The 115,343-nt window shown below is 42.6% G+C and carries 131 protein-coding genes and 4 pseudogenes (2 of these 135 running past the window's edge); 19 read left to right on the forward strand and 116 right to left on the reverse strand.

The annotated features are described in order from the left end of the window. The 34 genes from G9G54_RS13540 to G9G54_RS13705 form a co-directional block, all read right to left on the reverse strand. Positions 1-152 carry the start of a phage holin, LLH family gene (locus tag G9G54_RS13540; RefSeq protein WP_165178450.1) on the reverse strand. It extends 208 nt beyond the left edge of the window, so 152 of the gene's 360 nt are visible here — the first part of the coding sequence; it begins with the start codon at positions 150-152; its stop codon lies beyond the left edge, outside the window. Positions 153-164: 12 nt separating this feature from the next. Beyond that, positions 165-1,202: an N-acetylmuramoyl-L-alanine amidase gene (locus G9G54_RS13545; RefSeq protein ID WP_238808027.1), complete on the reverse strand. Its 1,038-nt coding sequence runs from the start codon at positions 1,200-1,202 to the stop codon at positions 165-167. After that, on the reverse strand, positions 1,183-1,524 hold the full coding sequence (locus G9G54_RS13550) for a hypothetical protein (protein ID WP_165178452.1): 342 nt from the start codon (positions 1,522-1,524) through the stop codon (positions 1,183-1,185). Before G9G54_RS13550 ends, G9G54_RS13545 begins: the two co-directional genes overlap by 20 nt. 95 nt (positions 1,525-1,619) lie before the next feature. Continuing rightward, positions 1,620-5,918 carry a hypothetical protein gene (locus G9G54_RS13555; RefSeq protein WP_165178453.1) on the reverse strand — a complete coding sequence of 1,433 codons (4,299 nt, stop codon included), beginning with the start codon at positions 5,916-5,918 and terminating at the stop codon, positions 1,620-1,622. A gap of 10 nt (positions 5,919-5,928) precedes the next feature. After that, a complete protein-coding gene (locus tag G9G54_RS13560) occupies positions 5,929-6,309 on the reverse strand; it encodes an aggregation-promoting factor C-terminal-like domain-containing protein (RefSeq protein WP_165178454.1) in 381 nt (126 codons plus the stop codon). After that, positions 6,309-7,769 carry a hypothetical protein gene (locus G9G54_RS13565; protein WP_165178455.1) on the reverse strand — a complete coding sequence of 487 codons (1,461 nt, stop codon included), beginning with the start codon at positions 7,767-7,769 and terminating at the stop codon, positions 6,309-6,311. Before G9G54_RS13565 ends, G9G54_RS13560 begins: the two co-directional genes overlap by 1 nt. Positions 7,770-7,823: 54 nt before the next feature. Next, positions 7,824-8,456, reverse strand: coding sequence for a stalk domain-containing protein (locus G9G54_RS25650; RefSeq protein WP_238808029.1), 633 nt, complete (start codon positions 8,454-8,456; stop codon positions 7,824-7,826). A gap of 65 nt (positions 8,457-8,521) precedes the next feature. After that, a complete protein-coding gene (locus G9G54_RS13575; protein ID WP_165178456.1) occupies positions 8,522-9,259 on the reverse strand; it encodes a hypothetical protein in 738 nt (245 codons plus the stop codon). Beyond that, positions 9,252-10,643 (reverse strand): hypothetical protein, encoded by a 1,392-nt coding sequence (locus G9G54_RS13580; protein WP_165178457.1) that lies wholly within the window; start codon positions 10,641-10,643, stop codon positions 9,252-9,254. The genes G9G54_RS13575 and G9G54_RS13580 overlap by 8 nt, the downstream gene beginning before the upstream one ends. Positions 10,644-10,653: 10 nt before the next feature. Further along, the gene (locus G9G54_RS13585) at positions 10,654-12,465 is read right to left on the reverse strand and encodes an SGNH/GDSL hydrolase family protein (RefSeq protein ID WP_165178458.1); all 1,812 of its coding nucleotides are present in this window, start codon (positions 12,463-12,465) and stop codon (positions 10,654-10,656) included. Further along, positions 12,462-13,046 carry a phage adaptor protein gene (locus G9G54_RS13590; protein WP_165178459.1) on the reverse strand — a complete coding sequence of 195 codons (585 nt, stop codon included), beginning with the start codon at positions 13,044-13,046 and terminating at the stop codon, positions 12,462-12,464. The genes G9G54_RS13585 and G9G54_RS13590 overlap by 4 nt, the downstream gene beginning before the upstream one ends. Before the next feature lie 44 nt (positions 13,047-13,090). Beyond that, positions 13,091-13,420, reverse strand: a complete 330-nt coding sequence (locus G9G54_RS13595) for a hypothetical protein (protein ID WP_165178460.1) — start codon at positions 13,418-13,420, stop codon at positions 13,091-13,093. 44 nt (positions 13,421-13,464) lie between these two features. Beyond that, positions 13,465-14,439, reverse strand: coding sequence for a N4-gp56 family major capsid protein (locus G9G54_RS13600; RefSeq protein ID WP_165178461.1), 975 nt, complete (start codon positions 14,437-14,439; stop codon positions 13,465-13,467). A gap of 14 nt (positions 14,440-14,453) precedes the next feature. After that, positions 14,454-15,251 (reverse strand): hypothetical protein, encoded by a 798-nt coding sequence (locus tag G9G54_RS13605; RefSeq protein WP_165178462.1) that lies wholly within the window; start codon positions 15,249-15,251, stop codon positions 14,454-14,456. A gap of 78 nt (positions 15,252-15,329) precedes the next feature. Continuing rightward, positions 15,330-17,084, reverse strand: coding sequence for a portal protein (locus G9G54_RS13610; RefSeq protein WP_165178463.1), 1,755 nt, complete (start codon positions 17,082-17,084; stop codon positions 15,330-15,332). Between the two features lie 2 nt (positions 17,085-17,086). Next, on the reverse strand, positions 17,087-17,290 hold the full coding sequence (locus tag G9G54_RS13615; protein WP_165178464.1) for a hypothetical protein: 204 nt from the start codon (positions 17,288-17,290) through the stop codon (positions 17,087-17,089). Continuing rightward, entirely contained in the window at positions 17,284-18,771 is a 1,488-nt protein-coding gene (gene terL, locus G9G54_RS13620; protein ID WP_238808037.1) for a phage terminase large subunit, read from the reverse strand. The genes G9G54_RS13615 and terL overlap by 7 nt, the downstream gene beginning before the upstream one ends. Continuing rightward, complete coding sequence (locus tag G9G54_RS13625; protein WP_165178465.1) at positions 18,725-19,252, reverse strand: terminase small subunit; 528 nt, start codon at positions 19,250-19,252, stop codon at positions 18,725-18,727. Before G9G54_RS13625 ends, terL begins: the two co-directional genes overlap by 47 nt. A gap of 75 nt (positions 19,253-19,327) precedes the next feature. Next, a complete protein-coding gene (locus G9G54_RS13630) occupies positions 19,328-19,639 on the reverse strand; it encodes a hypothetical protein (protein ID WP_165178466.1) in 312 nt (103 codons plus the stop codon). Between the two features lie 515 nt (positions 19,640-20,154). Further along, positions 20,155-20,595: a hypothetical protein gene (locus G9G54_RS13635; RefSeq protein ID WP_165081285.1), complete on the reverse strand. Its 441-nt coding sequence runs from the start codon at positions 20,593-20,595 to the stop codon at positions 20,155-20,157. Continuing rightward, on the reverse strand, positions 20,592-20,855 hold the full coding sequence (locus G9G54_RS13640) for a hypothetical protein (protein WP_238808039.1): 264 nt from the start codon (positions 20,853-20,855) through the stop codon (positions 20,592-20,594). Before G9G54_RS13640 ends, G9G54_RS13635 begins: the two co-directional genes overlap by 4 nt. Positions 20,856-20,873: 18 nt before the next feature. Beyond that, complete coding sequence (locus G9G54_RS13645) at positions 20,874-21,866, reverse strand: hypothetical protein (protein ID WP_165178468.1); 993 nt, start codon at positions 21,864-21,866, stop codon at positions 20,874-20,876. 190 nt (positions 21,867-22,056) lie between these two features. Continuing rightward, a complete protein-coding gene (locus G9G54_RS13650; protein ID WP_165178469.1) occupies positions 22,057-22,254 on the reverse strand; it encodes a hypothetical protein in 198 nt (65 codons plus the stop codon). Continuing rightward, positions 22,251-22,658 (reverse strand): RusA family crossover junction endodeoxyribonuclease, encoded by a 408-nt coding sequence (locus G9G54_RS13655; RefSeq protein WP_165178470.1) that lies wholly within the window; start codon positions 22,656-22,658, stop codon positions 22,251-22,253. Before G9G54_RS13655 ends, G9G54_RS13650 begins: the two co-directional genes overlap by 4 nt. Continuing rightward, entirely contained in the window at positions 22,655-22,951 is a 297-nt protein-coding gene (locus G9G54_RS13660) for a hypothetical protein (RefSeq protein WP_165178471.1), read from the reverse strand. The genes G9G54_RS13655 and G9G54_RS13660 overlap by 4 nt, the downstream gene beginning before the upstream one ends. Before the next feature lie 112 nt (positions 22,952-23,063). Continuing rightward, complete coding sequence (locus tag G9G54_RS13665; protein ID WP_165178472.1) at positions 23,064-23,492, reverse strand: YopX family protein; 429 nt, start codon at positions 23,490-23,492, stop codon at positions 23,064-23,066. Next, the gene (locus tag G9G54_RS13670; protein ID WP_165178473.1) at positions 23,485-23,754 is read right to left on the reverse strand and encodes a hypothetical protein; all 270 of its coding nucleotides are present in this window, start codon (positions 23,752-23,754) and stop codon (positions 23,485-23,487) included. Before G9G54_RS13670 ends, G9G54_RS13665 begins: the two co-directional genes overlap by 8 nt. Continuing rightward, the gene (locus G9G54_RS13675; protein ID WP_165178474.1) at positions 23,747-24,127 is read right to left on the reverse strand and encodes a zinc-finger-containing protein; all 381 of its coding nucleotides are present in this window, start codon (positions 24,125-24,127) and stop codon (positions 23,747-23,749) included. Before G9G54_RS13675 ends, G9G54_RS13670 begins: the two co-directional genes overlap by 8 nt. 54 nt (positions 24,128-24,181) lie before the next feature. Further along, complete coding sequence (locus G9G54_RS13680) at positions 24,182-24,343, reverse strand: hypothetical protein (RefSeq protein ID WP_165178475.1); 162 nt, start codon at positions 24,341-24,343, stop codon at positions 24,182-24,184. Continuing rightward, positions 24,340-24,699: a BC1872 family protein gene (locus tag G9G54_RS13685; protein ID WP_165178476.1), complete on the reverse strand. Its 360-nt coding sequence runs from the start codon at positions 24,697-24,699 to the stop codon at positions 24,340-24,342. The genes G9G54_RS13680 and G9G54_RS13685 overlap by 4 nt, the downstream gene beginning before the upstream one ends. Then, positions 24,696-25,004, reverse strand: coding sequence for a hypothetical protein (locus tag G9G54_RS13690; protein WP_165178477.1), 309 nt, complete (start codon positions 25,002-25,004; stop codon positions 24,696-24,698). The genes G9G54_RS13685 and G9G54_RS13690 overlap by 4 nt, the downstream gene beginning before the upstream one ends. Before the next feature lie 28 nt (positions 25,005-25,032). Further along, a complete protein-coding gene (locus G9G54_RS13695) occupies positions 25,033-25,872 on the reverse strand; it encodes a DnaA ATPase domain-containing protein (protein ID WP_165178478.1) in 840 nt (279 codons plus the stop codon). Beyond that, positions 25,826-26,734 carry a hypothetical protein gene (locus G9G54_RS13700; protein ID WP_165178479.1) on the reverse strand — a complete coding sequence of 303 codons (909 nt, stop codon included), beginning with the start codon at positions 26,732-26,734 and terminating at the stop codon, positions 25,826-25,828. The genes G9G54_RS13695 and G9G54_RS13700 overlap by 47 nt, the downstream gene beginning before the upstream one ends. Before the next feature lie 11 nt (positions 26,735-26,745). Next, a complete protein-coding gene (locus tag G9G54_RS13705; RefSeq protein WP_165178480.1) occupies positions 26,746-26,940 on the reverse strand; it encodes a hypothetical protein in 195 nt (64 codons plus the stop codon). 149 nt (positions 26,941-27,089) lie between these two features. Here G9G54_RS13705 and G9G54_RS13710 point away from each other — a divergent pair, with 149 nt between their 5' ends. Continuing rightward, positions 27,090-27,302: a helix-turn-helix domain-containing protein gene (locus G9G54_RS13710; protein WP_165178481.1), complete on the forward strand. Its 213-nt coding sequence runs from the start codon at positions 27,090-27,092 to the stop codon at positions 27,300-27,302. Here the strand turns inward: G9G54_RS13710 and G9G54_RS25655 are convergent. From G9G54_RS25655 to G9G54_RS13790, 21 genes are all read right to left on the reverse strand, one after another. Next, a complete protein-coding gene (locus G9G54_RS25655; protein ID WP_238808041.1) occupies positions 27,299-27,466 on the reverse strand; it encodes a hypothetical protein in 168 nt (55 codons plus the stop codon). The two genes, G9G54_RS13710 and G9G54_RS25655, sit on opposite strands and share 4 nt — an antisense overlap. Then, positions 27,429-27,683 (reverse strand): DUF3310 domain-containing protein, encoded by a 255-nt coding sequence (locus tag G9G54_RS13715; protein WP_165178482.1) that lies wholly within the window; start codon positions 27,681-27,683, stop codon positions 27,429-27,431. The genes G9G54_RS25655 and G9G54_RS13715 overlap by 38 nt, the downstream gene beginning before the upstream one ends. Before the next feature lie 120 nt (positions 27,684-27,803). Beyond that, positions 27,804-28,097 carry a hypothetical protein gene (locus G9G54_RS13720; protein WP_165178483.1) on the reverse strand — a complete coding sequence of 98 codons (294 nt, stop codon included), beginning with the start codon at positions 28,095-28,097 and terminating at the stop codon, positions 27,804-27,806. Continuing rightward, entirely contained in the window at positions 28,094-28,597 is a 504-nt protein-coding gene (locus G9G54_RS13725; protein WP_165178484.1) for a hypothetical protein, read from the reverse strand. The genes G9G54_RS13720 and G9G54_RS13725 overlap by 4 nt, the downstream gene beginning before the upstream one ends. Next, positions 28,594-28,920 (reverse strand): Lar family restriction alleviation protein, encoded by a 327-nt coding sequence (locus G9G54_RS13730; protein WP_165178485.1) that lies wholly within the window; start codon positions 28,918-28,920, stop codon positions 28,594-28,596. Before G9G54_RS13730 ends, G9G54_RS13725 begins: the two co-directional genes overlap by 4 nt. Before the next feature lie 206 nt (positions 28,921-29,126). Beyond that, complete coding sequence (locus G9G54_RS13735) at positions 29,127-29,456, reverse strand: hypothetical protein (RefSeq protein ID WP_165178486.1); 330 nt, start codon at positions 29,454-29,456, stop codon at positions 29,127-29,129. A gap of 41 nt (positions 29,457-29,497) precedes the next feature. Beyond that, the gene (locus tag G9G54_RS13740) at positions 29,498-29,857 is read right to left on the reverse strand and encodes a hypothetical protein (RefSeq protein ID WP_165178487.1); all 360 of its coding nucleotides are present in this window, start codon (positions 29,855-29,857) and stop codon (positions 29,498-29,500) included. Between the two features lie 60 nt (positions 29,858-29,917). Then, positions 29,918-30,040, reverse strand: a complete 123-nt coding sequence (locus G9G54_RS26020; protein ID WP_274597344.1) for a hypothetical protein — start codon at positions 30,038-30,040, stop codon at positions 29,918-29,920. 446 nt (positions 30,041-30,486) lie between these two features. Next, a complete protein-coding gene (locus G9G54_RS13745; protein WP_165178488.1) occupies positions 30,487-30,708 on the reverse strand; it encodes a hypothetical protein in 222 nt (73 codons plus the stop codon). 26 nt (positions 30,709-30,734) lie between these two features. Beyond that, the gene (locus G9G54_RS13750; RefSeq protein WP_165178489.1) at positions 30,735-31,139 is read right to left on the reverse strand and encodes an HNH endonuclease; all 405 of its coding nucleotides are present in this window, start codon (positions 31,137-31,139) and stop codon (positions 30,735-30,737) included. Positions 31,140-31,221: 82 nt separating this feature from the next. Further along, a complete protein-coding gene (gene ssb, locus G9G54_RS13755; RefSeq protein WP_165178490.1) occupies positions 31,222-31,605 on the reverse strand; it encodes a single-stranded DNA-binding protein in 384 nt (127 codons plus the stop codon). Continuing rightward, positions 31,606-32,256, reverse strand: a complete 651-nt coding sequence (locus G9G54_RS13760; protein ID WP_165178491.1) for an ERF family protein — start codon at positions 32,254-32,256, stop codon at positions 31,606-31,608. Continuing rightward, a complete protein-coding gene (locus G9G54_RS25660; RefSeq protein ID WP_238808042.1) occupies positions 32,231-32,452 on the reverse strand; it encodes a hypothetical protein in 222 nt (73 codons plus the stop codon). The genes G9G54_RS13760 and G9G54_RS25660 overlap by 26 nt, the downstream gene beginning before the upstream one ends. Before the next feature lie 13 nt (positions 32,453-32,465). Further along, on the reverse strand, positions 32,466-32,684 hold the full coding sequence (locus tag G9G54_RS13765) for a hypothetical protein (protein WP_165178492.1): 219 nt from the start codon (positions 32,682-32,684) through the stop codon (positions 32,466-32,468). 75 nt (positions 32,685-32,759) lie between these two features. Next, positions 32,760-33,026: a hypothetical protein gene (locus tag G9G54_RS13770; protein ID WP_165178493.1), complete on the reverse strand. Its 267-nt coding sequence runs from the start codon at positions 33,024-33,026 to the stop codon at positions 32,760-32,762. Then, positions 33,010-33,267, reverse strand: a complete 258-nt coding sequence (locus G9G54_RS13775; RefSeq protein WP_165178494.1) for a hypothetical protein — start codon at positions 33,265-33,267, stop codon at positions 33,010-33,012. Before G9G54_RS13775 ends, G9G54_RS13770 begins: the two co-directional genes overlap by 17 nt. Beyond that, positions 33,260-33,385, reverse strand: a complete 126-nt coding sequence (locus tag G9G54_RS26025) for a hypothetical protein (RefSeq protein ID WP_267238285.1) — start codon at positions 33,383-33,385, stop codon at positions 33,260-33,262. The genes G9G54_RS13775 and G9G54_RS26025 overlap by 8 nt, the downstream gene beginning before the upstream one ends. Beyond that, positions 33,382-33,507, reverse strand: coding sequence for a hypothetical protein (locus tag G9G54_RS26030; RefSeq protein WP_274597345.1), 126 nt, complete (start codon positions 33,505-33,507; stop codon positions 33,382-33,384). The genes G9G54_RS26025 and G9G54_RS26030 overlap by 4 nt, the downstream gene beginning before the upstream one ends. Before the next feature lie 163 nt (positions 33,508-33,670). Then, the gene (locus G9G54_RS13780; protein ID WP_165081226.1) at positions 33,671-34,105 is read right to left on the reverse strand and encodes an ORF6C domain-containing protein; all 435 of its coding nucleotides are present in this window, start codon (positions 34,103-34,105) and stop codon (positions 33,671-33,673) included. After that, on the reverse strand, positions 34,098-34,985 hold the full coding sequence (locus G9G54_RS13785; protein WP_238808044.1) for a DUF3102 domain-containing protein: 888 nt from the start codon (positions 34,983-34,985) through the stop codon (positions 34,098-34,100). Before G9G54_RS13785 ends, G9G54_RS13780 begins: the two co-directional genes overlap by 8 nt. 13 nt (positions 34,986-34,998) lie before the next feature. Continuing rightward, positions 34,999-35,247, reverse strand: a complete 249-nt coding sequence (locus G9G54_RS13790; RefSeq protein ID WP_238808046.1) for a helix-turn-helix transcriptional regulator — start codon at positions 35,245-35,247, stop codon at positions 34,999-35,001. 197 nt (positions 35,248-35,444) lie between these two features. Between G9G54_RS13790 and G9G54_RS13795 the strand changes: the two genes are divergently transcribed. The 3 genes from G9G54_RS13795 (at position 35,445) to G9G54_RS13805 (ending at position 37,181) form a co-directional block, all read left to right on the forward strand. Further along, a complete protein-coding gene (locus tag G9G54_RS13795; RefSeq protein ID WP_069010845.1) occupies positions 35,445-35,879 on the forward strand; it encodes a helix-turn-helix domain-containing protein in 435 nt (144 codons plus the stop codon). A gap of 208 nt (positions 35,880-36,087) precedes the next feature. Next, on the forward strand, positions 36,088-36,309 hold the full coding sequence (locus G9G54_RS26035) for a helix-turn-helix domain-containing protein (protein WP_165178496.1): 222 nt from the start codon (positions 36,088-36,090) through the stop codon (positions 36,307-36,309). A 191-nt stretch (positions 36,310-36,500) separates the two neighbouring features. Continuing rightward, positions 36,501-37,181 (forward strand): hypothetical protein, encoded by a 681-nt coding sequence (locus G9G54_RS13805; protein WP_165178497.1) that lies wholly within the window; start codon positions 36,501-36,503, stop codon positions 37,179-37,181. A gap of 460 nt (positions 37,182-37,641) precedes the next feature. Here the strand turns inward: G9G54_RS13805 and G9G54_RS13810 are convergent. After that, positions 37,642-37,980 (reverse strand): annotated as a pseudogene (locus tag G9G54_RS13810) (sigma factor); the annotation flags it as partial. Between the two features lie 281 nt (positions 37,981-38,261). After that, positions 38,262-38,591, reverse strand: a complete 330-nt coding sequence (locus tag G9G54_RS13815) for a hypothetical protein (protein WP_238808050.1) — start codon at positions 38,589-38,591, stop codon at positions 38,262-38,264. Between the two features lie 260 nt (positions 38,592-38,851). Between G9G54_RS13815 and G9G54_RS13820 the strand changes: the two genes are divergently transcribed. Then, complete coding sequence (locus G9G54_RS13820; RefSeq protein WP_165178499.1) at positions 38,852-39,361, forward strand: discoidin domain-containing protein; 510 nt, start codon at positions 38,852-38,854, stop codon at positions 39,359-39,361. 49 nt (positions 39,362-39,410) lie between these two features. Here the strand turns inward: G9G54_RS13820 and G9G54_RS13825 are convergent, their stop codons facing one another. From G9G54_RS13825 to G9G54_RS13835, 3 genes are all read right to left on the reverse strand, one after another. After that, positions 39,411-43,997 carry a fibronectin type III domain-containing protein gene (locus tag G9G54_RS13825; protein ID WP_165178500.1) on the reverse strand — a complete coding sequence of 1,529 codons (4,587 nt, stop codon included), beginning with the start codon at positions 43,995-43,997 and terminating at the stop codon, positions 39,411-39,413. Positions 43,998-44,177: 180 nt separating this feature from the next. Continuing rightward, positions 44,178-45,068, reverse strand: coding sequence for a hypothetical protein (locus G9G54_RS13830; RefSeq protein ID WP_165178501.1), 891 nt, complete (start codon positions 45,066-45,068; stop codon positions 44,178-44,180). 213 nt (positions 45,069-45,281) lie between these two features. Next, positions 45,282-46,751, reverse strand: coding sequence for an Ig-like domain-containing protein (locus G9G54_RS13835; RefSeq protein ID WP_165178502.1), 1,470 nt, complete (start codon positions 46,749-46,751; stop codon positions 45,282-45,284). A gap of 305 nt (positions 46,752-47,056) precedes the next feature. Between G9G54_RS13835 and G9G54_RS13840 the strand changes: the two genes are divergently transcribed. Continuing rightward, complete coding sequence (locus G9G54_RS13840) at positions 47,057-47,545, forward strand: hypothetical protein (protein WP_165178503.1); 489 nt, start codon at positions 47,057-47,059, stop codon at positions 47,543-47,545. A gap of 37 nt (positions 47,546-47,582) precedes the next feature. Here the strand turns inward: G9G54_RS13840 and G9G54_RS13845 are convergent, their stop codons facing one another. The 3 genes from G9G54_RS13845 to G9G54_RS13855 are packed head-to-tail and all read right to left on the reverse strand — an operon-like array spanning position 47,583 to position 49,616. Then, positions 47,583-48,413 carry a siderophore biosynthesis protein gene (locus G9G54_RS13845; protein WP_165178504.1) on the reverse strand — a complete coding sequence of 277 codons (831 nt, stop codon included), beginning with the start codon at positions 48,411-48,413 and terminating at the stop codon, positions 47,583-47,585. Between the two features lie 10 nt (positions 48,414-48,423). Then, the gene (locus G9G54_RS13850; protein ID WP_165178505.1) at positions 48,424-48,876 is read right to left on the reverse strand and encodes an ATP-binding protein; all 453 of its coding nucleotides are present in this window, start codon (positions 48,874-48,876) and stop codon (positions 48,424-48,426) included. 2 nt (positions 48,877-48,878) lie between these two features. Beyond that, positions 48,879-49,616 (reverse strand): tRNA(His) guanylyltransferase Thg1 family protein, encoded by a 738-nt coding sequence (locus tag G9G54_RS13855; protein ID WP_165178506.1) that lies wholly within the window; start codon positions 49,614-49,616, stop codon positions 48,879-48,881. Between the two features lie 247 nt (positions 49,617-49,863). On the opposite strand from G9G54_RS13855, the gene G9G54_RS13860 reads away from it, so the two are divergent. After that, positions 49,864-50,289: a DUF4395 domain-containing protein gene (locus tag G9G54_RS13860; protein WP_165178507.1), complete on the forward strand. Its 426-nt coding sequence runs from the start codon at positions 49,864-49,866 to the stop codon at positions 50,287-50,289. Positions 50,290-50,399: 110 nt separating this feature from the next. Here G9G54_RS13860 and G9G54_RS13865 read toward each other — a convergent pair whose 3' ends face one another. Further along, on the reverse strand, positions 50,400-50,747 hold the full coding sequence (locus G9G54_RS13865; RefSeq protein WP_165178508.1) for a DUF2294 domain-containing protein: 348 nt from the start codon (positions 50,745-50,747) through the stop codon (positions 50,400-50,402). 119 nt (positions 50,748-50,866) lie between these two features. Further along, the gene (locus G9G54_RS13870; RefSeq protein ID WP_165178509.1) at positions 50,867-51,295 is read right to left on the reverse strand and encodes a MarR family winged helix-turn-helix transcriptional regulator; all 429 of its coding nucleotides are present in this window, start codon (positions 51,293-51,295) and stop codon (positions 50,867-50,869) included. A 156-nt stretch (positions 51,296-51,451) separates the two neighbouring features. Here G9G54_RS13870 and G9G54_RS13875 point away from each other — a divergent pair, with 156 nt between their 5' ends. After that, entirely contained in the window at positions 51,452-52,765 is a 1,314-nt protein-coding gene (locus G9G54_RS13875) for an amidohydrolase family protein (protein ID WP_165178510.1), read from the forward strand. A 236-nt stretch (positions 52,766-53,001) separates the two neighbouring features. Here the strand turns inward: G9G54_RS13875 and G9G54_RS13880 are convergent, their stop codons facing one another. From G9G54_RS13880 to moaA, 8 genes are all read right to left on the reverse strand, one after another. Beyond that, entirely contained in the window at positions 53,002-54,537 is a 1,536-nt protein-coding gene (locus G9G54_RS13880) for a right-handed parallel beta-helix repeat-containing protein (RefSeq protein WP_165178511.1), read from the reverse strand. A 248-nt stretch (positions 54,538-54,785) separates the two neighbouring features. Beyond that, positions 54,786-55,451 carry a molybdate ABC transporter permease subunit gene (modB, locus tag G9G54_RS13885; RefSeq protein WP_165178512.1) on the reverse strand — a complete coding sequence of 222 codons (666 nt, stop codon included), beginning with the start codon at positions 55,449-55,451 and terminating at the stop codon, positions 54,786-54,788. A 27-nt stretch (positions 55,452-55,478) separates the two neighbouring features. Beyond that, complete coding sequence (gene modA / locus G9G54_RS13890) at positions 55,479-56,300, reverse strand: molybdate ABC transporter substrate-binding protein (RefSeq protein ID WP_165178513.1); 822 nt, start codon at positions 56,298-56,300, stop codon at positions 55,479-55,481. Between the two features lie 102 nt (positions 56,301-56,402). Then, positions 56,403-57,482, reverse strand: a complete 1,080-nt coding sequence (locus G9G54_RS13895; RefSeq protein WP_185156298.1) for a thiazole biosynthesis adenylyltransferase ThiF — start codon at positions 57,480-57,482, stop codon at positions 56,403-56,405. 63 nt (positions 57,483-57,545) lie between these two features. Then, on the reverse strand, positions 57,546-58,277 hold the full coding sequence (locus G9G54_RS13900) for a molybdenum cofactor biosynthesis protein (RefSeq protein WP_165178514.1): 732 nt from the start codon (positions 58,275-58,277) through the stop codon (positions 57,546-57,548). 55 nt (positions 58,278-58,332) lie between these two features. Beyond that, a complete protein-coding gene (locus G9G54_RS13905; RefSeq protein WP_165178515.1) occupies positions 58,333-58,581 on the reverse strand; it encodes a MoaD/ThiS family protein in 249 nt (82 codons plus the stop codon). Positions 58,582-58,714: 133 nt separating this feature from the next. Next, positions 58,715-59,527: a formate dehydrogenase accessory sulfurtransferase FdhD gene (gene fdhD / locus G9G54_RS13910; protein ID WP_165178516.1), complete on the reverse strand. Its 813-nt coding sequence runs from the start codon at positions 59,525-59,527 to the stop codon at positions 58,715-58,717. 40 nt (positions 59,528-59,567) lie between these two features. After that, positions 59,568-60,581 (reverse strand): GTP 3',8-cyclase MoaA, encoded by a 1,014-nt coding sequence (gene moaA / locus G9G54_RS13915; protein ID WP_165178517.1) that lies wholly within the window; start codon positions 60,579-60,581, stop codon positions 59,568-59,570. A 640-nt stretch (positions 60,582-61,221) separates the two neighbouring features. Here moaA and fdhF point away from each other — a divergent pair. Together fdhF and G9G54_RS13925 are read left to right on the forward strand one after the other, a co-directional pair. Further along, positions 61,222-64,164, forward strand: a complete 2,943-nt coding sequence (fdhF, locus tag G9G54_RS13920; RefSeq protein WP_165178518.1) for a formate dehydrogenase subunit alpha — start codon at positions 61,222-61,224, stop codon at positions 64,162-64,164. A gap of 12 nt (positions 64,165-64,176) precedes the next feature. After that, positions 64,177-64,659: a DUF1641 domain-containing protein gene (locus tag G9G54_RS13925; RefSeq protein WP_061829711.1), complete on the forward strand. Its 483-nt coding sequence runs from the start codon at positions 64,177-64,179 to the stop codon at positions 64,657-64,659. 82 nt (positions 64,660-64,741) lie between these two features. On the opposite strand, the gene G9G54_RS13930 is transcribed toward G9G54_RS13925, so the two are convergent. From G9G54_RS13930 to G9G54_RS13980, 11 genes are all read right to left on the reverse strand, one after another. Next, positions 64,742-65,095 carry a hypothetical protein gene (locus G9G54_RS13930; protein WP_160790763.1) on the reverse strand — a complete coding sequence of 118 codons (354 nt, stop codon included), beginning with the start codon at positions 65,093-65,095 and terminating at the stop codon, positions 64,742-64,744. Between the two features lie 164 nt (positions 65,096-65,259). Continuing rightward, the gene (gene kdgT, locus G9G54_RS13935) at positions 65,260-66,261 is read right to left on the reverse strand and encodes a 2-keto-3-deoxygluconate transporter (RefSeq protein ID WP_165178519.1); all 1,002 of its coding nucleotides are present in this window, start codon (positions 66,259-66,261) and stop codon (positions 65,260-65,262) included. 48 nt (positions 66,262-66,309) lie between these two features. Then, positions 66,310-67,317 carry a tripartite tricarboxylate transporter substrate binding protein gene (locus tag G9G54_RS13940; RefSeq protein ID WP_165178520.1) on the reverse strand — a complete coding sequence of 336 codons (1,008 nt, stop codon included), beginning with the start codon at positions 67,315-67,317 and terminating at the stop codon, positions 66,310-66,312. Between the two features lie 129 nt (positions 67,318-67,446). Beyond that, on the reverse strand, positions 67,447-69,888 hold the full coding sequence (locus G9G54_RS13945; protein WP_165178521.1) for an AraC family transcriptional regulator: 2,442 nt from the start codon (positions 69,886-69,888) through the stop codon (positions 67,447-67,449). 213 nt (positions 69,889-70,101) lie between these two features. Next, entirely contained in the window at positions 70,102-71,766 is a 1,665-nt protein-coding gene (locus G9G54_RS13950) for a methyl-accepting chemotaxis protein (RefSeq protein ID WP_165178522.1), read from the reverse strand. A 27-nt stretch (positions 71,767-71,793) separates the two neighbouring features. Then, on the reverse strand, positions 71,794-72,798 hold the full coding sequence (locus G9G54_RS13955; RefSeq protein ID WP_165178523.1) for a BMP family lipoprotein: 1,005 nt from the start codon (positions 72,796-72,798) through the stop codon (positions 71,794-71,796). Between the two features lie 171 nt (positions 72,799-72,969). Then, positions 72,970-73,560 carry a restriction endonuclease gene (locus G9G54_RS13960; RefSeq protein ID WP_165178524.1) on the reverse strand — a complete coding sequence of 197 codons (591 nt, stop codon included), beginning with the start codon at positions 73,558-73,560 and terminating at the stop codon, positions 72,970-72,972. 175 nt (positions 73,561-73,735) lie between these two features. Then, entirely contained in the window at positions 73,736-75,145 is a 1,410-nt protein-coding gene (aspA, locus tag G9G54_RS13965; protein WP_103049539.1) for an aspartate ammonia-lyase, read from the reverse strand. A gap of 200 nt (positions 75,146-75,345) precedes the next feature. Further along, the gene (locus tag G9G54_RS13970; RefSeq protein WP_165178525.1) at positions 75,346-75,876 is read right to left on the reverse strand and encodes a GNAT family N-acetyltransferase; all 531 of its coding nucleotides are present in this window, start codon (positions 75,874-75,876) and stop codon (positions 75,346-75,348) included. A 109-nt stretch (positions 75,877-75,985) separates the two neighbouring features. Then, positions 75,986-76,387 carry a VOC family protein gene (locus tag G9G54_RS13975; protein WP_023989581.1) on the reverse strand — a complete coding sequence of 134 codons (402 nt, stop codon included), beginning with the start codon at positions 76,385-76,387 and terminating at the stop codon, positions 75,986-75,988. A gap of 115 nt (positions 76,388-76,502) precedes the next feature. Next, positions 76,503-79,874, reverse strand: a complete 3,372-nt coding sequence (locus G9G54_RS13980; protein WP_238808057.1) for an S-layer homology domain-containing protein — start codon at positions 79,872-79,874, stop codon at positions 76,503-76,505. Positions 79,875-80,057: 183 nt separating this feature from the next. Between G9G54_RS13980 and G9G54_RS13985 the strand changes: the two genes are divergently transcribed. Further along, a complete protein-coding gene (locus tag G9G54_RS13985) occupies positions 80,058-81,221 on the forward strand; it encodes an aminotransferase A (RefSeq protein ID WP_165178527.1) in 1,164 nt (387 codons plus the stop codon). 230 nt (positions 81,222-81,451) lie between these two features. Continuing rightward, positions 81,452-81,631 (forward strand): hypothetical protein, encoded by a 180-nt coding sequence (locus G9G54_RS25670; RefSeq protein ID WP_238808059.1) that lies wholly within the window; start codon positions 81,452-81,454, stop codon positions 81,629-81,631. A gap of 106 nt (positions 81,632-81,737) precedes the next feature. Here G9G54_RS25670 and G9G54_RS13990 read toward each other — a convergent pair whose 3' ends face one another. From G9G54_RS13990 to G9G54_RS14020, 7 genes are all read right to left on the reverse strand, one after another. After that, positions 81,738-82,811, reverse strand: coding sequence for an ABC transporter substrate-binding protein (locus tag G9G54_RS13990; protein ID WP_165178528.1), 1,074 nt, complete (start codon positions 82,809-82,811; stop codon positions 81,738-81,740). After that, positions 82,808-83,629 carry an ABC transporter permease gene (locus tag G9G54_RS13995; RefSeq protein ID WP_013311255.1) on the reverse strand — a complete coding sequence of 274 codons (822 nt, stop codon included), beginning with the start codon at positions 83,627-83,629 and terminating at the stop codon, positions 82,808-82,810. The genes G9G54_RS13990 and G9G54_RS13995 overlap by 4 nt, the downstream gene beginning before the upstream one ends. Further along, entirely contained in the window at positions 83,619-84,431 is an 813-nt protein-coding gene (locus G9G54_RS14000) for an ABC transporter permease (RefSeq protein ID WP_165178529.1), read from the reverse strand. Before G9G54_RS14000 ends, G9G54_RS13995 begins: the two co-directional genes overlap by 11 nt. Then, complete coding sequence (locus G9G54_RS14005; RefSeq protein ID WP_025720927.1) at positions 84,421-85,530, reverse strand: ABC transporter ATP-binding protein; 1,110 nt, start codon at positions 85,528-85,530, stop codon at positions 84,421-84,423. Before G9G54_RS14005 ends, G9G54_RS14000 begins: the two co-directional genes overlap by 11 nt. 76 nt (positions 85,531-85,606) lie before the next feature. Continuing rightward, positions 85,607-86,743 carry an N-acetyldiaminopimelate deacetylase gene (locus G9G54_RS14010; protein ID WP_068942451.1) on the reverse strand — a complete coding sequence of 379 codons (1,137 nt, stop codon included), beginning with the start codon at positions 86,741-86,743 and terminating at the stop codon, positions 85,607-85,609. A gap of 181 nt (positions 86,744-86,924) precedes the next feature. After that, on the reverse strand, positions 86,925-87,638 hold the full coding sequence (gene dapD, locus G9G54_RS14015; protein WP_013311259.1) for a 2,3,4,5-tetrahydropyridine-2,6-dicarboxylate N-acetyltransferase: 714 nt from the start codon (positions 87,636-87,638) through the stop codon (positions 86,925-86,927). A gap of 212 nt (positions 87,639-87,850) precedes the next feature. Next, a complete protein-coding gene (locus G9G54_RS14020; RefSeq protein WP_069080346.1) occupies positions 87,851-88,759 on the reverse strand; it encodes a hypothetical protein in 909 nt (302 codons plus the stop codon). A 233-nt stretch (positions 88,760-88,992) separates the two neighbouring features. Here G9G54_RS14020 and G9G54_RS14025 point away from each other — a divergent pair, with 233 nt between their 5' ends. Further along, positions 88,993-89,937 carry a DMT family transporter gene (locus G9G54_RS14025; protein WP_165178530.1) on the forward strand — a complete coding sequence of 315 codons (945 nt, stop codon included), beginning with the start codon at positions 88,993-88,995 and terminating at the stop codon, positions 89,935-89,937. 75 nt (positions 89,938-90,012) lie between these two features. After that, entirely contained in the window at positions 90,013-90,876 is an 864-nt protein-coding gene (locus G9G54_RS14030) for a sulfurtransferase (protein ID WP_075154534.1), read from the forward strand. Between the two features lie 164 nt (positions 90,877-91,040). On the opposite strand, the gene G9G54_RS14035 is transcribed toward G9G54_RS14030, so the two are convergent. From G9G54_RS14035 to G9G54_RS14060, 6 genes are all read right to left on the reverse strand, one after another. Continuing rightward, complete coding sequence (locus G9G54_RS14035) at positions 91,041-91,664, reverse strand: class I SAM-dependent methyltransferase (protein WP_165178531.1); 624 nt, start codon at positions 91,662-91,664, stop codon at positions 91,041-91,043. A gap of 21 nt (positions 91,665-91,685) precedes the next feature. Continuing rightward, a complete protein-coding gene (locus G9G54_RS14040) occupies positions 91,686-92,141 on the reverse strand; it encodes a DinB family protein (protein WP_165178532.1) in 456 nt (151 codons plus the stop codon). A 23-nt stretch (positions 92,142-92,164) separates the two neighbouring features. Further along, complete coding sequence (locus G9G54_RS14045) at positions 92,165-92,524, reverse strand: GNAT family N-acetyltransferase (RefSeq protein WP_202983873.1); 360 nt, start codon at positions 92,522-92,524, stop codon at positions 92,165-92,167. A gap of 299 nt (positions 92,525-92,823) precedes the next feature. Continuing rightward, positions 92,824-93,321, reverse strand: coding sequence for a GNAT family N-acetyltransferase (locus G9G54_RS14050; protein WP_165178533.1), 498 nt, complete (start codon positions 93,319-93,321; stop codon positions 92,824-92,826). A 182-nt stretch (positions 93,322-93,503) separates the two neighbouring features. Further along, complete coding sequence (locus G9G54_RS14055; protein ID WP_165178534.1) at positions 93,504-93,917, reverse strand: GNAT family N-acetyltransferase; 414 nt, start codon at positions 93,915-93,917, stop codon at positions 93,504-93,506. Positions 93,918-94,006: 89 nt separating this feature from the next. Next, positions 94,007-94,456 carry a GNAT family N-acetyltransferase gene (locus tag G9G54_RS14060; protein WP_165178535.1) on the reverse strand — a complete coding sequence of 150 codons (450 nt, stop codon included), beginning with the start codon at positions 94,454-94,456 and terminating at the stop codon, positions 94,007-94,009. A 471-nt stretch (positions 94,457-94,927) separates the two neighbouring features. Between G9G54_RS14060 and G9G54_RS14065 the strand changes: the two genes are divergently transcribed. Next, positions 94,928-95,335 carry a hypothetical protein gene (locus tag G9G54_RS14065; protein ID WP_053325837.1) on the forward strand — a complete coding sequence of 136 codons (408 nt, stop codon included), beginning with the start codon at positions 94,928-94,930 and terminating at the stop codon, positions 95,333-95,335. Positions 95,336-95,519: 184 nt separating this feature from the next. Beyond that, a pseudogene (locus G9G54_RS26230) lies at positions 95,520-96,023 on the forward strand (transposase); the annotation flags it as partial. A 264-nt stretch (positions 96,024-96,287) separates the two neighbouring features. Here G9G54_RS26230 and G9G54_RS14075 read toward each other — a convergent pair. Beyond that, entirely contained in the window at positions 96,288-96,857 is a 570-nt protein-coding gene (locus G9G54_RS14075; RefSeq protein WP_165178536.1) for a TetR/AcrR family transcriptional regulator, read from the reverse strand. Between the two features lie 229 nt (positions 96,858-97,086). Between G9G54_RS14075 and G9G54_RS14080 the strand changes: the two genes are divergently transcribed. Continuing rightward, positions 97,087-97,836 carry an SDR family oxidoreductase gene (locus G9G54_RS14080; protein ID WP_053325839.1) on the forward strand — a complete coding sequence of 250 codons (750 nt, stop codon included), beginning with the start codon at positions 97,087-97,089 and terminating at the stop codon, positions 97,834-97,836. Between the two features lie 280 nt (positions 97,837-98,116). Here G9G54_RS14080 and G9G54_RS14085 read toward each other — a convergent pair whose 3' ends face one another. The 5 genes from G9G54_RS14085 to G9G54_RS14105 all read right to left on the reverse strand — a co-directional run bounded on the left by G9G54_RS14085 (position 98,117) and on the right by G9G54_RS14105 (position 103,359). Beyond that, positions 98,117-99,589, reverse strand: a complete 1,473-nt coding sequence (locus G9G54_RS14085) for a caspase family protein (RefSeq protein WP_165178537.1) — start codon at positions 99,587-99,589, stop codon at positions 98,117-98,119. Between the two features lie 192 nt (positions 99,590-99,781). After that, on the reverse strand, positions 99,782-100,822 hold the full coding sequence (locus G9G54_RS14090; protein ID WP_053325841.1) for a hypothetical protein: 1,041 nt from the start codon (positions 100,820-100,822) through the stop codon (positions 99,782-99,784). A gap of 180 nt (positions 100,823-101,002) precedes the next feature. After that, positions 101,003-101,710, reverse strand: coding sequence for an HNH endonuclease (locus G9G54_RS14095; RefSeq protein ID WP_165178538.1), 708 nt, complete (start codon positions 101,708-101,710; stop codon positions 101,003-101,005). Positions 101,711-101,917: 207 nt separating this feature from the next. After that, the gene (locus tag G9G54_RS14100) at positions 101,918-102,961 is read right to left on the reverse strand and encodes a hypothetical protein (RefSeq protein WP_053325843.1); all 1,044 of its coding nucleotides are present in this window, start codon (positions 102,959-102,961) and stop codon (positions 101,918-101,920) included. A 173-nt stretch (positions 102,962-103,134) separates the two neighbouring features. Then, a complete protein-coding gene (locus G9G54_RS14105; RefSeq protein ID WP_181016544.1) occupies positions 103,135-103,359 on the reverse strand; it encodes a helix-turn-helix domain-containing protein in 225 nt (74 codons plus the stop codon). Positions 103,360-103,511: 152 nt separating this feature from the next. Here G9G54_RS14105 and G9G54_RS14110 point away from each other — a divergent pair. Continuing rightward, a pseudogene (locus tag G9G54_RS14110) lies at positions 103,512-103,785 on the forward strand (hypothetical protein). A gap of 269 nt (positions 103,786-104,054) precedes the next feature. On the opposite strand, the gene G9G54_RS14115 reads toward G9G54_RS14110, so the two are convergent. The 4 genes from G9G54_RS14115 to G9G54_RS14130 form a co-directional block, all read right to left on the reverse strand. Continuing rightward, a complete protein-coding gene (locus G9G54_RS14115; protein ID WP_233903749.1) occupies positions 104,055-104,924 on the reverse strand; it encodes a hypothetical protein in 870 nt (289 codons plus the stop codon). 186 nt (positions 104,925-105,110) lie between these two features. Beyond that, complete coding sequence (locus tag G9G54_RS14120) at positions 105,111-105,569, reverse strand: hypothetical protein (RefSeq protein WP_165178539.1); 459 nt, start codon at positions 105,567-105,569, stop codon at positions 105,111-105,113. A 250-nt stretch (positions 105,570-105,819) separates the two neighbouring features. Continuing rightward, positions 105,820-106,731 (reverse strand): DUF2971 domain-containing protein, encoded by a 912-nt coding sequence (locus tag G9G54_RS14125; protein ID WP_238808061.1) that lies wholly within the window; start codon positions 106,729-106,731, stop codon positions 105,820-105,822. 151 nt (positions 106,732-106,882) lie between these two features. Continuing rightward, positions 106,883-107,086, reverse strand: coding sequence for a helix-turn-helix domain-containing protein (locus G9G54_RS14130; RefSeq protein WP_165178541.1), 204 nt, complete (start codon positions 107,084-107,086; stop codon positions 106,883-106,885). A gap of 171 nt (positions 107,087-107,257) precedes the next feature. Here G9G54_RS14130 and G9G54_RS25675 point away from each other — a divergent pair. Next, positions 107,258-107,545 (forward strand): annotated as a pseudogene (locus G9G54_RS25675) (hypothetical protein). 215 nt (positions 107,546-107,760) lie between these two features. Here G9G54_RS25675 and G9G54_RS14135 read toward each other — a convergent pair. The 9 genes from G9G54_RS14135 to G9G54_RS14175 form a co-directional block, all read right to left on the reverse strand. Beyond that, positions 107,761-108,279: a hypothetical protein gene (locus tag G9G54_RS14135; RefSeq protein ID WP_165178542.1), complete on the reverse strand. Its 519-nt coding sequence runs from the start codon at positions 108,277-108,279 to the stop codon at positions 107,761-107,763. Between the two features lie 146 nt (positions 108,280-108,425). Further along, positions 108,426-108,977, reverse strand: coding sequence for a hypothetical protein (locus G9G54_RS14140; RefSeq protein ID WP_165178543.1), 552 nt, complete (start codon positions 108,975-108,977; stop codon positions 108,426-108,428). A gap of 229 nt (positions 108,978-109,206) precedes the next feature. Further along, on the reverse strand, positions 109,207-109,923 hold the full coding sequence (locus tag G9G54_RS14145) for a hypothetical protein (protein ID WP_165178544.1): 717 nt from the start codon (positions 109,921-109,923) through the stop codon (positions 109,207-109,209). 232 nt (positions 109,924-110,155) lie between these two features. After that, positions 110,156-110,740: a restriction endonuclease gene (locus tag G9G54_RS14150; RefSeq protein WP_238808063.1), complete on the reverse strand. Its 585-nt coding sequence runs from the start codon at positions 110,738-110,740 to the stop codon at positions 110,156-110,158. Positions 110,741-110,976: 236 nt separating this feature from the next. After that, positions 110,977-112,080: a hypothetical protein gene (locus G9G54_RS14155; protein ID WP_165178546.1), complete on the reverse strand. Its 1,104-nt coding sequence runs from the start codon at positions 112,078-112,080 to the stop codon at positions 110,977-110,979. A gap of 171 nt (positions 112,081-112,251) precedes the next feature. Beyond that, positions 112,252-113,220, reverse strand: a complete 969-nt coding sequence (locus G9G54_RS14160; RefSeq protein WP_238808072.1) for a restriction endonuclease — start codon at positions 113,218-113,220, stop codon at positions 112,252-112,254. A gap of 205 nt (positions 113,221-113,425) precedes the next feature. After that, positions 113,426-113,986, reverse strand: coding sequence for a DUF6037 family protein (locus G9G54_RS14165; protein WP_165178548.1), 561 nt, complete (start codon positions 113,984-113,986; stop codon positions 113,426-113,428). A gap of 333 nt (positions 113,987-114,319) precedes the next feature. Further along, positions 114,320-115,096, reverse strand: a complete 777-nt coding sequence (locus G9G54_RS25255; RefSeq protein ID WP_202983874.1) for a TRADD-N-associated membrane domain-containing protein — start codon at positions 115,094-115,096, stop codon at positions 114,320-114,322. Between the two features lie 181 nt (positions 115,097-115,277). Next, positions 115,278-115,343, reverse strand: the 3' end of a protein-coding gene (locus G9G54_RS14175) for a hypothetical protein (RefSeq protein ID WP_165178549.1). 582 nt of this gene lie beyond the right edge of the window; 66 of the gene's 648 nt are visible here — the last part of the coding sequence; its start codon lies beyond the right edge, outside the window; it ends in the stop codon at positions 115,278-115,280.

The raw sequence follows: 115,343 nt of genomic DNA on the forward strand, positions 1-115,343 counted from the left end.
TCCTTGACCGATGTATTGGATACGTAGTATTCCGATGCTTTCTTCTGTGCTTGTTTCAGAGCGCTTGTTGCAATGGTAGCCAATAAACCAATCAGGGCCGTTACTATGGTTAACACGTAGGGTTGAGCTGCTTCAATTAATTGTTCCTTCATTACTATCACTCCTTATAGTTTAGGGAAAATGTCTACCCGTTTTGGATTACCCTTGTCCCAAAAGATCCGCGCTCCAAGTGCAGTGGTTAGTGCACGAGCTGGTACATGACCGATACCGTTGATGTTTACCGTCTCTACCGCGTCGCCGTTGATGGTAACCTTACCGCCTGTATATCCGATCTTACCGCCAAGCATTTCACCGATCGGCCGGGATGGTACAAAGGTTACATTATTGATGCTATAGCCAACAAAATCTTGCTTTCCTACGATCACCTCAATTTCTGGGCACGTTGCTGGCTTATCGGCTGGTTTAGGAGCAACAGGCGTTGGTGTAGGCTGTGTATCTGGTCTCGTAAACGGTACGCCTACGTGAGCGCACAATCCTTTGGCGATGGCTAGAGCAACATTGTTTTGGAAGTCGTTGTCAAAGAGCGTTGCTTCTTCTACCGCGTTGCTAATAAATCCGACTTCAACCAGGACTGCATCCATTGTTGTGCTGCGTATAACTTGGAAGTTACCATAAGCTACGCCGCGGTCTCTAAGCCCTGTAGCTGCTACCATATGCTTGTGTATGGTGTTAGCAAGGTTCTTGCTGGTAGGACGCATATAGTACGTTTCTGTACCTGTTGCATCTGGATTGCTGCTGCTATTCGCATGGATAGATACAAAAGTATCTGCACCAGCTTTGTTAGCGATAGATACACGCTCTTTAAGTTCCAGGAATACGTCTGTACTGCGTGTAAGAATCACCTTTAGTTCAGGATTATCTTTTAGAAATGCTTCTACCTTAATAGCCATAGTCAAGTTAAAATCCTTTTCCTTTTTCCCTGTTGGCCCGAGTGCTCCCGGGTCCTTAGCTCCATGGCCTGCATCAATTACGATTGTCTTTTTCCCCATCTCGTTGTCCCTCCAGTTGTTGGATTTGTCGGCATCTTGGGCAAAGGTAGACGTCGCCCAGAATAATAAAAAGGGCCGTCTTGGCCCCTTCAGAAAGTTTGGCAAATCTTCGTTTGGCGTGTTCGCATCCCATTCAATCCCGACCTCCTGCATGATTAAATCTATCTTGGATTCCATTCGCATCATTCGTATATCTTGTTCCTCCGTCAGCAGCCAAGGAAGCCACTTTCGAAGTAGTCTTTTCACTTTCTTTTGCTTCAGTATCAAAAATATTATTCCGGCTGCCGTTGACAGCGAAAGCCCGTTCTTGATGATCTGTTCTGCTGCTGAAATTATAAAGTCGTACACTGCTGTCCACCGCCGGGTATAAAAACTTGTCTCGTGCTGCTGGGCCAAGTAACCATAAAACCATATTCAAAAACTCTGGAGATACCGCACACTCTCGGCTATCATCATCCAGCTCTATATATTCCATCGTGTAACCCCCATAAAGAAAAGGACCACCGAATAAACGGGGTCCTTAATAAGGTGTGTAGTTAGTAATCATTACCACTCGTTTCCAATATAGAATCAGTCTTTTGCAGATAAATTGAATTCTTGCATAATCTGCTTACGTGCTTTTTCACTAGCCTTTTTAAGCGATTTTTCCATTTGATTTGCCTTCTGTTCCGTTGTACCACTAAGCTTCCTAATTCTACGTGCCGTTTCCTCTCCCTGTACTTGAGACAACCGACTAAATTGTTTTCCAGTCAGCTTGTTACCTTTAAGCGTCTTACCCGGTACACGTGGTGCCAATGTTTCATCTTCCGTTTCAGTAATCAGATTAACCACTTCTTGAGCTTCAGGTGACAGTGTATAACGAGATGGGAAACCAGGATTCAAATATATGTTAGCCAAGCTTGGATTTTGATAATGCTTTTGTTCTTGCCCCAAAGTGTCAAATTTCTTAGGCAACTTTTGCGCCAGTCCAGGTATCTTAGCCTGTGCTTTGTTAAGAGATTGTTCCAATTTATTTGGCGAGTAGGTTTCACGCTTGTTGTTATCCTGTGTCTGCTTCACCTGATTTAATATAGTAGGGATAAAAGATGAAGGAATGTCAGACAGAATGTCGACAATTTTATCTGTTGCAGTCTGTCCTGCATAACCGGATGCAGCATCAGCAAGTCCTTTCAAGACTGATTGTTGTTGCAAAGTATTTATACCGCCAGCAAAGCTATTGTATCCAGCCGCTAGTGTTCCGAGAACAGGGCTTTCATCGGCCTCTTTCTTATCATTCACATTCTTATTGATATTAGCACCCATGGATATAGCAATGGATACAGGCTGCATCCAGTCGTAGGTATACAGAAGATCGTCTTCTTGTAACTTAACATCAGACTTAAATCCAGATTCTACGAAGCGACGCAATGCGGAAAGATTCACTTGATATTGTCCTTGACCGGCAGATTGTTGTAATGCTCTGATATCTTTATCTTTACTAGCTTCACCTGTAATAATGCCTTTGTCCATCAAGAAATAGCCCATGCCCATCATTCCGAACGTTCCTACAATGGCACGTGACAAGGATAACATCATTTCTCTTGGATTAGACTCAGCATAGCGAATGCCTTTAAACAGAATACTAGCACTTCTTATGAATCCAGCTGGACTATATTCCAAAGATCTCATAAGCAATGCACCAGGCGTATTCGGATATTTCAATACCAAGTCTCCAATCCCAAAATCTTGTTGAAAATTAAGGCCTCTCTTAAATTTTGATAATGCATTTGATATTGCGTTCTTATCTTGGAATGTAACATACTTACCGTACTGGTCAGCTATCTCCAATATATTTTGGTCGGCACGATTAGTATAGTCTTGTACATATTCACGTGTTGGCTTAATGCCCTTATTCTTAGCATCCAATGTAGCCATTTCACCCAAAGTGTCATTGTACGCTCTCATATATGCTGCATTGTCAAACCCTCTCAATGAGGCCCCAAGAGTCTTTTCGAGATATGTTAAAGGGTTGTATTTTCCTTTAAAAGCCTGCCCTGATAGGTCATATTGTGTCTGTAAACCGTTTATGTTAACACCTTTCCAACCTGCCTTTGCTCCCTCCATCCAACTTCTCCAAAACTGACCCTGGTTATTGGTCTTAAATGTGACATATCTTTCTTTTCCAGTAATTTTAGAATGAACCCAATCAATAGGTGTAGCTATAAGTTTATTTAATCGTTCAACACGATAAAATAATTCATTTCCAAGCACGTTTCTCACCTGAGTCTTTGGATTAAGCAATTGTGCCATAGTTTGAGCGGAACTAACTTTTTTCCAAAAACCAGGTTTGTCCAAGGACTGTAATATTACTTGCAAATCCTGAGAAGCAATACGCTTCGCATCTCCAGATAAACCAGATACTTTACGAGCTAGAACCAACAAGGATTCAGCTTCATTGTCCGTTAAATTTTTCTCGCGGATTATCTTTTCAGTTAGTTTCTCGGCTCGGCTAATGGTATCCTGACTAACCTTCTTAGCTGATAGTTCAAAGGCTTCTTTAGACCGCGCATATAGACCTTCTAGGCTTGGTCGAATGCCTTCACCGAACTCTTTCACCATTGCCTCTGACCATTCCGAGAACTTAACTACATTTTTAGCCATCTTTGCAGCTCCGACAATAGCCTGATCAGCCCATACATCCAAAGGCAATGAACTAATTTGAATGCCGCGTGCACGCAGCCGTTCCCGTGCTGCTGCTTCTTGTGCATCCAGAAACTTAACTATATTATCGCGCACACGCTTATCTTTCATAGCTGGTGGTCTACGTGGTGGTGTTGGTTTGACCTTTCGACTGGATTCTTTTACGAACTGTTTGGATTCCTTGATGAAACGAGTAAGATGCTCCAACTCAGCATCATTCAGCTTTTCGCCAGCCTTAGCACGTTTCAAGATATCTACAACATCATTAGCCAGCCCTTTAACGCCAGTCATACGTTGTGTAGTCTCTGCTAGATCAGTCATTTTAGCTGCCATGTCATCCGTGATTTTCACTTTTGCCGCTTTGGTAGGCAACTTCTCATTAACGCTGTTAGCAAGCTTCTGAGCACGTACAAGAACGCCTTCTGGCGTTAATCGTTCAAACAAGGAAAGGGCCTGGATAGACTGCCCTGCATTGGTTGCTTCTTCTGCCACTTTGTTGGCGATATTAACCGCCATTTCATAATTTTTTTGCTGGTTATAATGGTCAATGAGTCGTTGTGCCGTTGCGGCTTTTTCAGCAGTAAAACGAGAGTCATCCAAAACATAATTCGTTGCTTGCCGAACATCCTCTGTAAGTCTGCGGTTAGCCTGCTGCACCGTCTCGGCATTTGTAATAGGTCGATACGTAGAATCAAGCCGTTCCGCAAACTCAGCCGGTGTTTTCTCAGACTGCCGCAAAGTGCTTGCGAATCCACGTTCTACTGAGTCAGCTTGGTTGGGTACTGACACTTGAGGATCAGTAAGACGAGAACCTCCAGGTGCTTCCGTAATATCAGCAACACGATTAATAGGCGGTTCATTAACAGCGTTTAATTTTGCGTTAGCTGCATCTATTCTTGCCTGCCGTACTCTCATGAATTCAGGTACAGCAGGATCGTTTATATTGAAGTTTTGTTGACGGTTAATAGAAGATCCATTAACCCGTTGAATTGGTTCACGGCTTGCTCCTGGAGCTGCTCCCACACGTTGAACAGGAGAGGAAGCTTCCCCAATAAATGTTGAATTACGGCCTGCTGGAAGCCCTAAAGGTTCAGGCTTCCAATCTGTAGGATTAACAATAGCATCGTCTCCACGCACCAAGTTAGAGCGCTGTCCAGCTTGCGCCATGCGTTGATCGCCCCGCCCAAGAGGAAGGGCTAATATATCGTCGGCAACCTGATTTCCCTTTATTTTAGAGAGTGCAGTGCTGATTCCTTTTCCTACAGCAACGCCACCAGCACCTAATCCCCCGCCAAGTGCCGCACCAAACGCAATGTTAGCTGGGTCGAATGTTTTATCACGAAAAGTAACGTCTCCCAATTCCTGCGCTGTGGTATCCAATGCACCTGCAGCGGAACCGATAGCAACTGCTCGTGTAAGGTTGCTCGAGTTTTTAAGCAGTGGACTCAAAAGTTTGGCAGTACCTTTGCCGATAGCTGCACCAGGAGGAATATAACCAGCAAACTCACCCACTTTGTACGGCGTACTTTCTGTTGTTTCCTTTAGTATAGGCGCCAGGTTTTCCTTTCCACCTGGCGTAAGGTTAACAGCCGCATTTGCAAGCCCTTGGGTGGCGCCAAATGTGCCAGTATCATAAGCACCAGCAGTGAACTTAGAAACAGTTCTATCTGCGGACCATAAGGAGTCTAATGCGTTATCAAGCGGTGAGTTTTCGATATTTTCGGCATACCATTTTTCATAGGCATTCATAGGCTGTATTTTTGGTGTTACATTCTGGCCCGTAGTTTGTTTGTATGTTTTGGTAGCGCTAGGATCACCCATAGCGGCCCGAGCAAATGTTGAATTCTCAATAAATCCTGGGCCAATCGTTAGCGATGGTGGCAGTTTAAGACGGTTATTTTCTCTGTTTATGGCATCTTGTTGTGCGTTAGTAACAATGTTTTTTAATCCATTACCCATGAAATCTTTAGCTATAGGATTCGTTACATTTCTTAAAGTATCTGTAATTGCTGGACGGGTGTCTGGTATTAATCCCATGTCCATTTTTAATCCGTCATATTTACCAGCGCTCACGGGCTCTGCTGTTTTTATAGGTGCAAGTTTGGCTTCGCGGTACTGTTGAATTTTGCTTTTTGAAGGATCAGCAGGCGCTAACCCCATTGCTTTTCTCAACTCGTCATACTTACTCACCTTGTTCACCTCAATACCATTTATTTTTATCCCAGAACGCTAATGCTTTTTCAGGTGTGCCGTATCGGTCTTTAATATATTGAACTCCTGCTAATGCTTGTTGCGTTGGGTCGTTCCAGTTCACACTGTTACCGCCGTAGGATTTACGCGTTCCATCCAAAAACTGAAAAAGCCCACGGGCTGTGGACTTCTGATTTTTGGCATTTGGATTAAAGCTAGACTCCCGAGCAACCAATTCAAGTGTAGGTTGGAGCCAGCTTTGCGGTAGTCCTTTTTGCTGGAGTGCTGATGCAACGGCAGAACTAGCGACAGAGTAATTACGTGGATTCGCCTTTGCGTCCTTAGTTGCTTTGTAATAATTATTGTAGGCCCCGGCGCCACCGGGGCTCATCAGTTTCCCGAAATACTTTTTTGGAATGTCTTAACATCTTCGCTAGTTACCCCGTATTGGGCTAAGATCCCATCAATCTGGCTTTCGTTATATCCACTCGCTACAGCAGCGGCAATTACATCATTCTTATTTAATACAACACCTTCATCATCCCTCTTTACAAGCGGATTAATGTAAGATTTAGCGAATGCCTGTGGCGTCATATTTTGTGCTGCTTCCTGTGCTCGTTTAGCCTCGGCATCCACAATACTCTTATCCTGATCCCAACCTAAACGATCCCTATCTAGGGCTAATGAAGCCTGCCGATATGATTGGTTATTTGACTCTTGGAGTTTTTGCAGAGCATAATTCATGCCGAACTGGTTAACATCACGGTCAAAGGCTGCTTGCCACTGCTTATCTGTAATCGCATCCCGTGCCACCTGATAAGCAAAGTTTTGATCATATTGACGTACACCTTGGTTATACTGTGCTGATTGCAAGTTCTGCGTAAATGCTTGACCCTGTGCCGCTAGATCCTGCTGTTGTGCTTGCAGAGTGCGGATACCAGGATTAACAGCGCGTGCTGCAGTAGAGTTTACATTGGCTGCGTATGCATTTGGATTAACCCCCATAGAAAGAAGCTGCGCCCGTAATCCGTCTGCCTGCGCGCTGTACTGCGCCCGTTGCTGCGCGGTGACTCCCTTAGCCTCTGCTTGCTGCTTGAGAGATAAAATATTATCTACAATCCCCTGCGCTCCCTCAGGCATGTAATTGCCTGTTAAGCCAGCTTCTGTGACTTTATTGCCAAAGCCGCGTTGGTCCTCGCCTTGGTACATCTGCGCCAGTGTACCCATGTTAGCCAGCTGCTGTTGCTCCTGTGCCTGCTGGTTTTGATAGCGTTGGTAGGCCTGACTGACCAGTGCTGGAACAACCTCTGTTGAAACACGTCCCATCTGATCGGCTGCAATTTCGTCAGCTCGGTCTGTAGTAATAGTGCTGTTCAGGATGCCGCGGCGGTTCATCTCAGCCATGTTCTGATTCGTCCCAGTCTTAATATTCGCCTGCGCCCGTTGTAACGCTGCTTTGTACTCTGGATCAGATTCAACGTCATAGCTGAATGGTGTAGACTGTCTGGTAGCTATCTGTTTCATCAGGCCCATGAGTTCAGACCCTTGCTGTGTGTTGGCGCTCTGTGTGTTAATTGGCTTGAATGGCGCTGCCGTTGGCTGTGCCTGCGTAGTAGTAGGTGCCTTATATCCCAGGTTGGTGGTCAGGTACTTTTGCTGTGCCGATGTATCCAACCCTGCCGCCTGTCGTTGCTGTATGACCTGTAAGGCACGCTGTGTCTCGTTCTGCTTGTATGCAGCGTTACTGGCTATACTAGACTGGTTCTGTGCAATCTTCTTCTTTAATACTCCCTCAGCCGTGTTATAGTCTGCTCCACCATTACCAATCTGTAATTGTTTTGTGACCGCCATAGTTTCACCCCTTTGGGCATAATAAAAGGACCCCCATATGAGAGTCCTTAGTGATTATTTGGTTGAAGTTGCAAGCTGTGCTTCTAGCTTCGCGATATCTTCATCATACTTAGCTATTTTTTCTTTGTACTCAGTGATTTGTTTACTATTTTCCTCTATCGCCTCTTGTGCGCTGGCTAAAGATTTTTTCCTGTTTTCCTGAGTAATCGGGTCATTACTAGCTGGAAGATTAGTTAATTCGTCTATCCTTTTGTTGTATTTTACTTGACTATCCTCTGCGCCTTTAAGTGAATTTTCCCAAAAAGATTTATAACTCTTTATAGAAGTTATTCTCGCTTCTAAATTTTGGATGTAAATCTGACTGTTTTCAGATTCCTGCTGAGGTTTTTTTTTCGTTTCCGCCGGTGATTTAGCACTAGCTTGAGTTTGAGTTTCTATCTGAATTGTTTTTCCATCCACTTTTATACCAGCTCCTAGTGAGTCAGACACAGCACGCAAAGGAACATGTGCTTTGCCATCGACTACAATTGCATTTTCAGTTAACGCACTCCCATTTACCTTAACAGTGTATTCGCCTGCTACTTTTGCTCCAATCAAAGTTTTCACTTGATCAGCGAATGCACTGCCAGCTGTTGCAATAACTGCACCAATCAGCACCCCGCTGAGTAAATAAGACCATTTCTTCACACCTGATACCCCCACATAGTAGATTTGTCCTAATTCTACCATTTTGGTTTGTCAAGTCAATGAGATTATTCAGGTGAACTGCCAGGGATAAACACTGTAGCAACGGTCCTCGTTTCACTATAGAGTTTTAAGTTTCTGGTACTGTTATCGAAGGAGGCATTTGTGATCATGTTGTTTAATATATTTCCGTTAATTTCTCCTAATTGTCTTTGTAAGTCCTCTATATCCCGAATCTGCAATCCGGTAATTCCTAAGTTTCCTGTAAAATCTATTGGTCCTTGAAGGTATGTCTTATCATCCACACTTTTAATGTATATCCCACCCATATTACCCACATGAAACCCTTCCGCATCACCATATATCGAGCCGCGCGGTGATCCATTATCCATAAATAGCAATGCCCCACCATCAGTAGCTTGACCTAAGCTAACGGATTCACCGCCTTGTGGTCCATAAGCTATCAATCCTTCCGGCGTAATCGTCACCATAGGGTATTGATCTTCGCTGGTAGCTATGTGGGCGCCGTATATTTCCCCGGCCGTGATCTTTCCCATGTCGGCAGTAATCGCAGACAACTTCTGAACATTCATTTTGATGGCCGTTACCGTACCTTTTACGAGGATATCCCCATCGACCTCATTTATATTTTGAGTATCCAGATTATTGAGCAAGTATAGTAATTCCTCAGTCTGCATTACAGCAGCATTATGGAGCTGCTTAACCAGTGAACGTAGCTGATCCACACCGCTTTGGCTTATATCACCTAAGTTCGGGTTAACCGTTTGTAGTTGCACATTAGCCATTTCTCTTGCTCACCTCTCTTATAATGCGATGTATCTTCGCTTTACCTGTGCCTGACAACTTCAAGCGGTACCATGTTTCAGGCGTGCGGACGATGACCGGGATACGAATACTTTGGATTGCACCTGTACCATTGCTAGTGGTATACACCTGATTCCACGCAACACCTTCTGTACCACCTGCATAGGCGACATTAAGCGTTGATCCGGGTTCTATGTCTGCCACGACAAACAGGCGGTTAATGGTCTTTCTGACCGTCTCGTCGTCTTCGCTGAATGGTTTGGTTTCTATACTCCAGTTGATCGCTGTTCCTGCAAAGTCATTGCCGCCAACTTTCATGATCTTGCCATCAGCCGTACCAAAGTACAGCGTCTGACCGTCCAGATAATAGGATGTAGCCACGAAGCTAACAGGCCACCAGCGACCACCCTGCATGTCGTATTTAAGGGTCACATTAGGTAATGTTGCTGTGCCCATGACCAACGATAGATATATAAAACGCCCATCTGTGCCAGCGCAACAGTTATGGGCGTATAGTGGGTTGATTTGAGCAATGTAATTTTTTATTGGATCACTTATCTTCGTAGGTGCAGCACCGCCCATGTAGTCGTAAAAACCATCAGGGCCGAGCCAGAACAGTGAATCCCGGGTTGGTACAATAGAGCGGTCAGACACACATCCTACGCCGTATGGTTGGGTCATGTTGAAGTTGGTCGAATCCTCGCCAAACAGCTTATGCATCGTGTTCTTTTTGAACAGTATGACATGGTTCGAAAAAGCTGCCAGACCGCTAGGCTTCTCGCCATCACTTGTTTCAACTGTGATCTTCCCGGTACCCACATACTTATCTGTACTTGTCCAGTCCGTAGCATCACGAAGCCCTGAGAAGGACAAGAGGTTATCACCTTTACCAGCCAAAAAGAAACGGTTAGAGTACGATGTTATGAATGATTCTCCTATTGGAGCATTATCTATTGTGGTAATGGCAACCCCATCCCACTGGCGAAGTCGTATGTCCCCATCGCTAAAAAATAGTTTACTACCATCAAAGAACATTGAATAAGGCCATGGACGACTGTTATCTTCTCCTCCAGGTTCGAATACTACCGCCCAAGAGCCACCAGAATACCTGTATAAGCCTTTGCCGTTTGTGCAATACAATCTATTGTCGAATTTAAACAGGCGGCTTATAAAGCCTGTGTGTTGGCTATGAAGTGTATGACCATCGACCACTTGAAGCGTAGGGTATAAAGCTGAATCCAGATTGATCGCTGCAACGGATTGGCTATCTTTTATTTCAATGGGCTCTGTGAACTGGTTGAGTCCATCAGCCAGCGTTACAATAGCCTGCTTTGTCTTAGTGGGTGACGAAGTCCAATATTCCATTCCATCACCCCTAATCGCTGTAGCGGTACAATTCTGTATCCCATGTGACTGTCCCGTTGTTGGGAACTGAGATTAACAGAATGTCCGTACCGCCGTTATAACTGTAATATCCGAAACTACCAGGCGCCAGTTGTCCGCTGGTTTCCTTGCTTACAACTACCTCAGACAGTTTGTAATAGGCTCCCGTATCCAAGCGCCTCAATGCAACGCCCCTTTTTTTGTTGTACTTGGTCTGCGTGGTCATAAATACAAACCAAAGTCTTTCCCCTGCTGCCGTTGGGTTACCGAAGCTTGCATCCGCATTGTTCCAACTCGCTGCTTTAATTACTGTAGGCACCAACATGCCGCTTTCTTTTGCCTCAGATAGCTTGCCAATTACACCATAAAAAGCAGCCTCGTACACCATGGCGTGACCCAAACCAGTCGGATGATTGATGCCGTTTCCCTCTTCGTTGAAGTCATTGTATTTTCCAAGCAAAGCCAATTCATCGTATATCGGATCACCTTTTATTACATCGCTGTAGGCCATAATGAGGTTAGTTATGGTCGGCGGTGTGCCAACACTGCCAAACTGTATTGCTCCAGCATGTAATGAGTCATAGCTTTTTGCGTTTAGCACCTCCACACCATTTACAGATACGACGTGTTGGTCATCGTGCACGGATACGACTACTCTATGGTATTGGGCCACTGGAATCGCTACACTTGCGTTTTCCGCTACCCATGTAGCTTGGTTACTGGTGTTAACGCTATACAGTCTTACGTAACCATTGGTTGCCCCGGCCCCGATCATAACGAGCATAGATCCTGCCGTTGGCGATATTCGATAGTACAACCATTCATTGCCTGGGTCTCCTTCTAACGCAAACTTTATATCCATGGTGATTACACCATTGTAGAATGCTCTTGTCCTTCTTAAAGACTTATTAGTCACATTTGGATTAGGAATAAGCTGGTTGTTTGAAAATGAAAAACTAAACTTATCACCCTCCCAAAAGAGAGTGTAAAGGTATGCGAAGTCACGCTCATTGTAACTTGCTGATCTTAACGTATCGTCCCATCCATCACGCAGCACCGTGAATAATCGATTAGCATCCGCTACAGCTACGCCTCTATTACGAGCAACGTAACGTGAAGCCCTAGCAGCCATAAGCGTATATTCTTGCGTCTGCGAGTTTTTAAATGGATCATTCGTCGGCAATATGGTTGGTACCACGACAACGCTTGGTTTAACGGGCCATGATTCAATGTCATTCAGTATGCCATTTAAATAGCCAGCTTCGTTCGCGTCTGACGCTTCCGAGAAAGAGTCGTTCATTCCGAAGGCGATAATAAGCAGATTGGGATTAAAGTCCTTGATGTGATCTTTCCAACTCTTGCCGACCACCGACCAAGGGCGATAAAATCCACCCGATATATTAGGCGGTTCCGTGGCTACAGCTTTGTAATTCGGATTAGCCGCGTCATTGATTCCTCGCCCACCTAAACCAAAGTTTTGAGAGGTAACCGTCACATTAGGCAGCGCTCTACGAATGAGTTTGTCTACCCTCTTAACATAGTTGTCATCCGGGTCCGACATGTCACTCACGCCCTCTGTGATGCTGTCACCCCAATAGGCTACCTTTAATGTGGCAGTCTGCACGATGGCCTTATGCGCACGGTCCAACGAACCATACGGTACAGTTGAGTAGTCACTTATAGCACGACCATAAATAGACGGTGACACACCCGTTAGGTCATTGAAGATTGGCGGGAACAGTGAATTTTCAACCACTGTCGGTGTTGCGTTTTGTTGTGCAATTAACTCAGATGCTTGTGTCACAATAATCCCCCCATGACATCCTCAATTACAGGGTAATCAGGCATTTCGTCGTTTACCTTGTTGAATTCGGCGATCATGCCGTTGTATTTTGCTGTATAGTTATTCACCATTGCTACGTCATTGAAGTTCTCGGCAATCTGTACCAAAGCCCCATAAACAAGCAGCATGTGAAAGTCACGGTCCAACTCTGGCGAGGTCCCAACGTCACTGACCGTCAATACTTTTGGCTCGTGGTTGTAAAATATCGTCATACCGTTTTTTACAGTTTTATCAGGTGTCGGGTAAATACCGATTAGGTTGTAACCAGTGAAGTAGTAAAACGGTATATTAGCTTCTTTTTTTACGTCCTGATACATGATTTCCGTCCCATTAACCAGTACATCAATAACATTTGACCGCTTAGTTGGTAGCGGGTACTCAAATACACCAGCCTGTAAATCCATAGACATGCGGTCGTTCACCTTAAACGTGGTGCGAAACAACTCAATCTGAATGCTGTTTATCTTTCGGATTACGCTATCATTGGACAATCCATGAGGGTATTTCTCTGCAATTTCATCCAATATTTCTTGCAATATCACCGTTTATCACCCCTCATATAAAAAAAGCCCCACGCGGGGCCTTATTACATACCTTTTATTTCCGTTTTGGTGCTGTTCTCGATGCGTTGGTTAACCTCTCGGGTCATTTCGTAGCTGTATTGATAGATTTCTGCAATGGCTTCCGGTACTTCAACGGACTTACCACGAGGCACCGTGTACACTACGCCATTAAATCCGATAGGAACCACCTTATCATTCGGGTTAGCTGGATCATCAGGGATCATAATTTTAACTTTTGGCATTGCCTTCAGTTGTTCCAATACACTTTTTTCAGCCGCAGCTGCTTGTCGCTCCATATCCTTCTCTTCCAATTGAATCTGTTCCGGTGTTTTCTCAGTATCTTTCGTTGCCATGTTGTTTCCTCCTCAAATTAAAAGGAGCCCGAAGGCTCCATGTATTATACTGTTGCGCCAGATTCGTACCGTACGATAGCCAATTCCTGCAAACGTAAAGCTGCGAATGCACATTTCCATGCGACTGTGTTAAATTGGTTCAGCGGATCTGCCACACCGCCGCTGCCAGCTGGGTGGACGATAATCTCAGGCTTCATGCTGCCCTCGATGTCCGGAAGACCGTAAGCGCCACGACCAAGGAAGATAGTAGCATATGCGTCATTGGCAGCAGGAGCACCAGCCGAACCAGAGGCGTATTTAACGCCATTGTCTACCTCCATGAACCAGATGCCGTACATCTTGCCCAGCATACCTTCCTCGCGGTTTTTGGTATCCACGTAAGTGTTTTGATCCTTCCATTCCTGCAACTGCATGATGTCCAGCGCGACGTCTGGATGAACCATCGCTACATAGCCAGTACCGCCATTAGGCAAGCGGATAGGCTTAACCTTGTTGCGTTTCATAGTACGACGCACCTTAAGGATATCCAGCGCTGTGATTTTATCCGCTGGCAACAATGTGCTTCGAGAAGCCTTTCCGTTTGCATAGAATACGTTCGTACCGGCTGCAACAACATCACGAGAAATAACATCAATTGACTCTCCAGCATTCTCCCCCATCAGGCCGGATGTTTCTTGCAGCAAAGGATCAAGGCCTGTCAAGTCAATAAACTCAGAAATTTTCGTCCATGCTCCATACTCTTGAACTGTAGCTGTGAGCTTTACGATATCCAAGTTTACGCCATCTGGTGTAACGCCCTCAGTCAATGCCGTAGTGTTAACAGCCAACGAGTTAAGGCGGCGGAAGCTTGTTGTCGCACCCTTGCGCTTAGGGATGTTCTTGTTTTTTTCAGCAAATTTAGTCCATTGGAGCTCGGGAATCAATCTCTCCAACATTTCGTCTTGGTAAAACTCCGCTTGTTCTGCCGTTAATGCGTTAACTCCGGTTGTTGCGTTATAACCTTGTACTTGTGTTGCCATGTTTGGTCATCTCCTTAGATTACGCGTCCACGCCTGCTGTCCCTAAATGCTTTACGCTCAGCTTGGGTCATACCGAGGTATCCACCCTTTTGATCTGGAGCATCGGCACCGAGTGAGCCTGTGGAGCTGTCCGCGTTTTGTTGTAGTTTTCGTATTGCCTCTTGCTCTGCTTGGGTTTTAGCGTTAGTTACGCGCGCCTCGTACGTAGCGAGTTTGTATGCCACGTCCAACGGGTAGCCATTATTAGCAGCAAGATTGATCACTTCGTCCTTGTACTTAACAAAGTCCGGGTATTGATCCGTATCCTTCTCCATACTGGTAATCTGAGCTTCTACCTGACGTAATGCGTCGGCTTCTCTCATTTCATTCAGTTGTCGTTCGTACTCGCTTACCTTTTGGTTAAGAGGTTGCAAGTGGTTGCGGATAACTTCTTCATCCACGCCGAGTTTGTCAGCCTCTTGCTGGATGCGTTTGTCCATTTCAGCCTGTTCCAGCGCGGCCATGTAATCATCGTGGTTATCGAAACCGTAATACTTAGCTGTGCGATCAAGCATTTCTTGATAACGCTCGGCTTGCTGGGCTTTTTCGGACACCTTATCGTAATTAAGTCCCTTTTGGACCCAATTCGGTACCTCATCCTCTGGCACAAAGCGTTCTTCCTTGTTGTACTTGACCTTTATTCCTTTGGGCTCGTCCTGTGGTGGGGAATCTTGCCCTTCTGTTTGTGTGTTAACTTGCTCGTCTACTACCTGATCGGCAGCAGTTTCAATTACTTCCTCTTCGCTATGGTTGGCGTTCGGTTCTTCGTACATGGTTGAATCCTCCTTGCTCTATGGTAGGAGCAAAATTGTATATAGAAAGGGCCTCCGCAGTCTCAGCAGAAGCCCTTATTACATGCCTATTGGCACTGGTTGTTGCATTGGTACCGCTTGTGGTGTTTGTCCCATCATTTGTTCTGGTGCTGGCTGCTGTGGAGCAACCACATTAAGCAGCGTCATGACCTGTTGTTCAGGCGTGAGTGTGTCGAACTGTGCTCTTTCCTCTGGTGACATTTGCTCGACAATCTGTTCCATCATGCCAATAATGCCCTTCTTCTCGTCCATTTCCTTCATGAGACGGTCACGATAAGGTACTGTGTTCTTCGGCATGTACTTGAGGTACTGCTCATACGTGATGTGGCCAGCACCCAGCGCGTTCTCAAGGCCGGATACTACTAGGGACTCACTGTACGTGGACGATGGCCCAACGTCGATCTTAAGCGTAAATCCTACGTTCTGATACTGAGACCCATTGAACATAGTGGCGTAATCATCGCCCTCGTCGTCTTTTAGCAAGACCTGGCGTGACAGATTATACTTAACCTTCCAGAAGTCCTCCCAAATGCGTCCGATGTCCTCTATCGCTCGATAGAATCGGCGTTTGATAGACTCGATTGGGATAGCAGCAGCCTTTTGTAGCAGCATAATAGCCGTAGCGTTAAGGTCTGCGCTGGGTGCTGAACCAGTCGCTGCCTCGTCTGCTCCGGTCATTTGTCTCGTAAATGCCATAATGGATTCGACTAAGTTGGCAGCATTAGCACTAATCGGACCCGGATTAAGGTAACTCACACCGTTCATTCCAGGTTGCGATTGATCTTCAATCATTTCCCCCGGTGCGTTCGTTATCTTACTTGGGTTAATAGCACCTGTCTTGTATACCAGTTTAGGCCATCCTGTAAGCTGCACAGACAGTATCTGCATGGCTACTAATGTGTTGATAGACTTCTGGTTAAGTATAAGCCCCTCGGTGTCTCCTATGCCGTGTATGGACTTCTTACGTCTATCCCATTGCATAACAACGATGGGATAGAGGGATAGCCCGGTTGGTGTAGGCTTCTTGATCGTGATACCAGATGCAACTTTGCAGAACATGACCTGTCCTTTTCCACGCCAGTATCGCGTGAGCACTGTCACCTTACTGCTATCATTAAGCTCCACCTTCGCCATGTCATACCCTTGATCCTGAGTGTCCTTGTCCGGTTTGATCTGCTTCGCCATGGCTGTTGATACTCCATTAGCTCTGGCATATTCCCGTACACTGTCAATGGGTTCACGACTGCTGATAATGATGTATGGCTGCTTTTGTACATTCCTTTGTTGCGGATTACCAAAGAACACATTAATCGGATCAAGGACCTCACCCTCCATCTCTCCAATGTATGGGTACTTGTTGCCACCCTTAACGCTGTTATCCCAGTAGTAATGCCAGATGGCTGTGCCTGTGTTGGCTGCTATGTCCAGCGCTTCCTCGTTCAACTCATCCTGCTTGATGCGTTCCCATGTAGCCTCACTATTACGACTAAATAGTTCGCCTGGGTCGTCTTCTTGTTCAGACTGCTGGTCGTCAACCTCTTCAAGAGAGAAGATCATCTTGATCTGCTCAGACATGACGTTTGCAACCTTATGAGTCTCGATCATCTTGATTACGTTAAACACAGGCCGCGGTAGATGCTTAGTTCTCTGTGTAGCAGCAGGCCACTGGTCAGACGCTTTGAACCGCTCATACTCAGGCCATTTATCAAGAAAGCCCATCCTACGGAAATAGGACAGGCCATCTTTATATTGCTTCTCCAGTTCTCCAGCCAGCTTGTCAACTGTCTGCTGCATGCTTATTCACCTTCTTTCTTGATTGAGCCGTAAAGGTACTCAGACATTAGGCTCTGCACCTCTTGCTGTTGCGCTGGTGTGAGCGGTACTGGCGGCTTTACCTCACCTATCAGCTCGCGTAGTTTGGCGTTAATGAGCTGCTTTGTTTCTTCTTCCAAGTCAGGTAGCTTGAGTAGGTCGCCTAGCTTTGTCGCATCATCTACCATCCTAAGTAGTCACCTCCTGCATTATTGTCATCATTACGGAACGGGAATGGCGTTGGGGGTGCCGATGCCTCTGGTAATGTTCCGCTAAAGTAAATGAACCTGTGCAGCGCCTGTGACATGGCATCCACCTGATCATCATGTTTACCATTCGGGAAGCTTGCTGCTTCTTCCACAAAGTCATGTATCCATTCAACTCCACGCGGTATAAACACGTTACCACTCTCGATATAAGCAGATACTGCATTAACCCGGGCTACCTTACCACCCTCTGGATTAACAGGTATGATACCGCCTATTTCGCTGTGTAAAGTGGATATGATAGCTGAACCGTTGGCTTTGTCCTCTATCAGTTTCCAAGCAGCGTCAGGATGCTTTTGATGGACGTTCCTGATGGTCTGAATTGTAGCCATGAAGTTCATACGAGCCCGTACCTGGTCAATAAGGTACATGTTAGCCCTACTCTTGCCCCACACCTGAATAACCACATAGTCGCTGTCATCGTTGTCCTTAAACGCAGCATCAATACTGATAAGCTTGGATGCCATCGGCGGCAGCACATCGTAATATTGCCACCATTGCCGCTTAAGCATGTTACCCTCTTGGCTGGTTGGTCTGCCTTGATACAACGCATTAAATGATGATGGATACTTTTTACGCGTTTCGATGAAGTCATAGCTATATCTCTCAGGCCACAACGGATCGCCAGGATCACGGCCTAACAGATCACCTTCCTCAGCTTCAAGCGGCAGGTTAACCATGGTCATAGGTAATGGCTCACCATATTCGGGATTCTGTAATCTCCCAATCAAATCATCTTCATGCCAACGAGTCATGATAAAAATACAAATAGCACCCGGATGTAAACGTGTAGAGAATGAGTCAACCCATTCATCCCACATCTTATCCCGGTACACTTGTGAATCTGCTTCTTCACGGTTCTTGATCGGATCGTCGATAATCATAAGATCCGCGCCCTCACCAGTCACACCAGCGAGAATACCACGTGAGATCATACCACCTCGCGTTCCGTCTATATCCCAGTCAGATGAAGACTTGGATGTCGGGCTGATCTTAAGCGAGAACATATCTTCACCAAGTAATTTCATCTTCTGTAGATTTTTTTTGCCAAACTTAGACGCGAACGTGGTGTTGTATGATCCCTCGATGATCCGATCATTTGGAAAATGTCCCAAGTAGTAGCTAGGTAATGTCTCCGTTATCGTCATAGACTTGCCATGTCGTGGAGGAATAGAGAAGCCAAGGTATTGATTCTCCATAGGAATATTGCCCTCTACCATAGCTTTCTTACGATCTATTGTATCCTGAATGATTTCACATATGAACTCGCCGTGCCTGCTGTCCTTGTATAATCCACCATGTGCATATTTAACGTAGTCATAGTAGTTACTCTTGGCTGATTCCTTTTCTTCAACCTCAAGCAGTTGTAGAAGCTCCATTTCCTCGGCGGCGGTTAAGCTCATCAATTCTCGCCCTCCGTTCTTCCGCGGTCAGGCTGCTTAAGTCCTGATTCGTGTTGTTGAGTCCACCAGATAAGCCCACATCCTGTTTATCTTGCCAGCCGTAATTGTTTTTTAGGTTGAAGATAACGCCTGCTGGATTCTTTGTGGTAAGCAATGTTTCCTCGGTGAAATTCTCAATACGTGCCTTTGCTCTTTTTACCGTGAGGAAAAACTCTTCCCTATCTTCGTAGTTCAACAACGTTTTACGGTCTGTTTCTAAGTGAACTGCCAAGCCAGATATTGTGAATGGTTTTACCAAATGCTTCTCCACATTTCCATGGCGATCTAACGACGGTGTCCACGTTTCTTTTCCTTCTTCATTTATTTCACGTGTCCATACTTCTTCATAGCATGACTCAAAGTAGCTATCTATCTTAGCTTGAAGTTCCTCAGCAGACTCGAACTTAAGCGGCCTACCTCCTGGATGCTTATCTTCTGCCATGTGTTACCTCCTCTCTCCCGTGTACCTTACTTTACCGTCACCTCTCGGTGTTTCGGGTTTAGATTACGGGATGCTTTATTCAACTGCTTCATATGTTTGCTCAAATATATCCGGCTTACATGGATAATACTCGCCTTTCACGCCTCTAATGATATAGTCGCCTAAATCTGCTTGCATTGTTCCTTCCAGCGTCTCAATCTCGATGTATGTCCTGCCTTCAGGTGTTCCGTTTGGTGCAGTAGGCACTTTCAGAAATGGAACATTCATAAACTTGGCTATATCCATGCTGTTATGTTCTTTGTCTACCCCGTGCTTGCAGGGTATCTCTTCGGTCACTTTAAACTGAACAGCATCAATCACCACAGGTTTTTTACGATACTTTGCCAACTATATCCCTCCTTATAGGAAAGCCCTCTATACGGCCTCCACTTCGCTAAGTATTTCGGTCGACTCGATGGCCTTCGGCAAAAACAAAAAGAGCAACGGTTACCCGTTACCCTCTCTGTACAGATATCATTTTTGATGTGGACAAGGGACTTTCACCCTTGTATGATCACTCAGTTCTGCGTCACTCGGATTGCGTTATTGGCTCCAACAATAGATATTGGCTGACTATCACTTAGTTGGTAGGTACGACGTTCCTTAGCGTCTATCTTCCGCCACCACATCATCGCTGCATTAATATGTGCGAGTTTTAACGAGTTCCCTTTCTCAGAGCCGGGCTTTGGTATTAAGCCGTGCGACAGCAGCACCCTACACCCAACCATTCACATATCCATCATATTGTGAAGAAACAGCGTGGACAGCGACTGCGCAAATAGCTACCGTTGCCCATCGCATATTTCCTATACTACTATCTTAGCAGGTTCTCACATGGTTTTGCGTGCAAAAAAATGCGTAAATCATGCAGGCTCCCTGAATATCCACGTTGGATCAAACATGTGATCAAAGTTTGTAATTTCCATTTCATCCTCACTTAGCGGCTCAAGTGCAATGGATAATTTACGTATAGACTCAGTATGCAGGCGTGAAATAGTGCTGGGGTCTTTATGCATCTTTGTCGCTATCTCATGCAATGTTAATGTGTTTCTGTCCAGATACTTTTGATTGATGACCATTTGCTGGTCGTCACTCAGAACCTCGCTGACTGCTCCTTTAACCATACTTACAATGCGTGCATACCTCAGCCCGTCCAATGAACCATGCTTAATCAAGCGATTAGTCGATAAATTGGCTGTGTTTGGCACCAACTCGTCACGGCTAAGAGCTACTCGACACATTCTCTCTGCATACTCATATGATCTAAAGTCTTTCAACAACTCAGTTACCCTGTCCTTTTTCATGTTATTCCCTCCTTCAACTCTACTAATGGCACAAAAGCAACCTCTCTGTACCCTTCATGCAGTTTGTATTCCTCGTATAAGTGGAATGATGGCTTAGTCCAACGCCCAATACTCCAACCTCGTCTATCAAAATCGAAGTAGACCAGCAATGAACCTGTTGCCTCTTCATCCTTTAAATCAATCATCACAGCGTATGGATGCTCTATTCCCGGATGATTAAACCAATAATGCTGCATCACGCTTTTATCACGTTTAAGCATTGATAGAAAAGGCAGCCGTTAGGCTACCTCTCCTTTACCAAATACCATTGCTTCTAGCGCCGTGAGGCGTTCCTCAACTGTCTTTCCTGCCACTTGCTGACCAGCGTCCCCTTGAGCCAGTCCGTCTGCATCCTCTTGCGTTTGAAACTGCGTAGGCAGTTCTACAACGTCTGCCTCTTCCACACCGCCAGGTTGTGCCAGATCCTCATGAGCACGTTTTTGTTCTTCGGCTGCTCTTCGAAACTGATCCGCTTGTTCAGCGGTCACCTCCCGGTATTTACCTTTGTCTAACCAACCAAAAGTAATTTCTTCGGCTGTCTCTGCCAACTTAGCTTTAAATTTCGATCCCTTATTGTCTACTTGCACTACATCGTAAATAGCTGGCAACGACTCTTTATATGCCTTAACAGCCTCAGCGAGTGCGCCAGATGTATTGCTGTTTATCACCTTTGTTGCAGCAGATGCACCAACAGCAGCTTCAGCACGCAGGTCATCAATATGGCTGTTCAAACGTGCGATTTCTTGAGCTGCTGCATCCCGTTTCTGTCCAAGGTCTACAATCTCTTCTTGTGCTGCTTGCAATTCCTTTTTAAGTCCATCCGTTTTTTCATACAAATCATCATATTGCTTTTGCAGATCATCGCGTTCTTTCTTAATGGCTGCCGCTTCTTCTTGTGTACGTTTGAGCTCCTCAAGGTATTTTGTATCACGATCAGACATCATTTCTTGCACTGCAATTCTAAGGACTTGGTAAGCCCCTTCGTTACTGCAAAGCTGACGCATTTTCATGCCATCTACCTCAAGCCCGTCCAGTATATAAGCAATTTCAGCATGCGCTTCTTCTTCGCGCTGGCTATATTCAGCTAGTCTGGCATCCTGCTCAATATCTTGTTCCAAATCTGTAATATGCTGCGTAAGTACTGCCACCTTGTTCTGGTCTGCTGCTGCAAGTTTTTGCTGTTCCGTCCGTAATTCATACCGCAAATTTTCTAGCTGTTGTTGTTTGTCCACCTGTACACACCTCGTTATCCGATTATTTTCATCTATTTACTACGATTATACCATATATTGTGCCGTTATAGTACATTTTTCGCACTATTACACAACATTTCGTATGTGGTTGTCACTTGACTATCTCAAATATTCACGTATGGCAACCATCACAATTGCGTATATCAATAATGCTGCTATTAAGTCCATGTTAAGCTCCTATTTGTTTATCCGGTGGTTTGCCTATGAATCTATGACCATCCGTTTTAAACCACGTAGCAGGCTCGTAGAGCCCTTTTAACTTGCAACCTAGTATTCGGTCATCCGTGACAAACAAAACGCCTATACGAGTCCCAGAATCGTCCATAAGGGTATATCCGTCCTTTTGGTTGATCCAACATGCTATCATGCTGCTTCTACCTCCCATACTTTGATAACGATTCGTGGTCGTTCGGAATAATACTTACGTGTGACTAAGGCGACAACTCGGTTATCATCTTGCCAAGCTATTTTATTTAGAGCATCAAAAATTCCCTTGACACAATTATCAATATCAGGCTTGACTATAGGGAATATTTTTCCTTTAAGCGCATCATCTCTTTTCTTCTTGCTCCAGCGTTGTGGTACCGGGTAATAAAACCCTATCTCTGTTCCTACAGGTCCTGATAACGGCTTATCAAACTCCTTTCTCGCCAAGTAACCAATCTTAGTTTTGTAGGTGAGGTAATTTTGTGCTGACGGGTCTTTCCACTTGCTCCGCTGCGTCATGCGAACTGCACCCATTGGCGTAATGTTTACCTCAAACGTTATCATGCCGCACCTCCATGCTCTGACTTTTTGGTCTTGTCCAGTTCATGAACTACCCTCGTTTTAGGTATACCAAGCCTTTTAGCGATTTGAGAGCGTGGTACGCCTGCATTTGCTTGATGTCTAATATATTCGCTTATCTCAGGGTCTAACGGCTCGTACAAGCTTGCTATGAGTCTGTTAGGCTCAACACATGGTGTGTCATATCCAATCATTCGCGGTGCTCGTGGTCCTTTCTTTTTCTTCGGCTGCTTCTGCTCCCTGATAACTCCACCAGTACGATAGTATTTTTTCATCATGCTGCCTCATCCTCCTGTGCTTTCTGTGCTTTCTCCCACTCTAACTCTGCCATTCCTCTACGCATGAATTCGTCCCAGTCTTTGTCCATTAGGTCATAGGGGTCTATTGGATTCATGGGGTATCCTCCAGTGGGGTTTCATAGATGTTTCCAATTACCTCACCCTTATAAAGACCATTTTCCATATCACCACGCAAATTGTAAGCGGCTCGTGCATAAACAAATCCGATATCGTATTCAACAACAGTTCTTTTTTTAGGCTGTCTTTCTTTTGGGAAATATGCACCATCGCTATAATCAAGTTCTTCTACAATATCTCCCTCGTATATCTCTTTACCGTTACGGTCTTTTAGTCCGGTGGAGTCCTGACGGATGAATCTACCCGGAAACATGCTTTCATGGATGATCGTTCCGTTCTGCCTTAATACAAAATCTCCTGAAGGCTTTATAAACAACTGCCCGATACATCCTACATGTGCCTCGTTAATATCCTGCCAGAAGCATTTACTTTCTGTGTCCCATACTCTATATGGTCTACTCACTTGTATCCTCTCCTTTCAAAGCTGCACGAGCGCATTTGCCGTTATCGTAATCCATTTCAGCTACTCTGAATGGTCCTTTTTGCCTCCAATTCTCTCGGTTAGCATAAAACTCCAGTACCTTATCCTTAATCTCTATCTGTTGTAGGAGGTAGGATATATACTCAATCGCCTTTTCTCCATCGGCATGAATCCATGTCATTCCCTCGTCTTCTTGGGTAGCTTCTGCCAGCGCTTCCCGTATCTCTTGTATCTTCTTATCCATGGTTTACCACTCCCTTTTCAATAAAATCAGCAAATCCATTAATTAACTTGCGGCATTTATCTACATCAAACATACCAATATGAGTTTCCGCCTTTGGAAGATTCATAAATTCGCTAAGTTTTCGATATGCTCCATGACGGCTCATACGTCCTTTTCTCCAGTACGGATCAAACAGTGCGTGAGCCTGATTTCTGAGTTGTCTAAGCTCCTTGTTAGCCAATGTGCCAAGCGGCACCTTAGAGCCTTTATGCGTCCCTACATAAGCGTCACAGCTTGTACATTTCCAGATGTTACCGCCGTAGTCGCGACCATAGAATTCTTTTGTCGATACGCAGATTACTTGGCTACCGCAATAGTTACATTTTTCAATCAATCTATTCCTCTCCTTTCTCTTTAGGGGCTGTGATTTTATTCGGCTGCCGCTATGCTACAATCCCCAATCTGAATAATTTACAGCCTCGTTATAGATCTTTTTGATTTGATCATCACTTGTTAATTCACTATCATTTACACTCTCGCCAAAAGTTCTTTTGATGAAGTTAACCATGTTGTGTCGTTGCTCCTCGGTCAATTCTTCGCCTGTATTCATTCCTCTATCCCCTCTCCTTGAGCTATTAGAGCTGCTAAACAGATGGCTTCAGTTTCTATATCCGAATAAGCCACATCCTGATTTCTACCGACAATAACTCTGTATTTCATTCCTGAATGTGAAAATCCTGATTCAGAATATGTGATTTGGTATGTTTTGAATTTCTTTAGCACTTCCCATGCTGCGCCTATGTCAGTGCTGTACATTGCTGGTGAGGTTGAATAACCTTTACTGTTGATAATCATCCCTGGTCTGACTCGATCCGCCTTATATCCCATCACATCCGTAGCAATCCATATATCTCGCTCTTGTGGCTGCATACTATTCCATTTAGCTATTACTTCATCACGATTCATATCCGATCACCCTTTACAGTTTCATTTTTAAGATGATCCCGCACCCTTTTTCTTGGTAGTCTGAGCATCACGAATGCACCGAAATCTGTTAAAGCACCCTCACCCTGAATGGCATCTTCCGGTATCATTACTTGGAGCTCTAAGCGATGGTACCCCTTGTATTTGCCTTTTTTATTTGGTGCATGGACTGTAACGCCGTTAGAAAGTGGGGCCAGTGCAATTAAACTATCCTCATTTTGACCTTTGATTTGATCTACCAAAATTCCTACACTTTCCTTGCTTACATCAAAAATTACATTTCGCATCCGTATCTTCTTCCCTTCTTATTGGAGTCTAAGCAGACTCTATTTTTATTTGTGGTCTACGATCTGGACCAATCATTTCAATCAACTCAGCTTGTCCGTTGATCCGGCTGGCTATTTTGCCGCCATGCTCCGGCAACCTGTGGCGGATACGACCTGTTGCATAGTTGCTGGTCATGATCGTTACCTTGCTATGGTTTTTACGCTCTTCCAATATGCTGTATAGTTTTCCTTCCGCCCAGTCTTTGTAAGGCGCAGTGAATATGTCGTCTATCATCAGGATTGGCACACGGTAATACCGTTGGAGTACTTCTTCCTCTGATTCGTCACTGTCCCGGTTATATGTGGACTTGATATCGCTAAATAGCTTTTCCTCTGTCACATACAGTCCTGGTATCTTGCGATGGGCCAGCGCGTTAGCAATACACTGCATCATGTATGTTTTTCCAGTTCCAAAAGCAGAGACTTCATAGCCTGCTTTCTTCTGGACCTCTGTTGCCCGTTCATCGTCACCAAAAATGTAGAGCCATGTTCCAGCCTGCATGTGGACCTCTATATTTCTGACAAAATCAATAGCTTTAGAAAACTGTGTCCGGTTATAATCATCCATTGTCGCGGTCATAAAGAGGTATGTGCGCTCTTTAGGTGAAAATCCATCCGTTGGGTTATAGTTGTTAAATTGACGCTCATAGAAGCAACTGCAAAGCTCTACGGTGGCAATCTCTCGGGGTATGGGTTTTCCATGTTTATCCGTATAGCTATCATCCTCTACCCAGCGGAATGTATTAATGGTCCCGGTGTAATCGCACTTCGGGCAGCCATCCTTATTCGAAGTTTCTGAGCATTCTGTCGAATTCTTCTGGGTTTTCAATTGTGTTGTCTCCAAATTTCCCGATGAAGAGTTCTTCATGTTTGCTCGCATCTTTTCTACTCGCTTCTGCATGTCTTGCATCATATCGCCCACTCTTTCCACCGTTACCACCTCCTTTTTGCTTTCTGAATGTTTCAAATGGTTTGTTCTCAGTTAGAAACTGGTCGATGTTTTTGGGATTCATAAACTTGTCCAAAGTGAACTTGTACGTATACCAATAGAGTTCGCTTGTAATAATAGTGTTGTAGTTACCAATAGCCTCTCTTATTTCATCAATGGTCATGTTCTCTAGTCGGGCATTTATACTAGATTTCATTTTCTGAGTCAGTTCCCGATGTTTGATAATTTCGAGAGAATTCCAAAATTCATATATATCTTTTATATCTTTGTTTACATTGTTATCTTTGTTATTACTTTGTTCTTTTGTGGTTAGCAGATGGTTAGCAGATGGTTGGCAGGTGGTTAGCAGGTGGTTAGTCTGCTGGTTAGCATCACCTTGAATCCCTTGCCCTGTATGGGTTTCCTGCTGGTTATTCAGATGGTTAAATTTTTCGTAATTTATAACTTTGTAGATCGAGAAGTATCTATGTTTTGAAACTAACTCGATCATTTCTTCTTTAATTAGCTTTTTTATAAGAGTTCTAATCCTCTGTTCTCCCACGTTTAACCGACCGCTCCACTTAATCCGACCAAACATAAATTCCCCATAGTTCAGCGTGTATACTTCACCATCCTGAAAATCTGTCTTTGGCTCTCTCGCATACCTGGCGCAACACAGCATTTCAAACCAAACTTTGAAGTATTCCGGATCTTTATAAATCCAATGATTTCTTATGTCCCGGTCAATACCGATGAAGGCCATAAAATCACCACCTAAACCGCTTGACTTTGATCGCTGTTCATTTTGTACCAGTGGTTTCTTACAGATGCCTTTGTTCTCTCAAGTTCAGCAGCAGCTTGGACAAATAGCTCGTCCACTTTCATTCGTTGCTGCCTGCCAGTAGTCATGATATCGGTAAGAATTCTTTCTTCCTCGTTTGTCCATTCGTGATAGTAATAGCGAACCATTTCATCATCCCTCTCATTTGTTCTTGTTGATTCTAGTATACTCTATTCTACCCATTATGGGTACTATATTACTCATTTTGGTCTATACTGTTTACTTATCACATGAACTGTATATGATAGAATTAAATAATAAGTGTGTAGGTGATCTCGTGATCCGTAACAAATTGTCCGTTTTAATGGGTGAACATAAGGTGAAGAACTTTGTTTTGTTAGAGAGAGAAACTGGCATCACACGTAAAACGTTGGCAAAGCTTTATAACGATGAAGGTAAGGGCATCGACTATGCTACGCTTGACGCCCTATGTACCTTCTTTGGATGCCAGCCTGGTGATATACTGGAACATGTACCAGACGAGAACTAAGCCCCTCTCTGCTCGAGTCGATCCATCTTTTGCTTGATGCGGTCAATCTGCCATTCGTAGTGCATGACATCCGCATAGTTTCCGTATCTGTCGGCCTCGTCTCGCTTCTCTTCAGCATAGGCGAGGTCAATTTTCAGTAGTGTGTAATCGCTGTTTGCTGCCATCTTCACTTTCCTCCGAGTCTTTTATGAGACGATCAAGGTAATATCTTGCCTTCTTCAAATCTTCCAATCCATTCTTATGCTCATAGCGAGAGATATATTTAATTACGTTGCCTGCTAGAAAGCCTCTGTAAGCCGCAGGAGACATTTTCACATGCATGAAGTCAATTGGTTCAATGCCACCGAAAGAGTAGTGATACGGGCGTATAGCGTCACTCATGGACAACTCTCCCTATGCTCAAAGTGTTCGGTTCAATCGGCATGATGATCATATACCTATCTATACTGACTACACCCACATATAACAGTAATGCGCATAATATATAGGTATAGGCTCTTATCATGGGGTGTTCTCCCTTGGACTGTTCAACCATTCCACAATTTGATCGTAAAGCGGTACTGTTTCGCCGTATCCGCTATGAAATTCTTTTCCGCACGGATCAAAACGAATTGAAAAGCATCTGCCATCTCTCATATCCCAATTAGGACGGACATATTTGATGTATTTGCAGCGACTTCGTGCTTCTTCGTCATCCCAAATCGCTTTACTCAATCCTCCAAAGCGGTGAGCACGAGCAATCTCCTTCATCATTTCGTTATATTGTGATGGGGTCATAGCAAGTTCAAGTGTCATAGCTTGTCTCCTTTATCTTGCAGGAGAGCATGATATGCTTTGGTCATGTCGTCCAGTTTCTTTAATGTCGCTTCATATTCTCCACGGCTTACACAATTCGCTTGTAGTCCTTCATATGCTTTCTCAACGGCGGTTAAATCATCATTCCAGCCCATTGCAGCCTTCTGGAACCGTTCGTATTCCCTTTCAAGTGCTGCATATTGTTGGAGCCAGTATTCAAGAGGGACAAAAGGAGACTCAAATTTAAATCCATATGTGGGAAGTTCCATGCCTGGTGGTCGGTGTGCTAGAGTTTGTGTATGCTTGTATGCATTAACCTTGTCCATATCCTCTTGCCAGTTACGTTCCCCTACCTGTATATCTGGCTGCTGTGGTGGGTCTGGATCAAACGTATTACATTCTATTTCTGCCTTTAGGTCACAATATAATTCCCAAGTTTCATATTCAGCCCACTCAAGCAATTTATCTGCGCTTATAAGTCTCTCTGGTTTGTCTGTCATTGTTGTTCCTCCCTTAAAACGGGTATGTTTATTGGCGTCCAATGCGTATGATAATCAGGCCAGTCTGCATCCAATGGAGTTCCGCAATATGGAGGTTCCACAATCGGGAATTCCCACCATAGTACAGCTCCATGATCCTCATGCCACTCATCAAGCGGTCTTGCGGTTTCTGCTGTGCGCTTATTCCACACCGCAAGAGCTCCATTTTCCCCGTATTCGACTTGTGTTGTGCATCCGCAGTTCTTGCATTTAATGCTTGTACCTTTTTCGCTATGCCATCGGTTGATGTATGGTGTTCCTCCACAAAATGGGCATGCTTTCATCAATATTTCCTCCCAGTTCATTTTGTCGTCTTGCTTTTCTTGTAAAGGTAGTTCCAACAATTGCTACATACGAACCTCTTATCGCCTGGAATTGGAGACTGTATCAATTCATATCTTTCACGACTACATTTATCGCGTTGACATTTTTGCTTAACCTCATCTGGATGACCTTTCATCTATATATCCTCCCTTAGTGGGTGTAGGTCCTACACCCTGCTTGATAATGTCATATAAGCAGCCTCTGCCCTCTCTCGGGGACTGGCATTAATAAGCTCTGCAATCCGTACAAGTAAGGTTTCAGTAAACATATGCCCCCACTTGATTTCCTGTAAATTTTGAACGTATGAAGCCGCATCTACCTCTATAGCATTTGCCTGTACCTCCAGAGAGGCGGCAGGATCGGCGCAGTAATCTTTCGGGCTTACAGAGTAAGTACCCTTTATGACATTGCCCTTGCGGTGTCTGTCCTCCTTTGCTCCCAAAAGTATTTCAAGCTGCATGTTAAGCTGCTGGTCTGTCATATCCTTTACCGACATATCTATCACCCTTCCACGCCTGAGCGTATTGTATTGGTGGGTTACTCCCTACCTAATGCCTTCAACACCGCTGCCAACGCAGCTTTGGCTGACGCTCCGCCATCTTCATCTATAATGATGTATCCAAGCTTGTCCAAATGAACAGGATCATACGTGTTCGGATCAGCGTAAAATTTAAACGGTATCACGGTCGCTTCTAGGGACTTGCGAAGATGGTCTATTGTCCGCTCCCTCTCTGCAAGCTCCTTTTTGTTAGATAATAGGTCTGACTCCAGCAGAGCGGTAGCCATTCCGTTTTCTTCGGACTCGTAATATAATCTTTCAAGCTCATCTATGATAAAAGTTGGACATGACAATCTGGTCTCTGCCAACTTACGGAGTACCTCGTTAATATTTTTCATTCCTCGTTCCTCCTTGAGTGTTATATAGGGGTATAGGGTAAGATGCCCGAAGGCCTCTGTTTAGGCGTTGTACGGCAGTTCTTGTACCTCTGCTTCGCAATCCTCATCTGTCATGGTTGCAAGCAGGCTTTCTTCGTATCCGATCTCGCGCAATAACTTCCGATCATTCGTTTCTGTAAACATTTTCATTCGCTCCTTTTAATTTGTTTAGGGTATAGGGTAAGAGGCTGTTATGCCTCTTCGAAACATCCTGCTCTATAGAGCACCGTGCCAATAAGTATCCAGCCCGGCTTATAACGAGTGGCTGGGTATGTCTCACACAGCTTCAATTCCTCGTAATTTGCGTGCCATTTTATATAAATGACTCTCATTGTATCTCTCCTTTGGTATAGGTAGTAGGGGGTGTATCCCCCTTAAAATAGTGTTAATTGCTCACATTCTTTAAGTTTGGCTAGCACATCTTCCAAGGCTTGAAGATAGCCAGAACTAAAACTACCTTCCCGACTCCCGTGTGCTTCAAGGAAAGCCCACAGGCTATATTTTTTAATTTCAGATTTCAAATGCTCTTCAAGGTTAATGTGTCTCTCCCCCTTATGGAGGGCTAAGCCTCCTTCTTATCCCCTATGGGGCTAAACTGTGCGGTTCTTTCTGAACCACGCCCGACCTTCATCCGTGTTTAAAAATACTTCTGCCTTCTTGGTATGGTCTATCCGCCGTACCAAACCTTTTTCTTTTAAACTCGCTACAGAACAAAACCCTTGAAAACGGCCATCTTGGCTATGAACCTCATAGGCTCCATTTTCGAACTTAAAACCTGTCGCCCAACAAACGATTTTCAATTGCTCACCCATGTGTTTGTCCTCTCTGCCCTTGGGGGCTATAGATTTCTCGCTTGATATATTGGAGTCATATCAGGTGCATATTTCATTGCCTTGATATGGTCTAGTAGTATGGGTTGCCATACTCGTTTATTGCTGTGTACCAATGCATGCATGTCATATGAGAGCAATACGCAGTTATCTACCTCGTATTTGCCTCCCTGTGAGCCGTAAACGATGCGGTGCAAGTGTAATCCCGGTCCCGGTCTACCACTCAATAGGCAGCAATTATGAGCGCCTACAGATGCGTCACGCTCAGACACAGCAGCACGTACTTTCTCTTTGCTCATAACTTCTGGATCAACAGGAGCACGCTTCTTTTTAGGCTTTCCCCGGCGGTTATGGTGGGCCAGAATACTCTGGCGCCACTCTGGTATAGGTTTCTTTCGTTTCGCGAGTGCCATAGCTACCTCCTAAAATGGTCCGTCAATAGGCTCGGGTAAGGGTCCACCATCGTCGTAAAATGGGTCTTTATCTCGTTCATATTTAGAATGGAAGATCATCATCGCTCACTCCTCGTGAATAGTCCGGGTCTTGTCGTTCAAGCTGTTGCCCACCATTCTCAGGTCGTTCTAGGAAGCGCACGTTGTTAGCGATAATTTCCGTTACATATACCTTGCGTCCGTCCTTTTCATAGTTACGAGTAGCAATCCGACCTTCAATTGCGCACAATCGTCCTTTGCGTAAATAGTTAGCACAAGCCTCAGCTTGCTGACGCCATACTACAATGGGAATAAAGTCAGCTTCTTTGTCTTTAGAAAAAGGATTATCAACGGCAAGAGTAAACGTAGTGTTTGCAATTCCACTTGGTGTATATTTCAATTCAGGATCGCGTGTTAGACGTCCAATCAGTACGGATAAGTTCAACATTTAAGCTGTCTCCTTTTCGGCTTTCATAGCCTGCAATTTAGTAATGAAATCATCTGCTAGATCTTCTGTAAGCTGTGTTAGCTGCTTTCTGTAGAGTTTTAATGTCTGCTGATTAATGGCATCTGCACTAAATCCAAGTTCAAGCCACATCTTTTTTGCCTCGCCGACTTGTTTGGAGGTAATCATATTGACCAATCCATGAGTTTGCTGGAATGAATCTGGATCGTCTTTATCTGTAGCGATGTTGAAAAATTTGAGCATGAAATATTTTTCAGCATATGTTAGGGCTTTACCGACACCCTTCTCACCTGCTATATCCACTCCCTGACCGTACCAAGGGACTGTTATTTGCTCTTTGGGTTCATCTGCATTGATCCATGTCATAGTCATTTCAAGCTCTGTAAAGTACGTCGTAGTTCGTTTAGGCTTCTTGTTTCCCTTTTGGTCAGTCTCTTCGTATTCCACGGTTGATTCATGCAATGTAGGTTTTGTTATAGCTGGCACTAGGAGTAACCCTAGCTCGTCCATTTTTTTCTTGAGTGAAGCTAGCACACGGCTTGAACCTGTATATTGATACTGCGATCCCTTATCCGCCTTCTGTATATAAGGAACCTCTTTCCGCACCTCAATCAATTTTTGATAGATGTTCATATGTCTCATCCTCCAATTCATAGGTGGCTTTTACTTTACGAGCACGGTAATTCTCTGGGTCCGTTGGTGCATAGTGTTTGCTTCTATAGAGATAGTCGTTAATTTCTTCGATATTGTGCCAACGTGTGACACGCATAAAGTCAGTGCTCATATTCCCTGCTATGTCGATGAAGTATCCTTCTTTGTGCTGTAACACATAGTAGGTCCGTTCATCCGATATTTTCATACCATTCGACCTTTCGTTGTGGTATAATCACGATACTTACTTTTGATATGTGCTTGATCTGTGCTGCCGTTGCTTCGGCAGCTTTTTCTTTTTTATAAGCTATCACCATGTTTTTCAGGTACACCCTCAGCAACGTTTTTGTTAGCGTCCCGCGTTGTTTTGCGATCTTTGCCAGTTCCAGAAACACCCTGCGATCCGTCATCCTTCTTCACCTCCACAAGTTTGACCTCACCTCCCCAACCGTAATGCTTTAAAATATCGTCTACGTTGCGAAACCTCATGCTGTGCGTTTGTCCTCCCTGCTGTCTTCTGGGTGAAACATCTTGTCCAATTCAACTGCGAGCTTGGCATATGCAGCCAAATTCGCTTCGTATTCCTCTACTGTTTCTATTAATTTTGGCTTGTAATTACGCTGTTCAAGCCGACGACATAGACTATCAATATCAAAATCGTATTCAGCAAGATTGCGGCCGCATTCAGTTAACACATGGTATTCCGTCATAACGTCCACACTGCTTCTCAATCCTTTAGCAAGCCCCGCCATATACTCGCCGCCCTCCTGCCTCTTTAATGAAGTGATTTGTTACGCATCCATCGTCTAAGAACAAATCACCGTCGATAATTACATAACTATCCATGCTTTTGTTGATCTTACAGCCACAGCCACACTTGCAGATCACTGCATTAGTTGATTCTTGGAATGGTTCAGGCGTTGATTCAGGACGTTTAAAAGCGATAACTGGTGTCAGCACGCGGTTTTCAATCTCTCTTGGATGTTTAGCCATGCTTGGCACTTCCCTTCTGTTTTTTAGATTCAGTAAGCTGTTTATCTTTAGCGAATTCTTTCATCGCTTCACGTAAGGACTTCTGGAACTCAGGTCCCTTCTGTTCTGTCTGCTTCACTTGTTCACCACCTTGGGTGCATCTTTTTTGATATAATCCGGTATTTTGTTGTTTCCAAAATCCTGTAAGATGGATTTCCGTAACTGGAGCGACAATTCGCCTTGGATGAAATTTACTTTCATGTCTTGCCCTCCTAGATGTACAATGGGTTGTGGTTGTTCTTACATATGTGTCAAGATGTTGATATTTTTGACGGGCTAAGTTCTACTTAGGTCGTTCTGTAAGGGGGTAGATTTAACCAACGTCCTTTTACTGAGGTATTACCAAGTTAGGAATACCCTCATTTCAGATGTAAGCTTCTGGTTTGAATGAGCTTGCAAACTGTACAGCTTCTTTAAAGTCAATACGTCGAATGCAATTGTACTTAGGAACATCGAATTTACGCTTAAGTTGCTTCCAGATCATCCGACGATACTTACCTACAACCTTGCGGAATTCCATATCTTCATCTTGGTAGCGATCTTTAGCAAGAGAAGTCGATTTACTTGCTACTGCACTGTGAAGCATGGAGCATTCAGCATTGGTTAAGCAGACAGAGTCGCGAACTTCCTGAACCATTTCTGTCATTTCAGCAAATCGTTCATCTACATGGCTTTCGATGTTCATCATGCGATTAAGCATTAATTGAAGTGACTTGTTGGATTGCTCTTGTGATTCCAGCGACTTTTGAAGGAATCCATATACAGGTACTAATTGTGTTTGCTCGATTGGTTTACTCATTTATAACGCCTCCGATTATTCGACCACTTAAGGCCGTTTTTATTTGGGTAGTGAAGCTTTCAAGCATTTCAATGCTTTCTCGTATCTTCTGTTTAGTAATGGGGTCAGCCGCTGAAAGCGCACCTTCCATTAAGGTTGTTATAGCTGCATCTTCCAAAAAACGATTGATTTTGGATCGAATCTGTAGGACATTCACATCTGCTTCATGTTGCAATTTCTTCCGTTGCTTCTGCGCTTCGATTTCATCAAAGTCTGTAGTGTCTCGAAGCTCAAATTTTTCGAGTTGATGTCTTGCCTCTTGATAACCAGCACGCAGATTGTTGTTTTGAAACTTCAAGTCCTCCAGTTCACGTTTGATGGTTTCAGGGACCACTTCAACGGAATTAGTGATGACTTTAGGCGGCTGGTTCTTTGCCTGTTGCCACAGGTGTTCAAAATGATTGGCTGAGTTTTTCGCTGTCTCAGCTTGCTTCTGTGCTTGTTGAAGTGCTTTCTTCACTTCTCTAAGCTCACGAACGGTCATTTCATCAACTGTTTTTTGTTCGCCAGTTGATGGTATTTCGTGTGCTTGTTTAGTGAATTCTTCGCGGTCAATGGATTCGGGAAGTGACAGCATTTCGAAAATCTTTCCAGTAGACAAATGCGACGACGTCGTCGCTTTTCCAAATTGTTCAAAAGCCTGAATCATTCTTTGTGCAGTTCTTGGAACAATGTCCAGTGATTGAAGCCATGCTTCCCATTGCCCATGTACAAGGTCGTTATCCCTGACATGTTTGAGTCGCTTTCCTATTTCAATCACAGCTTGTCCAGCAACTTGTTTGAAGCTGTTTATTTCAGCAGTGATTTCAATTAAGTCTGACGAAAGTGAAATTTGTGTCACTTGATCACTCCCTTTAAGCAGTTTTTCGTTTTTGCTTCATTTTGTGGCAATCGTCTTCAAAAAAAAGGTCTGGAAATATTTTTTCAGCTGGAATCTTGAAGTGCCTTTCCATTTTGACCATTAGCTTAGCTGTCGGGTTTCTTAAACCAAGTTCCATCATGCTCAGATATTGTCTAGAGATATCTAAGTTTTTTGCCACATCTTCTTGGGAACCTTCGGACTTACGTAGTTCGGCAAGCAATGTCCTTTTCATAGTGACCATCTTACACCGCCTTTCATGCTTTAGCCACGTTTTGTGGCATTTCATGTTTATACTATAACTCTCCATTTTGTGGTTGTCAATATGTTTTTGCAACAAATTGTGGCTTTATTTAGCTAAAAAAACTTTATTGCAACTTTTCGTGGCATTAATTTTATTTGACACATTATGTGGAGTAAAATACAGGAGGGATTCAATAAATGAATATAATTAAAGGAGAGATAATCAAATTGCTGCCGGATCGCCTTATTAGCTTGAGGAAAGAGAAGAAATTGACTCAAGAGAAAATCGCGGAAAAATTGGGCATTACAAGATCCGCCTACTCACAATACGAACTCGGAACTAGGAACCCTGATCACGAAACATTAAATAAAATGGCTGACTTTCATAACGCCTCAATTGATTACTTAATGGGCAGAACTGATATTCGAACGCAGATATTAACAGAACCTTCAAGAGAACTAATTGATTCACTTGATTTAGCTGATGAAGACATAATTAAGAAATTTAATTTTCAAGTAGATGGAGTGGAATTAAAGGAAGACGAAGTTCACAGATTTATTGCGTTTGTCAGGGCAGAGAGAGCTATGAAGAACAAAAATCATGATTCTCAGAACGATGGAGATGATCTTTAACACATTCTGGTTTAACATTGGCCTTCCTAATGTTGTTAAGTACAAACTCAGGATTTAAACCAATTTCCTCCAATATTTCTTTTGTGATGTTAAAAACGATCCTTTTCTCCATGCGTATCAGCTCCCGTTGCATAATTGCTATCAGTATACTTCATTTTAAGGGAACGCGTGTTCTTATTCAAGAATAAAATAACAGTGAGGCATGATCATGGTATATAAGCCTGGTCGCTGCCTGCTAACTATACGTTTAAAGGAGATACGTAAGAATCAACAATGGTTATGCGAACAGATCGGAATGAGCAAATCGCAAATATCCGATTACGCAACAAACCGAACAATGATGTCTTACGGAACAGCCATGACCATTGCCGGGGCTATTGGCTGCCACATGGAAGATCTTTATGAACGTATAGAAAGCAGTAGCAGATGAGTGACGAAAGTCGCTCTGACCGGGATAACAGTACACTCATTCACGTACTGTGAAGCGCTAATATTGCGCTACAGGTTAAACATATCATATATTGGTGAATTCTGGCGAGAAAAAACCCATTGGAAATATCGGGAAATGACGATAATATAGATAAATTGGTATATCATAATTTTTCAAAAGGTGGTTTATAAATGCGGCTCATCTTTTATGTTTTGTCATTCGCTGTCATTTTTGTGTTAGTTGGTTGTGGCCAAAGTGAGTTTGAAAAAAATATGAATCATGGGAAAGAATACTTAAAAAGCAAACAATACAGTTTAGCAATAGACAGTTTTAACAATGCGCTTATTGATAATCCTTCAAACTCTGATGCACAAACGCTATTAGAAAAGGCCAAAGAAGATCAAATAGAATCCACAATGAAAGAAAAACTAACTCAGTATATGAATGAAAATAAGATGATAGTTGTAAAATATGTGCTTGAGCGAAAACAACAGAAAATAGAAGATTTAACTGTGGAAATACAGGATGAAAAGCTCCATAGACTTATAGATATTCAAGAAGAGGAAAGAAAATTAATTTCAAAATACCAAGATTACAAGAGCATAACTGATACTCATGAGAAATTACTTGAATCAATTTCTGCAGCCATTGATCTTCAATCAGATACTGTTACACTCATGAAATATGTAGCTGATAAACCCAATGACTATCAAGTAAGTGACGAAAAGGCATCAGAAGCACAAGCTAATCTAAAAATAAACTCTGATTTGAGCAATGAAAATTTGAAAATGTATACAAATTCTTTAGGGGAGTTACAAACTAAGTATGGAGTAGATATATCTAAGAAGACCGAGGATATTGAAACTCAATAATTTCTTATCAGTAATTCAATCACCATGAATAAAAGCTCTGCCGACCCATTAAGGTTAGCAGAGCTTTGTTATGTATACACCATATTTGAATGTAAATTGAATTGCCATGAATAAACATGGTGTGATAACATAAGAATAGAAATAAGGACGGTGCACCAACCGTCCCTAGTACAAACAACTTGAGTGGGGAAACCCTCCTGAGTAATGCTTAGTCAGAATGAGTGACCCGCACTGGTGGCAACCTTAGAGCGGGTCATTTACGTTTATCGATGTAAGTTAGCAAAGCAATCAGGAAGATCCCAAAAGTAAGCACTTCACCAAACGAAATGTGCATCGCATCACCTCCTTTCGGAGGGTGCGTCCACTCAAGGTGTGTTGTACAACCCAGATTATAACATACAGACGCCCCTTTTCGGGGCTTTTTTCTTGCATATGTATGCTACTCTATAGTCATTGAGTTCTCATTTTCTATACAACGGGCTGCAAATGTTGCCAGCTTGGTGCCTTTCCCAGTCTGAAAGCTTTCAATGGCCTTGATCAGTCCGATGGTACCGATGGATATAAGATCCTCCAAATCTTCGCCGGTGTTATCGAATTTTTTCACAATATGGGCCACCAGCCGTAGGTTATGTTCAATGAGTGTGTTACGGGAGTGTGCGTTGCCTTCGGCAAACAGCTTTAGGTGTCGAGCTTCCTCTTTCTCAGTCAATGGCTGCGGAAAGGCGTTGTTTTTCACGTAGGAAACGAGTAGCGTCAATTCCTTGATGAACAGAGCGATAGCGCTAAATAGTCCGGGCACGGATGACACCTCCTGAGGTAGTTGCGAACTTACCGGCCTTTGTTACTTACCGGGCTTGCGGTCTGTTTATTGTATGTAGGCAGGTGCCCATCCGTGCCTGTACTCCGAAAACTGCCCCGTAACAATTTGCTGGATATCTTTCTGGAGCAACTTCCAATACTTAATTCGAAACGTAAACATCTCTTCGATACAAATCAACGCACTCCATATAGCCAGGGGGAAAGCCGGGATAGCTTTACATTATTCAACACTTGGTTTCCTCATTTTCTTTCAGTAGAGCATTAACTTCTTTCTAAATATGACAATGGGAGAGGGGAATAGACCATTGTATCTCCATCTTCATCTCGTTTTAAAACAATAGCAAAATCAGCACCATTACTTTCATCGCCTCTTGGCAATGGAAATATCATAGCCGGACAACGCAACTCATAATTGTGAGGAAATTCTTTTCGAAAGTTCTCTAGAGCATAATTCAGAATCGCATCTATTTTGTCGGTAAGCATATTAAATCCATCTATTACAAAATAATTATATTCTTGGGAAGCCGTGTACTTCTCAAATAATTTTCTTTTATATTCCTCAACAGTACTAAAACAAACTTCCCAATCCAAAGGGAATATGCCGTCTCCCAAATAATAAGTGTATATTTTCATATTCTATCCATTTCCATTCTCGCACCTCAATTAGTTATTTATATTCTAAACATGCAACTCCCCCGCCCGCAAATGAGCTTACTATTATGATGTTGGACCGTTTAAACACTAGTATGCATTCCATCATCAAGGAATATATTCATAGAGAGTTCCATATAAATGATATAAATCAACCTTTTCACCACATTCAAAAATTAAACTTAAGGAGGAATTTCAACATGGCAAAATTCAGTCAAAATCCAGACAACTATACTTTTTCCGTAGATCCTGTTGTTATAGCAGAGGAAAATGTTTCAACCAACGGGGATTCTAAAAATACTTTTCCGAAAAATGTTTTAGTCGATAATAATCTCTATTGGGAGAGCAGTTTAAGCGGTAAAGGTGGAGAGATCATCTTCAAATTAGATACAGGTAAGACGATCAATGATATTCTTTTAGCTCAGCCATCTTCTCGAGCTTTTATACTTTCATTTTCTTTTCACGGCTCTAATGACGGAGAAAATTGGTTTAGGTTAGGTGAAGTCGAAACTTTGCCAACCACTGCAAAAACAACTTATCAATTTAGTAATGAGATTCCTTTTTCATATTATAAAATAACTGTACTTTCATCCGGCTTGAGTAGTACAACCTCCTATTATGGTATACGATATATTCAGCTTAAAACCGCACTCATTAATGGCGTTCCTGCCTACAGAGCATCCAATATAAACCCCGCTATTGCAGAATAAGTTAGTACACACAAAAAAGGGGCTGGCCAATGCCGCCCCTTGATTTATTCTATTTCATTTGAAGCATGTTATAAATCATCTCTGCCGCTTCCGCACGTGTGACCTCCTGCTTGGCACGGAAGCTACCATCTGGATATCCTTGTACTAAATTAATCTCGGTTAGGCCAAGTACATCCTTTCTGGCCCACTCTACAATTTGAGAGGAATCTGAGTATGCACTGCTTTCTTGCTGTGGTGTAGCCTTAATAATGTTATTCACCATTTTAGCCGCTTGCTCACGGTTAATGACCCGATCTGGGCCAAATTCTCTACTACTAAACCCGCGAGCGACCTGATCTTTAATCGCCGTTTTGAGCAGATCAACGTACCACGCCGATGGATTAATATCCTCGAAGCCTAAAGTCACATCCGTTTCGAGCGGTAATTTCAAGGAACGGACCAGCATCGAAGTGAACTCCATACGCGTTACAGGTCTGTTCGGCTCAAATAGCGTGTGGGTTGTTCCCTTTACTATACCCAAATCGGCAAGCACATTTATTTTTTCTTTATTAAATATCCGATCAATGTCGCTAAAATGATTTGGCTTCTTCTCAACGGTTGAATCTTGAATGTGCTCTGTTTCTATCGGTTCCTTTATAACAGGCTGAATCGGTTTTACACTCTCCGCCCCTCCTGCTCCGCCACCTACGTCCACAGTATTTCCCGTTGTTTTTCCATGCGCTTGTTTTGCCTCTGTGCGTTTTCCTTGACTATTTTCTGCCCAAAGTTGAACTGTATACAACTGCTTCTCTTTAAGTTGTCTCCAGATATAGCTTCGATCCTTACCACGATATAGCTCTGTTCCTCCTTCACTAGCGAGAACAAAAATATCATTTTCATGGTCTGATTCCCAATGGATGATAAACTCACTATTCGTTGTTTCCGTCTTCAAAAACGCAAACGCTGGAGACGGCAGCGTCTCGACCTGATCTTCTGTCTGCTTACCTTCACCACTTGTGTTCAATGGCTTGACGGTAATACGATACAATGTAGAACTATCCAATCCATCTACTTTAAATTCATGGGAGGTCGTATGACCGATAAGCACCCCGTTTTGGTAGACATTGTAAGTATCTGCACCCGAAGCTTCTTTCCACGTAACAACCAAATCGGTATCTGTTACTTCTTTCACAGTCAATCTATTGTCTGATATTTGACCTGGCAAAGCGCGATACGTAAAGGGAGCTAGATTACCTACCCCCGTTGTATTCACGGCCTGTATAGCAAAAGAGTAAATCATACCAGGCTGGATATCTGAAAGCTTAATATGGGCATCTCTGGTGTTAAAAACTTCCCCCGTATCTTTACGGGTTACAGTATATTGAGAAGAGCTCTTGATTTCATCCCAACTCAGTGAAATCTGGCCACCCTCAAGTTCTGTAACATTAACATTTTGTACTTCAGGAGGAAGTGTCAGCAGCTCACCCAACGCTGGCTGGCTGAAACCACTACTGTTCCCACTGCTCACTTGAAAATCATAGTTTCTCCCACCTGTTAAACCAGATACAACCACACGTGGTTCCGTACTATAAAAATTTTGACTGTTGATCGTTACCTTATATTGAGTTGCCCCATCAACCGGGGCCCATATCAATGTGGCATCGTGCTCACGAACATCTTCAGCTGCAAGTTGCACAACCGAATCAGGTAGTGTTAATGCGTTGATAGATGTATCTTTACCTGTACCACTTCGATTGTAGGCTCGTATTTTAATATTGGCAGATCTACCCGCAGGCAAGCCCTCAAAAGTATAAGAATGGATACCACGCGCAACCCGCACCTTCGGTTCATCGTTAACATTCAAGATGTATCCTTCAGCCCCCTGCACATCCTGCCACGCAACACCGATAGCATACACATCCTTCGTCACACTCGATATTGTAGTTACTCGATCAGGTAAAGTGATGACTCCCAGATGAGCATAGTCTCCGAATCCTGTTGCATTTGCAGCGGAAACGTTATAACCATACTCTGTTCCCGCCTGAAGATCACTATCGGTGAATTCTGTATACACATCGTTATAAACCGATACTTTGTCACGTTCTAGGGCGTAGTAGGTGGCAGTGATTACAGAATTCCACTTCAAATCGATTCCATCTTCTCTTACAGTTACATTCCGGAATCCGTTCGGGCTGTCTGGTAGGCTTAGAAAAGATACATGCTTTGCTGTACCCTCTCCAGTGTCATTAATAGCTGATACAGAAACATCGTAATATTGACCAGGTTTCATTCCCGTAATTGGATTATACACATCCTGTGTAACCGTATCCTTAAATATGGTTTCTCCCGTACTTACGTCTGCTACTGTAATATTATATTTGTTAGCTGATGAAACTGGCGTAAAGTCAGCCAAGATTTCTGTAGAATGACGAGGGACAGGTCGTAACTGGATATGATCAGGAGCATCAGGTAACGTTAATACATGGACTCGATTGGAATATGCATTGCCTCCTACATGGTTACTGGAACGCACTTCATATTCGTATTGCCGTCCTTCTTGTAGCCCCCTAACTGTAAAAGAATTTGTTGGATGCGTAACATCCCAAACCTCATTAGTTGTTAGATTTCGGACTGTATAAACGTAACCATCATCAAGGCCCGACGGGAGAGTCCACTGCAAATCAGCTTCTGTATTTCGTACGGATGTCGCAGAGAGCACAACCGACTGGGGCTGCTTTTGAATGCGAAGTGCACTGCTGACCGTTTCATAAATGTTACCCACCCTGTCTTTGACCTTGGCATGAACATACCATTCACCTTCATCTGAAAGATCCTTCTGGATTGTTGTATCGGCTGCAGTATCCCAGTTTTCGGGTGAATCAGGGCTGTTCGTGATTTTATACTGCATTGTCGACGACTCAATCCCCGAATGCTGATCGGCATATCGTATCCTCACATGAATAGGGGTATCTTTCCATTCACGCGAGTCCGGCGTCAGTTGGATCGTCGGTGGTTCCAAATCAATATAAGACATTACGGATACTGGATCACTTCGATTCCCAGCTGCATCTACAGCTTGGGCAGTCACTTTTATGATACCCGAATCCTTTAAAATTCCCAACGAACCAGGCACATAGGTGCCAGAACCCAATTGATATTCATAATGTACTGCTGTAGTATCCGTCGCACCCGATAGAGCAAACTCCACTGGCTTATTGGTATATCGAGTAGGTGTCGTCACCTCGGAAAACGTAACTTTTGGAGGCGTTGGCTGGGTTCGATCAATCATAACCGATTGAGTCACGATTGGACTATACACGTCGAGATTATTGATCGTCCGTGCTGCTAATTCGTAAGTCCCTTCTGCGTTTAATGTAAAAGTGCCATTGTATGTCCGCCACTCCCCTAATGGACCCAAGCGATACTGTGTCATCTTAATTCCATTTGTAGAGTCACTTCCTGAATCAATGGTAACATTCACATCACGGTTCGTTGGACCTGTTTCACTAGCCCGGATGACAGGAGCAGTCGGTCCCTTTTTATCAATCGTGATTTCTTTGCTTACTTCTTGGCTCACATTACCGACGCTGTCAATGGAGCGTGCATAAACCGTGCTTTTGCCATCTTTATTCACATGAAACACTCCAACATAGCCCTGCCAATCTTGATTCACAACGCCTGTCAAACGAAATTGAGTATGGGCTAGTCCAGAATAATCGTCTGTTCCCGGCTGTAATGAAATGGTGTAGTCATTACTATTTCCCGTTGCGCTTAGGGTGGGTGGAGTTGGAGGCATCTTGTCTATTCGGACATTCCCAGAAGAAAGACCACTATACTGATTATTTACGTCCACCGTCCGGGCATAAATTGTATTTACACCATGTTCATAGACAGTGAAAGGCCCGGTGTATTGCTGAAATGCTCCTCCATTCAGGCTATATTCATAGTATTTTAGTCCTTCAGGAGCCACGTCCCCATTTATCCACACGGTTACAGGTTCTTTGGTCCATCCTGTGATCGCTTGTCCCTCTGTACCTGCATGGATCTGAGGTGGTTTAGGCATTAGGTCCGATTTGGGAATAACACGGATTCCAAACTTGGATATTTCAGCACTTGTCTGTTGGCTATCTCCCACCGCTCTGAAATATCGAACATCTCTTAATGTAATAGAGTCGGTGATATCTAACCATTTTCCCTGATAATATCTATCCGCATAGAATTTCGTTACATTAGTCCATGTATATAAGTTCGTTCCATTAGGCCTCCAACTGTCGCCTGCTGCGTTATTAGATGCATGTATATCAGTATGATAAGACCCTTCAATGTAAACAAAAATCCTGTAATCCGAAGTCTTAATGGATCTTCCAATATCAATAAAACGATTTGTCGGCTGCGTAGTACCATCACATTTATACCTGGCCGAACCCATGCCAGTGTATACTTCCGTTGCTCCTATCCCACTTCCTGACCAAGAGCCCCAACTGTCGCCTCCACCCGGCAAATTGTTTTGGCAAAAAGGTCCTCCCATGATCTCCTGAGTAGCAGCTGATACCCTTTCCGGAAATATGGGAATCATCGTTAATAGTAGGAATACAGCCAAAAATCCATACACCCATTTCCTATACTTCCTTACCTTTCGCTTATTTTTTCGATACATACACTTCTCCTTACTTTATTTTATTTTCAAAGAGTTTTACAAACTCGCTTCGGGTAAAATAGAAAAAGCACCTCAAACGAAGGCGTTAATGCCTAGGTTTGAGGTGCTTCCTCTATATCACGAGTATGTTTTGAAGCTATTATACTTCGTTCCTAGCAGGATGTAAACAGAACTGACAAATTATTTGAGGATATTATGAATCTGAACGCCCAAGTTCCGAAAAAATCCTCGCATATTTTGCATGTAAGAATCCTGAGTAGCGGAAGATTCCTTAAGAAGATTTTGCATACTGTTCATAAATGCAGAAGCTGATGTCGTATCCGCTTTGTCAAACCGATTGTTTAACGGTGTGTTATTTAGCAACTCTGCGTTCTGTCCCGTGCGTTCCTTGTATTTCTCAATCCAATCGGGATGTTGAGGAACCTTTTGCGCAAAATTTAACAGTTGGCTCAGCCCATTTCCTCCACCTTTAATATCATTCATGTACGCCGTATATTTTTGAGGATCGACCTGCTTCATCACTTCCGATAGCTTGACATAATCCTCAGGAGCACCTGACGGACGATCTATTGGAGTCGTGTAGCTAATATCTCCGGTCTCTGGATCAGTCGATCGTGTTGAAGCAATACCAGCGATCTGGTTCATGGTTTCGAGAAATTCTTTGGCCTTGTCGCCTTCCATGTAATGATCAGCAATATACTTGGATTGAGTGACTCCCATCTCCAGCAGCACAGCTCGCTGACTCTCATCCGTTACTGTTCCGTCGACGATAAAATTAGATTGAATCATACTGTACACTGCATTAGACACTTCTTCTGGCTGACCTTCCAAAACCCGGTTTAATGAATCATTGATCTGTGTTGTACCGAAATACTTGGCAGCCTGTGATACAATAGCCCCTTCGGCCAACTGTCTACCGGCTTCACTAATCTCCACGGAGTCTTGAACTACCACTCTGGAGACCTGTTCTTCATGAAGCTGGGGTGGTGGAGCTTGCTTGCTTGTCGGATTGATCCGTAAACTACTCGCATTAAGAATCGCTTGCTGTGCTCTAAGAGGTCCAAAATTCATCCTATTTCCTCCTGTCATGTTTGTAACAGGCAATCTAAGGCGTATGTATAGTGTAATGTGACCCTGTTTCTATATATATCGGACAAAGCATATATGGAATGAATATATGCTTTGTCCCAAAAATGAACAAATATTGAAACGAACTACTTTTGTTTCAAATATAAAATACTCAAGCAACAAGTTACCTAAAGTCTTAGCTTAATACCCCGTCCATCAACCACCATAAATACTATAGGCAAAGTGATATACAATATCTGTGTCTATAATCGAAGTACCTGACACCTGAACAGCTACCCCTGATAGATCATAATAGTGTGTAAAACTGATGGCTCCAGACAGGTATTCCGCTATACTTCCAGTGGAAGATGGCAGGGAAAGAGTCACACTAAAGGCTCCATTCTGATCCGTATAAGCTGTGCCTGTACGAGTACGATTCCCGCTGCTTTCAGTCCAGTTCTGATTCAACCATGTCACATCAACAGGCGCATTTGCCACTGGATAACCATCAGTTGTCTTAACTACACCCTTCACGGTAAGGTTGCTGCGTTGATTAACCCGATAATGACGACCATATGAGTAGTTCGGATAATCATTAGGACCATTAGCAGAATCATAGCCGGTAATTTCAATTTTGCCAGCCCGAAGCACTGGCTTCAGTGTAAGTGTGTACAAATGATTGGGTGAATACTGATTGGTTGTGTACACTCGCACATAGTAGGTTCCTGTATTTAAGCTGACATTATGGTTCGTTTGCGGCAAAAGCGCCATTTGGTTTCCGGTAAGAGCTCCGTAGACTTCCGCTTTGTAGCCATAACCGTCCGAAACACTGTCAAGCTTTACGTTCAAAGCATCATAATTGCGGCTGGCAGGGATCGTAACTTGGTACCAGTCATTATCTATGCCTGAATGAATGGAACGTGAATTAAGCGATGAACCGCCCGTACTAAAGGTAAAGTTATAGGCATGGAAAGCACTCTCATCTGGTTCATATGCATCGTAGCTGGAGCTTGTATCGACCGTTAGATAGAAAGGATCATTGATGCTGGAACCCTTTTTGGCATGAACAGCAATCGCATATGCCTTTTCATATCCGGTAGCGTTACGGGTTCCTACGTTCTCAGGAAGTGAGGCAGCCCCCTGTTCATAATTGTTAAAATAAGTACCATAGGTGGATGCGTCAATGGCATTAGGATTAATGTCACCTGTCGTCATATCAAACTCATATAAGTATAAGTCATAGTCAAGCTGGGCTGAAAATGGACCATCCAACTGGGACTGGAACAATTCACCAGGCTGCAAATAGATCGGATATAAAAATTGTGTGCCTCCCTCTTGCGTAATCGTACCGGAATACGTAGCAGAGGAAGCTGTGGCTGATGCAGCCATTGGGCTTGCTTTCAGCGAAGAAACGGGTTCCCTTTTCAATGAGGTTATCTCTGGTGTCTTGAAGTTGAGATTTTCTTGCATGACATAAACCGAAGACGTAACGCTGTCTGGCTTGTCTGCCCGCGTCAAACCATTAATAACGTCTTCATTGTCAGTTGTTAGATGAATCTCGGATTCTGCTTTAATCGCTTGATCCGATGCAACCTCCGTACTTTCACTCGCATTCGCAGTCATTCCGAAAGCAAACAGGAGCATCATGCTTAACATCACTGCAATAGCCTTTTTGAACCTCTTCATACTGAAATCCCCTCTCAAATGGTTTAAGGAATTCCCGCTATCCCCGGATAAATCAGGGCGATTTCTAGGCTGTATGGCTCTATCATAATACATTATTGGTTCAAATGGAATATACTTCTTAAAATATTCTTATTTGTAATACGAATGAATAGGTTTAGGTTAATCAACTTAATTTTGACACTATTTTACCATAAAAATCCTACCATTCTCTTATTTATACGATATAATTAAATAATATGGATAGTTCTTTCCGACTATTGAATGAATCGAATTACCCATAACATACATAAAAAAGGGGAATACAGATGAAAAAACTTAGCGTGTTTATGTTAGTATTATGTTGCTTCTCTATTTTGGCAGCTTGCTCTACCGATCCGATAAAAAAAGATTTAATTACATATGTCAATGATGGAATGCTTCCATTGGCACAAGATGAAAAAGCAGTTACTGAAAAGTATGAAGCTGTGACTGGAGATAACTTTACAGATGATGTAACACTATATAATGCTTTAAAAGATGATATCATCCCGGGATACACTAAATTTGTTGATAAGTTAGAAGCTGTAAAGACGGAAACTCCTGAGGTAAGAGCCGTCCACGAAACCTACATCAAGGCCGCTAGTACTCAAAAGGAAGCCTTCATTAAGATGCTCGATGCATTGGATAAACAGGATCTGAACTTAATCAATGAAAGTAACACTAAGCTCAGCGAAGGTAGAAAGCTATTCAGAGATTTTGGTGAACAGGTCAACACACTTGCCAAAGAGCATGATGTGGAGATGAATAAGAAATAAATATTAAAACTCCCTTGATGGGAGTTTTTTTATATACTTATGAATATTCGAAGCAAATTACCGCTTTACTTAATTCTTGGTCGTAAAATAAATAGACGGTATCCGCCCCACACGCTTGAAAATAATACCCGGTAATGGAACCGATATAGGTAAAAGTCTCACCATTGGGACGTTTAGGTACATGGAGCAAATTGGTTTGCTCAAACTGGAGCATTTCTTCCAATGATTCCCCATATTCCTTGATGTAGCTTTGAGCCTTATCAGACTGAAAAGCGATATCATCCAAAATTCCGTTAACTTCAGGGAAACTCAGCCCCCAACCGCTAGATTGCTTTTCCTCAAAATCACGGGTGAGTTCTTCCACAGACTTTTTGGCCTCTCCAAAGGAGGAATATGGATAAATTTTATTGTTCTCCAGGAAAAATTCTTTGCGCGCTTGGTAGTCTTGTTCATTAGCCATGTACACCTGTTCCAGTCCGTCCAACGCCATGACTTCTCTTTTCATACGTAGGTACGCTTTATCCCCGGTAGATTTCAACGCTTCATAAGTAGCTTCCAATTGCTCTTTCTGATGGAGACTAAAATAATCCCAGTCCGCTTCGAATTTGTATTTACCGTCAATGACATCGAAACCCAGCATATCTTCCTTGGTATATGAGGTATGAAATTGCTGAGTATTTTCACCCACACAGCCTTCGTAGATTTCTTTTACGGAAACAAAATGCAGCCACTCGTCCTGCTCCGGGAATAAAAACTGAAGATTAATTGAGCAAATCGGCAGAAAGTGCTTGCGATGATGTTCAAGATCGCTGGCAAATACGTCCTCGTATGCTGGAAAACGTTTGATGAATCTCTCAGGTATGTTCATGGTAGTCCCCCTATATTGTATGGTTTTCCGGCAGTCTTCTGATCTGAAACGTTCCTTCAATGGAAATCACGCTGTAGAGTTCATCAAATCCTTCTTCGTAGCTTGGAACCTCTAGTTTACTCATTACACTTTTAATACCGATCTCAGGAATATACTCTTTTTCTGTACGCTGCTCATTACGCTTAATAGATTCTGCAAAATCGGGCTCAAAATAGTAGCCAATAATTTTAAATCCCTTATTTTTACAAGCATCTATATATTTCTTCCGTTCTATAACAGTGGCATTTGTATTGTCTACAACAAAGCGCTGCATGGTTTCAATGGAGGCTTGTAGATAAATATTTTCCCTATTCCGTGTTTTAAGCATATCAAGGTTTATTCGCATATGTGTTTTGAAGAAATGTTCTTTATAAAATGTCGACTTGCCCGAAGCCTGAATTCCTATAAAAATGACACACTCCAAATCTACACATCCTTGTCCAAGTATACATATTGGTTAATATAATCTCTATTCTGTGAAAAAATCGGTGTCTCATGATCAACATCCCACTTGCTTCTGACGGCTTCGCCTTTGTTGTACTGTTGTTTGGTAATGCAAATTCCCCGCTTTTGCCAGACCGGAAGTTCGTTCCAGTTTATCCCTTTTTCCACAAAAAGCTTGTCTTGGAGCTGATTTCCGTTCAATCCTTCTAATTCTGAATGCCTGAAATGGGCTTGAGCTACCATAGAAATGCTATTTTTAGTAGCATCTTGTTGTCTCCATAGAAAGTAGTTTGTAACCTCATCCTGGGGCAAGACCCATGCTCTCGCATCAAAAGTGGCTAAAGGCTGACCTGGGTAAACCTTTTGGATTTCCTCATTAAATTTGGCTGTAGCCAGAGAAGCAGATATGGACACCATCTTTTGAAGATTATTTTCAAACCAGGATTGCGTCGTTAATTTGTCATAATTCGTAAGAAGCAGTGAAATTTCATCGCTCTGATGATACACCAGTTTACATCCCATAATATTATAGGCTAAATATTTACACGTCTCCCATAATGTAAAAATTAGTTTCTCATCAAAAGGTTTCGTCATCCCACGTGTAAAGGTATGAAAATGCGCACCATCAATTCTGATAATTACGGGTAAACGGCGTGGTAGGCTTAATCTATAGGCATTTTCATATTCCTTCATCCTATTTCCAAAATCATTTTTTTTCATAAACTATGTAGGTTCCTTTCCTGACCCGTGATTTGCGCATAGAGTACAACAATGTCTATCTTCCCCAATAGGCGTATATAAGAATTGTAACAAATTGGATTATGCATCGCTAGGAATTAAGCAAAACAAAAAAACTTAGCAATTGGACTTGCAGAGTCTTTCGTTGTTTCTTGGTATCTATTCCCCAAATGTTAGGCTATAATAATTTCAGATTTTACTTTATTCCGATATGAAAAGGATGATATATATGAGCCAAATTCCATCCATTCCGCGCCCGTTAGTCAGGGCTAATCAATGGGTAATTGTTTTATCTGTAGTTTTTACTTGGATTACAGGGGGATATGGGGTGCTAGTTATTCCTCTTATCGCGGGGTTGCTCGGCGTCCTTTTTAACTTCAATCCGGTAATGCGGATAGCCAAGCTTTTCTTGAAGAAAAGCCCCTCCTCATATGTGCAGGAGGACCGAGAACAGCAAAGGTTTAATCAGCTTCTTGCCGTCTTTTTTCTGCTGGTCGCTTGTGTAGGATTTATGCTCCAGTGGAGTATTGTCGCTTATGTATTTTCGGCCATGGTCCTAGTGGCGGCTTTGGTGGCTATCCTTGGTTTTTGCATAGGATGTTTTGTTCTCTACCAATGGTCCCAATATCAATATCGAAGAAGAAAAAACGTGTAAACAGAAAAAACTCTCTATTCATTCCATTTCAATTAGGACATCGTTAATTAAATCGAGGGTGTAGCCGAACTCTCCAACAATATGGATGCTATATCGGTTCCGCCTTCTTTTTATTTTGCGGTAATGTTATCTTCAAATACAAAAACGGAGATGGATATATCTTCCTCCACTTTAATATCTGAAAAGAGGTGCAGCAGCCGGGAATCCATGTAATCTTCCAGTTCTTTATTGAAGTGTGTGGGATATATTTTTTGAACCATTTTGGTTCGAGCTGCATGTACCATCTCTTTCCCGGATTCTTCTTGTGCCAGAAACTTTTCGGATGGGGTTAAATTTCCATACAGCATTGTGATGGCCATATTATCTACAAAGGTTGTATGTATGCGCTCCGGGCCTTTCCCAAACAGCTCTTTACGTACTTTTCGAATAATTTCGTTAAAACCCGTTTCCCTTCTCATATCGCACCGCTCTCCTAAAATCTACTAAAATCCCTATTACTATATCCATCATAACCGATTCCTCTCCTATAAAACAGAGACTAGCGAAAGTGATTTTTGGAACATGATTTTATCTAAAATTATAAGCGTTCATTAATTTTGAGTAACATTTCCTCTAAAATTTTCTTCTCCTCTTCAGTCAGGGCTTGAACAATTTCGTCCTCCACCTTTTGAAAAGAGTCACTAAAAGCTTCAATCAATTCAATGGCTTTTGGTAAAACATAAATATTTTTTTGCCGCTCATTATTGGCCGGGATTTTGCGCTCGATGAATCCTTTTTGCTCAAGACCTTGAAGTATGCTTGTAATGCTGGCTCCGCGCAGATGAAACCGATCGGCCAGATCCTTCTGAATTAAATTATTTTCTTGATTCTCGTAGATATATCTAATCATTTTTCCTTGTTGAGCATTTAATCCCAACTCTTTTATGCTCTCGTCCGCTCTTTTCTTTAACTTAAGACCAATAATCTGAAACAAATCCAGATAAACCGTATCCTTTTGGGTTTTCATAATCGTACCTCCTCAAATTATTAGAAGTCTAATTGTCAGTAAATAAACTATATAAATCTCTAAACTGTTTGTCAAACGAAAATTAGTTTATTGACAGTTATAAAACTAATAGTTAGAATTCTAAGTGTTTAAAACTGAACACTAAGGAGGAACGACATGAAGAATGTAACTCAAAGCAGCTCTACAGTAGAAAAAGTTACAGCGATTACGAATGTACGTATTTTCGATGGAGAAAAAGTTATTGAGCCCAGAAATGTTGTCATCCAGGGGGAAACCATTATTTCGGTAGGCGGAGACCTTCCGACGCATGCAACGATCATCGATGGGGAAAATGCGACATTATTGCCTGGCCTGATTGATGCGCATGTCCACACTTCAATCGGTGGGTTACGAGATGCTTTAAAATTCGGCGTCACGACAGAACTCGAAATGAACGGCAGTTTTACAGAAAGAGGGCGCAAGATCCAGTTGAAAAACGTGAATGACGTCGCCGAAGTCCGTTCCGCCGGCACAGCGATCACTGCTCCAGGTGGTCATCCGGATGAATTATTGCAGGATGAGGATGAAATTCCTGAGTTCGTATTAAAGGAATTGGAGAAGTTACCCAAGGAAGACCGGGAAGCTATGCTAGCCGCCTACGCTCACGATCACGAAAAAGTGCCCCAAGTGACGACAGTGGAAGAAGCGATCAAACATGTACATACCCAAGTGGAGAGTGGCGCCGACTTTATTAAAATCATGATTGAAGAAGGGACGGTCTTGGGTGCCCCTGGACTGCCTATTTTAAGCGACGAGATTTTAAAAGCAGCCGTGGCAGAAGCCCATAAGCTCGATAAAATAGTCATAGCTCACGTCTTGACGGCTCACTCTTCGCAAACCGCCATCGATATGGGAGTCGACGGATTGGGTCACTTATTTCTCGACAGGCCTGAATACACATCTGAGTTGGTGAAATCCATAGCGGATTCACGCGCGTTTGTTATACCGTGCTTGGTATTGAACTCATCCATTCTTGGGAATCCGGCATCAGAATTGGCGAATGATTCACGTGTTTATTCCAAATTAAGCCCGGAATGGATCGATATTTTGAACTCAAGCTTCCATACTTTCCCGCAAGGCAATTTAGAGAATAGCTTTAAAAATGTGATGGATCTTCACCGTGCCGGTGTGGATATTCTGGTCGGGACGGATGTCGCCCCCGTTCCTGTTCCCAATCTTGGCGGCCTCGCTCATGGAGCCAGCGTTCATCATGAAATGCAATTGCTGGTTGAGGCCGGATTTACTCCCATAGAAGCGCTTCAGTCGGCTACCGCGAAACCGGCCCGTTGCTTTGGGCTTAACGATCGCGGCTGTATTGCCGAAGGTTCGCTTGCTGACCTTATACTAGTAAACGGTGATCCGACAACCAACATCTCGGATACTTTGTCGATCAAATCCGTATGGTTAAAAGGTGTGCAACAACTATGTTAATCGGAGCCTATCGAACAGGAACAACTTTCTAATCTCATTTGTATGACTTCCATTTTTACTTTCCGAGGATAGCTTAATCTTGTTGCCAACGCAAAAACACCTTCAAGGTTATCCCCATATCTTACGACATGGGGTTTCACTTTGAAGGTGTTTTAATTGCAAGGAACATTGTAAAAATGTACAAACAGTGGCCCCAAATACTTTCGCCATGCACTGTTTGTCATAAAATATAGGACTTACTCGTAAGCACCGATGTTCACAGCGGCTCCCTGTACTCTTGGCTTCCCGTCGATATCCAGTGTTCCAATGATGGCACGTTCCGTGTTCCCGGCATCGATCGCAGGTGACGAAGACTGCAAATGGAAGTCGCTGTTCGCGGCATTCACGAATTTAGGATCGGCAAATAGAGAATGCGTATCGTTGCCGGTCCCCGATTTGTACGTGGAGAAACCTGTATATTCTTTATTTCTCCAGATCCAGTTGGCTTCCGAGCTGCCGCTCGGAGCAAAATATAAATTATAATCCACAACATTGCCGGAATTTTTGGTGTATCCATTGGAGATCAGCATATCCGTGGAGCTGGCCACGAAAATATTGTTTTTGATCACGTTGTTTCGCGTATCATATTGAACCAAAAGCTGACCGCTTCCGTCGTCAAACGTATCGTTCTTGTATAGTGTATTGTTCACGATCTTGCAGTTTACCGTGGAGCCACGCTCCTCATTGTAACCGCCCATGGCAATGCCGGTCAGTCGGTTGTTATATATCACGTTGCTGCGGACCGTAATATTACTGGTTGCTTTACCGGCGTGCTCAGAGGCAATTTCGACGCCGATATCGTTGTTGTAGCTGTAGTTCTGCTCAATAATGCTGTCCTTGCCTCCATCTACATAAATGCCGCCTGCCGAGTTGTCATCGCTCTTGTAAGATGGGTTATTTTGAACTGAATTATTATATACCCGATTGCCCTTCACCAACCCGTTCCGCGCCTGATCGTAAGCGGTATTCGGCGCAGTTCCCTCAAAGCCGATCAAATCAATCCCGATATTGTCATTATCGTGAATGAGGTTGTTGGTCACCACAAAGCCATCCACGTTGCCGTTCAAAACGAGCGATTCGCTGGAGCCCAGCACGAGATTGTACAGCTCATTGCCGCTGATCGTAAGGTCGTGAATCGAAGCCGGAGCTTTCGTGCCGTAAACAGCGATACCGTGAGCATCCCGACCCAGCCGATCTTTGCCGATCGGGGTGACCGTGTTTTTGATGTCATGGATTTTGTTGTTGGACAGATTAATGAAGCCGCCCGAACCGTGGACATAAATACCTACAGGCACCACGTTCTTGGAAGCAGCGGTAAAATTGCGGATTTCAAACCCCTGAACAGTAACGTAATTGACATCGGCCAGTTCGATCAGCCCTTCGTTCCCGCTAACCGAAAGTCCGCTGCCATCAATAATGGCGGTCTCTGTCCCATAGTTGGTGAACACAATGGGACCCTGGGAAGCGGAGCCAGAGCGGGTAATCTTTAATTTCTGCTTGTACACTCCGCCTCGGACGTAAACCGTGCTGCCCGCAGGAGCCACGTCGGCCGCGTGCTGCAACGTCTTCCACGGCGCATCGTTCGTTCCGGCATTAGAGTCGCTGCCGCTCGTGGCCACATAATATTCTGTACCGGCCGCGGAAGCGGCGGGAGGTTGCACATTTCCGGCCACCAGACCAAGTCCGAAAGCCATGGATAAACCTACCAGAAACATTTGCCCGAATTTCTTCATGTTCCTCATCCCCCTTTGTTTTTCTTGTAAATTGTACCATGATTCTACTAAATCTGTTCTATGGCATCGGCCATTAGTGCAACCTAATGCGCGATACCAAGGACCGGGAGGTCACCGTAATCGCTGTCGAAAGGAACAAGAAACCCTGCGTTTTAGTAATCGCAGGGTTTCTTGGTGATCTAAGCTGCTCTATAACGTTGCCGCAGCTGCCCTATCGTCAGACTGCGCATGTTCTTACTCCAGACGGACTAATCCTTTACCAGTCGATTAGAAAGCATCAACATGATAAAAGAGAATAAAATGATGACGGCTACCCAGCTCCAGGAGAGTGTCATATTTCCGACCTCGGACGCAGTGTAAATTGCTGTAGGCAGAGTTTGGGTCTGTTCAGGAATATTACCTGCCAGCATCAGCGTAGCGCCAAATTCCCCTAACCCTCGGGCAAATCCGAGAATGTATCCTGATATGAGCGGTCGATAGGCAAGGGGCATCGTAATGTGGCGAAACACTTGCCATTCGTTGGCACCTTGCGCACGTGCAGCCTGCTCTACCTCCGGGTCTACAGCTTCAAATCCTGCTTTAATCGTACGGTAAGCCAGTGGAAAAGCAACAACTACGGCCGCCACCACTGCAGCTCCCCACGTAAATACAATCGTCTGCTCGAACAGGCTTTCGAAGGCTGTGCCGATCCAGCTTTTCCTTCCCAGCAAGATGAGCAAAATAAAGCCGACAACAGTGGGAGGCAAAACGAGCGGAAGAAGTAGGACGGTCTCGATCACGCTGGTCCCCCTCCGCGGCGTGCAGTTCGCCATCATTCGCGCTACCACAGTAGCTAATAAAAAGACGATGATGCTGGCGACGACAGCGACTTTAACAGATACGATAACCGGAGGAAGAAAAGCTGACCAATCCAACGGGACCCCCTCCTTTATCTGTGAATTCTATTTTCCCGTCATTTCTGTGGGGGCTGAAAATCCATCTTTACTGAACACACTCATTGCTTCATCTGTCCGTAGAAAATCAAGAAACTCGCCTGCTTCCTGGCTATGTTTGGTTGCTTTTACAATGCCTTCAGGATACAGGATGGGTGCATGCAATTCCTCGGGCACTTCCAGTGCTATGACCGTTTTATCGGATGATTTGGCATCCGTTAAATAGACGAGTCCTGCATCGGCGTTGCCTGTTTCAACATAATTTAATACCTGTCTTACGTCCTTGGCGAATACCATCTTAGATTCCAGCTTGTCCCATAGTCCAGCCTTCGTTAACGATTCTTTGGAATACTGTCCAGCGGGAACGGTAGTAGGCTCCCCAACAGCCACTTTCAGGAAAGAAGGACCCATCAAGTCATTGAGCGTAATGCTTTTGTTATCTGTGCTTTTCGCCTTATCTTGCGGAATAACCACAACCAGTTTATTTTGAAGCAGCACGTTATCCTTTTCCACCAATGAAGCATCGGTTAATGCCTTCATTTGCTTCATGCCTGCCGAAATAAATACGTCAGCGGGTGCGCCTTGCTCAATCTGTTTTTGTAATGTACCAGATGAAGCGTAGTTAAAGGTAAGTTTGATATCTGGGTGCTGTTTCTCATACTTGCCTTTGAGCGTATTCAGACTATCTTGAAGACTTGCAGCGGCAGATACAACTAGTTCTGTCTTGGGTGCGGACTGTGCCGATTGTACAGCAGTCGGAGACGAGCAGCCCGCCAGAACCCATGCCAACAATCCAACGAACGTGAATATGTACCCAAATTTCTTTTTCAACTTGTTTTTCCCCTATCCTATAAATTCCAAAATGAGATGACGAAATGTGATAGCGAAAATAAGGAAACATTGTACATCTCATAACCGGTCGAATCTATTGGGTCAACCCAAATATTTGTGATAAATCGATCTCGCCTCGGCGATGTCCTTCGTGCCATGAATTAAGACGCGTCCATCCTGAAAAAGAACAATTCGATGCGTTCCGATAACAACGGATACCAGGTATGGATTATGCTCCACCTTGCCCCCCTGACGGGATAACAAACGTGCCGCTTCATTCAGATCACGTACAGTACCCGGGGCAGGGCGGATTTGAACCGTATCTCGTCCGCACAAGACAGCCGTTTTAGCCTGATGCTCCGATTGTAAAAAAGGATACACTGGGTGCTCACCACACGTTGGGCAATCGGCTTTCTTCATGGCGCTGATTTGAATCGCCTGATGCTGATTGTTCCACAAGTCGAAAGAAATCAGCTTATTTTGCAAAGCCGAATCGTCCCCGGTGAGCAGCTTCAATGCTTCGGCGCTTTGATAAGCGGCCACCATCTGTACAGCCGGGCTAATCACACCGACCGTATCACAGGTTGCACCGCCAAGCGGTACGGTCCCGAGTAGGCAATGCAAGCACGGTGTCTGTCCTGGCACGATGGTAAAGGTTGTCCCGTAGCTGCCTACACACGCTCCATAAATCCAGGGAATTCGGTGCTTGACCGCATAATCGTTCATAAGCAGACGTGTATCGAAATTATCGGTGGCATCTACGATAAGATCCACCCCTGCTGCGATATCGTCGATTTCCTCCAGCGAGACGTCCCGGACTAGCGCACGAATGTCCACGTCCGAATTGATTTGCTGCAATCGCTTCTGCGCGGCCACTGCCTTGGGGATCTGACCACGGGCATCCGCTTCGTCATAGAGCTGTTGGCGCTGCAAATTGCTCCAATCTACATAATCACGGTCTACCAACGTCAGCCGTCCGATGCCCGCTCGCACCAGCATGTCAGCATTGGCAGTGCCCAGTGCGCCAGCCCCCACCATCAGCACATGCTTACTACGGATATTTTGCTGGCCTGTCGGTCCAATTTTCGAGAATAATTCCTGTCTAGAATAACGGGCATGAGACGTATGCGCATTTGCTTGTGCATCAACTTCTATTTTCTGATTTTTGTCCATTTCTGACATCGTTGATTTACGCCTCCATACTTATCCATTGATAGCTACAAGTTGATCAGACAAGCTAAAAGTTCAAATGTCCTCGCCCTTATGCGAAAGCTTTGGAGTATTTTGAGGGTTCCAGCCACCCAGCTGATGCCCCTTCCATTCTGAGCCGTCCTCCCACACTTCCTTTTTCCAAATCGGTACGATTTGCTTTAACCGTTCAATGGCATGGCGGCTGGCTTCGTAGCAAGTATCGCGGTGTGCAGCAGAGACAGCAATCACCACACTCGTCTCTCCAATTCTTACCGTACCAAGCCGATGTGTAATCGCAGTACGTGTAGAAGGCCAACGCTCTGCAATTTCGTCACCAATCTGCTTCATCGTGTTCATGGCCATCGGGACATACGCCTCATATTCAAGCAGCACCGTTCGCTGACCTTGCGTAAATTCCCGAGTCGTACCATTGAAGGTCAGCGAGGCGCCATGAGAAGGGTCGAGCACCTTTGAGGTTACTTCATCGGCATCAATCGGGTCGTACGTAATGGCAAATAAGCCACATTTTGAAACGACCGTCTCCATCCCGGGTGCTGACTGATGAAGAGCAATTGCATCTGACGGAAGCACAAGTTCATCTGGAGAAGCCAACTTTTTATGATGGGTAAAAAAAGAACCTGGCAGTTGTAAAGTCACTTCCGGGTACAGCTCATTCAGCCTTTTTCGAATGTCTGCAATGGTCACCGCTTCCTGTGAAAGTTCTACCGTGATCACATCACCAAGTTGCTCCGCCATACCTGCGAATAGCTGAATACGGTATTGCATATGATCTGCCCCCTTGCACCTATTCTATCAAATTCATTTATTCTATTAATAGAATTTACCCTCCTGAAACCGGAGGAATAATCGCAATCTCATCATGGATACTTACGAGGTCCTCAGGAGCGGCGTAGGCTTGATTTCTGGCAACAAAAGAACCCTGCAACTGGGCTGCTGCTTCAGGGAAACACTCGGATAGCAAGTCTTTTAACGCGGCAACGCTCATCGTTTCTTGATCAGTAGGCACCGTGATTGTAGGCCCTCCCATCTGTTCCGCAAGTCCGGCAAATACTTGAATATGATAGTTCATTTAACATCCCCTCCTTTTCAGTACAGTGACTGTCCACCACATATGTACCAAGAAAAACCAACATGAATGAATACCCCGAAAGGTTTTATTCCATGCTGGTTAACTATGACGGTGTACAATGAGGATTTGTATATTATATTTTAGATTCAACCAGTTCATCAATCCGCTCGGTATGCGTATATACATTCAGAGAATGACTGCGTATAAAGCCGACGGTTGTAATTCCCAGATCCTCAGCCAACTCAAGTGCAAGCTCTGTGGGAGCTGACTTGGACAACACAACTTCACAGCCAATCTTCGCAACCTTCAACAAAATTTCAGACGAAATGCGTCCGCTGAATACTATGATTTTGTCTTGTAATACAATATCATGTTTTAGGCAATGCCCATAGATTTTATCCAGCGCATTGTGTCGGCCGATATCTATTCTGGACAGGATCATCCCGTCTTTATCGCACAACGCTGCATTATGAACACCACCGGTCTCTTGGAACGTAAGTGCCGAGCTTTGCATTAAATTCATCAAGCGGAAACAATCGTCAAAAGACAGCGTAACATGGGTGTCATTCATTCTTTTTGCCACTTTGGCATCATTCATAAAATAAAAGCCCTGTCTGCTTTTTCCGCAGCAGGAGGTAATGTACCGTTTGGAATGAAAGTTTTGATAAAACTCATTCATTCGACGGGTTTTAATATGAACAAAACCTTCTTTTTCCTGAACCCAAATATCTTCAATATCATCGTACCGTTGAATGACGCCTTCAGAGGCCAAAAAACCTACTGCCATATCCTCCACATACTCTGGTGTACAAACCATGGTAGCAAATTCCTGCTGATTGATTTTGATGGTCACCGGATGCTCCGTCACCACAGTGTCTTCAAAACGCTTGATCTGACCGTCACGATAACGTAGAATCTCACGTTTTACCTCAGCTGGCTTTTCCATGTGCTCCACTCCCTTGTTTCTGACAGGCGGGCTCTTCGGCTCACCCGCCGATGTGTGACATTTCAATTTTAGACGTTGCTTGCTGTGTATGATTCAGTCGTTCCTCTGAATAGCGGTCGGTACGTTCTCTCCAAACACGCTCAATGTAAGCTTTAATCTCGTCATCGGACTGTTCGGAACGCAGCATCGCGCGAAGCTTGTACCCTTGAGAGGCAAACAGGCACGTGTACAAGGAGCCTTCAGCAGAAATTCTCGCTCGTGTACATGTGGAGCAGAAGGCGTCCGTAACAGACGAAATAATGCCGATTTCCCCTTCTCTGTCCTGATACCTGTAGCGCGTCGCCACCTCACCTTTGTACTGGGGTGGAACAGGCTCTAACGGCATATGCTCATGAATGGCTTCGATGATCTGCTGCTTGGAAACGACCTGATCCAATTTCCAGCCATTGGTGTTGCCTACATCCATAAACTCAACAAAACGTAAAATATGCTTTTTCTTTTGAAAATAGTCAGCCATGGGAACAATATCCTGATCGTTAAAACCCTTTTGCACGACCATATTTATTTTCACTTGCATCCCTGCTTGAGCCGCAGCCTCAATACCATCCAGCACCGCCTTTACACTGCTTCTGCCCCCGTTCATTTGACGGAACCGATCGTCATCGAGCGAATCCAGACTAACCGTCACTCTCTTCAGTCCCGCCTCTCGCAGTGCTACAGCATATTTAGGCAAAAATACGCCGTTTGTCGTCATTGCAATATCTTCAACGCCATCGAGTTGAGTTAACGAATGAATAAGCAAGGACAAATTTTTCCTCAGCAACGGCTCACCACCAGTAATACGCAACTTCGTAACGCCCAGCGAGACAAAAATACGGGAAAGGCGCGTAATTTCCTCAAAGGTCAATATTTTTTCTTTTGGCAAAAACGGATAGTCATGGCCAAATATTTCTTCCGGCATACAATATCGGCACCGAAAATTACATCGGTCTATGACGGATATTCTTAAGTCCCGTAACGGACGATTCCATTGATCGTCGCTCCGGTTCGCCATCCTGTTCACCTCAATCCGTCTTCATTAATAAAACTCTTTACACTCTAAATTGGAACGGTATTTCCATTCATTTTATACTGAACCAAAAAACCGGCATCACAACAACTTCTTCGCTTATGAATATCGAAGAATCTGCTAAATGCCGGTTAATTTATCTACATCAGGATTTTACGAATCCCACTTCATGTGATATAGAAAAATCAAACTAACAAGCGCTGCGACAAATAAAATATACGCGGTTCCCACGCACACTCCATTTACGATTGCTCTGAAATAGATTACATTCCTATTGTTAGCAATCCTGGAACGTTTGTCAATGATTTTTCGATTTCTCAAACGATAATCATTATCAATTAAAAAATTAATAATGTACCGTTGAACTATCTTAAATTTTACGTTATAGTTACACGAGATGACATGCAGAAAATGACATATCTAAGTTATTCAGAAGTTATTGATATACAGACGGTGCGTACTGTTTGTTATTAATACATATTCAAATGGCGGATTGGCCTCCAGGACCTAGAGCTTGGTCACTACTCCACCATAAACACAAGTGCTCGTGTTTCAGCACTTGTGTTTATGGTGGAGTTTTTTTATTCCTAATTTTTAAATTTAAAATCTGAAAGGAGCCTGAACCGTGACTGATAGTACGATCAAAATTACATTAAACGGACAGGAACTGAAAACGAAGAACAGCGCAACGATTCTTGAAGTGATTAACGAAAACAACATCGCCCATCCCCAGCTGTGTTACGTTCCCGAAGTCGATCCGATCCGCACCTGTGACACTTGTATCGTGGAAGTGGACGGAAAACTTATGCGTTCCTGCTCAACACTGGCTTCGGATGGAATGAATATTCATTTACACTCGGATCGCGCGAAAGCAGCTCAAACCGAGGCTATGGACCGATTGCTAGAAAATCATCTCCTCTACTGCACAGTGTGCGATAACAACAACGGTAATTGTACTTTGCATAATACAGCAGAGCTTATGGAGATTGAACATCAAAAATATCCGTATCAACCGAAAGTTGACCCGACAGAAGTAGATATGTCTCATCCCTTCTATCGATATGACCCCAATCAATGTATTGCATGCGGCCAATGCGTAGAGGTATGCCAAAACCTTCAGGTCAATGAAACGCTGTCCCTCGACTGGGAAGCTGAACGCCCTCGCGTCATATGGGATGACAGGGTTGCGATTAACGATTCCTCCTGCGTCAGCTGCGGTCAGTGTGTAACCGTCTGCCCATGCAATGCCTTGATGGAGAAATCCATGCTGGGAGAAGCAGGCTTCATGAGTGGCATGAAAAAGGATTTATTAAATCCGATGGTGGATTTAATAAAGGAAGTGGAGCCGGGCTATAGTGGGATTTTTGCTATTTCCGAAGTCGAAGCAGCAATGCGTGAAACCCGTACGAAAAAAACGAAAACCGTCTGTACGTTTTGCGGTGTAGGTTGCAGCTTTGAGGTTTGGACCAAAGGCCGCAAAATTTTGAAGGTACAACCTACCTCTGAGGGACCTGTTAACGGTATCTCGACATGCGTAAAAGGGAAATTTGGCTGGGATTTTGTGAACAGCGATCAGCGTTTGACCTCCCCTTTAATTCGTCAAGGTGACGAATTTGTGGAAGCTACCTGGGAAGAAGCCTTGAGCCTGATGGCCAGCAAAATGGGAGCTATTCAAGAAACTTACGGCGGTGAGGCACTCGGCTTTATTTCTTCGTCCAAATTTACCAATGAAGAAAACTATTTGATGCAAAAGTTGGCTCGTCAGGTCTTCCAAACGAATAACGTCGATAATTGCTCACGGTATTGCCAATCTCCTGCGTCATGGGGGCTGCAATACACCGGAGGCATCGGTGGGGACAGCGGTACGATTAAAGACATTGCCAAAGCAGGTTTGGTCATGCTGGTCGGTTGCGCGCCGGGAGAAGGACATCCCGTGCTGGCTACTCGTATCAAACGTGCGCATAAGCTACACGGTCAAAAGTTGATCTCGGTCGACCTGCGCAAGCATGAAATGGCAGAACGCGCAGATCTGTTCATTCGTCCGAAGCAAGGTACGGATTATGTATGGTTATCCGCTGTAGCCAAATACATCATTGAGCAAAACTGGCATGATGCAAAATTCATTGAAGAGCATGTAAACTTCTATCCTGAATATTTGAAGTTGCTAGATCGTTTCACCCTGGAATTTGCCGAACAGGAAACTGGTATCTCCAAAGAGACACTGATTCAGGTAGCGACTATGATTCACGAAGCCGACGGCACTGCCATTTGCTGGGGCATGGGTGTGACGCAAAACATCGCAGGCTCTTACACTTCGATTGCAATTGCCAACCTACTGCTGGTGACTGGAAACTTTATGCGTCCGGGTGCAGGCGCATATCCGCTTCGCGGACATAACAATGTTCAGGGTGCTGCCGATATGGGTACAATGCCGGATATTTTCCCGGGCTATCAGCCCGTGACGAACGATGTCGTTCGTGCCAAGTTCGAAGCGGCCTACGGCGTACAAATTCCAGGTCAACGCGGACTAGACAACATTCAGATGCTGGAAGCTATTGAAACAGGTAAGCTCAAAGCGATGTATATCGCTGGAGAAGAGATGGCATGGGTGGATGCCGACTCCAACCATACCCAAGAAATGCTGGCGAATTTGGATTTCCTTGTCGTTCAGGATGTATTTTTGAGCAAAACAGCTGAATTCGCCGATGTCATTTTGCCAGCCGTACCTTCACTCGAAAAAGACGGAACCTTTACGAACACCGAACGTCGTGTCCAGCGTTTATATGAAGCACTCCGCCCTATGGGAGACAGTAAACCGGATTGGTGGATTTTCAGCCAATTTGCCAAGCACATGGGATTTGATTGGGATTACAGCCATCCAAGTGAAATTTTCGAGGAAATGGCGTCGCTCACTCCATTTTTCTCCCAATGTAATTATGACGTATTGGAAGGCTGGAACAGCTTCCACTGGGGATCGCCGGATGGTAGCAATACACCGCTGCTGCACAGCAACGGCTTTAACTTTCCGGATAAAAAAGCGCGATTGGGACTTTTCGAATATGTACCACCGAAAGAGTACCCCGTTGAATTCGATTTGACCTTAAATAATGGTCGACTGCTCGAACAGTTTCATGAAGGAAATATGACGACCAAATCAGCGGGTATTCAGCTCAAACTTCCAAAAGTATTTGTGGAAGTGTCACCTGAATTGGCTGAGGAGCGCGGAATCACTAATGGATCGCTGGTTCGATTGGAATCCCCTTATGGTGCGGTCAAGCTACGCGTTCTGGTTACAGACCGGGTGCAGGGAACTGAAATTTATGTGCCGATGCACTCTACCAGCCATGATGGTGCGGTCAATCTGTTAACTGGTGGAGCGTTCGATGTGGTCACCCGAACACCGGCCTATAAACAAGCCAAAGTACGGATGCAAATTTTGGAGGTAGACGGTCAAAATCCACTACCACGTATCAATCCGCGTTACAAAAAGCGTCATCCGCAAAATGGGGTTGAAGTGGACCGTAAGTGGAATCGTCCCGGTTACGTCGATTTAGTGGATCAAAAATAAGGAGGTCAAGCCGTGGCTAAGCCTATTTCAATTGTGAGAAAACGCATTTTGACAGAAGAAGAACGGCAAAAACAATCGCTGGATCAGCTTACTGCTGATCTTGCGGACAATGGGGCGGCATTGCAGAAGACACTTGAAATCGTACGTGAGCTGCACGATAGTGGTCTTCTCGAAGCAGCTCAGTCTATGCTAAAGGCTAAAGAAAGCATCGCCAAAATCGCTGTAGGACAAGCGACGCGTAAGCCTGTGACGAACATCATCAATAATCTCATGGGAGCAGCAGGGATGCTGTCTGAGGTAGACCCCGAGCTGATGAAAAAGCTGGCAAACAGTGTTACTAATGGCCTGAACGAAGCCGATAAACATCTAAAGCAGAATAAAAAGACTCGTCTGCGCGATCTTATGAAGGCGATGAATGATCCAGATGTAAACCGGGCAATGGGATTTGGCATTCATTTTCTCAAAGGAGTGGGAAAAAGTTTGTCTGATAAATAGCTCATAGAGCGTGAAGATGGAAGACTAGTAACAACAGACAATAAAAAGAGCTGGCTCCGAAAACGGGGGCAGCTCTTTTTATTTATTTTTTATCCACCTGCAATAGCGTCACCGTTTTAAGAGAAACGGCATCTTTTATTTGCTCCTCTGCGATGACCTTGAGCTTAAGCAAACTGGCAATCTTCGACGTATCCGGCTTGGAAAACAAGCGCCATAGCTGCGGATCAGGCAGTGAATCATATAGCTTTGTATGATCGTATTCCTTGCGGTGCTGCTGTATAATCTTGACTCGGTAGTTGCCAATTTCCCAATCTGATACTTCCTGCTGTGCACAATGAGCGGTAATGTCATTACGCAAATCAGTCAGTTCACCTTCAATTTCTTTTTGCTTTTGCTTTAACTGATAATAGCGACGCACCTTGTTTTCCAATTCCATCACGCTCCTCTGCTTACATATGTATGTTTGCGGAAGCGTTTTAGGACAAGTTTTGTGATGTTAGGATTGAAGGCATAACTGCAAAAGCATTTCCCGGGTAATGGAAAGATCCATAAGTTGAGAGCATCATCATCCAAACTTTATTTCAGGATTTTGCAAAATCCTCATTTAGGTACATTCGTCCCTGGATTTACAGGCCCTGCTCCTTGGGATTTCCCCTTACGTTTCATATAATTGGCCCAGTATGCCGTTAGAATAGGTACCAAAATCGAGGTCACAATGACCGAAGCGGCAACTAATGCCGTTGCAGATTGCGCAACAGGCAGGAACTCAGGCTTGATGTTGGCGACAATGACTGGGTTCGCTACTGCTGCTCCTGCTGTACTAGAGGCTGCAATTCCTGCTGTACCGTTGCCACCACCGATATATTTGTCCGCCAAAATCAGTGGAATACCTGTAACGATAATGACAAAAATACCTAATAAAATACCAAGCATACCTGTCTGGACAATGACACTCAGGTCAATGGAACAACCAAGTGCAAAACCGAAAAATGGAATCAAAGCTTGCGTTGCGTTCCCAAAATATTTTCGGAAGTCATGATCCAGATTGCCCAACATAAATCCGACCAAAAATGGTAATACCGCCCCCACAAATGTCTGCGGTTCAAAAACGGCCAGCCCGGTGCTACCCAAAATAATCATGGTCACCAACGGACCCGATTCCAGTGACATCAGTACAAATGCTCCTGCCTCTTCCTTGGAGCCATACTGCTGCATAATGGAGGCGTATAACCCGCCGTTCGTCATATCCATAGCCGAGATCAGCGCCAGCACCGACAAACCTGCAAATAGCCCACTTTCTATACCACCAACAGGCAGCAATCTGGATGCAATGATCGCCACTACCCACGCGACCGCGATTTTAGTCAATACGAGCGTTCCTGATTTACGCAATACAGTACCCGTCGCTCGCACATCTATAGAAGCACCCATACAAAAAAACCACACTGCTAAAATGGGTACCGTACCTGTCATCAGCCCCTTGGTAAAAGATCCAAAATAGTCGCCTGCCCATGGAGTAAATGTATGAAAAAGTGCGCCAATAAACAGCGGCACCAGCATAATGCCCCCTGGAATTTTATCAATGTTTTGTTTGATTTTCATTACTTCGTTCAACCCTTTCGTTTTTGCCAATGCAAAAACAAGGCCGTATTACTTGCGGCTCAAGCCGAGCTCGGGAATCAGTCTTGCGAAGGTATCATGACTCTCCTTCAGTTGCTGCGCGAATGCCTCTGCATCCTGGACACGCAATCCCAACCCATGCTTACGCATTTCCTCCCTGAATTCCTCGTCTTTCGTCCCCTTGATCAGTGCATCCGTCAGCGTTTGAGCAACTTCATCCGGTGTATCCTTGGGTACAGCCAGCCCTCTCCAAGTGCCAATAAAATGTACACGCAGCCCAGTGGCTTGCTGTAGTGTCGGCACTTTTGGAAACGCTTCCGAAATAGTGTCTGCCTGGATCGCCAGTATGCGAAGTTTCCCTTCGTCCACGTATTTCTTCACTTCTGCGGGACTGACGGGTACAGCATCCACAAATCCGCTCATTAAAGCGGAGACGGCTGGGCCTGCTCCCTCATAAGGGATATGGGTAAAGCGAACTCCGCTTTTCTGCTCCAGCATCGCGGCAGCAAGGTGCCATATGCTCCCGGTGCCTGCATTCCCCATTTTGAGCTTGCCGGGATGTGCCCCAGCATCCTCCAGAAATGCCTCCGCTGTCTTCCATGGTGCATCTGCCCGGACCGTAATGGCGGAAGGGTCCATATTGGTTTGAAGCAGCGGCTTAAATCGCTCATAGGTGAGCGGTAGCAGTCCCAAATGAGGCAACGTAGTCAGCTCAGCGACCAGATACGTTACGGTATAACCGTCCGCCTGCGCCTCAGCCCCTTCCATCAGCCCGACAGAACCGCCTCCTCCCGTACGATTAACGACGATGATCGGCTGACCGAGATGCTTTTCGGCGGCTTTTGCCAACGCTCTCGCGGTAATATCCGTACCGCCCCCCGCCGCATAAGGAACGACGAGTGTTATTGGCTTCGTAGGAAATATACGGCTGTGATCCTGCAGGGCATGGTGATCCACATATTCACTGATACTCAAGGCAGAAAGCATAGCTACTCCCGCCGCAACCAGCACATATTTTTGCCATGGCTTTTTCTTCATTACGCTTCCTCTTCTCCAAAAATGAACTGGGCCCGTCATGCGCCCGTTTTCACCTCCAACGTTTTCGGTCTTGTTGTTTGCGTTTACATGAAGTCAATGTACCGCAACGTGGAGGGCTACAGCTATCGCTTAATCTTCGTATTTGTCTTCTATTTCGCCAAAGTATCGACCTTTTGACCGATCTGCATATTCATTGGAAGATTTGCTGATTTGTCTGAATTTCCCTGGGGTCACTTGTTTGTGCTTGCGGAATACCCGAATAAAGCTGTTCTCATTTCGGTATCCGACCTGTTCTGCAATTTCACCGATTTTCAAATGGGTTTCACATAGTAATGTGCATGCCTTTTTTACGCGTAATCCAGTCAAATAATCATAAACGGTGGTCCCTGTTTCTTCCTTGAACATGCTGCTCACCGAGGACACGCTCATGTGAACATGATCCGCAATTTCCTGAAGCCCGATGTTCAAATGCAAATGATGTTCCATATATTCAATCATCTCTTGTACACGCACAAAATCTTTGGACTGGATACGTCCGTTCCATTTTTCTTCAATATCAGTCAACATCATGACCAGCAATGCCTCAATGTCTTGAAGGTCTAGCGTCAGAATCTGATTCCAGTGGTAATCAGCAAGCTGATCCGGCGGCGTCACACTCTGAGTGCCACACCATTTTAGCAAATCTTCCAGCAATTCATGAACAAACAAGTAGACCTGGGCTGGAGATGTTCTGTGGAATCGAAGTTCTTCTACCCAGTAGCTGATTAGCTTTACACTTGCACCAGGTTCCTGTGCCTCCAGGGCACGAATTATTTCCACACGCCGATTGTTCAACAATGTTGAATCCTGAATCTGCTCCTTTGACTGTTCATCCACTGTGCTATCCTTTTTCACACTTATTCTGCTGTCTATATTCGTATATGAACGTCCATACCCCTCATACAAACGCAAATTAAGGGCCTCTTTTCCTTTTATAAAAGACGCCCGTGCCTCTTGAATATCCGTGACCATATGACCAATCCCTATAGAAATAGTCAAAGGAAGATACTCACCGACAACCTGAATCAGCCTATCCACGCTTTTCTGAAGCAAAATGCTCTCTTGGAGGTGAGTCACTGTACCAACTTCATTCGAATTCTCACTGAACTGTAACAGCACAATAAAACCACTTTCCTCCTCCGGCGAGCATACTGCTTTCCAGTGAGGTTCGAGCAACTCTAGCAAAATGTTGTTCAGCGCATACTTGAGCAGCATTTTATCCTCTTCTGGAAAGCTTGCGGCCCACCTAGAATACCGGTCGATGGACACGATCATGACAAACAAAGAATTACCGTCCCAATCGGAAAAATACTGTTCCCATTTCATACGCATTTCCTGTATGCCCATTCTACGCTGGATGACATCTTCCATATATTTGGAACGCAGCTCCGGCAGACTTCGCTCTACCACCAATGATTTGCGATGAAACTCTCCAACCAGTTTACTAATCACAGGTTCCAGGTCATACAATCCTCCTTGGCGCGTTCCCTTATTGCCCGAATTCAACAGGCTATTAATTTTTTTCATAGGGCGAAAAGCTGCATAATTATAATAGTAAACTGCTGAGCACCCAGCCAGTATGGAGATAAAGGCCAGCCATAGCATCATATTGCGCGCCAGCTTTACATTTTTCAGCAGCTTGTCCATCGGAACGAGCGATACTAGACGCCAGCCTGTTACATCTGAAAAGGTTTGGTTGGCCATATATTCCATGTCCCCTATCTCCACATAAGCATAGGGACTCACATCCAGCTCTTTCAAAACCCTGCCCATATCATTTAAGGGTAAGGACGATCTCAGCTTGGGATAGATCAACTCGCCCTCCAGATCGTACACGTATTGCGAGTTGGATAAATGAATATATAGCTTGGAGAAAAAACGGTCGTAATCCAGATTGATTAGCACCGCACCCATGACCTGACCATTCTCTACTATAGGCCTGGCCAGCGAGAGCAGCTCTACCGTCCCCTGCTCACGATCGGTGCCGTACCATCTCCGCTTAATTAACAACGGCTTTTTTTGAATGTCCTGAATCCAGGGAACCCATGTAGTATCCGGTGCCTGCTTCCAATCAGCCATGTAACCATAATTGCTGGATACCAGAGCATGATTGTCCAAAGAAATAACTTCAACCGAATAAATTTCTTCGTGTGAAGAAAGGGTTTTCAAGTATTTCTGAAGCCGATCTATGACGGAGGCGTTGTCTGGCAGCGATTTCCCATCTCTTTGGACACGCACAAAAGCCTCTACGTCCGGATGATATGCTGCGTCCAGCGCCTTGTTATCAGACTCACGAAAAGCCCGATTGGTCACATCCAGATTGATTTGCAATAATTCTATATTGGGTGTGTTCAGCTCGGTATCCAAACCTTCACGGTATCCTGAATACGATAGTAAGCCGATCACGCTAATCACAAGCGACACGCACAGAGTGAGCAGTAGAATCAGTCTTGTCTGTTTATTTTTCAGTATCAATCGAAGCTTAAGTCGCAACATTCCCGTAACTTCATCCTTCCGGACTTCGTTGTCCATCTTCCTCTTGCCAATATACGTGGTGACATATTCTCCCTAAATCTATTTGACGTAAGAGTCGGAATTCCCTGCCTATGTATATCAAACTTAATACAAGTCACATCATTAAAATAAAAAAAGAAGAAGCCTCCCTGTACTGTACAAGTTAGAACTTCTTCTTTGGCACTGCTTATATTCATTATTCAGCAAAAACAGATACTCGCTCCACAGGTTTTAGCTTGTCTTTTCCACCTGAAAACGATCGAGCTCCCGCTGCATCTCCTCGCGAATCTGACGAAGCTCTTTTACCTTCTCAGCCGATTCCTCAAATGAACGCTTCTGCTCTACCGTGGAAGCCGTAATCTCTTCACTGCCTGCGGCGGATTGCTGAGTGATTGCGCTGATATTTTCGATAGCTTGCTGCACCTGTACGCTCAGTTCACGCGATACATTCATATCCGTTGATAGCTTGCTGACTTGGCCGGCAATTTGCTGCACTTTGCCACTAATCTCTGTAAACGATGCTCCGGTCGAGGAGGTTGCCTTCTCCTGCTCACGGAACAGCTCCTGACTTTGCGCCACAGAAGTCTTCACCTTATCCATAGCCTGCGTGATACTGTCAACAGCGGTATAAATTTTCTTTACAGCAGACTCTGATTGATTCGCCAGCTTTTTCACTTCATTGGCAACAACAGCAAAACCTTTTCCTGCTTCACCTGCACGTGCAGCTTCAATAGAAGCATTCAAGGACAACAGCGATGTTTGGCTGGCAATTTCGGAGACGTATCCAGTCATGGTTGTAATCTCGGCTGCATTAGCCTCCAGCTCCTTGACCGTCTGCTCCACTTCGGACATGGCTGAACGATTTTCTGCAACAATACGCAGTTGATCGCTCATGACCCGCGTACCCTGCTCAATGACACGCAAAGCATCCTCACTATACGCAGTCGATTGAGTGGTCTCCAGCAGATTAGATTCAAACTTTTGCTGCATCTCGTCCACAACACCAACTGTCGACGACAGATCCTCAGCAATTTTCTGACTGCCTATCGCCAGTTCCTCTGTTGACGTGCTGACTTGTGTCACAATTTCCTTCATGGCCTCATTATGCTGATCAATATCCCGAGCCATCAGATCGACACGATTACCCGCCTGATCAATGGAGAGCACAATGTTGCGCAAGTTCCCGATCATGACTCGGAACGATTCATTGAGCTCGTCCAGCTCATCGCGTCCCTTGGTTTGGGCAAGCTGTACCGTCAAATTCCCCTCGGCAATTTGCTTCGCGGCATCCGTTAACTTGCGTGTTCTAAGAGCAAGCTGCCTGGAGGTATATGTATTATATAGCCCAACCGCCACCAGAAGTATAACTGCACCTGCCAAGGCCAATTGCCAAGTAAAACGAATGCTCTTGGTCAAATCTTCTGTGTATTGGTCATAACGCGCCTTGGTCAGTAGATCCAGCATAAATACATCGTTCTGAATCCCTTGGGCACGCATGGCCTCTCGCTTGGACTCTGGGCTGTTTTGGGTACTCATTGCTTTCTCCGTTGCTACTTTCAATTGGCTGAATTTTGTTTTAATCGTATTCAGTCGTTTTTGCTGTTCTTCGGTCTGCATCATGCCCTGTGAAAGCAAAGTAATCGTCTTTTCAGACTGAGTCAGTTGATTTTGCACATCGGCTTTGTTGCTCTCCGTCATGGAAGCTGAATAATTTTGCAGTGCCTGCCCTGACTGAATCAAATAAGCATTGAGCTGCTGTACATTCAACATAGCCGGAACCAGATTGCTACTTTGCGAGTTAATACGAATTAATTCAAAAATGATATAAGCCACTAAAGCCAGGCAAGCGATCAAGGAAATCATCGCGTTCAGCACCAGTTTACCTTGCAGTTTCATCAGCTTTCATCCTCCGTTTGCGAAAATTTATTGGGTGGGAACAGTCAGTGTGCCGGATTTGATTTTTTCCTTTAAATCATCCAACAACTTTTGCTGATCCGGACTCAGTGTCACGACACGAATAGGCGCCAAACCTACACCATCTTCCGCAAGACCAAACACCATATCCTTCTCCGTAAATTTTCTTTGATGATCTGCAAAGCCTTTGACTGCTGTATAAATGGCAATGTCTACATTTTTAAACATCGAGGTCACTACCGCTTTTTCCGCAATAAAAAACTGGTCGCTATCGACCCCGATGGCGAATTTTTGCTGCTTCTGTGCTTCTTGTAGCGCACCCACACCCGTAAGGCCTGCGGCTGCATAGATAACGTCAATCTGATCGTTATTGATCATGTCATCTGCAATTTGCGTCCCCAGCTCTGGCTTTCCAAAATCTCCTGCATACGTAGCGGTGACTTTGGCATCAGGCTTGACTGAGTGAACCCCTGCGCTATATCCAATTTCAAACTTTTTCAACAAAGGAGATTCCACACCTCCGAGAAAACCCACCTGTTCGGTGCGACTCGTCAAACCGGCAACGACTCCAGCCATAAAACTGCCCTCTTCTGCTTTGAAGCTAATAGAGGCCACATTCGGTAAATCTGATTTCTCATCCACGATTAAAAATTTACGGTCTGGGTATTTTTTGGCAATGGATTCCATACTGTCCTTCACCATGTAACCCAACCCAATGATTAAGTCCGCTTTTTCTTGAGCAAGCTGTTCAAAAGCCGCATCATACGTCTTGGTCTCCGTTATTTCCCGGTATTCAAAAACAATCTTCCCCTCATCCCGTGCCTTGACCAAACCTCGAAAAGCCGCGTCGCTGTAAGACTGATCACCCAAACCAATATCTGACAGTACGATTCCCACCTTAATGGGCTGAGCCTTGGTTTGTGCTGCCGATTGCCCACATGCACTTAGCAATAATGCAAGGATTGTGACAATGGGAATCCACCTAACATTTAATAGTACTGCTCGCTTCTTCATGACATATCACCTCAGCATAATTTGGAAATCCCCAACATCTTTATATCGGTTATAAAAGCATATTTTTTCATAATAATTTCTGTAAATTCAGTTCTTCTATTTTATTATGAAAAAATAGAAGGGACTGACCACCAGGCTCGAATAACATCGCCTAACAATCAGTCCCCAATCTTATTTACTTTTACTCCATTTGGAAGCAATCACTTCGGTTTTACTTTCTATGAGATCCATGACTTCCTCGCGGTGTTTCGTCTTGAATAAATCAATCATGTCCATCAAGTCGTTGCGGTCTAATAATTTAACCCCGTTGACAGCAGCAAGTGTTTTACAGGATTCCGTATAACGGCCGGAGGTGATGACGAGGGACTTGTCAGCTGCATAATAACGCATAGAGGTATAGATCTCCTGCACTGCTCCCAAACCTACCGGATGTTGTACCCCATAACGTTTGGCCTGTATGACAACTCTGACGCCTTCACGGTCTGTAAAAACCAGATCCGCTCCAAAATCCCGGCTACTGGTTGTTTTATAGATATCCTTATAGCCAAGCTCGGATAATAACCGCTGCAAATAAAGCTCAAATTCCGACCCATCCTCCATACGATCTATATCCTGAATTCCAATTTTGTGCGGGTCCAGATCACGTAAAATCCGATTTCTGCGACCACGTACCAGTCCTCTGATGATGAGCGCAAACAACACTAAAAGTACAATGAGTCCTATTCCTAATTCCTTGTATGTCAATAATTTCTCTAGCAACATCCAACTCTCCCTTTTCTACCATAAGCGTAGCCGTATCATCCTTAACAGGGAACTCCCCTATGCACGCTGACTCCTGTATTACATCTCTCTTTATCACATAACAATAGCCCCGCCAGATTCGACGGGGCTATCTTCGTCTTGCCTCAAAGCTGTCTAAACTCCATACTCCGCATTATTATTCGCGATTCAGCAAAGATTCTCCGGCAATACCAGGCTGAGTCATTTGGTACGGGTCCAATATAATGTCCAACTCCTCCTCGGTCAGTACATTGTACAGCAAGCACAGCTCGCGCACCGATTTCCCAGTCGTAATTGCTTCGCGAGCAATGCGTGATACCACCTCATATCCAAGGTGCGGATTAAGCGCTGTAATAATGCCTACACTGTTCTCTACATATTCACGACAACGCTCCACATTCGCTTCAATTCCTTCCACACAATGAATGCGGAAGACGTGGAAGCCCTGCTTCATAATTTCCAGCGATTGCAGTAGGTTGTACACCAGTACGGGCTCCATTACATTCAGCTCGAGCTGACCAGCCTCTGAAGCCAAGCAGATTGTATGATCATTACCAATGACCTGAAAAGCAATTTGGTTAATGACCTCACACATCACCGGATTTACCTTGCCCGGCATAATGGATGACCCTGGCTGGCGGGCAGGCAGACTCAGTTCCCCGAGACCCGCACGTGGTCCGGAAGCCATCAAACGGATGTCATTTGCCACCTTAGACATATTCATCATACAAATTTTCAAGGCGGCAGACACTTCAGTATAAGCATCCGTATTTTGTGTAGCATCTACAAGATTTTCGTCAGCTTCCACAGGGAAGCCACTGACGTCTGCCAGTACCTCTGCGACACGCTGAATATAACGACGGTCTGCGTTCAGGCCAGTACCCACCGCAGTTGCACCCATATTAATCGTTAGCAGGTGCTGCTTGGTCGCACGGACGCGTCCGATATCACGACCCAGCACACGCGCATAAGCCTGAAACTCCTGCCCTAATCGAATCGGCACTGCATCCTGCAAGTGAGTTCGCCCCATTTTAATCACACTATCAAACTCATTTGCCTTGCGGGAGAATGCTTCCTGAAGCTCACTCATGGTAGCTAACAGCTTATCAATCATACTTAATACAGCCAAGTGTACGGCTGTAGGAAAAGCATCGTTCGTCGATTGCGCCATATTAACATGATTATTAGGACTGATCTCCTGATAATCTCCGCGTTGCTTTCCAATCAGCTCCAGCGCGCGGTTCGCAATCACTTCATTTGTATTCATATTAATGGACGTGCCTGCGCCGCCTTGAATCGGATCGACGATGAAATGATCATGCAACTGTCCTTGTATAATCTCATCAGCAGCCTGAATAATGGCCTCTGCTTTGGGGCGGTGTAAACGGGTTAGTTCCATATTTACCGTCGCTGCTCCCTTTTTTACAATCGCCATGGCTTTAATCAACTCAGGGTGCAGTTTTTGGCCTGTAATCGGAAAATTTTCTTTTGCCCTCAACGTTTGTACACCATAATAGGCATCTGATGGCACTTCCTTGGTACCTAAAAAATCATGCTCCAACCTCATATTTTCTGATTCCTCCGCTGTGTTTGCTACGTTCTTCAATTCAGTACAGCCAAATTGACATAAAAAGACCTTCTCTGATCCCCCTCTTCATTATACGTTTCTATTCCCGTGCTTTTCCAGTTGAATAAACGCGGAAAAAGCTATGTAATCCTATGACAAGTTATGATTACCCGTATATACCACACTTATTCGGTAAATGCTCAGCTATGACTTGAATACGGATTTAACGGCTTATAATAATATCGAGTGGCATGAAGCTGACCATCGGCTGATTGAGCATAACCCGGAATAACACCAGCTTCTACGAACCCGATCGACTCGTATAGTCCATTGGAGGGATCACCCACCCGCGTATCGAGCACCAGTAACGTTCTATCCTGACTTAGTGCCTCTTCTTCCGCTGCCTTCATTAACTGTCGTGCGATCCCCAGCCTGCGACCGGACGGATGTACCATAAGCTTTGCAATTTCCGCACGATGAATAGCGTTAGCTTTTTGAGCCAAATGAAGCTGGACCGTCCCTACAGGTACTCCGTCCTTCTCGGCAATCCACAGAACTACGCCGTCCTCAAGTACATTGTTCCAATAAGCTGCTGCTTCCTGATAACCTAATGGGGGTAAGAAACCTATAGATGCACCGTCTGCAACCACGTCGATTAACAGTCGACTTAGCGAATCTACCAGGGCTTCATCCAAAGCCTGAACAGGGTAGACTCTCATTTCGTTAGACATTGTGATTCCTCCCGATGAGTTCGATAATATACAATAAAGAAAGCAAACTATCTTTTTAGGATAGTTTACTTTCCATAATACTTCGCTTACTTCATCATTCTCATTTCCATTACTGCTCTGCCATATAAAAGAACTCCCACAGATGACCATCCAAATCCTGAAAGCTCCATCCATACATAAAACCATGATCTTGAGGTTCGTTTGAGGGCTTGCCACCCGCTTCCAAAGCCTTGTGGACGATCTCGTCTACCTTTTCTCGACTCTCCACCGATAAGGCAACAATTGCTTCTGTGCTTTTTGTGGCATCTGAAATTTCCTTTGTCGTGAACGCTTTAAAACGTTCTTCAACCAATAACATGACAAAAATATGCTCACTAACAACCATACAGGTTGCATGTTCATCAGTGAACTGAGCGCTGAATTCAAATCCGATGGTAGTGAAAAAATCAATGGACTGTTGCAGATTTTTAACTGGCAAATTCACAAAAATTTGTTTAGCTGTTACTCCCACGACATTTCACCTCTTCATTCGTCATTCATTCTACTTTATCATACTATCTCTCCACAAAAGATAACTTAACTATCGTATAAAGTCAATCAATCTGACATTTGTATAGTGAAGTTTCCTATTCCCAATGTAGCTTATCCAGTGTGCGAGATAATACAGCCGCAGCTTCTGCCCTCGTCACGGATGTAGCCGGGCCAAAACGGCCTTTCTCGTCTCCCTTCATAATACCTAGTCCAGACAAAGTCTTCACAGCCGGAGCTGCCCATGTAGAAATCTCCTGCGCATCCGATAATGATACGGATATACTTTCAATCACTTCTCCTGTATGTTCTTCTGTGTTCCCAGCGAAGCGCAAGGCTCTCTCTATGATCACAGCCAGTTCCTCCTTCGATACCGGTGTATCGGGACGGAAGCTTCCGTCAGCATACCCGTTGATCAGCCCGGCTGCTGCTGCGGTACGTACGGAATCCGCATACCACGATTCGGTTTGAACGTCGTCAAAGCTCGTCAGCGTGCGATCTGTACGCTCCAGTCCAAGCACACGAACCAGCATCGCTGCCAGTTCAGAGCGTCGCATCTGGCCTTCAGGCTCAAAATGCACGTTCGCTAAGTCCCTTTCACGAGTCGCACTAGCTGTAGAGGCTGTTGAATGGGTCCCCGTCACAAGCAGGCGAGTTGCCAACCGTGTAATGTCTTGCTGCGCCCAATGGCCGGATATATCCATGAACGTTCTGACTTCACCAGAAGCCCCGCCATCAAGCACAGCGTAAGTCCCTCCCGAACGTCCATACACGGTTATTTCCTCACTCGCAGCGTGAAAAGGAACAGGTTGATAGGACAGCTGTCCGGCTTGGTTGGTCGATACCTTCACTACAGCAAGCTGGTCTGCATCGCCCGTTGCAGGAACACGTAACAGATAACGTTCATACCCACTACCAGAATCTCCGTTACCTGCCAAAAGCTGTTTCCGTCCATCCTCGTTTCTCAGCTCAGCGGCGATATCCAAAGCCTGTAACAGTTTGCGCCCTGTCGGAACATCCAAGCGTTTAGCCAGTTCCTCGTTCGAAATGATGGAAAAATTCAAGGAAATTTGTTTTGCAGGCACCTGCCAGGTATCAGCCAGTTTCTGAAGAGACAAACGACTTGTTGCTATCTCATATCCACCCTGTGGCGTTTCCACTCGAAGGGTACGAATACGGTCGTTCAAGACGGCTCCCAAAGCTTCCCCGTTTAAATGAACCTCGTACGTCCTCGCTTCTACTTGCTCCTCTGCACGGATCACAAGCGTACCCTTCGCACCATTTTGAATGGCCTTTTGTATTTCAGCAGCTGTTACTTGAGCAACTGCCTTTTTCAGTCCATTTTGCTCTACTCCGATCATCACAGACTTAACTTGCACCACATTTGTACCAGACAGGCTGCTTCCATTGGGTTCACTACTGGCGGTCTGACCCTGTCCATTTACCGTTCCATTCACGTTACCGCCATTTCCAGTGTTACCGTTTCCTTCGTTATCCTGCCGATCCTCATCATCATCGTCATTTCGGCCACTCCCACCATCTGTCGGTGGTTCTTCCGTTTTGCGCGGCAAATCTATTTGCGCAACCAACGGATCATGATCGCTTACCCGCCCGTCTGCCGTACTAAAGTCCGCATTCATATGAACGATATCCAGCACGGATGTTTTGCTTAGTGACGGGCTGACCAGCATATGATCCAATGTTTGCGAGTTACCTTCATAAATATAGGAGTACCGTTCCTTTTCATCCAAATTGTCAATCAGATTGGTCAATTCATGCCCCCGTAGCAAAGCCAGCGTTTCAGAAAATTGAAAATCATTCAGGTCACCGAGCACCACCATATTGGCCTTAGGGTTCACTTGCAGTACCGACTTTACAAAGCCATTCACAATCGTTGCAATCTTCGCACGCTGTATTTCGCTGCTTCGCACAGGCGGCTGAATTCCTCCAAATGGCGCTTGATCGCCCCCTTTGGAATTAAAATGGTTAGCGACCACAATCACCTGCTGGCCTTCAAACTCAAATTCAGCGGCCAACGGCTTGCGCGAGTCTTCAAATGACGCATTCAGGGGATCAATCCGACCCGGGTTGAGAGAGAGTCCCTGCACTCCATAAGTGACAGACGTAACTGAATCCCCCTTGGGCTTGTCGGTCAGCGTAACACGTTGCGGATTGTACAAGAAGCCAACACGGATGTTGCCACCGGGGGCACCGCCATCCTTATTATTTTCAGGGCCAATATCTGTAAAATTGTATTCCGGGCCTCCATGAGCACGAATCGCCTCTATGAGCACACGGAAGCTTTCGGAAGCGTCTGTGGTGCCATCATCTTTCTCACCGTTATTATCCTGTACTTCCAACAATCCTACGATATCCGGATGATTCAAATTTACAGCGATAGCCTGCCCCAGCTGATCTATCCGTTTTCCATCACCGGGATCGAAGTTTTCCACATTAAAAGAAGCTACTGTCAGCTTACGATCATCCCCTATCAAACGCGTGTTGGCTGGCTGGAGGCCGCCAGGTACAACATCCGGCATACGCTCTGGCAGCAGCTTATAATTGCTAAAGCTATAGCTCACCACACCTGTGATAGAACCCGCAAAACGATCGCCTGTTTTCAACGGTGTCGAAGGCTTCGCATCAATCAGAATCCGTTGCGGGTTCAGACTTCTTTCTGTCAGCATGAGTCCGCCTGCCTCCGTTACAACCTCACCTGTGTTTGGACCGTTATCAATTCGGACTGGAATTTCATAACCATAGGGACCAATTACAGTGGCATCCCTCAACTCTACACGCATGCCTTCCAGGCTTTCGAAAAAGTCCAAGCCATCCTCCTGTGGATCAAACACCGTCATTCCGTCATGATCCACACTAGATGTCGGCATCACACGTCCCTGTTCACCTAGCAAAATTGGAGCTGGCAATGGACGGTCATTGGCAATTACCTTAACCGAAGAAGCCACAATTTCTGTGGTCGTCAGGTCGATTGGCTTGCTTGCATATGTTCTTTCCGTGTATTCCTTTACCGAACCGCTAACCCTTACCTCATCCCCTACCTGTGCACCGTGACTAGGCTTGTACACTAAAATGGCCTCGGATGTTTTTTCATCCTGATCCACTTGAGCATCCAACTCTTGGATATAGAAACTGCTCCCCTTCACCACCGTGACAACGCCTTCAATATCCGCTACTTTTTGTCCTTCATATGGAGAACGGTGCGCTGCCCCCTGTACATCGTGGATGCGAAGCTTTTTAGGAAAATAGACATCTGCATATACACTTGCCCCTACAGTTACGGGTGAAGGTTGCACCTCTTTTCCTGCAAAAGATGCAGGCTCTGCCGAAGCTTTTCCACTGGACAACCCTACCGGTCCTCCAGCTGAAAGCACCAGTATGACACTGAGCCATGTGATCCCGAACCTTTTTAATTTCGTGGGTAATATTTTTACTATGTATTCTTGTTTCATCAAAAGATACTCCCCTCCCCATTTTTACTATGATTACGCTTACAAATATATTCTTCTTTTAAGATACCATAAATTAGTCAATTTAGTGCCTGAATTATGTAAAATGAATTCTTCTTGCCGTAGCATATTCAGATCAAATTATTGTAAACTTGTTCTAATACAGAAAAAGGTGGCACATACGCTATGGAGCATTTGCTTAACGATCAGGTTAAAAACATTCAAATCAGCGGCATCCGCAAAATCGCCAACAAAGTTGCCGCATTACCCGGGACCCTGTCATTAACGATCGGACAGCCGGATTTCCCTACCCCTGCGCATATTATGGAAGCTGCCCATCGGGCGATTAACGAAGGACGCACCTCCTATACACCTAATCCGGGACTGCCGGAATTAAGAGAAGCCGCAGCGGCGTTTGTAGCTCGTAAATACGGCCTGAATTACCGTGGACAGGATGAGGTTATCGTAACGAATGGAGCCAGTGAAGCGCTGGATATTACTTTACGCACGATTTTGTCACCCGGCGATGAAGTTGTTCTACCTGTCCCGATCTACCCAGGGTACGAGCCATTGATCCGTTTGTCAGGCGGCATTCCTGTGTTTGCCGATACCCGCAGTAGCGGCTTCAAGCTCACGGCCGAGGTGCTGGAGCCTTATCTGACCGAACGGACAAAAGCAGTCATTCTCGGATATCCTTCGAATCCAACCGGACGAGTGATGCGTCGCGAAGAACTGGAAGCGGTCGCGGATTTACTGAAGGAACGCGATCTGTTTATCATTTCGGATGAAATATACAGTGAACTGATTTACGATACACCCCACGTGTCCATTGCAGCTCTACCAGGTATGCGGGAGCGCACCATCGTCATCAACGGTCTGTCTAAATCACATTCCATGACGGGATGGCGCATTGGTTTTACACTTGCACCCGCTGAAATTACACAGCACATGGTCAAAGTCCATCAGTACAACGTAACCTGTGCCAGCTCGATTAGCCAATATGCTGCCCTGGAAGCCTTGACCACTGGTGTCGATGATGCACTTCCGATGCGTGAGGAATACCGCAAGCGTCGTGATTATGTACATGGAAGGCTGACAGACATGGGTATCCCGCTGGAGAAACCCGAGGGAGCCTTTTACCTTTTCCCTTCCATCGCGCATTTTGGATTAAGCTCTATGGATTTTACCTTGAAGCTGCTGGAAGAGCATGGAGTGGCTGTCGTACCTGGAGATGCCTTTTCTTCCTATGGCGAAGGATACATTCGCTTGTCTTATGCTTACGGGCAGGATGTGCTGGAGCAAGGGTTGGATAAAATAGAGAGGTTTGTTAGGGGAATTGTGAGGAGTTAAGGTGGGAGAGGCGCTACGCAGTCCATTTGATCTTCCGATCGCTGTTGCTGGGGGATTCTTGGATTGGATAAAACATTTATAGGTAAGAATCCCTCAGCAAAGGCGAACGCTACCGCTTCTCCAGATTCAAATGGCCCACTTCGCTCACTACCCGCCTTAAAGTCCCCCATTCCGCTAACATGTGTATAGAGTAAGGGGAGCGGAAGTACAATACTCACCCGCCTCGCACGGTGAGTAAACATAAAAAAGGCCTCTGTGCCACCCGTACAGGTGGTTCAGAGGCCTTTTCGCTCTACTCCCACGGCTATCGGCGTAGGGATTCATGGGTGACTAGCTTTAAGCACGGTGCAGCGGAGGGGGCGGAATGGTGCTGGACAAGCGAAGCGGTCGCCTTTAAATTCCGATTTTAACCTTTAAATATTCAATCAAAAAAATCGGAATTTAACAGCGATGGTAAGCACCATCCGCCACCGCAGCGACCTTTAAGCACCAACCCCTAATCCCAACGCCACTCCCCTACTTTAAATGCATTTTGAATTGCAGGAACAATTCATTGTAATGAGCGAGCATGCGCTTGCCTAGATTGTTGTATACTTCCAGCTTGTCTGTAATTTCGGACGGAGGGTAAAAACGCTCGTCACCAGAGATATCTTCAGGCAACAATTTCTTTCCATCCTTGTTTGGTGTGGAGTAACCTACAAACTCGGCATTTTGGGCGGCTACATCGGGCTGCATCATGAAATTGATGAACTTATGAGCCGCATCCACATGGGTAGCGGTTTTTGGAATAACTATATTGTCAAACCACAGGTTGGACCCTTCATCTGGCACGATGTAATCCAGCTTGTCGTTCTCATCCATGATTTCAGACGCATCACCGGACCATACAACTCCAGCAGCAGCTTCCTCGTTTGCCAGCAGCATTTTAATCTCGTCACCGACAACCGCTTTGACATTGGGTGCTAATTTCTCCAACTTCGTCAATGCCTGCTGCAAATGTGCCTCATTCGTATCGTTCAAGGAATAGTGAAGGCTGTTCAGTGACATCCCTACGACTTCCCTCGCACCATCAACCAACAGTAGATTATTACGCAGCTTTGGATTCCACAGACCGTTCCAGCTATGAAAATCAATGCCTTTCGTCAGCTCCGGGTTAAACACAATCCCGACTGTACCCCAAAAATACGGTACCGAGTATTCATTATTCGGGTCGAACGAAAGGTTTAGAAAATGAGAATCCACATGCTTCAAATTCGGCAGCTTGCTGTGGTCCAACGGGAGCAACAAGTGCTCCTGCTTCATTTTAGCCAAAGCATATTCCGAGGGAACCGCTACATCAAACGAAGTTCCTCCCTGCTCGATTTTCGTCAGCATCGCCTCATTGGAATCAAACGTCTGATAAATGACAGTAATCCCCGTCTCCTTCTGAAACCGTTCCAACAGCTCGGGGTCAATGTAGTCTCCCCAGTTGTACACCGTCAGTGTGTTGCCACCGGAGTAGCCTTGACTGGAATTCAACCATGCGGCCACCCCCATCAGCCCAAACGAGATGATGAAAATCGACAGAAACACGCGCACAAGTGACTTCATCTAGGCACCCCCATTTCTGCCGCAGGCTCTTTTTTACCATTACGATTCGCCTTGCGCATAATAAAGTAGTAACCCACCACCAGCAGCACAGTAAACAGGAAAATGAGCGTGGATAGCGCATTGATGGACAAGGAAACCCCTTGACGGGCACGTGAGTATATTTCCACTGATAAGGTCGAATAGCCACTGCCTGTCACAAAAAAGGTTACCGCAAAATCATCCAGCGAGTACGTTAACGCCATAAAGAAGCCCGCATAAATCCCTGGCTTGATAAAGGGTAGAATCACCTTGGTCAGCACATCCATTCGGCTGGCACCCAAATCACGCGCGGCATCGACCAGAGATGGACTCATTTCCTGCAACCGCGGCAAAATCATAATGACCGCAATCGGCACACTAAATGCAATATGGGATAATAAAACGGAGTAGAAACCCAGCTTAATCCCGACCATCGTGAACAAAATGAGGAAGGAAGCGCCAATAATGACGTCCGGGTTCACGATCAATACATTATTGAGCGATAGCAGCGTGTTTTTGACTCGACGGTTCTGCATCTGATGAATAGCCAGCGCCCCCATGATGCCAATAATCGTAGCCAACGCAGACGACAGCAAAGCAATCACCAAGGTGTTAATGACAATAATGATCAAGCGAGTGTCGGCAAACACCTCTTTGTAATATTGGAGTGTAAAACCTTCAAACTCATGCATCGTCCCGCCACTGTTGAAGGAATAGTACATCAAATACAAAATAGGTGCGTACAACACGAGAAAAACAATAACCAAATATATATTCCCAAATCGGTTTTTATTTACCATGCCGCACCCTCCGTTTCGTTCCCGAGGTGAGCAGCATAATGATCCCCATCGCCAAAATCAGGAACACGGCAACCGTAGAGCCCATACCCCAATCCTGAGTAACCAGAAAATGCTGCTCTATCGCCGTCCCCAGTGTAATCACACGGTTACCTGCAATCAGGCGGGTAATCATAAACAGCGATAACGCTGGAATAAACACAGCCATGCAACCGGATCGCACACCCGCAAGCGTTAACGGGAAAATAACCCTGCGAAACGCAGTCCACTTGGAGGCTCCCAAATCTCGGGCAGCGTCCAGCAATGAAGGGTTTAACCCTTCCAACGCGTTATAAATGGGCAAAATCATAAAAGGCACAAAAATATAAACCGACACAAACACAAAGCTGGAGCTGGTAAACAATAATTGCTGACCTCCCAACCCAACCATACCTAACACCGTATTCACCGGACCATAGGTTCCGAAAATCCCGATAAAAGCATACGTTTTGAGTAGCAAGTTAATCCAGGTCGGCAAAATAATGAGCAACAGCCACAGCTGCTTATGCTTGGTGCGTGTGAGCAAATATGCCGCCGGGTAAGCAACTAACAGTGAAAATACTGTGATCAGAAATGCATACCAAAACGAACTAAGCGTCATGCTCAAATAAACAGGTGTCAGAAACTGAGCATAGTTGTTGAAGGTGAGATGACCATCCACATCAAATAGTGAATAGTAAAACACAAGTACAACTGGAGCCGCCACAAACAGCACAATCCATAAATAGTAAGGCAGCAGATACGCTGCTCTCGTATTACCGGACATGCTGATCCACCTCTTCATAGGCTTCCAGACGCCGATCAAATTCTTCTTCTGTTTCCCCAAACCGCATCACATGGATCGCTTCCGGGTCAAATCGCAGACCGATTTCACTGCCCAGCTCCGCCTTTTTGGTAGAATGCACGAGCCACTCCTGACCCGAATCATCATAGCAGCTTATTTCATAGTGAACACCACGGAACAATTGGGTATCTACCTTCACACGCAGCTTGCCTTCAGCAACATTCGTAATCTCCAAGTCCTCCGGCCGGATCACAATTTCAATGGGTTCGTTCGGACGTAATCCTCCGTCGACACACTCAAACTGTCGACCGTTAAATTCCACTTGATAATCTGCAATCATCCGTCCTGGGACAATGTTAGATTCGCCGATGAAATCAGCAACAAACCGATTGATCGGCTCATCATAAATATCATTAGGCGTACCACTCTGCTCAATCTTACCTTTGTTCATAACAAAAATTTCGTCCGACATGGCCAGTGCTTCCTCCTGATCATGCGTAACGAAAATAAAAGTAATTCCAAGGCGCTGCTGCATTTCGCGCAAAATGTACTGCATTTCTGTACGAAGCTTTAAATCCAGTGCAGACAACGGTTCATCCAACAAGAGAACATCAGGCTCATTGACGATAGCCCGTGCGATGGCTACACGCTGACGCTGTCCCCCGGACATCTCAGAAATTTCTCGCTCACCGTAGCCTTCCAGATTGACAAAGGACAACGCCTGTGTCACCTTCTCCTGAATGTCCTTTTTGTTCATCTTTTTGATGCGCAGACCAAAGGCTACATTTTCAAACACATTCAGATGGGGAAATAGCGCATAATCTTGAAAAACCGTATTAACCTGCCGCTCATTGGCTGGAACACGATTAATGAGTTTTCCATTTAAATAAATAGAGCCTTCTGTCGGCTCTGCAAAACCTGCAATCATACGCAGAATCGTCGTTTTACCACAGCCGGAAGGCCCCAGCAGTGTATAAAATTTACCACGCTCAATCTCAAAGCTGACGTCCGCCAGCACTGGGGGATCGTTGTCATATTGCTTGGTCACCCGTTCAAATCGGATGATGGTTTGCTCTCCCATAACACCCTCCTTCAAAAAATTCGACTTCATTCCATTTCATTCTTTTCATTAAACATAATTATTCAGGGCGTATCATTTACCCTTGAGACTTCCATGTAAAATAGTCTGTCAGCACACGAATGGCTACACCAATCGCTTCCTCCGCAGGTTCCAGCTTCGCATGATGCAAACCATAAGGCGTATCAACACCAAGCCAGAACATCAGACCGGGAATTCGCTCCAGAAAATACCCGAAGTCTTCTCCGGTCATCGCTTCTCCGCATTCAATAAGCTGCACATCCTGCCGATTACGGACCCAGTTCATAAATTCCTCGGTCACCTGAGCTTCATTGTACACTTGCAAATAATTGGAGCCATAATGAATCTCTGCATGGCATTCAAACCCAGCTTCAACACCGCGCACCAGCGCTTCAATCCGTGATTTAACCAGCATCATCGTATCGGCTGACAACGTTCGAATCGTACCCTCCAAACGGGCGGTTTCCGCGATAATATTCTGCTTCGTGCCTCCGCTAACCTTACCCACGGTAATGACCGCTGCATCGAGTGGATTCACATTACGGGCTACAACCGTCTGTAATTGTCCCACCAGTTGGCAAGCAGCCACTACCATATCATTCGCCTTGTGTGGATACGCAGCATGCCCGCCCATACCCTTCAGATCGATGAAAAGCTCCGACGTATTGGCAAATAGGATGCCCGGGCGAGTCGCAATTGTACCGACAGGATATTCAGGTGCAACATGCAGCGCGACAATTTCATCGGGTATCCAGTCTGCCAGCTCCGTGCTGTCCCGCATAGGCAAGGCTCCGCCCGGCCCTTCTTCAGCCGGTTGAAACAACACAACCAGGTCATCCTTAATCGGATGGCTTGCAAAGTGAGTAACAATTCCCAATCCAATCGTCATATGTAAATCGTGTCCACAAGCATGCATATAGCCGGGATGGGTCGAACGGAAATCGTACCCTGTCTCTTCTTCAATCGGCAAACCATCCATATCACAACGATATCCATAGCGGCGTTCAGGAGCTGTTCCATGAATGAACACCAACACGCCCGTACGCCATGTACGAATTTCCAACCGCTCCTGAGGGAGCGTTTCCAAATAATCCAGCAAATATTGTTGTGTTTTGTATTCCTCAAAACCCGGCTCGGGAATTTGGTGTAAATCTCTTCGTATTTGGACAAAAGAACGATAGTCGACCGTACTCATTACCGCTACTCCTCCTCTTTATAGCTCATCAGCTCTTATCTGGCAAAAGAACAAAAGGACAAAAGCCCGGCGCAGCCGCCGAGCCTTGTCCGTTGTGCTTCGTCCCTAAGTTATGCTGTCAGTGCATCATGCTTCTGACAAGGAATCGTTCACCTTTGGTACATAAAAAACTTTTGCCTTCTTACAGAACGCGCAGTTCTTTCAAAATCTCAGTTTTAGATTTGGTCTTATCGTCGACCTGTTTGATCACACGTGCAGGTGTACCCGCCACTACGGAGTATTCAGGCACATCTTCAGTTACGACAGCTCCAGCTGCAACAACTGCACCTTTACCAATTCGCACGCCTTCCAATACGACCGAGTTCGCACCGATCAATACATCGTCTTCTACTACAACTGGCTGTGCAGATGGTGGTTCAATAACACCCGCCAGGACAACGCCTGCACCGATGTGACACATGTTACCTACTTTAACACGACCGCCCAGCACAGCATTCATATCAATCATCGTGCCTTCACCAATCGTGACACCGATGTTAATCACTGCACCCATCATGATGACTGCGTTGTTACCGATGCCAACCATATCACGAATATATGCGCCTGGCTCAATGCGGGCATTGATACCTTTCAGATCGAGCATAGGAACAGCAGAGTTACGGCGGTCATTTTCCACCACATAGTCTTCTTCTTTCGCGTTTGCGCTATCCAGTACAGGCTTGATATCAGCCCAATCACCAAATACAACACCACTGTCTCCAGAAATAAAAGCTTGAACATTCTCGCCAAAAGATGCGGAAGCCAAAGCTCCTTTTACATATACTTTAACAGGCGTCTTTTTCTTGCTGTTTTTAATCACGTTGATGACTTCTTGTGTATTCATTTCGATGGACATAGTAAATCTAACAACTCCTTCATCGCTTCATACGACTTCGCAAGCCGGAATGATCTTATTCTCTCATCCTTTATAGCACAAAAGTGCAGGTCTCGCAATTATAGATTAGACCCTTATAGCTCTAACCTAACCCTTAAAATAACAATTTCCAGCGGCAAAACTGCCTTAAATTCATGATTGTAAGCCGCCGACCATCCCACATCAAAGTAGGGTTATTTATTAGCTTGCAGGCTCTCCAGCGATGTATAAATGAAGGATTCGAATCCTTCAGCAGGTTCACCTTGTGGAATGTTCACTTTCACGATGAAACCGCCTGTTTTATTTTCTACAACAATATATTGCTGTGTCATCTTCGAACTGCTCGCTTGTAAGAATAGGCGGCTACTGGATAACGCTTCAGGTATGGCTGCTTTGTCCAGCTTTTGCACCTTACCGATGGAAGCTAGATCCTTCTCGCCTTCTTTTTGAAGCTCATCCAGATTAAAATCGGAGGGCAGCTTTGTAATTTCAGCATAATAGTTATCATCTACAGCCAAGGCAACACGGTTTTGATCGGGAAACAGGGACATCGGATCAAACACATACAGTGAATATCCCTCTCCTTTTGCCAATGTTGCTGTCTGCTTTTCCTTTTTTCCTTCAAGGGTAAGCTCAAAAGCTTGAGTTTTCGAGCGTTCCCCGCCTACTGCTTGACTGGAACTTCCGTTTTGACTGCTATCTGTTGCAGCCTCTGTTTTTTGTATTTTCGTTAAAGTCAGTTGCTTCGCCGTCGCGTCCCCCTCTACTGCTTTCTCGTTATATTCAAACGCTACTGTATCGCCTTCTTTAAGACCAGCTATTACCGTGTCCAGTCCCTCCCCCAATTGGAAGGATTGGGCTTCGCCATTGGTTTCAATCTCAACCGTATGCGGGTCAGCAGCTCCATTGTATACACCTGTGCCTTTTTTAACCTCCGGCTCAGCGATTGGCTCCGGTTTAACTTGCGGCTGCTGTTGCGTTTGCGGTTGGTCTGACCCTTGAGGTGCGGTGTTATTGGTTTGCGGTTTCGTTCCACAGGCTGACAGAGCCAGCACTGCCACTACAGTCAGTAGTATGATTGAAAATGTGTTTTGTTTTTTCATAAAATCCACCTCCACTATGATAGACGAGCTTGTGCAGCAAAAGTTCTACGCAGCATCTCACTTAAAATCCTACCTCCTGCTCCCGTTTATAACATTCTCAGGATTTTGCAAAATCCTAATACCACGGGAATGTCAGGTACGGTATAATGGGCTTTATTAAACCTATTTTTCGAGATACCGCTTGGAAGGAACATAGACGTATTTACTTTCTTCCATACGGATGGAGCTGCCACATGAATCAAGCACACAAACCGTCGTTTTCCTTTGAATTATTGTACATCGTAGGTATTATCGCTATTTCGTTCTCCTCGATCTTCGTAAGATGGTCTGAAGCCGAGGTGTCCGTCATCGCTATGTACCGTTTGTACCTAACCAATCTGATCATGCTGCCTTTGGTCTGGAAATACCGCACCGAGCTGTTTAGCCTAACCCGCAAGCAGTGGATGCTGATCCTCTGGTCCGGCATTGCGCTGGGGCTGCATTTCTTGCTCTGGATGGGCTCACTGCGACTGACCACCGTTGCAAGCTCTACCGTTATTATGACATTGGAGCCGATCCTTGTCATGCTCGGTTCTTTTTTGTTTTTCCGGACGGGCACGAATCGCGCTATGCTCATCGGAATGGGTATGGCTTTTATCAGCTCACTGGCCATCGGAGCTGGAGACTTCAATGTCTCGGGACAAGCCCTGCTCGGGGACGCACTGTCCTTCTTGGGTATGGTAGCCGTGTCCATCCATATGCTGATGGGCAAGCATCTGCGCGAGCATTTGAGCGCATTTGTGTATAATTTTTGGGTTTTCGCCATCGCAGCCACCTCACTTGCGCTGTATAATGTGGTCAATGCCATTCCTTTTACCGGATACGCTCCACGGGAATGGGGACTGTTCCTGCTGCTTGCCATTGTGCCTACGCTGTTCGGACATTACCTGTTTAACTGGCTACTCAAATACATTAACGCCACCGCGGTGTCGATGGCGGTACTCGGCGAACCCGTTATTTCTTCCCTGCTAGCTTGGGTGCTGCTCGGGGAAAGGCTGTCTACTTTACAATTTGGTGCAGGCTTTTTCATCCTGTTCGGGGTATGGATTTTTATCCGATACGGAGCGGATTTTAAAAAGAAAGTCATCCACCAAAGTGAGTTGCCCGACACTGAGCATCCCCTGAAGGCCAGCTCTTAACTTATTTACCCCATTTTCATAAACCATACTCAACGGATTAAATTTACTGTTAAATAAAGGAAGGCGGAATCCTCTATGAAATCCATCGTATCCAAACGCTGGCTGCTGGCCCGATTGTATGAGCCGGACATGATCATTGCTGACTGCCGTTCCCTGCTCGGACAAGCCGGGGCTGGACGGACTCAATTTAATGAAGACCATATTCCAGGGGCGGTTCACTTCGATTTGGAAGAAGACCTTACTGCTCCTCTTGGTGAGCATGGTGGTCGCCATCCATTACCTGATGCGGATACACTTGCCGCACGTCTGAGTCGTGCCGGGATCAACGCATCTTCACGCATCGTCGCTTATGATGACCAAGGCGGTATGATGGCTTCCCGCTTCTGGTGGCTCCTGCGCTATCTCGGGCATGAGCAGGTGTATGTGCTGGAAGAGGGCTACAGCGCTTGGAAGGAAGCAAAGTTTCCCGTTACGGCAGATCAGCCGATTCGCATTCCCTCGACCTTTGTGGCAAATGTTCAGCCACAAATGCTCACAAGTATGAAAGAAGTACAACATATATCCGAAGATTCTGCTCCTGTTGGCTCCTATATCGGTTTTTCACCTATACTGATCGACTCCAGAGAGCGGCCGCGCTACCTGGGACTGGAAGAGCCCATAGATCAAGCTGCGGGGCATATCCCCGGTGCGGTGAATTACTTTTGGAAAGAAGTATTGGACGAAAAAGGCAGCTTTAAAAATGCGGAACAATTGCAGCAGCACTTTGCCGACCTTGATCCAAACGCAGAAATTATCGTGTATTGCGGTTCCGGCGTATCCGCCTGTCCCAATGTACTCGCCTTGAATGAAGCTGGATTTAGTAAGGTCCGTTTATATCCGGGAAGCTGGAGCGACTGGATCAGCTATGAGGAGAATCCGGTGGCGACCGGAGAGGAATAAAAAGTTTTCAACGGTTATACAGGTTCTAAAGACAAATACACTGTCCTAAGCGATTAGGCTTACGGCAGTGTATTTGCTTTGTTCAAAAAGCACAAAAAATCAACTTGAGCTGAGTGAAGCAATAAAACGATGTAGTTGAAGTTACTTGCTTCTTAGAATAGCTATCAAATCTTTTGAACAAATATATATCTTAATTCATATTTTTTCTGTTGTTTTTCTGCATATATCAGAGTCTCTCTTATGGAACCCGTTTCTAATATATTCAAATCATTAAAATGTCCTTTTAAATCTTCTTCAGTAAAGAAGTGAGCATATTTCCCTTTCTTGTATTCATATGTTCCTTCTTCAATTTCCCTACCCACACCATTATTAAAATCACAATCAGAAAAGCATGTGAAATACATTACTCCCAATTCCTTCAAATGCTTCACGCAATTCTGTATCAGTTTTTTTCGATCTTCTAACAAAAATAAATGCAATAAATCATAACAATATATTCCATCATACCTTTGGCATGTACTAAACTCTAATACCGATTCTTGAATAAAATTCGTTTTTAAGTCCCATTCTTTTGCTAGATCTATAGCTGAACTAGATATCTCAATTCCATCAACCTGAAAATAAGAAGAGAACGCCTTTGTATTTCTTCCATATCCAGCACCAGGAACCAAAATATCATGTACATTATTCTTTTTGAACAAATCTATAGCTTGGGTTACAGTTTGACTTGGTTCACAACCCCAAATCATCCCTTCTTCAGTAAATCTTTTGTTCCAATAATCCCCCATATGATTCACCCGCCTATATACTCACATAGCTTTTCTTTTAAGTTCATCAATCTGTCTGATATGATGTTGATCATGCCAGATAAAATCTCTTAAATATGATATTACAGTAAACTTCCCGTTAGCATATTCTTTAGTAAACTTATCGTCTTCAAAACTCTCTATACTCTCCAATATCATGTTACGGTACTGAATAGTCATTTTAATTAATTCTTCTTTCGTTTTTGTTTTTCCATATTCAATAGCATCCTGATTAAATTGTTCAAAATCCATATGTGTTAATGTCAAAGGTTTATTGTTTAATATCGGATTTATTGCTGCTTCAAAAAAGTATTTATCCCACAGTAGTATATGACTTACGATATCCTGAACTGACCATTTACCTTCAGCAATCGTTATTTGCCAATCCATTTCACGAATCTCAGAAACAAAACGGATCCATTCTTTGAACTCCTCTAGTAACCGCGACTTCTCATTCATGGTATCACGCTCCTTTTTTCAAATTATTCATTGTTCCTTTGCCATTCATCTGCTAAAATCGCATATTGATATGCATTATGCCAAATGGGTTGTCCTTCTTCCGTTTTATTAAAAAATGCTTTCTTCATATGATGACCTTCTTTTCGCATCAACAAGCGCTCCAATAATCTCCACGATGAAGCGTTTTCTGGATTACACATCGCAATAATCCGATGAGCCTTTAACTCTTCAAATCCATATTGCAATACTCTTCTACTTGCCTCAGTAGCATATCCATTTCCATAATATCTTGGGTTGAATATGTATCCTATTTCCCATGTTAAAAACTCAAACGGTACGGTTTGATTAAAATAAATGTGTCCTATCATTTTATAAGTAATCATGTAGATCATTCCAATCATCAGATCGAAAATTTCTTATAAGTAATCTTTCTGACTCTAAATCTATCATAATTATCGCCTCTGATACGTTTATTTAGCCTTTGCCTGAATTACTTTTAACGATCATTTAATCCCTCTCCATTGAGAATTTTTCTACATACATTTTTCAACCCTTGACTCCCGAGTTTTAGATTGTTTGGGTGCACTCAGAATCCGTAAGGAGCCGCTGCTTGAATATGATGTTAGGCGATACCCTTGATCTCTTTTGAGTTCCTTAAAATAATCCCTATTACTACTGTATTTTAACTTCTCAAATCGACAACCATCGTGATTGATGAATCAACTTTCCCAACTTCTTTAAATCCGAATCTCTCGTAGAGTTTCATTGCCGCTGTATTGCTCGGATCAACACTGAGGGATATTTTTTTTATATTCCTCTTCCTAGCTTCTTTAAATAATTCATCCATTAAGGCCATTCCGATTTTTCTTCCCCTGTATTCTTTTAACAAAGCCATCCCTAGTTCGGGTACATCATTATCAATAAATCCAAATCCCTTATTATCCTCGTTAAAATATCGAACTGTTATTGATCCGACGGGTTCACCCTCATGGTTCATTGCTATAAATCCAAAATCCCCATCTCTTCCCCAACCTTCAATATACTTTGATATATAAGGGTCTTTTATTATCGCTTTATCGAATGGCTCTTGACCTTCTGGGACAAATAATGATTCATATAACATCTCCCATAAAAAAAACACATCATCTTCTATTATTGGTCGGATTCTGTATTGCATCATTGAAGTTACCTCATTTCTAGATTCTCAAAGGTTTCATCTAACGTTTCTGTATTCATGAACCCCAAAGGGGTTGTCTGCTGAAATCCCTCTTCGAAATTCAACTCCCAGACCTAGGCTCCATTGTGGACGCAGCTTGAATATTATGTTGTCAGATGTCAGTACCTGCCTTGATTTACTCAACGTTAATATTGATTCAACTTCTTTGTCAGTATTATTTCCAGAGGTTCATTCTCAAGCATTAAACATCCAGCATCTCTATATCCAAGCTTTCTATAAAAATGTTGAGCTCCTTCATTCGACTGTGTTGAGGTCATGACCATTTCAAATCCTTTTTGTTTCATTAATTCTTCCCAATAGTGGACAACTTTTTTACCAATACCTGTTCCTCTATACTCCTCATCTATCCATATCATATTCATAAATGGTGTGTTGTCCCAAAAAAATCCGTATCTCATCCAACCTATTTCTTGATTGGATTCTCTAATTATTAGAATTTCATTTTCTTTTATTTTTGGTCTTATCAGTGTCTTATGTATGTGCTTGTCTCTTAACGAGATATACTCATAATCTGATTCAATCGCAAAATCAATCTTCATTGTAAATCCTCCCTTTCACTCTTTTCATTGAATATCTTCTTGGTAACACTTAGCACTGATGTCTCATAACGTTTGTACATTACATAAGTTTATAAAGTCTTTTTAAAAATGTATAAGTCACCTTCTTCTCTAACTTTAGTAAATCCACACTTTGAATAGAAGTGATGATTCTTGACACTCCAGCTAGGAGTATCCAGCCACCATTCAGTGCTGTCTGGAAATTTACTTTCAATTTTCTCCATCACCTTCGTTCCGATTCCTTGATTTTTAAAATTTGGATCAATAAAGATTCTTCCTAGATTATGCACTTGATTACATTCTACAAATATCATAGCTCCCCCGATTATTTCTCCATTAAAGAGTATCTTGAAATATTCGCAATTTTGCATCATCTCTTCTTGCCAACTTACGGAGTCATATCCTATTGGCCCAACGGTTTCGTTATTCTTAAAATGCTTTGATTCATCCTCAAAACTGGCCTTTTGTATTGCAGCAAGTTTTTGTGCATCATTTTTTCTAGCTTTTTCTAATGTCAGCACCCAACATACCTCCATTGTCTTTTTATTTTTTCAGGGGTTGTCTGCTGAAATTCCTCCTCGAACTCCATCCCAACAGGCCAAGGCTCCGTGAGGATTCTTATGCTTGAATATTATGTTATCAGAAGTTACCGAACTTCTTCACTATGCATTCAAAATCAATCTGCAAATTTTTTTGACTCAAAACTGAAATCAGTGTTTTACGCAAGGGATAAAGGATGAAAATGGAAAAAAACTTCGTCAAACACTAACTTTTAGAATTGAGCTTTTTTTATTTTTTATTTTAAAACTTTTACATATTGGAATTATCTCGAGAATATAATCGTATCGATTAGAATAACCAAAAGAGTGTAATTATGGGGTATATGATTAACTATAGGGATTATTCCCTTGAAATAGTAGTCTTTCGGTAACGAAATAATTTAGTCCATGGTCGATTTTTTGACGGTAAATAAGTCATAAGGAGATGTAGAAATGGCTGTGATGCTTGAAGTAACATTAATTGGAATTTCTTATGGGCACAACTTGGATGGAGGTCCTTTGGAAATATCCGGTGATCTTTATGTGAAAACAATAAATCAAAACCAGACGGAAAAAGAATCTTTTGTTATGTTTTCTACAAATACACCTGTGACAATAGGCGTTGGAGAGATGTATAGAATTGGTACAGCGGTGAGCATTGCTATTTCTCGTGATCAACCCACAATATTTGCTAGGTATATAAGACTTGGTGGTTTCTTAAGCATCGGAAGTCCTAAGTATATAGATATAGACTATGTTTATTCTGCAGTTACTCAATATTATAGGGTTATTTTTCCTAATCAAGATGTTAGTAAATCTGTTGTAGCTCAATATTCGATTAGATGGTTACATTATATTTGACAAAAGATTATTCTGATAGAACATTTTTTTTTCATGTTTTTTGGCTCAAAGCCGTAATCAATGCTTGACGTAGTGAGTAAAGGATAAAAATAGAAAAGAATCTGCTACTCCTGTATTGTTGTAAATCTCACCGAATAACAAAAAAAGGAAATAAACAGATGCAGATCCAGTGTGTATCAATGAAATGCTCGACATACCAGAGCTACAAGTCCGTCAAATTTGGTCCATGGTGACCAACGAGCTTCACATCGAAGCCATTCCACGCTGCTACAAGCAATGCTGCCTCTGTGAAAGTCCGACCAAAACGTCATTCGTAAGGGAAGTAATGGTATGCGGACGGTAAGACATTTGCCTGTATTTGCGAAAAAAGCCTTTCTGCTGTGTCTTCCATCTGCTTCCGGGTCAAAAACTGAGTGACTTGCGAGTGTATGCACACACTCAGCCAGACTTTCTTTTGTTGAACCCCAAAGCGGTCGTCATGGATTTAGCATGGGCGTATTATACCTGGATCAGCGAGTGCTTTCCTCGTGCGATTCGCATTGCAGATCGGTTTCATGTTCACGGTCATGTGATTGACAGCGTACAGTAGGTTCGGAAAACCGTTCAGCCTACGCTATTGCCACGGGCAAAGACTTATCTGAAAGCCCACCATCACTTGCTCAATCCGCCTGCGGAATCGCTGGAAAAGTAGAGCCGTACTAAAGCAGGCATTCTCATTGAATGTAACCGCCATCGGATGTTGGATTGATAGCCAAGCACTGATTTTGAGATTGACCCATTTTTTATCAGTGAATTTTCTTATATGGTCTTTTTTCGTTTTGTAGTTTGATTATTAGTTCATATGCATCTCTTTCACTTTTCTGAGCTTTTAGTGACTCTTCTTCTGTTATTTCTATTTCTATCATTTGAACCACTATTCCACCAGCATCAAAAAAGCCTCTAAATTAGAGACTCAAATGGACGATGTTCGTTCGTGTCCCTCGACACCACAGTTCAGCAAATTCCAAAATTGTTCAACCATGACCGATGCCGGATATGGCATCGAACGGGTAATCCACCATTCCAATACCCCCACTGCCGCTGAAATTAAAAATTGCACCGTAATGTCCCTGTTCATTTCCTGATCGAGGTTGATCGAATCCAGATGCTCGCTCAGACTTTGCCGAAACATTGTCTCCATTTGGTTCCGAAAGACCGTACTTCCCTTGTTCGTTAGCATTCTAGAGTAGAATGAAGCATGCTGCTCCAAATATTCAAACGTGCGCAGTAGTGCGGTTTTGGAAGGGACATGAAAGAAATTATCTTCAGACATACAATTGTGCAGTAACTCGTTAATTTGAGTTTCCATGCATTGATCGCGCAGATCGTACTTGTCAGCGAAATGCAAATAAACCGTTCCGCGATTGACATTCGCTTCCTCCGCAATTTGATTGATCGTAATTCTCTCGAATTCCTTTTCTGCCATCAGCCTCATAAAAGCATCAATAATGGCTTGCCTCGATTTTTGAATACGCCTGTCCATATCCTTCTCCCCTTTGTAAAAGAACACTTCGAAGTCCTCTGTTGAAAAATCAACAACCACGCTTGTTTTAACCATTGAATCCCATATACCGCTCTGATACATTCACTTTATAAAATTTATGTTGATGATTCAACATATGTTCAATTTTAGAGGAGCCATAATCATGAAAGTTATTGTTTTACAATCTTTGGAATGATTTAATTTACATTGAATTAGGAGGGTTTGAAAATTGAAACTTACAGGAAACACGATTTTTATTACAGGCGGCGGTTCGGGAATTGGACGTGCGTTAGCAGAAGCTCTCCACAATCTTGGAAACAAAGTTATTATCTCCGGTCGACGTAAAGAGCGTCTGGAGGAGACGATCAAAGCGAATCCCGGCATGTCCGCAGTGGAATTGAATGTACAAGATCCTGCCAGCATAGAGGCGACCACCAAGCAGTTAATCAAAGAATACCCGGATGTTAATGTCTTGATTAACAATGCTGGCATCATACAGTCCGATGACGCGGCGGGCGTGATCGATGAGGATGTTTTGATTTCGACTGTCACTACAAACTTGCTAGGTCCCATTCGGTTGACTTCTGCATTCATCGAGCATTTGAAATCCAAAGAGGAAGCGGTTGTCATCAACACGACTTCAATACTTGGATTTGTACCGTTAGCGACAACTTCTGTATACTCCGCGACGAAGGCAGCACTTCATACCTATACGCTGTCCCAAAGGTACATGCTTAAAGACACATCGGTAAAAGTAATAGAAATTGTACCCCCATGGGTTCAAAGCAACAACGATGAACCGCGTGCGATGCCACTTACTTCATTCATTGATGCAACAATAAAGATACTTGGCACGGATACAGACGAAGTTCTGGTGGAAGAAGCGAAAATGTTTCGAAATAACCCTGGCCCGAACGAAGGTGTTTTTGTGACTCAGCTTAACGATACGATGAATTCTGTACCTCCAAAGATTCATTGATCCATCTGTAATTCAGTTTTTAAAAATTTAAGCGAACATGAAGTAGACACTCAGCCCCGTCTACTTCATGTTCATTTTATTGCAACTTGCACGTGGAGTAAGAAAAAGCGCCGAGCAGTCACACCATGTTTACCTCTTAAATAATTTCGTTGATTTCACATAGCGTTTGGGTATTCACGAACCCGTAGGATTGTCTGCTGAGATGCCTCTTCGAAATTCATCCCACAGACCCAAGCTCCATAGGAGCCGCAGCATGAATATTTTGTTATGCGATGCTCTTTTATCTGTAAAGTATTCTTTCACTCAAAATATAATCTTGAAAGCTAATTGTGCCTTTTGTAAGATTTGTATCATAGACAATCAAAACACTGTACTCTGGTATATTTTCGAGTATTATAGAGACAGCAGAACGAACCTGACTCATTGCCATATTTCTTTTAGGAGTGTAATAATAATATTTTTTACATACTCCACTTGGCATTATAATATCTTTAGCTGTATACTTCTTAAAACCCACTTCATTTAATTTTATGACACAAATATCTTTAATAAAAAAGGCTGGTCGTTCTTCAAAAATCAGCGAAATAATGTTATTACATTTTTCATATTTATAAGCCATACTCACCTGATTCTCATATTTCTTTAAATAATTGTTTACAAAACCTAATCCATTCTGTTTTGCTCTTTTTGCTTTTTCTAAGCTGTCAAATTCATTGCCACTAATGTACAAAATAATTTCACTTGATGAAATTGCAAGTTTAATATCATCAGATCTTTCATGTTCAAAACCATTCATAATTAACTCAGTAAGTGTACACTTAGTATCTTGCCATAGAGAATCCGAAATTCTAATTTTCAAATCTTTAAAAACAGAATTAAATATATTTTCGTCCTCTCTAATTTGTATAAGTGTGTGATTGTCAAAATCATTTTCACCTTCTAAAGACAATTCATCATAAAGTCCTAAAATAATTTCTCCATTAGAAATCTCAGCAATATTAGGTCTTTGTTGAATACCTTGATACTCGCGACATATTGTTCTGACACCATTAAAAATATAATCATACATACTTCGAACAGTTAGATATCCATTTTTCAAGCTCTCACTTTTTCCTTGAAGCCCTTCTATCAAAAAAGTAGTAAATAGACTATATTCGCTACTAGGAGATTCTTCATAAGATGGCTCATTTCTTCCGCTCGAACTAAGAAGAATTAGAGACCGTGACTCTTTTAGATAATCTTTAAGATTTTTAAAATTATAGCTTTCTATCCCCTTCACTCCTGAATCTACGACACCGCTAAAGCATGCATCAATAATTATCAACTTGTGCCTACATTCACACATTTCAACAATTTTAACAATTCTTTGTATCTCTATTAATTCCGTTTCCTCGTTATTCATCGAATCCGATGGGACAATAAAATTTTTTCCATTACATGCATATCCATGTCCACTAAAGTAAATCACCAGATCTTCATTTACTGATACTCCTTTAGTAAAGCTCTGTATTTCTTGAAGAATATTTTCTTTCGTAGCTTCATTCCGTATTCCATCTGAAACAATCAACTTACTCTTTTTTGCGTTTAAATTTAGGTTATTCACTTTGCTAAACACTTCAAAAACTCCTAATGCATCTTTACACGCTTTATTTAAATTCTTGAAACACTCGTTCTCATAGTTATTAATACCTATAGATAACAAAACTTTCTTTCCTAGTCTTTCATTAAGTAATTCTCTCTGCCTTTTATTCATTCGAATATTCCTTTCATTTCTTTTTCAAAAGACTTTCGCATAACGTTTCTGTATTTACGACGCTGGCGAACTCCAGGTGTCCGGCTGCTTCTTCCCCGAACTCCTTTTGTCGGATCGAGGGCGTATGCCCGATGTGTGAATATAATGTTATAAGAAGGTCAGATCTTCTTGAAATACCCAGGCTTAATTCAATCATGCAAGCAATAATTTTTTCAATATATTAATCTCATTATCTATCAATTGGCGAAAATACTTTTTTGGATTCTCACCAAAATTCGGTTTTATTCTATTCACTCCCGAATTATCATTGATTACTTCAAATATTTTTTGGGAATCACTTTTCGAGTATACTGCTTGAATTAATGCCCCAACTCCACCATTGCTATAGGTATTTATAAAAATCTTCTTTAACTGAATATCGTTAGTTGCAAACATAAATATTTCGTCCATTGAATCTTCAATGTAGTGATAAGAGCTCCAGTTAGATAAATAATTTAAATCCCATGCTTGATTTTTGCATCCATTTAGTATTTTTTGAATGTCATCACTACCTGAATTTTTAGGAGCTCTAATCCCCGTTTGATTTGTAAATAACATTGCTACATAAGTTAGCGTATTTTCTGATATCAATAAGTTTTTATAATTCCATTCAAGAAATTCAATTATCTTATCAACTGGCGAAAGCTCTCGTCGCCGATGTAGATATACTGTACGAATCATCGTTGCAAAGTGCATCAGCAGATGATCATCTTCTTTATCATAATTATTTTTTGTCATAAATGGCTCAACAGATAATGAACAAGCGGGGATTTCACTTAGCTTTCCTTGAGCTAAACGTAGCCATATTATACTGGGATAAAATTCAAAAATGTTATTGAACTCTTTAAGTTCTCTTTTTGGTTCGATGTTATCGTTTATCTTCGTTCCGTATTCCATTAAGGCTAGTCCTGCACTTGCAGAAATATTATTCATAGCAATCCATGTCATAATAAGTCCAATAATCTGCATTTCCTTCTTGTCTTTTAAAAAGCCATTACGTGCTAACTTAAGTAAGCCGCTTAAAAGATTTCTATCAAATAATAGCACTACTTTATTGCTTCTTTTTAATTCTGAAATTTTCTTATAATTTACTGCGCCATCTTGTGAGTATTTAGGGTGAAATATTAGTTGCATATTACTTACTGTTTCCCAAATAAAGTTGTACTCTTCACCATCCATCACTAGTGAACCCATACTTCCTCCAATTCATTTTTCGATTGATTTAAAGTGAGCTGAAAAGTTATTAAGCGCACTACTCTTTAAATTCATCTGACTTTCTGATAACGTTCCCGTATTCACGACATCCGACGGAGTCGGATGTGTCCGGCCGCCTCTGCCGGACCGAGGGCGTCAGCCCGATGCGTGAATATGTTGTTAGGAGAGATTATTCTCTTCGGTAGGATATACTACAAAATGTTTATACTTTGATTTCTTCCTCATCTTCGTAACAAGTTCTTTTTCATCACTAATAATATTAATTTCTTCTGGCACGTCATTTATTTGTAATTTATTATTTTCAACACTAACTAGTGGCATATGAATAGAAGTGAAATATTGCATCAAAAATCCAAGGGAAAAATCTTTTTGAAGTTCACGCATATCGTGATCAAAACCACCTTTTTTATTTCTATGTCCTTCAATATCTAAATAGAGGTGTCGCTTATAATTTGGAAACCGTTTTTGTGCATTTTGTAATAATTTTATTAATATACTAGCTGACGTTTTAAAATCTTCGTGCTCATAGACAACATGATAAATAGCAATTCCTTTGCTTTTTAACATATTTAAATTGTTTTGGTCTTTCTGTATCGGTTCCAATGTATTGATTTCTCCGTTAAACCTCTTCTCCATTAAATCAAACCAGTGATCTCTCATTTCACGAATTTGTTTACGTTTTTCCGGGTTACCTCCAAATAAGTCATGACACGAAGCACAAAGCGGAGCGGCGTTTTCTATAGTGTCATTACCACCTTCAGCCTGAGAAATAATATGATGAATCTCGACAAATTTGTCATGACATATAACACATCTGAAACAAGATCTTCTTCTGGTCTCATTCTTTACCTTCTCAGAAAACGCCATAATTTTACCTCCTTGAAGTTTCTTGGTGACTGTGATTAATTTCGCCTAACGTTTTTGTATTCACGACGCCCCACCACCTTAAGGTGGTGGGGGTGTGTCCAGATGAAAATGCTTCCCAGTTGCTGAAATGTCGCCCCGAATCCACATATAACTCCGGCCGGACCAAGGGACGAATATCCCGATACGTGAATACTGTGTTAAATAAATTTAACCCTCTTCTTGAAACTCATTAACAATATAAGAAAAATTCAGTCCATCCCAATTCCTGCTAATTAACTCTTGGATAGAGCAAATCAAAACTGCTACTGCAATTTGCAAAGACTCACTAACTTCAAAATAATATTTCATTATTTCATCGCTATCATATAAATGATGTGGAGTTGGAAAATCCAAATCACCATGAACAAATCTAGATCTGAAATTATACATTTCATTTAATATCTTCTTAAACGAAATTTGTTGACCTAGTAGTACTTGACTTTTATCTTTCACTTGCTCTAATAAGCCACTCTTTCCAGATGTGAATAAGCTTTCTAATCCAACCATTGCCCAAAACAAAGATTCAGGCGAATCATAATTTTCCTGAAACGAAATGTTTACGATTGAATTAAGGGCTCTACCTGTTCTTCCTCCTCCGAAACCATCCATAAAACCCTTTTGATTATTCAACCACACCCAAATTTGATCGAAAGAAAGGCTTTTAAATTCAGGCCATTGTTTGTTTTGAGATAGTGCAAAAGCATCCAAAATAAACTCTGGATTTAGACATTTTGTTTTTCGATAATATTTATCCCCTTTGAAACGAATAATGCCTTCATTTAATTGAAGTGAATTGGAAGTAGATAAATTTATTGCAAATGCATAATCATATATTCGCTTTTCAAAAAGCGAATATATATTGGTTTTATGAAATTCTATTGCTTCCTGACCAGTAATTGTTTCAACTTTATTGCTATGGCCATGTTGCACTTCAATGTAATCAGGTACACCTACTTCTAAAGTTATGTGCAAGATCATAATATTTGCTTGAAAAATAGGAAGCTGAAAATCATTTTCCAGCTCTTTTGTCGGTTCACTAATAATGAAAGTAGGAAATACCATTCCATATTCACAAAAGTCAAAACTTTGAATACCATTTCTGTTTTTTAACAGAGATAAAGTATTCAAGCGAATTTGTTTTCTTGGTATTCTATCAAAGTTAAATCGAGGAATTGGTATAGGAATTATTGCTTCAATTGATACTTTATTCATCTATTCACACCTTTCTGGATTAATTTCACCTAACGTTTCTGTATTCAAGAACCCCGAAGGGGTTGTCTGCTTAAATGCCTCCACGAAGTCCATCTTGCAGATCAAGGCTCCGATAGGAGCCGCTGATTGAACATTATGTTATACGACGGAATCTCTACTTGATTCTACCTTCACTATTCATCTTCTCCAGGTACATATTCAATCAGATCTGATAATCTGCAGTTAAATGTATTGCATAGTTTGAATAAGGTTTCCAATTTCGTTGTTTCTATATTAGTTTCCCTGTATAACTTGTTGATTGAATTCCGACTTAATCCTGATTTCTCCATCAATTCGGTTATATCATCTATTCGATGTTCTGCCATAAGTTCTCTTATATAACACTTGATAATAGTCATCTTTTCCCTCCATAATTATATATTATCTCCCATGCCAGGTAATCATCAACGAAAAGCAAAGCATTAACTCTATAAAGTCAAATATTCACTTTTTAATTAACCTCGCGAAGTTATATAATAACCCTATAGAGTTAACAAGGAGGAATAAAAATATGGTTAATACATTTGAGTCATTGGCAGAACCACTCATAAGAATACGTTTGGAATTACTCTACACTGAACTTTCAGAAATTCATATGGATTACAATCAACTTTCTTCAGAGACTGATCAATATTTCAAAACACTTCGTGAAGCTTTACCCGATCAACTTCAACATACAGTTTTTCTTTATGAAGACGTACAAATTTCTCTCCAGTCCATCCTAGAAAGAAGTATCTACAGATGCTCTACAACTCTTTAGTGAGTTACAAAATTCTGGCATTTAGAGGGTCTTCTGACCCTCTTTTCTATTGTTCTTGATTCTGTCGTATAACGTTCTCGTATTCACGACGCTTGGCAAATGCCAAATGTGGCCGGTTGCCTCTGCTTCCCCGAAATCCCTCTGCTGGACCAAGGGCGTATGCCCGATGCGTGAATATAATGTTATCGGATGTCAGCATCTATTTGAGAGTAACTTATTAGATTCCATAAATTTCAAGCCTTTAATCAAAAATTATTAAGAATTATCATAGTCAGGAACTTATTCACTCTAAATTCAAACTATTTCTGGAAATATTCTTTTTTGCACTTCACTACCTAATTGGTGGAATTGAGCTATGCCACTTTCATCAAAATCATGAGCTATACACATAACCTTAATATCATTATTTTGAGGTTGCTTTTGGCCAATTAATGCACCTTTCAAGTCTAATAATTTTCTAGCAATCTCTGGTCTAAAGCAAACATTATAATTTGATTTATCCTTAAGAGATGGATATGCCCAAGCATCTTGAACATCTCTGGGAGGTAAATCAAAAAAAGACTTTGCAATAAATTCTGAAACAATATATAAGTATTCTGTTCCTACTCCTACATCTCTACTAAATTCCTCCCTTAAAAAGTCATTGATAATATCATTTATTAATCTTGCTTTTTCACTATAAATTTGTAAAGATTCATAATTATATTCTTGACCGATCATATTTACTTTTATTTCTTCTTTTGCTTCGTACATAATTAACGCATAATAAGAGTCATCAGGCACTTTTATCTCTTTTAAAGTAATCGATGGGTTTATGGGTGTAGTATAAAGTAGCGATTCTTTGGGCTTATTTAACCTTCCATATTGCTTTATATATTCACTAGGCGCATTCCAAAAATCCGATTCGAATTTTAAGTTTTTATTTGGAATAATTGATCCCTCTAATGTCCGAGCTCTAAAAAATTTTGTGCCTTTAGGATAGGATCTTAAGCAAGCGAAATAATAAAATTTTCCTTCAAAAGTTAGTACATCAAACACTTCTTTATTTATAGCTTCTTGAGTCATGGTTGAAATATTTAAGTTTCTAAATCTTCTTATTTTATCCAACAATTCTTTTATGTCTATTCTTTCAAAGAATTCAATATGGTTCTCGTTTGATAACAATTGATTCCCCTTCTTTCTTAATCATTTACTTTAAATCATTGCTGATTTCCGATAACGTTCCTGTATTCATAAACCCCGAAGGGTTGTCTGCTGAAATTCCTCTTCGAAATTCATCCCGCAGACCAAGGCTCCGTAAGGAGCCGCAGCTTGAATATTATGTTATAGGATGTGGCTGACTTCATCGAATTACTTAATAAATACGTTCGTAATATATGGTCCAAAAATGATCCCCAATAGTGTAGTAATAACACCAGCAGCTAAACCCAGAAAGAAGTTGAACCACCTTTCCGTTTTCTTTCCTCTTTCTAAGATAGTGTCCATATGATTGATAAGAGGTACGGCCTTACTATGTTCTATTTCAGTTAATTTGTTATATCTCTCGTATTCAGTTCTAAGGTAATTCAATTTTTCGGTTCGTTCTTTCAAAGTATCCTCCAATTCAAAAAGTAAATTTGAAGTTTCATGTAATGATTCGTATGCCTTCCGAATCTTTTTTTCTATTTCGATTCTTGATCCGTGTAGTTCTTTCATTATTGATTGATATACTTCATTTGTTATTGTTACTTGGAACCCCGGTAAATGTATTATTACCTTCATAAAATTAGTTAAAAATTCCCCTAACATAATTGCAATCTTTTTCTTCATTCTTTGTTATCGCCCTTTATATATTATTTACAGCCCATTTCCTATAACGTTCCTGTATTCAAGACATCGGCGAATGCCGAGGTGGCCGGCTGTTTCTGCTTCCCCGAATTCCCTCTGCCGGACCGAGGGCGCATGCTCGATGCGTGAATATATTGTTATATGACGCATCTAGCTTCCTGAGTTACATTTAGTATTTCTCGATTCTTACTTTATGTCTTTTTAAAAGTTTATATTATTTTAAATGCAACATTTACCTGTAAGAACTCTCAGATTTTATAATAGGTATCGGTTCGTTTTCACTGTAGGGAGTGTCCCCATAATATCCAAATACAGATAACATATTTTTTATGTCGTTCGATGATATTTTTGATTTTGGCCCGATCCATATTTCTTTGATAATATCTTTTTTTATCTTTGAGAAATCCATTTCTAAATACGAAATGATTTTTCCATCTCCGTACCTATATTGTGTGTTCGAAAATTCAAGCTCATTAAAATCCCTTCTTATTTTCCCAGCCCCTACATTAGATTTTAATACTATTCTCCACTCTTTTTCTTCTTTAAAGCTCGGATTCTTGTACTTAGCAAATTCTAACCTATAATTATCATTCAACTCTAACCCTACATGACCGATTCCTTTGTTCTCCATTTTCTTGATATTTTCTTTAAAAATGCGATTTATGAACTTCTCTTGATTTTGGTAGATAACTTTATTAAATGTAAGATTATATTTTGCAAGACCATTAACAGCTTGCAAATGTTTCTTTGAAAAACCAATAGCGATACCACTTCCGTCTTGAGCATAACCTCTCCACTGGCTAAGTGAATCTTTACTTTCAGAGAAGCAAGTAGCATAAATAACCATGCTACTTGCTTCAATATTACTGTTCACTTGATACCATGTGTTCCATGCCTTCAAATAATCAGGATTTGTTTCTGCAAGATAAGTTTCTATTCTTTTTTTCACCAAGTCTCTAAGCCATATACATTCTTGAGAGTCGTTAGACTTTAATATGTCTGACAACCAAAGGGTAGCGTTTTTTATTATATTAAAAAATGCCTCTCCTCCACAGTAATGATAAAGTATATCCTCTTTTTTATTTTCCACAAACAATGCCCCTTTATATTTTTTAGGTATGTCATATAACGTTTCTGTATTCATTAACCTCGAAGGGGTTGTCTGCCGAAATGCCTCTTCGAAAATCCTTCCGCAGACCAAGGCTCCAACGGAGCGGCTGCTTGAATATTATGTTATACGACGGAATCACTTCTTCGATTAACCAACATCATTCTTGGTGCTTTAACCTAATCGGTTATTTCTCCACTATGTGCTCCAATAAATCCCCGGGTTGACAACCTAAAGCTGTACATAATTTATCAATCACTTCTAATGATACATATTCATTCGTATTGAGCTTCGCCATTGTAGCAGACGAAATACCCGTCATTTTCAATAAATCCTGCTTCTTAATCTCCCTGTCGATCAACATTTTTTGAAAAGGTTTGTAACTAATCATCTGATATTCCTTTCATACATGAAGTGAATTTTTCTTTAATTATATGAAAGTATATTTTCTTTATCAAAAACATCTTCAACATGTATTGGCTTGATTATTTGATATGGTAAAATTATATTTAACAAGTTGAACTTTTATTCATAAAATCAAATGCATTGGATGGTGTTCAAAATGTATAATTCTTTAGAAGTCTTACTTGATTCACTGATTCAGACTCGAATTGAATCTTTATATGAAAAACTTATGAAACACAACTCCAGCTACAACCAGTTCTCATCCGAACGGAATCTCTATTTCAAGCAGTTACATGAAGAAGTACCGGAGAATATACAGAAGACCCTATTCCTTTACGATGATGCTGAGCTTTCTGTTTAAGCTATTTTAGAACGTGAAATTTATTTGCAAGGTTTTAAGGACGCTCTTCACCTGCATAACGAATTACATATTTCTTTAGATTGAGAGCCTTCTGGCTCTTTTTCATTTTGATTCTGTCGTATAACGTTCCTGTATTTACGACGCCTGGCAAATGCAAGGTGTGTCCAGCTGCCTCTGCTTCCTCGAAATCCCTCTGCCGGACCGAGGGCGTATGCCCGATGCGTGAATATTATGTTATACGTAGTTACTGTCTTCTTCGAGTTTTCTCACAAAAATCTTCCTCTAGAAAGTTAGTTCATCTATTGTTTACCTTCAAACCAATCAACTTCCCAATCATTCATACGCTTCACATATGAAAGGAGCATATGACCTGAAATAATATCTACTAATCTGCCTATAAAAAATTCATTCTTAATATCAGTTAAATGCTCTCTACAAATTTCTTCGATATGTTTTTCTTCAATAGAAACTTGATCATAATGAACAATAAATCTGTCGACACTTATCTTGATAGCATCTCTAATACTAATGCTAGGTATAAGTTCGCTATTTAAGTATGTATCAATTTCCTCTGAGGTCTTTGATAACCCCAATTTGTTCAAAAAAACTTGAACAGTATAATTGTTTTTATATCGACTGTTTTCAATAAATAAAGCTCTAACTTGAGTAAGTATTGACTCGTAAAAAGCAAAATACTCTATAGAGTCTTTATCAGATTTATATAATGCTGTTATTCTTGCTTTTAAGATTAATAGACTATCAGTCACTTTATTGAAATATTCATCAACTTCTTCAGGCTTTTTAAAGAAGGGTTCCATCTTAAAATCTCCTCGCTTCTATTTACAGTAATTACGTATGACGTTCTTGTATTCATGAACCTCGTCAGAGGTTATCTGCTGAAATCCCTCCCCGAAATCCTTCTCGCAGACCCAGGCTCCAACGGAGCCGAAGCTTGAATATTATGTTATCTGTAGTGACTTACTTTAATTATTTGACCATCTTTGTACCATATTAATTCAGGTCTTTTAGGACTCTTTTTACCAGTTTCGAATTCAATAAATAATCCCCAAGCATAGCTCAGGTTATTGTATCGTGAATTATCTGTGTAACATTTCAATTTTTGAAAATCAAAGCCCCTATCTATACTATTTGTTGATTTTTTAATCTCTATAATTAACAGATTGCTTGTATTTTCCCCTCTTTTATGAATTACGATATCTGGAAAAGTTGATAGCCCCATATATTCTATGTCATCTACAAAAATGTCTTTATTGAATTTCCTCTTAATTTCTTGACATTCTTGCTCTAGAATATAAATCATTTTCTTTTTGCTTTCTTCTTCAACATTTTTGTTATACTCACAATCGACATTATATTCATTAAATTCTTCTTGAAGATATACTGCCAACTTATGGGCAATTGTTCTTTCATTCAAATCATGACTTAGTAAATATTGATCAAATTCGAGCAAATTTGAAATTGCTATATCAACCTTCAATTTTATGTTGTTTCCCATTTTTCATCTCCGATTTCTCATGTTTAGGGTATTACAGATAACGTTTCTGTATTCATGAACCCCGAAGGGGTTGTCTGCTGAAATTCCTCTCCGAAATCCTTCTCACAGACCTAGGCTCCAACGGAGCCTCCCTTCCCTGCCAATCTCCTCAGACGGACCGAGGAGCCCAGGCTCTGATGCGTGAATATAATGTTATCAGAAGGAGATGCCCCCTTGAACTACTCCACTATCACTCTAGTCTGTAAAGACTATTATTTATGCTTTGCATCCTCTTAATAAAATTGATTTTAGAAAATCTTTTTATTTTTCTTTTATTACCCATCATATAATTACTAATCACTGTTATATTGTGGTGCAATTTATACAAATACCTAAAGAGATCACATGCCATCGCCTGCATATGAATGTCAGGAGATAAAAGGTAGCCTTGAATTCGAGCATTCTCATTTATTCTATATGTTTTTAACACCCTATGATTACCATCAATTGGAATATGCATATTAATAGGATCATAGTACATAACAACTATCGGCTCGGAGTTTATGACTGGGTTTGCAAGCACTTTCGGATCCAAGTCAGCTGGATTAATAATATCTATAAACTGGTTTACGCTAAATTCTACAATCTGAAGGTTGTGCTCTCTGATTAACTCTTTTGCTTTTTGTATATCCCATTCGATTTCAAACCCAAATGTTGCATCATTATTAAAGTAGAAGTCTCTTTGATAATATTGTCTTTTATCAAGATTTCGAATAAAGGTTTTTGGAAGCCATTCAATCTTTTTTTTAAACCAATCTAGTTCCTCTTTATACTTATCATACTCACGGAGTTGTCCAACAATAAACTGTTCCGGAATTTGATTGTAGTTCAATAAAAAATCCCATATACGTTCAAAATTATATAACTTACAAGTTTCCACTTTAATTGATTGGTTAATTAATGACATTGTAAATTCCGCCTTTCAATAACTGCATCTTTTTCTGATAACGTTCCCGTATTCACGACGCTTGGCGTATGCCAAGTGTTCCAACTGCCTCTACTCCCCCTTCCTCTGCTGGACCAAGAGCGTATGCTCGATGCGTGAATATTATGTTATGTGGAGTTCTATCTCTTTTAGGAGAAAACCCATTTTTCCTAATTTCAAAAATAGCATTTTTTTGTTCTACAACGTATTCTTCTTATTTGCTATCTTCGTCGTATTCTTTCAATACTTTATTTTTAATTTCTAATAACATAGTTTCTGAGGGATATATTTTTTTATCAGGAAAATCATTTAGTCTAGTGTTCCATTGGTAAGCGTAAAATTCAGGAGATTGTCTAATAAATTCCATGAGCATATGGTTGGTTTGGAGATTGCTCGAGGCTTGAATATGCATAACATACTTATCGAATATTTGTAACAAAGCAATTCCATGCTGCCTTGCATATTCTGTTGCCCCACTCTGAAAACCAGATGTAGAAATTAATATCCCTTTGTGGGCACCTAAACTTCGTACCTTATCAGCTAGAACCACAATTTTCTCACGTTCCAATGGACGTGTGTAACGCTTACATTCAACAATAACTTTGAAGCTTACAGACAGGGCTATAAATTCAGCAATAATATCAATTTGGTACTCTCCATCACTAGTCTTTTGGTTATGAAGTATGGAGAAGTTCTTAAGTGCTTCGGCTTCAGCGTAAGCATTCAATACTTCCAAACAATACTTTTCAAATTCTGTGGCAGAAATACTGGCGACAAATTCACGGTATGGGTTGATCATTTCCACCTCACTTTCGATTCCCTTGAACCTATTAATTTTATTTTATTTATATGATATTCTCAGGTTTATATTGGTACTTGATAGAATTTCACATAACATTCCTGTATTTCACGACCCCGACGAATGTCGGGGTGTCCGGCTGCCTCTTCTTCCCCGAAATTCCTCTGCCGGACCGAGGGCGTATGCCCATGCGTGAATATTATGTTATGTGAAGATTCTAAAACAAATAAAAATAATTACTTATTCTTATTTATAATCAACTCTTTTATCCTTCTGTATATTTCGGGGACATTGATAGCAAATCCATTACCTTCATATTCTTTAATCGTCAATGTTCCCCCAAGAACTTTTTCATTTTCTTCTTCTGATTTTATATAAGAATGTTGTAAAATGGTCAAATCTATCATTTTTTGCTGTTGTGTAATTATATTTTGTTGATTTTGAATAGTTATCTCGCTTGCTTGAGTTATTGCTCTAGCGAGCATTAATTGCCCTTGAAGATGCTGAATATTAGCCAATAATTGTTGTACATTAGGTTCCATAACCATTGGATTATACTGAGCATCTTTTAAAGTCACAGGTAACTTTAAATAGATGCTTAATGCATTACGTATTTGTTCCAATGCTATTTCAGGTGAAGTAGGTGTAACAGAAAAAAGTATTTTCCCTGACTCATTCTGAATACTAGTTACCGTCTCAATACCAATCTCTTTTAAGAACTGTGCGAAATAAACTAAATACTGCTCACATGGAATTCTCACTTCTTCTGGAAAATCAAAAACACTAATTACTGAATTATTACTTTTTGAATAAAGCAAAATAGAAGCTTTATCATGTATCTCTTTTAGATGCTCAACGTATTGGGTAAAAACCTCATTAATAGTTGACGAATAATCAAACTTCTTGCATTTTATATAACACCCGTTACTTATAACTTCGTCCTCTTGTTCCCACTCAATGCCAAGAGAATTGTAACTAGAAACCACCTGTTCCATAACCTGTGCGAATTCTGTTATACTATATTGATTTTTCCACTCCTCAAAGTCAAATTCAATATAAAAAATAAAACTCATTGAATTACTTTTTTTATAATCTCTCATTATCATAATCTTTTCTACCATATTCCAAAATTCTAAAGGATAGTAAATCTCTAATCTTTTAATGTCTTTGGAGATTAGATCAAATGAATTCTTCATTATCATTTCTGAGGAGTCAGTATTCTTCAATGAAACCCAATAATCATCATCACCATAAATCCTAAAATCACTTTTATCTATTATTTCTTCATTGTTCCATAATTCTTTTGTTCCTTTTTCATCATTTTTTTTCACTTCAAGCATTTTTATATCCTCCTATTATTAGAATTTTCACATAACGTTCTCGTATTCACGACGTCCGACATAGTCGGATGTGTCCGGCTGCCTCTGCTTCCCCGAAATCCTTCTGTCGGACCGAGGGCGTATGCCCGATGCGTGAATATTATGTTAGCCGTTGTTAGTTCGTTCTTCAAATCACAGACCTAATCTGAAGTCTTCAATTTTCTGTTTAATAACTTCTTCTGGCTCATTTCCATTCTTTTTTAACATTAACATTTGTTCAAAATCAGTATCATTTACAAAGATAATTAATTTATTATGTGCCATCCAAATTTCTCTTTGAGTGTGAATGGCAGATTCTTTAGGCTCCGTTCTTAATGCTATTATTCCAAACATTCCAGGGCCATAATCCTTTAAGTAATTAGCCATCTGTAGTACACAACTTTTGTCTAGTTTAGATGAATAATTCTTTGAGTCAACGATTATATAATCAGCTCTATACCGTCCTCTTAAATATTTCCAGTATCCTTCATCACAGTAATTAGCCATAATAATGTCCCTTCTGTTGGCCCTTACATGATCTGAAAGTTCAATAATTGGTTTGCCTAAACTAGGATAAAAAAGATGTTCAAGTATACTAGCACATATCTTTTGATAAGCCATCCAATGTTTAGTTCCCTTTGTACATTTATTTAACTGTGTCAATAATTCATCTTCTACTGTCACTCTAAACAATTCGTTTTTTTCAAAGAAATCTTTTAATTCTTTCGATTGTGAGTTTTTTATCTGTGAATAAAAAATATTTGAAAGTTTATCAATGTCCCATACAGTTAACCAATTATATTCGTTTAATTCGCTTTTTTGCTTTGATGATAGTTCACCTGGAAACGCTAAGACTACCTTACCTTTAGATAATTTATATGCCGATAACTGCTTTAAGACTTGTTCTAATCTGCTCAATGAGAAGATAGGACTTGATTTACATTGAATTAATAGTGTTTCCCCACGATAATCTGCAACAATATCAATTCCAGTATCACGTATTGTGCTTTCCGATCTGACATTACTAAAATCTTTATGTTGTTTCATCATATTTGCTAATTCGTATTCAAATATGTATCCTTTTAAAGCATTTGTAGCAGCGTACATATCTTTAGATGGCATCATTAATTTTCTCCTATGTTCTTGTATATGGACTTCGAATTAATTTCGGCTAACGTTCCTGTATTCACGACCCAGCGCATGCTGGGTGTCCGGCTGCTTCTACTTCCTCGAAAACCTTCTTTGCCGGACCGAAGGCGAATGCCCGATGCGTGAATGTCATGTTATATGACGTACCATTCTTCAAGCGAAACTACCAAGTTAATAGTTACTGAAGATTTTTCTTTGAAGGCTTATCTGTATAAAAAACGCTAATGTTTTTATCTTTTATTGATTCATGTACATCAGGGTATAATAATCTTGTTTTTTCTCTGTTCTCAACAGATACTGTCTTATTCAACAGAGGATATTGATCCCAATCCCTTAATTCTTTAATAAAAACGTTATCAGCTTCTTCGCATTTATATATTTTAGTTAATGTTTTTTTAGACACGCTTTTTTGCGAAATTGTTTTTGGTATTTTTTCGTTAAATTCTTTAAAAAACTCACTAGTTGAAAATCTATTACTCCCATTGCTGAGTTCCAGCATTTTCAGTAATATCGCCAACTTATTACCGAGATATGTATTTAATCTAAAATCTGAGGAAATCTTTAATTCTAGAAATAGGTCACTCTTCTTTTTTATGAAAAGTAGAGTGTAATCAGGCTGTGTTTGGATATCAAAAAGCACACTAAATTCAATGTTGTTGTGTCTATAATCAAAGACATCATACGTTTTCTTGTTTTTCAGAATATCAAAATAAAGTGGTTCCAAATTAGTTAATTTCAAAATAACAACTCCAATTTTTTATTTTTGTTTTTACATTTTGATTTGATGGTATGTCATATAACGTTTCTGTATTCTCGACGCCTGGCGAATGCCAGGTGTGTCCGGCTGCTTCCGCTTCCTCGAAATCCCTCTGCTGGACCGAGGGCGTATGCCCGATGCATGAATATATCGTTATACGAAGTTACTGCCTCCTTCGATTTCACTAACATTTTTTCTCAAAAGGCTGATTATCATTAAGTTTGTACTATACTCAATTTCTTTTCCTTCATGTAACTCATCATCAAGATATATAAATATTACATCTTAATAAGTTATTAACTCTTTTTAGATTAATTATTGAGTTTTTTTTCTTCTTACTAAGAACTCTATCATCTGTTTCATTACTTCAACTCGTATTGCTTCTTCATTTGTGTCTTCAACAAGCTTAAAACAAAGTAATATATTCTGAACATCTAAAAGACTATCATGATAGCCCTTTAATTGTAGGACAGTTCTATTATAAAGATAAAACATTAAACCCGAAATGACTTCTACTAATACGCCTGCACCTGTGACAACATAAGATATATTACTTAAGTCGCTGAATACATAGGATACAATTAAACCACTCGAAATGAGAAGCACACCAAATATGCTCATGACCAACGAAGCATTGAATGACTTTCTATTACTATTTTTCACTAGATCATAGTAGTCTTCTAGATTTCGCAAGTTTATCGCTACCAAGTCGTCAAAATATCTTGCAGCTTTTGGAGATCCCCACTTTTGATCTTTCCTTTCCAGCTGCTTTTCTAGCGCTTTGATTTCAGCGTCAAAGTTATTTTGCTTCGCGCTAGCAAAACTTGCTGCAAACATCAGACCTGCAAACACGCTTAACGAACAACTAAGATATATATTCAAATCTATTATTTTAACGATTCCTAGAAAGCCTAAAAATGCTATAGCACCAAAGAATATTCTCAAACCGATAGTTAAATTTTTATCATAAGATTTTTCTGATCTTAACTTTATTATTTTTGATTCCAAAAAATCAATAGCGACTGGATTATTGACGGTAATACTTGAATTAAGGTCTGAGTTATTTTCTGTCCCTTGAGTGTTCTGGTTCATATTTTTCATCCTCTACCGTAATTTTGTATAACGTATGTACATTCCTAACGTTGGTTTCCCTTAGATAGCTCTTATCTTAGGGAAATCAATGTGTCACCTGAATCCTCTCCCCTGAAATGCCTCCGGCGACCAAGGGGCGAATGCCCTGCAGTAGGAATGTGATGTTAGGCGATGCGGACAGTTATACCCGAAAAATTCCTGACTTCAGTCTTACGATCTCATAGTTATTAGATCTTATATATTCCCA

The sequence above is a fragment of the Paenibacillus sp. EKM212P genome (genome assembly GCF_011066115.1).
Lineage (GTDB): Bacteria > Bacillota > Bacilli > Paenibacillales > Paenibacillaceae > Paenibacillus > Paenibacillus polymyxa_B.

Bases quoted from the DNA above. Each gene is read 5' to 3' on its own strand.
- G9G54_RS13545 (WP_238808027.1), bottom strand. From the start codon at position 1,202: ATGCAGGAGGTCGGGATTGAATGGGATGCGAACACGCCAAACGAAGAT.
- G9G54_RS13550 (WP_165178452.1), bottom strand. From the start codon at position 1,524: ATGGAATATATAGAGCTGGATGATGATAGCCGAGAGTGTGCGGTATCT.
- G9G54_RS13560 (WP_165178454.1), bottom strand. From the start codon at position 6,309: ATGAGCCCCGGTGGCGCCGGGGCCTACAATAATTATTACAAAGCAACT.
- G9G54_RS13565 (WP_165178455.1), bottom strand. From the start codon at position 7,769: ATGGCGGTCACAAAACAATTACAGATTGGTAATGGTGGAGCAGACTAT.
- G9G54_RS13575 (WP_165178456.1), bottom strand. From the start codon at position 9,259: ATGGCTAATGTGCAACTACAAACGGTTAACCCGAACTTAGGTGATATA.
- G9G54_RS13580 (WP_165178457.1), bottom strand. From the start codon at position 10,643: ATGGAATATTGGACTTCGTCACCCACTAAGACAAAGCAGGCTATTGTA.
- G9G54_RS13595 (WP_165178460.1), bottom strand. From the start codon at position 13,420: ATGGCAACGAAAGATACTGAGAAAACACCGGAACAGATTCAATTGGAA.
- G9G54_RS13600 (WP_165178461.1), bottom strand. From the start codon at position 14,439: ATGGCAACACAAGTACAAGGTTATAACGCAACAACCGGAGTTAACGCA.
- G9G54_RS13605 (WP_165178462.1), bottom strand. From the start codon at position 15,251: ATGTACGAAGAACCGAACGCCAACCATAGCGAAGAGGAAGTAATTGAA.
- G9G54_RS13610 (WP_165178463.1), bottom strand. From the start codon at position 17,084: ATGCAGCAGACAGTTGACAAGCTGGCTGGAGAACTGGAGAAGCAATAT.
- G9G54_RS13615 (WP_165178464.1), bottom strand. From the start codon at position 17,290: ATGGTAGATGATGCGACAAAGCTAGGCGACCTACTCAAGCTACCTGAC.
- terL (WP_238808037.1), bottom strand. From the start codon at position 18,771: ATGAGCTTAACCGCCGCCGAGGAAATGGAGCTTCTACAACTGCTTGAG.
- G9G54_RS13625 (WP_165178465.1), bottom strand. From the start codon at position 19,252: ATGGCAGAAGATAAGCATCCAGGAGGTAGGCCGCTTAAGTTCGAGTCT.
- G9G54_RS13635 (WP_165081285.1), bottom strand. From the start codon at position 20,595: ATGAAAAAGGACAGGGTAACTGAGTTGTTGAAAGACTTTAGATCATAT.
- G9G54_RS13640 (WP_238808039.1), bottom strand. From the start codon at position 20,855: ATGCTTAAACGTGATAAAAGCGTGATGCAGCATTATTGGTTTAATCAT.
- G9G54_RS13650 (WP_165178469.1), bottom strand. From the start codon at position 22,254: ATGATAGCATGTTGGATCAACCAAAAGGACGGATATACCCTTATGGAC.
- G9G54_RS13655 (WP_165178470.1), bottom strand. From the start codon at position 22,658: ATGATAACGTTTGAGGTAAACATTACGCCAATGGGTGCAGTTCGCATG.
- G9G54_RS13660 (WP_165178471.1), bottom strand. From the start codon at position 22,951: ATGATGAAAAAATACTATCGTACTGGTGGAGTTATCAGGGAGCAGAAG.
- G9G54_RS13670 (WP_165178473.1), bottom strand. From the start codon at position 23,754: ATGGATAAGAAGATACAAGAGATACGGGAAGCGCTGGCAGAAGCTACC.
- G9G54_RS13680 (WP_165178475.1), bottom strand. From the start codon at position 24,343: ATGAATACAGGCGAAGAATTGACCGAGGAGCAACGACACAACATGGTT.
- G9G54_RS13685 (WP_165178476.1), bottom strand. From the start codon at position 24,699: ATGAATCGTGATGAAGTAATAGCTAAATGGAATAGTATGCAGCCACAA.
- G9G54_RS13690 (WP_165178477.1), bottom strand. From the start codon at position 25,004: ATGCGAAATGTAATTTTTGATGTAAGCAAGGAAAGTGTAGGAATTTTG.
- G9G54_RS13700 (WP_165178479.1), bottom strand. From the start codon at position 26,734: ATGGCCTTCATCGGTATTGACCGGGACATAAGAAATCATTGGATTTAT.
- G9G54_RS13705 (WP_165178480.1), bottom strand. From the start codon at position 26,940: ATGGTTCGCTATTACTATCACGAATGGACAAACGAGGAAGAAAGAATT.
- G9G54_RS25655 (WP_238808041.1), bottom strand. From the start codon at position 27,466: ATGGCAGCAAACAGCGATTACACACTACTGAAAATTGACCTCGCCTAT.
- G9G54_RS13715 (WP_165178482.1), bottom strand. From the start codon at position 27,683: ATGAGTGACGCTATACGCCCGTATCACTACTCTTTCGGTGGCATTGAA.
- G9G54_RS13720 (WP_165178483.1), bottom strand. From the start codon at position 28,097: ATGACACTTGAACTTGCTATGACCCCATCACAATATAACGAAATGATG.
- G9G54_RS13725 (WP_165178484.1), bottom strand. From the start codon at position 28,597: ATGACAGACAAACCAGAGAGACTTATAAGCGCAGATAAATTGCTTGAG.
- G9G54_RS13730 (WP_165178485.1), bottom strand. From the start codon at position 28,920: ATGAAAGCATGCCCATTTTGTGGAGGAACACCATACATCAACCGATGG.
- G9G54_RS13735 (WP_165178486.1), bottom strand. From the start codon at position 29,456: ATGTCGGTAAAGGATATGACAGACCAGCAGCTTAACATGCAGCTTGAA.
- G9G54_RS13740 (WP_165178487.1), bottom strand. From the start codon at position 29,857: ATGAAAAATATTAACGAGGTACTCCGTAAGTTGGCAGAGACCAGATTG.
- G9G54_RS26020 (WP_274597344.1), bottom strand. From the start codon at position 30,040: ATGTTTACAGAAACGAATGATCGGAAGTTATTGCGCGAGATCGGATAC.
- G9G54_RS13745 (WP_165178488.1), bottom strand. From the start codon at position 30,708: ATGGGTGAGCAATTGAAAATCGTTTGTTGGGCGACAGGTTTTAAGTTC.
- G9G54_RS13750 (WP_165178489.1), bottom strand. From the start codon at position 31,139: ATGGCACTCGCGAAACGAAAGAAACCTATACCAGAGTGGCGCCAGAGT.
- ssb (WP_165178490.1), bottom strand. From the start codon at position 31,605: ATGTTGAACTTATCCGTACTGATTGGACGTCTAACACGCGATCCTGAA.
- G9G54_RS13760 (WP_165178491.1), bottom strand. From the start codon at position 32,256: ATGAACATCTATCAAAAATTGATTGAGGTGCGGAAAGAGGTTCCTTAT.
- G9G54_RS13765 (WP_165178492.1), bottom strand. From the start codon at position 32,684: ATGACGGATCGCAGGGTGTTTCTGGAACTGGCAAAGATCGCAAAACAA.
- G9G54_RS13770 (WP_165178493.1), bottom strand. From the start codon at position 33,026: ATGGCGGGGCTTGCTAAAGGATTGAGAAGCAGTGTGGACGTTATGACG.
- G9G54_RS13775 (WP_165178494.1), bottom strand. From the start codon at position 33,267: ATGGCTAAACATCCAAGAGAGATTGAAAACCGCGTGCTGACACCAGTT.
- G9G54_RS26030 (WP_274597345.1), bottom strand. From the start codon at position 33,507: ATGAAAGTAAATTTCATCCAAGGCGAATTGTCGCTCCAGTTACGGAAA.
- G9G54_RS13780 (WP_165081226.1), bottom strand. From the start codon at position 34,105: ATGAGTAAACCAATCGAGCAAACACAATTAGTACCTGTATATGGATTC.
- G9G54_RS13790 (WP_238808046.1), bottom strand. From the start codon at position 35,247: ATGGTCACTATGAAAAGGACATTGCTTGCCGAACTACGTAAGTCCGAA.
- G9G54_RS13795 (WP_069010845.1), top strand. From the start codon at position 35,445: ATGAATATAATTAAAGGAGAGATAATCAAATTGCTGCCGGATCGCCTT.
- G9G54_RS26035 (WP_165178496.1), top strand. From the start codon at position 36,088: ATGGTATATAAGCCTGGTCGCTGCCTGCTAACTATACGTTTAAAGGAG.
- G9G54_RS13805 (WP_165178497.1), top strand. From the start codon at position 36,501: ATGCGGCTCATCTTTTATGTTTTGTCATTCGCTGTCATTTTTGTGTTA.
- G9G54_RS13820 (WP_165178499.1), top strand. From the start codon at position 38,852: ATGGCAAAATTCAGTCAAAATCCAGACAACTATACTTTTTCCGTAGAT.
- G9G54_RS13825 (WP_165178500.1), bottom strand. From the start codon at position 43,997: ATGTATCGAAAAAATAAGCGAAAGGTAAGGAAGTATAGGAAATGGGTG.
- G9G54_RS13830 (WP_165178501.1), bottom strand. From the start codon at position 45,068: ATGAATTTTGGACCTCTTAGAGCACAGCAAGCGATTCTTAATGCGAGT.
- G9G54_RS13835 (WP_165178502.1), bottom strand. From the start codon at position 46,751: ATGAAGAGGTTCAAAAAGGCTATTGCAGTGATGTTAAGCATGATGCTC.
- G9G54_RS13840 (WP_165178503.1), top strand. From the start codon at position 47,057: ATGAAAAAACTTAGCGTGTTTATGTTAGTATTATGTTGCTTCTCTATT.
- G9G54_RS13845 (WP_165178504.1), bottom strand. From the start codon at position 48,413: ATGAACATACCTGAGAGATTCATCAAACGTTTTCCAGCATACGAGGAC.
- G9G54_RS13855 (WP_165178506.1), bottom strand. From the start codon at position 49,616: ATGAAAAAAAATGATTTTGGAAATAGGATGAAGGAATATGAAAATGCC.
- G9G54_RS13860 (WP_165178507.1), top strand. From the start codon at position 49,864: ATGAGCCAAATTCCATCCATTCCGCGCCCGTTAGTCAGGGCTAATCAA.
- G9G54_RS13865 (WP_165178508.1), bottom strand. From the start codon at position 50,747: ATGAGAAGGGAAACGGGTTTTAACGAAATTATTCGAAAAGTACGTAAA.
- G9G54_RS13870 (WP_165178509.1), bottom strand. From the start codon at position 51,295: ATGAAAACCCAAAAGGATACGGTTTATCTGGATTTGTTTCAGATTATT.
- G9G54_RS13875 (WP_165178510.1), top strand. From the start codon at position 51,452: ATGAAGAATGTAACTCAAAGCAGCTCTACAGTAGAAAAAGTTACAGCG.
- G9G54_RS13880 (WP_165178511.1), bottom strand. From the start codon at position 54,537: ATGAAGAAATTCGGGCAAATGTTTCTGGTAGGTTTATCCATGGCTTTC.
- G9G54_RS13895 (WP_185156298.1), bottom strand. From the start codon at position 57,482: ATGTCAGAAATGGACAAAAATCAGAAAATAGAAGTTGATGCACAAGCA.
- G9G54_RS13900 (WP_165178514.1), bottom strand. From the start codon at position 58,277: ATGCAATACCGTATTCAGCTATTCGCAGGTATGGCGGAGCAACTTGGT.
- G9G54_RS13905 (WP_165178515.1), bottom strand. From the start codon at position 58,581: ATGAACTATCATATTCAAGTATTTGCCGGACTTGCGGAACAGATGGGA.
- fdhD (WP_165178516.1), bottom strand. From the start codon at position 59,527: ATGGAAAAGCCAGCTGAGGTAAAACGTGAGATTCTACGTTATCGTGAC.
- moaA (WP_165178517.1), bottom strand. From the start codon at position 60,581: ATGGCGAACCGGAGCGACGATCAATGGAATCGTCCGTTACGGGACTTA.
- G9G54_RS13930 (WP_160790763.1), bottom strand. From the start codon at position 65,095: ATGGAATTGGAAAACAAGGTGCGTCGCTATTATCAGTTAAAGCAAAAG.
- kdgT (WP_165178519.1), bottom strand. From the start codon at position 66,261: ATGAAAATCAAACAAAACATTGATAAAATTCCAGGGGGCATTATGCTG.
- G9G54_RS13940 (WP_165178520.1), bottom strand. From the start codon at position 67,317: ATGAAGAAAAAGCCATGGCAAAAATATGTGCTGGTTGCGGCGGGAGTA.
- G9G54_RS13945 (WP_165178521.1), bottom strand. From the start codon at position 69,888: ATGGACAACGAAGTCCGGAAGGATGAAGTTACGGGAATGTTGCGACTT.
- G9G54_RS13950 (WP_165178522.1), bottom strand. From the start codon at position 71,766: ATGAAACTGCAAGGTAAACTGGTGCTGAACGCGATGATTTCCTTGATC.
- G9G54_RS13955 (WP_165178523.1), bottom strand. From the start codon at position 72,798: ATGAAGAAGCGAGCAGTACTATTAAATGTTAGGTGGATTCCCATTGTC.
- G9G54_RS13960 (WP_165178524.1), bottom strand. From the start codon at position 73,560: ATGTTGCTAGAGAAATTATTGACATACAAGGAATTAGGAATAGGACTC.
- aspA (WP_103049539.1), bottom strand. From the start codon at position 75,145: ATGAGGTTGGAGCATGATTTTTTAGGTACCAAGGAAGTGCCATCAGAT.
- G9G54_RS13970 (WP_165178525.1), bottom strand. From the start codon at position 75,876: ATGTCTAACGAAATGAGAGTCTACCCTGTTCAGGCTTTGGATGAAGCC.
- G9G54_RS13980 (WP_238808057.1), bottom strand. From the start codon at position 79,874: ATGAAACAAGAATACATAGTAAAAATATTACCCACGAAATTAAAAAGG.
- G9G54_RS13985 (WP_165178527.1), top strand. From the start codon at position 80,058: ATGGAGCATTTGCTTAACGATCAGGTTAAAAACATTCAAATCAGCGGC.
- G9G54_RS13990 (WP_165178528.1), bottom strand. From the start codon at position 82,811: ATGAAGTCACTTGTGCGCGTGTTTCTGTCGATTTTCATCATCTCGTTT.
- G9G54_RS13995 (WP_013311255.1), bottom strand. From the start codon at position 83,629: ATGGTAAATAAAAACCGATTTGGGAATATATATTTGGTTATTGTTTTT.
- G9G54_RS14000 (WP_165178529.1), bottom strand. From the start codon at position 84,431: ATGTCCGGTAATACGAGAGCAGCGTATCTGCTGCCTTACTATTTATGG.
- G9G54_RS14005 (WP_025720927.1), bottom strand. From the start codon at position 85,530: ATGGGAGAGCAAACCATCATCCGATTTGAACGGGTGACCAAGCAATAT.
- G9G54_RS14010 (WP_068942451.1), bottom strand. From the start codon at position 86,743: ATGAGTACGGTCGACTATCGTTCTTTTGTCCAAATACGAAGAGATTTA.
- dapD (WP_013311259.1), bottom strand. From the start codon at position 87,638: ATGTCCATCGAAATGAATACACAAGAAGTCATCAACGTGATTAAAAAC.
- G9G54_RS14020 (WP_069080346.1), bottom strand. From the start codon at position 88,759: ATGAAAAAACAAAACACATTTTCAATCATACTACTGACTGTAGTGGCA.
- G9G54_RS14025 (WP_165178530.1), top strand. From the start codon at position 88,993: ATGAATCAAGCACACAAACCGTCGTTTTCCTTTGAATTATTGTACATC.
- G9G54_RS14030 (WP_075154534.1), top strand. From the start codon at position 90,013: ATGAAATCCATCGTATCCAAACGCTGGCTGCTGGCCCGATTGTATGAG.
- G9G54_RS14035 (WP_165178531.1), bottom strand. From the start codon at position 91,664: ATGGGGGATTATTGGAACAAAAGATTTACTGAAGAAGGGATGATTTGG.
- G9G54_RS14040 (WP_165178532.1), bottom strand. From the start codon at position 92,141: ATGAATGAGAAGTCGCGGTTACTAGAGGAGTTCAAAGAATGGATCCGT.
- G9G54_RS14045 (WP_202983873.1), bottom strand. From the start codon at position 92,524: ATGATTACTTATAAAATGATAGGACACATTTATTTTAATCAAACCGTA.
- G9G54_RS14050 (WP_165178533.1), bottom strand. From the start codon at position 93,321: ATGATGCAATACAGAATCCGACCAATAATAGAAGATGATGTGTTTTTT.
- G9G54_RS14055 (WP_165178534.1), bottom strand. From the start codon at position 93,917: ATGAAGATTGATTTTGCGATTGAATCAGATTATGAGTATATCTCGTTA.
- G9G54_RS14065 (WP_053325837.1), top strand. From the start codon at position 94,928: ATGGCTGTGATGCTTGAAGTAACATTAATTGGAATTTCTTATGGGCAC.
- G9G54_RS14075 (WP_165178536.1), bottom strand. From the start codon at position 96,857: ATGGACAGGCGTATTCAAAAATCGAGGCAAGCCATTATTGATGCTTTT.
- G9G54_RS14085 (WP_165178537.1), bottom strand. From the start codon at position 99,589: ATGAATAAAAGGCAGAGAGAATTACTTAATGAAAGACTAGGAAAGAAA.
- G9G54_RS14090 (WP_053325841.1), bottom strand. From the start codon at position 100,822: ATGGGTTCACTAGTGATGGATGGTGAAGAGTACAACTTTATTTGGGAA.
- G9G54_RS14095 (WP_165178538.1), bottom strand. From the start codon at position 101,710: ATGGCGTTTTCTGAGAAGGTAAAGAATGAGACCAGAAGAAGATCTTGT.
- G9G54_RS14100 (WP_053325843.1), bottom strand. From the start codon at position 102,961: ATGAATAAAGTATCAATTGAAGCAATAATTCCTATACCAATTCCTCGA.
- G9G54_RS14105 (WP_181016544.1), bottom strand. From the start codon at position 103,359: ATGACTATTATCAAGTGTTATATAAGAGAACTTATGGCAGAACATCGA.
- G9G54_RS14120 (WP_165178539.1), bottom strand. From the start codon at position 105,569: ATGAAGAAAAAGATTGCAATTATGTTAGGGGAATTTTTAACTAATTTT.
- G9G54_RS14125 (WP_238808061.1), bottom strand. From the start codon at position 106,731: ATGAATACAGAAACGTTATATGACATACCTAAAAAATATAAAGGGGCA.
- G9G54_RS14130 (WP_165178541.1), bottom strand. From the start codon at position 107,086: ATGATTAGTTACAAACCTTTTCAAAAAATGTTGATCGACAGGGAGATT.
- G9G54_RS14135 (WP_165178542.1), bottom strand. From the start codon at position 108,279: ATGGAACCCTTCTTTAAAAAGCCTGAAGAAGTTGATGAATATTTCAAT.
- G9G54_RS14140 (WP_165178543.1), bottom strand. From the start codon at position 108,977: ATGGGAAACAACATAAAATTGAAGGTTGATATAGCAATTTCAAATTTG.
- G9G54_RS14145 (WP_165178544.1), bottom strand. From the start codon at position 109,923: ATGTCATTAATTAACCAATCAATTAAAGTGGAAACTTGTAAGTTATAT.
- G9G54_RS14150 (WP_238808063.1), bottom strand. From the start codon at position 110,740: ATGATCAACCCATACCGTGAATTTGTCGCCAGTATTTCTGCCACAGAA.
- G9G54_RS14155 (WP_165178546.1), bottom strand. From the start codon at position 112,080: ATGCTTGAAGTGAAAAAAAATGATGAAAAAGGAACAAAAGAATTATGG.
- G9G54_RS14160 (WP_238808072.1), bottom strand. From the start codon at position 113,220: ATGCCATCTAAAGATATGTACGCTGCTACAAATGCTTTAAAAGGATAC.
- G9G54_RS25255 (WP_202983874.1), bottom strand. From the start codon at position 115,096: ATGAACCAGAACACTCAAGGGACAGAAAATAACTCAGACCTTAATTCA.